A 114,208-nucleotide genomic window follows, 5' to 3' on the forward strand; every position below is an offset into this window, starting at 1 on the left:
GGCAAGCTGCTCCTCCGCGGTCCCCCGCGACCGCTTCACCACCTCACCCGGCGCGGCGAGCGGAGCTTCCATCAGCGCCGGGTCGGTCACCTCCTCCGCCGCGCCACGCGCGAACAGGTCGGCCGTCGCGCCCCATGCCGCCAGCGCCGCCTTGCGACTCGGTGCCGCGACATAGGCGTCGTGAAAGCCTGCGGGAGTGCGAAAGACCTTCAGCTTGCGCGGCATCACCCTGTCCTTTCGCGTCAGCAGGCGTTCGCCCGTTCCAACCGCCCGGCGCGCGCGAGGTTCACGACCTCCTTCGTCATTCCCGCGCCGGCGAGACCTCTGCGAAAGTCTCCTTCTTGTACCCCGGCGAAGGCCGGGGCCCAGGTGGGGGAGGCTTGTAACTAACTGAAACAGCCTCCCAACTGGACCCCGGCCTCCGCCGGGTACGACTTACAAAGGGCATGGCCCCGCAGTTGCGCCGAGGTCGCGCAGGCGGGGATCCGGACACGCAGGTCTGTCGATGGAGCCGGAAGGCCGCAAGCCCGCATCCCCGCCCGCGTGGATAACCGCTCGGGCCACGCAGCCACAATCGCTTACACCCGTTGCCGCTCGCCCCCTTTCGCACATGCGGCACCGCTGCTATCGCCCGCGGCGACCGAGATTTTCGCTCCCGTCGCTGCGCCTGCACGCGCCTGCTCGCGCGCTGCCGCTCGACGGCCCTTGAAGAAAGGACTTTGCCCATGACGGCCATCGGCCAGGATACGCTCAACGCCCGCCAGACGCTGCAGGCCGGGGGCAAGTCCTACGACTATTTCTCGCTGAAGACCGCCGAGGAAAAGTTCGGCGACATCAGCCGCCTGCCCTTCTCGATGAAGGTGCTGCTCGAGAACATGCTGCGCTTCGAGGACGGCGTCACCGTCACCGAGGCCGATGTGAAGGCGATCGTCGACTGGCAGCAGGAGCGTCGTTCGGACCGCGAGATCCAGTATCGCCCCGCGCGCGTGCTGATGCAGGACTTCACCGGCGTGCCGTGCGTGGTCGATCTCGCCGCGATGCGCGACGCGATCACCAAGCTGGGCGGTGACGCGGCCAAGATCAATCCGCAGGTCCCCGTCCATCTCGTCATCGATCACTCGGTGATGGTCGACGAATTCGGCACGCCCAAGGCGTTCGAGGATAACGTCGATCTCGAATATGCCCGCAATGCGGAGCGCTACGAGTTCCTGAAGTGGGGCAGCAAGGCGCTCGACAATTTCAAGGTCGTGCCGCCGGGCACCGGCATCTGCCACCAGGTGAACCTCGAATATATCGGCCATGCGGTCTGGTCGTCCGAGGAGACCGGCGATCACGCCAAGCGTGGCGCGACGATCGCCTATCCGGATACCTTGGTCGGCACCGACAGCCACACGACGATGATCAACGGTCTCGGCGTGCTCGGCTGGGGCGTCGGCGGGATCGAGGCCGAGGCGGCGATGCTCGGCCAGCCGGTCTCGATGCTGATCCCCGAGGTCGTCGGCTTCAAGCTGACCGGCGCGCTGCGTGAAGGCATCACCGCCACCGATCTCGTGCTCACCGTCACGCAGATGCTGCGCGCCAAGGGCGTGGTCGGCCGCTTCGTCGAATTCTACGGCCCGGGCCTCGATCAGATGACGCTCGCCGATCGCGCGACGATCGCCAACATGGCGCCCGAATATGGCGCGACCTGCGGCTTCTTCCCGGTCGACGACAAGACGCTCGATTACATGCGCCTCACCGGCCGCCCCGACGAGGTCGTCGCGCTGACCGAGGCCTATGCCAAGGCGCAGGGCATGTGGCGCTACGCCGACGCGCCCGATCCCGTGTTCACCGATACGCTGGAGCTGGACATGGGCACGGTCGTGCCGTCGCTCGCCGGCCCGAAGCGCCCACAGGACAAGGTCAGCCTCGACACCGTCGACGAGGTGTTCAACGGCGACCTGTTCAAGCTGTACCACAAGGAAAAGCCGGCGCGCGTCGCGGTCGACGAGCGCGGGCATGACATCGGCGACGGCGACGTCGTGATCGCCGCGATCACCAGCTGCACCAACACCTCGAACCCGTCGGTGCTGGTCGCCGCCGGTCTGGTCGCGCGCAAGGCGAATGCGCTCGGGCTCAAGCCGAAGCCGTGGGTGAAGACCTCGCTCGCGCCGGGGTCGCAGGTCGTCACCGACTATCTCGACAAGGCCGGGCTGTCGGCGGATCTCGACGCGATCGGCTTCAACCTCGTCGGCTATGGCTGCACCACCTGCATCGGCAATTCGGGGCCGCTCGCCGCGCCGATCAGCAAGGCGATCAACGAGAACGATCTCGTCGCCGCCTCGGTGCTGTCGGGCAACCGCAACTTCGAGGGTCGCGTGTCGCCCGACGTGCGCGCGAACTTCCTCGCCTCGCCGCCGCTGGTCGTCGCCTTCGCGCTGAAGGGCACCGTGACGACCGACATGAACGAGACGCCGATCGGTCAGGGCACGGACGGCGCGGATGTGTACTTGCGCGACATCTGGCCGACCAACCAGGAGGTCTCCGACCTCATGGCCGCCAACATCGACGACGGTATGTTCCGCGCCCGCTACGGCAACGTCTATGCCGGCGACAGCAAGTGGCAGGCGATCGACGTGACCGGCTCGGACACCTATGCGTGGCGCGCCGGCTCGACCTATGTCGCCAACCCGCCCTATTTCGAGGGCATGGGCATGACCCCGGCGCCAGTGACCGACATCATCGAGGCCATGCCCTTGGCGATCCTCGGCGATTCGATCACCACCGACCACATTTCGCCGGCCGGCAGCATCAAGGCCGACAGCCCGGCGGGGTCGTGGTTGCAGGAGCATCAGGTCAGCCGCGCCGACTTCAACAGCTATGGCGCGCGCCGTGGCCATCACGAGGTCATGATGCGCGGCACCTTCGCCAACATCCGTATTAAAAACGAGATGGTGCCGGGGGTTGAGGGCGGCATGAGCCGCTACGACGGTCAGGTGATGCCGATCTACGACGCCGCGATGCGTCACAAGGCTGACGGCACCCCGCTCGTCATCATCGCCGGCAAGGAATATGGCACCGGCTCGTCGCGCGACTGGGCGGCGAAGGGCACTAACCTGTTGGGCGTGCGCGCAGTTATCACCGAAAGCTTCGAGCGCATCCACCGTTCGAACCTCGTCGGCATGGGCGTGTTGCCGCTCCAGTTCGCCGACGGCGTGACCCGTGAAACGCTCAAGCTGACCGGCGACGAGACCTTCACCATCCACCACGTCGCCGACCTCCGTCCGCGTCAGGACGTGACCGTCACGCTGAAGCGCCAGGATGGGTCGACCGAGCAGTTCCAGACGCGTTGCCGGATCGATACCGTCAACGAGCTGGAATATTTCCTGAACGGCGGCATCCTGCAGTACGTGCTGCGGAACCTCGCTGCCTAAGCGACGACGATCAGGTGATTTCGGGGAGGGAGGGCCGCTGGTCCTCCCTTTCTTCTTTGGGGGTAACGAGATTGAGCGAGGAATACGTCTACGACGAGGCGACGGGTGAATGGGTGCCCGCGGGTGAGGTCAGCGCCGCGACGCCGGCGTCCGACGGGATGGAGGTCCGCGACTCGGTTGGCAACCTGCTGGCGGACGGTGATGCGGTGACACTCATCAAGGACTTGAAGGTCAAGGGCACCAGCCAGACGCTCAAGCGCGGCACCGCGATCAAGTCGATCCGGCTGACCGGCGACCCGCAGGAAATCGACTGCCGCTTCGACGGGATCAAGGGCTTGGTCTTGCGCGCGGAGTTCGTGAAGAAGCGGTGACCCCACCACCGTCATTGCGAGCGCAGCGAAGCAATCCAGAGCGTCCTGATCTGGCCCTGGATTGCTTCGCTACGCTCGCAATGACAGTCCCTCACGCCACCGCCGCGCGCTTTCGCCCATAGACGAAGTAAAGCCCCAGCCCGGCGACGTTCCACAGCAGGAAATATTCCTGCGTCTTCAGCGGCAGACTGAAGAACAGATACACGCACCCCAGCACGCCCAGCGTCCCGACCACCGGCGCCAGCGGCGCGCGGAAGGTCCGCTCGGCGTCCGGCGCGCGGCGACGCATCACCATCATGCACACGCACACCGCGACGAACGCCGCCAGCGTCCCGGCATTGGCGAGCGCCGCGATCGCGTCGATCGGCATCACCCCCGCGATCACCGCGACCAGCGCCGCGGTCATCAGCGTGATCCGCACCGGCGCGCCGCGCCGCGACACCTTGGCGAGCCCTGCCGGAAGCAGCCCGTCGCGCGCCATCACGAAGAAGATCCGGCTCTGCCCGAAGAGGAACCCCAGCAATACGGTCGGCAACGCGATCACCGCGCTGGCGGCGAGGAAGGTCGCGAACCCGGGCCGGCCGATATCGCGCAGGATCAGCGCCAGCGGCTCGGGCGAGCCCGCGAAGCGCGTGTAGCTGAGCGCGCCGACCGCCGCGACCGCGACGCCGACATAGATGATGATGCACCCGAACATTGACCCGATGATCCCGATCGACAGGTCTCGCCCCGGGTTCTTCGTCTCTTCTGCGGCGGTCGAGATCGCGTCGAAGCCGTAGAAAGCGAAGAAGATGATCGCGGCGGCTGCCATGACTCCACGCTCCTTGCCGTCCGGATCGACGGAGGCGGCGAAGCCGTGCGGCATGAACGGGTGGAGGTTGGCGGCGTCGAAATGCGGGAGCGCGACGATGACGAACACCGTCAGCGCGACGAGCTTCACCGCGACCAGCACGGCATTGAGCGTCGCGCTCTCCTTGGTGCCGAAGCACAGAAGTCCGGCGACGACCGCGATGATGAAGACCGCCGGCATGTTGACGATGCCGCCCAGTTCCGGCCCGCTGGTCAGCGCGACCGGAAAGCCGAGCGGGGTCAGCAGCGCCGAGGCATAGCCCGACCAGCCGACCGCCACTGTCGAAACAACAAGCGAGTATTCGAGGATAAGCGACCAGCCGATCACCCAGGCGATCACCTCACCCAGCACGACATAGCTATACGTATAGGCGCTGCCCGAGGCCGGGATCATCGTCGACATCTCGGCATAGGCGAGCGCCGCGCAGGCGCAGATCGCCCCCGCGATCGCGAAGCTAAGCATTACCGCCGGCCCGGCGCGATCCGCACCGACGCCGATCAGCGTCAGGATTCCGGTCCCGACGATCGCGCCCACACCCAAAGCGACGAGATGCGGCCACGAAAGGGTCCGGGCGAGGACGTGCCCGTCGCCATGATCGACCGCGATCGGCTTGCGCCGGAACAGACTGGACATGCACTCCCCTTTTCTGGTGTCCCCGCGGATGTAACAGCCGCGACGATCATTGGGGAGGCTCTGTCACATGCCGGGGCGTGCGGGTCGTTACCCGGATGAGGCCGTTGTGATCAGCCGCGGACCGGCCCCACCCCCAGACGCGGGATTTCGATCGCCGGACAGCGATCCATGACGACCTTCAACCCCGCCGCCTCCGCCCGCGCAGCGGCGGCCTCGTCGATGACGCCGAGTTGCAGCCACACCGCCTTGGCGCCAATCGCAATCGCTTGATCGACCACCGCGCCCGCTTCGGAGGAGCGCCGGAAGATGTCGACCATGTCGATCGGGTCGCCAAGCTGGTCGAGATCGCGGAAAACGAACTCGCCGTGCACATGGGCGCCGGTGATCTGCGGATTGACCGGGATCACGCGATAGCCATGCCCCTGCAACGTCGCCATCACCCCGTTGGAGGGCCGGATCGGTCGGTCGGACGCGCCGACCAGCGCGATTGTGCGCACCTCCTCGAGCAACGTCCTGATCTCGGCATCGGTGGTCAGCGGCATCGTCCCGGCTCCTTTGTCGAAGAACGAGCCATCATGCCGAAGGGTTCAGGGCGCGCGCAATGCCCAGCGGAGCACACGGCTCATCCCGTCCGCTCCGGCGCGGATCGCGGGCCGCGCGAGCGGCGATGGACGACGATTGTGGAGCGCCGCTGCCCAGTCGGGGAGCAGGTCGAGCGCCGCTGCCGCCGCCACCGCCAGCCCCGCGGCCTGCGCGCGGTCGGGGCCAGGCGCGAGTAGCGCATCGGCGACTTCGCGGACGCGATGATCGCCGCGCAATTGCGGTCGGACGGTGCGATAGTAAGCGGCGACGTCGGCCCGCGACCGCGGCACGTCACGCGCGCCCAGCCGCTCCGCTACGATGGCAACATCGGCGATGTATTGATCCTGATCGTCGAGCGACAAGGACGCATCGCGATAGCGCAAATAGCCACGCAGGAAGCTGTCGGTTTCGGCGACGTGTACCCAGGTCAGCAGCGCCGGATCGTTGGCGTCATAGCGCGTGCCGTCCGGCAATTGCCCGTGGATCCGGTCGTGAATCGTGCGAACGTGCGCGATCGTGCGCTCGGCCAGATCGGTCGGTCCGTAAGTGGTGACGGCGATGAACTGCGCGGTGCGCCGCAAGCGGCCGAGCCGATCGTTCCGGAAGTCGCTGTGATCCCACACCCCCGCCAGTGCACCGGGGTGCAGCATCTGCAACAGCAGGGCGGAGATGCCGCCGATCATCATCGCGGCAAAGTCGCCATGCACCTGCCACGCGGGCGAGGTATCGGCGATCAGTCCGCGATCACCGGGCGGGCGGGCGAGCTCCAGCTCGCCGCTGCCCACCATCTCGCGCAGCGCTTGCGCGAGCGATGCACGGGCGCGGTCGACCGCCGGTACGATCATCGGATCGACGATCGACATCGGCGTGCCGCCCCGTGCGGTGGAGGGGATCAGCCCTCCGCCTGTGCAGCCTTGCGGCGGCCACGGCCACCGGTCGTCGGCTCCGCAGCCGGCGCAGCCTCGCTGCGGCGCGCGCCGGGCTTGCGGCCGAGACCGATCTTCTTGGCCATGTCGCGACGCGCCTCCGAATAGCTTTCGGCGACCATCGGATAGTCGGGCTTGAGACCGTAACGCTGGCGATAGTCGTCCGGGGTAAGACCATGGCCCGCCAGATGGCGGCGCAGCGTCTTGTACGGCTTGCCGTCGATCAGCGAAATCAGATGATCCTTCGACGCGAGCGACTTCCGCACCGAAACAGCGGGCGTATATTCAGCGGCGGGCTCTTCCGGGGCCGATGGCGCAGTCGACGACGACAGGTTCGTCACCGCATCATGCATCGTGCGCAGAAATGCCGGGACATCCTCACCCGAGGCGCGGGTGTTGGGATTGGCAAGCCAGGCGATGGTCAGTTCGGTGGCAAGCTCAACAGCGTTGGCGGTGATGGTATCTTCGGACATGGGGGGCTCCCTTATTTACACGCCACGCCCTAGACAGCGTTTAGCGGCAGGTCAACGCGCCGCTTAAATGAAATCAACGTACATCTATTTGCCGTATCAAATATCGGGCGGGAACCTTCGGGCTTCGACGCTTTGACTGCGAATGGCGTCTGCGTCCGCTTGACCCCGATGCAAGACCGCGTCCATGATCGGGACAATCAAAAGTGAATAAAAAGGGGTCTCGCCATGAATATGCACCGCACGCGGCGCGCTTTGCTGTCCGCCGCGTTGCTGGCGCTGCCGTTATCGGCCTGCGCGGGCGCGAAGGACAAACCGGTGGCCACCGCGAAGAAGGCGCCGCCGGTCCGCTATGCGCGCGACCCGTATCCCTCGACCTACCACGCCTACCCGGGCACGGCGACGCTGGTGCGCAACGTCACGGTCTTCGATGGTGAGGGCAACCGCATCGATGGCGGCGCGGTGCTGTTCGCCGATGGCAAGGTGGTCGCGGTCGGGCAGACGCTCGACGTTCCGGCCGGCGCGACGGTGATCGACGGCCAGGGCAAGTTCGTCACCCCGGGCGTCGTCGACATTCACAGCCACCTCGGCGACTATCCGACGCCATCGGTGCAGGCGCATTCGGACGGCAACGAGGCGACATCGCCGATCACCGCCGACGTCTGGGCCGAACATAGCGTCTGGCCGCAGGACCCCGGCTTTGGCCGCGCGCTGGCAAACGGCGGCGTTACGACGCTGCAGATCCTGCCCGGTTCCGCGAACCTGATGGGCGGTCGCAGCGTGGTGCTCAAGAACGTCTACGCGCGCACGATGCAGGCGATGAAGTTTCCCGGCGCGCCATACGGTCTGAAGATGGCGTGCGGCGAGAACCCGAAGCGTGTCTATGGCAGCAAGAACCGCGAGCCGTCGACGCGGATGGGCAATGTCGCGGTCGATCGCCAGACCTGGGCGAAGGCGGTCGCGTACAAGCGCAAATGGGACAAATACGAAGCGGAGGGCGGCGACGCGCCGGATCGTGACATCGGCATGGACACGCTGCGCGGCGTGTTGTCGGGCGAGATCATGGTCCAGAACCATTGCTATCGCGCCGACGAAATGGCGATCGTCCTCGATATGGCCAGGGAGTTCGGCTACCACGTCACCGCCTTCCATCACGCGGTGGAGGCGTACAAGATCGCCGATCTGCTCAAGGCGAGCGGCACCTGCGCGGCGGTGTGGGCCGACTGGTATGGCTTCAAGATGGAAAGCTATGACGGGATCGGCGAGAACCTCGCGCTCCTCGAAAATGCCGGCGCGTGCGCGATGATCCATTCCGACGACGAGAACGGTATCCAGCGGCTCAATCAGGAAGTCGCCAAGGTGCTGTCCTCGGCGCGCCATTCGGGCATTCAGATCAGCGACGCCGCGGCGTGGAAGTGGCTGTCGCTCGGACCGGCCACGGCGCTCGGCATCGACGCGCAGACCGGCAGCCTCAAGCCGGGCAAGATGGCGGACGTGGTGTTGTGGAACGGCAACCCGTTCAGCGTCTACACCCGCCCCGAAAAGGTCTGGGTCGACGGCGCGTTGCTCTACGATGCCAATGATCCGAAACGTCGCCCGGTCAGCGACTTCGAACTTGGCCAACCCGGCTCGGGAGACGTCAAGTGAAGCGCGCGCTGCTACTCCTCGCCACGATGCTGGCGACCCCCGCGATGGCGCAGACTGTCGCGATCACCGGCGGCACGCTCGCAATCGGCGACGGCTCCGCGCCGATCGAGGGCGGCACGGTGGTGATCGCCAACGGTCGGATCGTCGCCGCCGGGCGCGGCGTCGCGGTACCCGCGGGCGCGCAGGTGATCGACGCGGCCGGCAAATGGGTGTCGGCGGGCGTCGTTTCCGCCCTGACCGACCTCTCGCTGGTCGATGCCGACGGCGTACAGGAAAGCAACGACGCCGGTGCGCGAAGTTCGCCCTTCAAGGCCGCGATCGACGTGTCGCTGGGGGTCAATCCTGCCGCGGTAAAGGTGGCCAACGAGCGGCTGGGCGGCGTGACCCGTGCGATCGTGACGCCGAGCGCCGAAGGATCGATCTTCGCCGGGCAAGGGGCGATCATTGATCTCGGCGCCGATCCGAATGCGGTGACGCGCCCGCGGGCCTTCCAGTTCGTCGAACTGGGCGAGGGCGGCGGCAAGCTGGCCGGTGGCAGTCGTCCCGCGGCCTATGCGCTGCTGCGCGACGCCTTTGCACAGGCGCAGGACTTCCGCCGCAACCCCGCCGTCTTCGACGGCCGCTCGCGCGACGCGTTGGTAACGCGCGCCGATGCCGAGGCGCTGCTGCGCGTGCTCGACGGGCAGGTGCCGTTGCTGGTGCATGTCGAGCGCGCCGCGGACATCCGCAACGTACTGGCGCTGCCACGCGACTATCCGAAGCTCAGGCTGGTGCTGGTCGGCGTGACCGAAGGCTGGCTGGTCGCGCGCGAGATCGCTGCGGCGAAGGTGCCGGTGATCGCGGCAGCGCTCGCCGATCTGCCCGCGCAGTTCGAGAATCTGGCGGCGACCGAGTCGAACGTCGGACGGCTGCGCGCCGCCGGGGTGTCCGTAGCGTTGGCGTCGACCGGTGCGTCGGGCGGCGACCATGTGCTGCGGCAGTTCGCGGGCAATCTCGTCGCGATCGCGCGCATCCCCGGCGCGACCGGGCTCGACTGGGGGCAGGCATTCGCCTCGATCACCAGCGGCCCGGCCGAGGCGATCGGCATGGGCGGCGAGATCGGCTCGCTCCGCGCCGGGCGGCGCGCGGACGTGGTGATCTGGGACGGCGATCCGCTGGAGCTGTCGTCGGTGCCGGTGGCGACGTGGATCGACGGCGTGTCGCAGCCGATGCGCTCGCGGCAGACGGAATTGCGCGACCGCTACCTGACGCCGACGGAGGGCGCGCTGCCCAAGGCGTACGAGCGGCGCTGACCTTCGTCTTTGCGAGTGTAGCGAAGCAATCCAGGGCGTCCTGACCCGACCCCGGATTGCCGCGCTACGCTCGCAATGACGATGTGGAAATCACCCCATCGTCAGCACGATCTTGCCGACGTGGCTGCCCTCTTCCATCCGCCGGTGCGCGTCCGCCGCCTGCGCGAAGGGAAAGCTGCGGTCCATTACCGGCTTCAGCCTGCCCGCCATGGCAAACGGCCAGACGGTTCGCGCGATCTCCTCGGTCACCAGCGCCTTGAACACGGTATCCCGGGCGCGCAGCGTCGAGCCGGTCAGCGTCAGGCGACGCTTCATGATCTCGAACAACGGGACGGTTGCCGACGCGCCGCGCTGCACTGCGATCGAGACGTGGCGACCGTCCTCGGCGAGGCATTGCAGGTTGCGCGGCACGTAGTCGCCACCGACCATGTCGAGCACCGCCGCGCAGCCGCGCCCGCCGGTGATCTCCTTAACCCGTGCGACGAAATCCTCCGCCTTGTAATCGATCGCATGATCCGCGCCGAGCCGCAGCGCCGCCGCCTTCTTCTCCGGCGAGCCGACGGTGACGATCACCTCCAGCCCGAACAGATTGCCCAGCGTGATCGCCATCGTCCCGATCCCGCTCGTCCCGCCATGCACCAGCACCGTGTCGCCCTCGACCGCGAAGGCGCGCTCGAACAGGTTCGTCCAGACGGTGAACAGCGTTTCCGGGATCGCGGCCGCCTCGGCCATCGTCAGCGCTGCGGGCACGGGCAGACATTGCCCGACCGGCGCGATCGCATATTCGGCATAGCCGCCCCCGGCGATCAACGCGCAGACCCGCTCCCCTAGTTCATCCGGATCGACGCCCTCGCCCAGCGCGACCACCTCGCCGGCGATCTCCAGCCCCAGCGTCGAAGGCGCGCCGGGCGGCGGCGGGTACAGCCCCTGCCGCTGCATCACGTCGGGCCGGTTCACCCCCGCGGCGGCGACGCGCACCAGCACCTCGCCGTCGCCGGGTACCGGAACGGCGCGGCGCACGGGCACCAGCACCTCGGGTCCGCCCGCCTCGGCAGGGTCGATCGCCAGCATCGTATCGGGGACGTCGGTCATCGTATCGTGGAACCCTGGCTTACAGTCGGGGACCATATTGACTCCGTGTTCCCCAGCGTCAACGATGCTGCCGGTGGACCTGGACGACATCCTGGGCGCGCGCCCCGACGACCCGATGACCGCGCTGCTGCGCGAGGACCTCGACCGGCTGTCCGTCGTGGAGCTCGAGGCGCGGGTGGCCGCGCTGGAAAGCGAGATCGCCCGGACGCGTAAAAAGATCGAAGGCGCTGTTAACCATCGTGCAAGTGCCGACGCGATATTCAGAAAATAAGACCGGCACCTTACGACGGGTGACAGGGTTATGCGTGCATGGTCGAGAGGGTGATGAACGGGGACGCTTGATGCGGGGCCTCATCATCACGACATTCGTGGCAAGGGGTCGCGTGGCTTCACGCGGCCTGCAAGGAGTAACCTGATGCCGTCATTTGCCAGCGCTCTCGAGACCACGCTGCACAAGGCACTCGAGGCCGCGTCATCGCGCCGCCACGAATATGCGACGCTCGAACATCTGTTGCTCGCGCTGATCGACGATGAACATGCCGGACAGGTGATGTCCGCATGCGGCGTCGAGCTGGGCGACCTGAAGACCACCGTCGCGCATTATCTCGACACCGAACTCGGCGCGCTCAAGGTTGATGCCGCGACCGATCCCTCCCCGACCAGCGGGTTCCAGCGCGTCGTGCAGCGCGCGATCCTGCACGTCCAGTCGTCGGGACGTGACGAGGTGACCGGCGCCAATGTGCTGGTCGCCCTGTTCTCCGAGCGCGAGAGCTATGCGGTCTATTTCCTCCAGCAGCAGGACATGAGCCGGCTGGATGCGGTGAGCTTCATCAGCCACGGTGTCGGCAAGGGTGCCGCCACTCCCGAGGCGACCAGCGCCAAGGGCGCACCCGAGGAAGAGAAGAAGGAAAAGGCCGAGGCGCCGGGCAAGAAGGGCGAAAGCGCGCTCAAGCAGTTCACGGTCGATCTCAACGAAAAGGCCAAGATCGGCAAGGTCGATCCGCTGATCGGGCGCTCGGCCGAGGTCGATCGCACCGTGCAGATCCTGTGCCGCCGTTCAAAGAACAACCCGCTGTATGTCGGTGATCCCGGTGTCGGCAAAACCGCGATTGCCGAAGGTTTGGCGCGCAAGATCGTCGAGGGCGATGTGCCTGACGTGCTCAAGCCCGCCGTGATATATTCGCTCGACATGGGCGCGCTGCTTGCCGGCACGCGGTATCGTGGCGATTTCGAGGAGCGGCTGAAGGCGGTCGTCAACGAGCTGGAAAAGCTGCCCGACGCGGTGCTGTTCATCGACGAGATCCACACCGTGATCGGTGCCGGCGCGACCAGCGGCGGCGCGATGGATGCGTCGAACCTGCTCAAGCCGGCATTGTCAGGCGGGACGATTCGCTGCATCGGCTCGACCACCTACAAGGAGTTCCGCAACCACTTCGAGAAGGACCGCGCGCTGCTGCGGCGCTTCCAGAAGATCGACGTCAACGAACCGACGATCGAGGACACGATCAAGATCCTCGCCGGGCTGCGTTCGGCGTTCGAGGAGCATCACTCGGTCAAGTACACGCCCGAGGCGATCAAGTCAGCGGTCGAGCTGTCGGCGCGCTACATCAACGACCGCAAGCTGCCCGACAAGGCGATAGACGTGATCGACGAAGTCGGTGCGATGCAGATGCTGGTGGCGCCGAACAAGCGCAAGAAGACGATCACCGCCAAGGAGATCGAGGCAGTGATCGCGACGATGGCGCGGATCCCGCCGAAGAGCGTGTCGAGCGATGACAAGAAGCAGCTCGAAACGCTCGAAACCGACCTGAAGCGCGTCGTGTTCGGGCAGAATGCGGCGATCGAGAAGCTGTCGTCGGCGATCAAGCTGGCGCGGGCGGGCCTGCGCGAGCCGGAGAAGCCGATCGGCAATTATCTGTTCACCGGCCCGACCGGCGTCGGCAAGACCGAGGTCGCGAAGCAGCTGTCGACGATCCTGGGCATCCCGCTCCAGCGCTTCGACATGAGCGAATATATGGAGCGCCACTCGGTCAGCCGGCTGATCGGTGCCCCTCCGGGCTATGTCGGGTTCGATCAGGGCGGGCTCCTGACCGACGCGGTCGACCAGAACCCGCATTGCGTGCTGTTGCTCGACGAAATCGAGAAGGCGCATCCGGACCTGTTCAACATCCTGTTGCAGGTGATGGACAACGGCCGCCTGACCGACCAGCACGGCAAGACGGTCGATTTCCGCAACGTCATCCTCATCATGACGACCAACGCGGGCGCGTCGGACATGGCGCGCGAGACGGTCGGCTTCGGCAATCTCACCCGCGAGGGCGAGGACGAGCAGGCGGTGCAGAAGATGTTCACGCCGGAGTTCCGCAACCGGCTCGATGCGATCGTGCCGTTCGGCTATCTGCCGACCGAGGTGGTGGCGCGAGTCGTCGACAAGTTCATCCTCCAGCTCGAATTGCAGCTCGCCGACCGCGACGTGCACATCAAGCTGAGCGATGAGTCGAAGAAGTGGCTGACCGAAAAGGGCTATGACAAGCTCTACGGTGCGCGCCCGATGGGCCGCCTGATCCAGGAGAAGATCAAGCAGCCGCTCGCCGAGGAACTGCTGTTCGGCAAGCTGGTCCATGGCGGTGAGGTCACGGTCAACCTCAAGGACAATGCACTCGTCTTCGCGATCGAGCCCGCCGCGCCCAAGAAGTCGGGCAAGAAGGGCAAGGCGGCGCCTGCCGCCGCTGACTGATGCGTTGACAGGCCGGGGGTGCCTGCCCCCGGCCCGTTCATTCCTCATCGGCGTCGGTTCTGCCGGGTCAGCGATTGTGCCGCGCGTGTTCGCCGCTTCCCGTGATCGCGACGGCAACGCGGCGGCGAAAGATGTTTACCTTTTTGCAGCCTGCGTTAACGCTCTGTTTGCTATTCCTTTTTAGCTTTTGGTGCATGTTCGGGGGGATCATCAATCGGGTCGTGACGGCTTGGGCCGTGATCCTCGCCGCGCTGGCGTTATCGCCGGCGGCGTCGGCGAGCACCGATCTGGTCCTGAGCACCTGTTTCCGGCCGGCCGTTGCCGGAGAGCGCGCCGACCGGTTGTTCGGCACCGCCGGCGGCTTCGACTGCGTGAAGGCGGAGCGCAGCGCTCCCCCGGGCGATTACTGGGTACGTTCCCAGCTCCTGCCAACGCTCGATCCCGGAGTGGCGGTACGCTCGGGCAGCCTGTGGCAGGACAGCGCGACGCTCCACATCCGCTACGCCGACGGGACGACGCGCTCGGTCGGCTTCACCAGCACAACTGCGTGGCGGTATCTGCAGCTCGGCGCGGCGTTCGAGATTCCGATCCCGCCCGCGTCCGCACGTCCGGTGCAGTTGCTATGGCATATCCGCGGGGCGGCGAACCTGCGCGGCCTGGTGTTGCAGCCGCGCCTGCTGTCGCCCGACGTGTCGCAACGCTACACCTTGCAGCTGACTGCCTTCTACGCCGGCTTCGCTGGCCTGGCCGGCGCGTTGCTGATCTTCAACATCGCGCTTGGCGCGGCGCTGCGTCAACGCTTCCATCTGCCCTATTGCGCGATGGTGCTGTGCCTGATCGGCTATGCCGCCAGCAGCTCGGGGTTGCTCGGGCAGGTCACCGGGCTGGAGAACAACCTGCGGCTGCGCCTCAACATGCTGTTGCTGGCCGCGACCTTGTGCAGCGCGATGATGTTCGCCCGCCGCTTCTTTGCACCGCAGGTGACCCGCGGCTGGCTGCGCCCGGCAATCGATCTTGCCACCGGGGCGCTCCTCTTCGCCGCGATCGCTTACGCCACGCTGATGCCGCTCTACGCACGGCTGCTCGACCGGATGGTGACCCTGACCTTCCTCGCGACATTGCTGCTCACGCTGCCTCTGCTGTGGCGCGGCTGGCATGCCGAGGATCGCTATGCGCGCGTCTTCGCGATCGCGTGGGGCATGCCGCTGTTCACCGCCACCGCACGCGTGCTGCAGGCGCTGGGGCTGCTCGACTGGAGCTTCTGGATCGACAATTCGACGCTGATCGCGATGGTGCTGGAAGCGAGCTTCAGTGCGCTGGCAATCGCGTGGCGGATCAAGCAGCTGAACGAGGATTGCGATGAGGCGCGCGAACAGGAGCTGCGCGCGCGTCTGCTGGCGGACAGTGATCCGTTGACCGGGCTGATGAACCGCCGCAGCTTCCTGCGCGAGGCGATCGGGCGCGCCGAGCCGCACGTGCTGGTGCTGGTCGACATCGATCATTTCAAGCGCGTCAACGAGACGCTTGGTCATGATGGCGGCGACCAGGTCCTGCGCGTGTTTGCCGATGCACTGCGTCACTCGGTGCCCGACGACGCGCTGCTCGCACGCTTCGGCGGCGAGGAGTTTGCGGTGCTCGCCCCCGCCTCGGCGACCGCCTTGCCCGAGACGATCCTGACCCGCATCCGCGCCGCGTCGATGCCGTTCGATCTGGCGGTCACCGCATCCCTGGGCAGCGAATGTGGCGCGATTGCCGATGAGGCGGACTGGAAGGTGCTCTATCGTCGCGCCGACGACGCGCTGTTCGCCGCCAAGCGTGCCGGCCGTGACCGGCTGCGCTGGGCCGCCGCGGCCTAGCGCTCCCTCATTGCCGTGACCGCGGCCGGGGCGGTACTGCTGACCTGCACAAGGCCATCGCACCCGGACGAGCAGCGCGCTCTCGATCTCGATCGCCGACCGGCTGACCACGCCGGTTTGATGCCACCTCGACGGCGGTAACGATCGCCGGCATCCGCCGGTCGTAATCGGGACGCTGTTGCAGCGCTGACCGCTTGCGCGCCACGGTTTGTTGCTTACAATCGTGTCAATGACTGGAGAGCATGCCTGGCGCACCGCCTATCGCCATCCCGTGCCATGGGATTCCGATTACCCGCCGCTGTCGATGCCGGCGCTGTTCGACGCCTCTGCGGCGCGCCATGCCGACCGCGCCGCGATCGACTTTCTCGGACGCCATTATAGCTATGCCGAGCTCGCCGACGGGGTGCGCCGCGTCGCGACCGGGCTGGCGGCGCTGGGCTATGGCAAGGGCGACCGCGTTGGATTGTTTCTCCCCAACGTCCCGCACTATCTCGCCGCCTATCACGGTGCGCTGCGGCTCGGCGCGACGGTGGTCAATTTCTCGCCGCTCTATTCGGTCGAGGAATTGTGTCATCAGGTTGAGGATTCGGGCACGCGCGTGCTCTTCACCGTCTCCGCCAGCGCCTTGCTCCCGAATGCGCTGAAGGTTCTGGAGAAGAGCGGGCTCGAACGCCTGGTGGTCGGGTCAGTCGCAGGCGTCCTGCCCCCCGCCAAGTCGATCGCCTATCGCTTGTTCAAGCGCGCCGAAACCGCGCAGCGCCCCGACGACCCGCGCGTCATCGCCTTCTCGAAACTGATCGCCAATGATGGCGGATTGCCGCCGCCTGCGATCGACCCGGAGCGCGACGTCGCACTGATCCAGTACACCGGCGGCACCACCGGCGTGCCGAAGGGTGCGATGCTCACCCATGCCAATGTCAGCGCCAATGCGCGGCAGGTCGCGCAGCTCGATCCGCACCCGGAGACGGGCGACCGCATCCTCGGCGTGCTGCCGCTGTTCCACGTCTTCGCCAACACCTGCGTCATGAACCGCACGATCGTCACCGGTGGCGAGATGGTTTTGTTGCCGCGCTTCGACGCCGCACAGGCGCTGGCGACGATCGCGCGCACCAAGCCGACGTCGCTGCCCGGTGTTCCGACCATGTATCAGGCGCTGCTCGACCATCCCAGGCTGGGGCAAACCGACTTCGCCTCGCTCCGCGTGTGCATCTCCGGCGGCGCACCGCTCAATGCCGAGTTGAAGACCCGCTGGGAGGCGGCGACGCACTCCACGCTGATCGAGGGTTATGGCCTGTCGGAGAGCACCGGGGTGCTGACCACCAACCCTTATGAGGGCGGGCAGAAAGCCGGGACGATCGGTCAGCCGCTCCCGGCGACGCAGCTCCGGCTGGTCGACAAGGAAGATGCGACGCGCCCCGCCCCGGACGGGCGGCCCGGCGAGATCGTCGCACTCGGGCCGCAGATCATGGCCGGCTACTGGAACCGTCCGGACGCCGACGAGACGACCTTCGCGGTCGATGCGGAGGGGCGCAAATGGCTGCGCACCGGCGATGTCGGGACGATCGACGACGACGGCTTCATCGCGATTGTCGACCGGCTGAAGGACATGATCTCGGTCGGCGGGTTCAAGGTCTTCCCCAGCCAGATCGAGGCGATCCTGTACCATCACCCGGCGGTGCGTGAGGCGCTGGTCATCGGGCTGCCCGACCCGTATCGCGGCGAGGTGCCGCGCGCCTATGTGACGCTGAATGAAGGCATAGAGGCGGAGGGTACCGCTTTGGCGGCGTGGCTCAACCCGCAACTGGGCAAGCACGAACGCGTCGACCACGTGGTGGTGCGCGCGACGATGCCCAAGACGATCATCGGCAAGTTGAGCCGCAAGGACCTGATCGCCGAAATCAAGGCCGAGATGGAAAACCCGCCGATCACGCCGGCATGATCCCCACCTCGTCATCCCGGGCTTGACCCGGGATCCCGCTTCTTGTCGGCAAGCGTTGTAGAAGCGGGACCCCGGATCAAGTCCGGGGCGACGATGAAGGGAGTACGTCGCTTCTCGAGCCGACGGGAGGAGCACCGCCCCTCCCCCGGCATCATCACCCGCCGACGACGACCGTCACCGCACGGCGGTTCTGCGCCCAGCTCTGCTCATCCGAGCCCAGCGCGACCGGGCGCTCCTTGCCATAGCTGATCGTGGTGATCCGCGACGGCGCGATCCCGCGTGCCGCTAGATAGTTCTTCGCGGCATTGGCGCGACGATCGCCGAGCGCAAGATTGTATTCGCGCGTCCCGCGCTCGTCGGCATGGCCTTCGATCGTGATCGTCACGTTGTTGTAGCGCTGTAGCCACTCGGCCTGTGAATCGAGGATGCCGCGCGCAGTCGCGTCGATGTCATACTGGTCGAGCCCGAACAGCACGGTGTCACCCTGCGTCGAGCGCTTGAAATCGGCCGCCGAGCCGGGCGTGACGCCGCCGTTCGGATCGACCGGGCCGGTCGGGGTCCCCTGCGTCGGCGCGGCGCCCGGCGCGGGTGGCAGCACCTCGGGCCGCTTCTTGGAACAGGCGGCGGTCGCGACCAACGCGGTCGCCATCAACAGGGTGGTGGTCAGACGGGCCATCGGGTGTCTCCTCTATGGTCGTTCGTAAAACTTACGGACGAAGCGGCCCCCAGGCGGGGTCCGATCCGTCGAGCGGGGTGGGCACGCGGCGTTCGTTCACCCCGGTGAGGTCGACCGACCACAGATCGGCCTTGCCGGCGTTGCCGCGCCCCTGGCGGAAGAACATCAGCACACGCCCGTTCGGGCTCCAAGAGGGACCTTCGTCCTGCCAGCTATTCGTGAGCAGCTTCTCGCCCTGCCCGCTCGGGCTCATGACGCCGATCCGGAACGCGCCCTGGATCTTGGTGAAGGCGATCAGGTCGCCGCGCGGGCTCCACACCGGCGTGGCATAGCGCCCGCCGCCGAAGCTGATCCGCTGCTGGTTCGATCCGTCGGCGTTCATGACATACAGTTGCTGCCCGCCCGAACGGTCGCTTTCGAACACGATCCTCGACCCGTCAGGCGAATAGCTGCCGCCGGTATCGATGCCGGGCGAGGTGGTCAGCCGCTGCGGCGTGCCGCCCGATGCCGCGACGCGGTACAGATCGGTATTCCCGGCCTGCGCCATCGAGAACAAGATGTAGCGACCGTCGGGCGAGAAGCGCGGCGCGAAGGTGGTCGCGACATTCTGCACCACCAGCCGCTGCCGCCCCGAACCGAGATCGTAGACGTAGATCGCCGGGGTTTTGCCGACATAGCTCATGTAGACGATCGACTGCTGGTTCGGCGCGAAGCGCGGGGTCAGCACGATCGACGAGCCGGTGGTCAGGAAGCGGCTGTTCGCGCCGTCCTGGTCCATGATCGCCAGCCGCTTGATCCGGTTCGCCTTCGGCCCCGTCTCGCTGACATAGACGACGCGGCTGTCGAAATAGGCGCCCTCGCCGGTCAGGCGGGTGTAGACCATGTCGGCGCACTTGTGCCCCGCACGCCGCCAGTCGGACGGCGGCACCACGAACCCCTGCCGCGTCAGCTGCGTCTGCGCCGACACGTCGTACAGGTAGCAGCCGACCGTCAGCGTCCCGTCGCCATTGGCGCGGATATAGCCCTGCACCAGCGCCTGCGCGCCCGAGCCCGCCCAATAATCGAACGCCGGCGCGGTCACTTCGGGGAAGGCGATCGCGCGCATCCGGCCGGGCGCAAGCGGATTGAAAAGCCCCGAGTTGCGCAGGTCGTTGCTGACGATCTCCGCCAGCTGCCGTCCCAGCTGGTCGGTCGAGCCGGCCGCGGTCTGCACCACCGCCTGCGTCGGCATCGGCGGGATCGCGATCGGCATCGGCGCGGAAATGCCGCCGGTGACGTCGACCTCCAGCGGCGGCGGGGTCTGCCCGCCCGGTGCCGCCGTATCGGGAACGGCAGGCGCGGGTACCTGCTGCGCCAGCGCAGGGCTGGAGACGAGCGTGGCGAGGAGGAGCAGCCGGAGTCGCATCACCGCAGTTTCCAATTATAGTTGATGTTGCTCCACCCCCCATTGACGGTGGAATAATATTCTGCCGGCAATTTCAACGGCGAACAGCCCTTGAATGCCGCAATGCCCAGATCGACGACACGTCGTGCGTAGCGGCGGTTGTCGTCGTCGACGCCGTTCTGGCGCACCACGGTCGGGGTCGCCGACAACGTACCGTCGCGGTTGAGGCGCAGGTTGAGCGTCGTGACGATCTGGTTCGCACCGGGACCGGGATCGACCTGCCGGTCGGCGCACGGCTGGATTTGCCGCGCAATCGCCTGCTGGATCGCCGCCAGCGCCTTGCCGTCGACGCGCGCAGCGGAGGGCGGCGCGTCGTTGGGCTTGGCGTCGCTCTTCTCGGCGGTCAGCCCCTTGAGGAAGTCGCTGCCGAGTCGGCTGCCGCGCGGCTTTTCGCCCTTGGCGGTTTCGGTCTTGCCCTTGCCCTTCGAGGCGGCGGGTGCGGCGGAGGACTTGCTCGACGCCGCGGCGCTCTGCTGCTTGGTCGGTGCGGGCTTTGCCGGAGCCTTCTCCGCCGCGGGGGGCGCGGGCCTGGGCGGCGCAGGTTTGGCGACCGGCTTCGGCGCAGGGGCCGGCTTGGGCGCCGGCTTCGGTGGCGCGGGCCTGGGCGGCGCAGGTTTGGCGACCGGCTTTGGCTCGGGCTGCGGCGCAGGTTCGGGGACGGGCGCGGGGACGGGCTGCGGCGGCGCCTCGGCGGGCGGCGGCGCTTCCTCGGGCTCGCCGACATCGGGCGCGACCGCCTGCGAGGGTGCCTCGGTCTGCTGCGGGGCGGCCGCCTCGAGCGCGACGTCCTTGACGAGGCTGACCTCGACCGGATTCTGTTTCAGCTTGACCGGATTGGGTGTGGCGAGAAACCCGACGGACAGCACGCCGAACAGCAGGACGTGTCCCGCAACGGCCAGCCCCAGCCCGATCTTCTCACCGCGCTCCACTTATTCCTCGCCGACCGTCACCAGCGCGACGCGGTTCAGGCCCGCGCGGTTCAGCTCGCCCATCACGCGCATCACGCGCCCGTAATCCAGCCCGCGATCGGCGCGCAGGAACACCTGTGGCGGCTGATTGCCCTTCGCGCTCTCGGCGATCGCGGCAAGCCGCGCGGGCAGCGCGTCGGCGGCGACCTCTTCCTTGGCGACGAAAATGCGCCCCTGTTCGTCGAGCGAGATTTCGGTCGGCTGCTGCTCCTGATCGAGCGGCTTGGCGCGACTGTCGGGCAGGTTCACCGGCACCCCCTGCGTCAACAGCGGCGCCGTCACCATGAAGATGATGAGCAGCACCAGCATCACGTCGACCAGCGGCGTGACGTTGATGTCAGCCATTGGCGCGCGGCGGCCTTTGCCCCGAGCGGAGGGCAGGTTCATCGCCATCAGCGTTCGCCGTCGAGCTGCCGCGACAGCGTGGCGTGGAAGCCGTCCGCGAAGCGGTTCAGCCGCGCCTCGATGCGGTTGATCGCATGGCTGAAGCGATTGTACGCGATCACCGCCGGGATCGCCGCGAACAGCCCGATCGCGGTCGCGAACAGCGCCTCGGCAATGCCGGGGGCGACGACCGACAGGCTGGTGTTCTGCTGACTGGCGATCGCGGTAAAGCTGCGCATGATCCCCCAGACGGTGCCGAACAGCCCGACGAACGGCGCAACCGAGCCGACCGTCGCCAGCACGTTGAGCCGGTCCGAAAGCTGGTCGATCTCGCGCGCGACCGCCGAGCCCATCACCGTCGCCAGCCGCTCGCGCGTGCCCTCGCGGTCGATCTTCTGCCCCTGCGTCGAGCGCCGCCACTCGGTGACGCCGGCGTTCAGCACGCGCGCGGAGGGCAGGTCGGTATGCGTCTGCGACTTGTAGAAGGCGTCGATATCCTCGGCCTTCCAGAAATCGCGCTCGAACGCCTCGGTGCGCTGGCGCGTGCGGCCCAGCTTCAGCCAGAAGCCGATGATGATCGCCCAGGTCCAGATGCTGGCGAGCAGCAGCCCCAGCATCACCGCCTTGACCACCCAATCGGCTTCCATGAACAGCGCGATTGGCGACAGCGTGGCCGCGTCGGTCTGCAAAATCGGATTCACGGTGTCTCTTCCCCCAATGACGCGAGGCGGCGGAACGTGTCGACCCAGGCGGCGGGTTGACGACGCGGGCGCCCGTCCGGGCCAACCAGCGCCGCCGTCACCGTGGCGTCCGCCAGCATTTCCGCCCCGCGCCTGACTGTCTGATGAATGACGACGCTGGCGGCGCGGATCCTGGTCACGCGGCTTTCGATCAGCAGCGCATCGTCGAGCCGCGCCGGCGCGCGATAGTTGATCGTCAGATCGGTGATCGCATAGGCGCCGCCGCCGCTCTCGAAGGTCGCGCGCTGATCGATCCCGCCGACGCGCAGCATGTCCGACCGCGCGCGCTCCAGATAGCGCAGGTAATTGGCGTGATAGACCACGCCCGACAGGTCGGTATCCTCGAAATAGACGCGCAGTGCGAAGAGGTGGCTGTTCCCCTCGAAACGTCCCTGCGCGGGTTGATCCACCGCCGTCATGGCAGGGCTGTTAACCGATGGGGCGGGCGCGGGGAAGCGGTAATGGCCTGCGGTTGACGTGGTTGGGGTTTGGGGGGGTGCTCCACGCCCACCCCCGTCATTGCGAGCGCAGCGAAGCAATCCAGTGTCCCGCGCGCTGCCCTGGATTGCTTCGCTACGCTCGCAATGACGACATCAGCCGAGGAGGGAGACCATCTCCGCCTCCGCCCGCACCCACGCCAGCCCGCTCTCCGCCAGCCACGCCGGATCGTGATACGTACAGCCATAGCGATCGCCGCCGTCGCACAGCAGCGTCACGATGCTCCCGCGCTCGCCACGCGCCGCCATCTCGCGGATCAGCTGGGCGCACGCCCACAGGTTCGTCCCCGTCGACCCGCCGACGCGCCGCCCCAGCACCTGCCCCAGCGCGCGCATCGCGCCGATGCTTTCGCCGTCCTCGACCGCGATCATCCGGTCGATCACCCCGGGCACGAAGCTCGGCTCGACCCGCGGTCGCCCGATCCCCTCGATTCGCGACGCGCATCGCTCGGGCAACGCCACCGCCGCACGATCCGCATAATGGCGGTGGAAGATCGAGTTGACCGGATCGGCCACGCACAAGCGTGTCGCATGCCGGCGATAGCGGATGAAGCGCCCGATCGTCGCCGAGGTGCCACCGGTCCCCGCGCCGCAGACGATCCACGCCGGGACCGCATGCTCCTCCTCGGCCATCTGCGCGAAGATGCTCTCGGCAATATTGTTGTTGCCGCGCCAGTCGGTTGCGCGCTCGGCATAGGTGAACTGATCGAGATAATGCCCGCCGGTCTCGCGCGCGAGCCGCTGCGCGACGTCATAGACGCTGCGCGGATCGTCGACCGCATGGATCTCGCCGCCGTGGAAGCGGATCGCGTCGAGCTTGGGCGCGGCGGTCGCCGCGGGCACGACCGCGATGAAGCGCAGCCCCAGCATCTTCGCAAAATAGGCCTCACTGACCGCCGTCGACCCCGACGACGCCTCGATCACGCACGTGTCCGGCCCGATCCATTCGTTGCACAAGGCGTAGAGGAACAGCGAGCGTGCCAGCCGGTGCTTCAGGCTGCCGGTCGGGTGGCTGCTCTCGTCCTTCAGGTACAGCTGGATGCCGTCGTGATGCGGCAGATCGACCTGGATCAGATGCGTGTCGGCGCTGCGGTTGTAGTCCGCCTCGATCCGCCGGATCGCCTCCGCCAGCCAGTCGCGCGTCATTCGGCGGCGACGAAGCTGTTGATCGAGCGATCCTTTCTCACCCGGGTCCCGTCGAAGATCGTCCCGTTCATCGCGATCCATACGCCCGGGCCGGCGACCTGCGCGGTGGCGAAGGCCATGCCGAGGTTGAACGTCGCGTCGCTGTCCGCGAACCGCGCGGGCGCCAGCGCGCCGACCAGCACGATCGTCTTGTCGGTCTTGCCGGCCAGCACCCGGGCGGTGTCGGTCATCGTATCGGTGCCATGTGTAATGACGATCCGTGACTCATCCGCGTCCAAAATAGCCCCCAAGATGAGCGCCCGGTCGTCATCGGTGAGCTCCAGACTGTCCTTCCGGAGCAATTCGTGCACCCGAAACGGCAAAGCGACGCGCGCGGTCTTGAGCAGACGGTCGACCACGCTGTCGCCGATCTGATATTCGCTGAGCGCGTCGAAATAGAGTTTGTCGATCGTCCCGCCGGTGGTGAGGATCAGCACGCTCACTGCGCGTCCTCCAGCAAGCCGTGACGGACCAGCATCGCAACCGGATCGGCGTCACGCCCGCGGAACGAGCGGAAGCTCTCCGCCGCCGGCCGCGTCGCGCCGCGGGACAACACTTCCTCACGCAGCGCGGTGCCGGTGGCGCGATTGACCAGCCCGTTCTCGGCGAATCGGCCGAACCCGTCGGCCGCCAGCACCTCCGCCCACAAATAGCTGTAATAGCCCGAGGCATAGCCGCCCGCGAAGATGTGGCTGAACGCGTGCGGGAAGCGATGCCATGCGGGCGGGCGCAGCACCGACACCTCGTCGCGCACCGCCTCGATCACCTCCATCGGGTCGCTGCCGATCGTGCCGAGGTGGAGCAGCAGATCGAACAGCGCGAATTCGAGCTGGCGGACGATGAACATCCCCGACTGGAAGCGCCGCGCCGCGACCATGCGGTCGAACAATTCGGGTGGCAGCGGCGCGCCGCTTTCGTAATGGCCCGACATCGCGGTCAGCACCGCGCGGTCCCAGGCGAAATCCTCCATCAACTGGCTCGGCAGCTCGACCGCGTCCCACTCGAACCCGCTCGTCCCCGCGATCGACGGCCGGTCGACGCGCGTGAACAGATGGTGAAGGCAATGGCCGGTCTCGTGGAGCAACGTCACCACGTCACTGTGGCTGAGCAGCGACGGCTGCCCGTCTCCCTTCGGCGCGAAATTGCAGACCAGATAGGCGACCGGCACCCGCACGTTGTTACCGTCGCGCAAGCGCGGCCGGGCCTGCGCCATCCACGCGCCGCCGCGCTTGCCGGGGCGCGCATGGAGGTCGAGATACAGACCGGCGAACACCTCGCCGCTGTCGTCCGCGACGTCGTAATAATGCGCGTCGGGGTGGTAGAGCGGCACGTCGTCACGCCGGGTCAGCCGCAGCCCGAACAATTGCCCGAGCAGCGCCTGCCAGCCCGCGGTGACGCGCTCGACCGGGAAGTAACCGCGCACCTGCTGCTCATCGACCGCATAGCGCGCGTGCCGCAGCCGGTTGGCGGCGAACCCCGCATCCCACGACTGAAGGTCGGCGATGCCGAGTTCCCCGGCCGCAAAGGCGCGCAACGCATCGAGGTCGCGCTGCGCCGCCGGCTTCGCGCGCTGGCCGAGGTCGCGCAGGAAGGCGAGCACCTCGCCCGCGTTCGGCGCCATCTTGGTTTCCAGCGACAGCGCGACCGGATCGGTGAAGCCGAGCAGCGCCGCCGCCTCGCGTCGCAGCTCCAGGATACGCGCAATCCGCGGGCCATTGTCGTGCGTGCCCGCGTTCGGCCCCTGATCCGAGGCACGCGTACCATAAGCGCGATACACGTCGGCGCGCAGGTCGCGATCCTCGGCGAAGGTCAGCACCGCATTGACGCTCGGCTGCTGGAGCGTGACCAGCCAGCCGCCCAGCTCCTTGGCTTGCGCGGCGGCGGCAAACATCGCCTTGTCGGGCGCGGAGATCCCCGCGAGCCGCGCCTCGTCGGTGATATGGCAGGTCCAGGCATCGGTGGCGTCGAGCACCGCACTGCCGAACTCGGTCGACAGCGCCGACAGCTCGACCGAGACCGCCGCAAACCGCTCGCGCTCGGCATCGTCGAGCGCGACGCCCGCCAGCCGGAAGTCGCGAATCGCATGTTCCACGGCGACGCGGTCGGCCTGCGGCAGCGTCGCGAACTCCTGCGATGCCTCCAGCGCGGTCAGCACCTCGTACAGGTCACGGTTCTGCGCCACCGCCATGAAATGCTGGACCAGTTTCTCCTGCCCGGCGCCGTGCGCGGCGCGCAGCTCGGGCGTGTCCGCGACCCCGCGCAGATGCGACACCGCCGACCACAAGGCATCCACCCCCGCCTCGGCGCGTTCGAGCGGCAGCCACGCCTGCTCGAAACTGGTCGGCCGGTCGCGCGTGACGATCTCGACCGCCTCGGCATGGCGCGCGATCGCGGCGTCGAGCGTCGGGGCAATCGCTTCCGGGGTCAGCGCGGCGAAATCGGGAAGGACGAGCGGGTCGAGCAGCGTATCGGTCATGCGCGCCGATGTAGCGATCCGCTGGCGGAAGGGGAACCACCCGCCCACCGATCACCGTCGTCCCTGCGCAGGCAGGGACCCATGTCTGTGTCGTGCCTCGGCGCGTCTGACACAGTGACAACGACCGTGTGTCAGATGATCCGCGACACGATACAGACATAGGCCCCTGCCTCCGCAGGGGCGACGCGTGAGGGCGATCGGTGTCCGCAACGGAGGCGCTACGTCAGCTTCTACCGCCTCCCCTCGTCGCCGGGATGACGAGGCGAGATCAAAGATCAATCCTCGCTGATGAGGCTGTTGCGCCCGGTATCGCGCATCCGCAGGTACACCAGCAGCGAAATGCCGATCATCACCGTGACATACCAGTAGAAGCCCTGCTCCCAGCCATGGCTCTTGAAGGTGAGCGCGACATATTCGGCCGTCCCGCCGAACAATGTGTTGGCCAGCGCATAGGGCAGCGCGACGCCCAAAGCGCGGATATGTGCGGGGAACAGCTCCGCCTTCACCACCGCGTTGATCGACGTATAGCCGGTGACGATGATCAGCGACGCCATCACCAGCAGCCCGGCGACGAGCGGGTTTCGCGTCGCCTCCAGCGCCGAGAAGATCGGATAGGTGAACAGCACCCCCGCGACCCCGAACGCGACCATCAGCGGCTTTCGCCCGATCCGGTCCGACAGCCCGCCTGCGACCGGCTGGAGCAGCATAAAGACGAACAGGGTGACGGCGTTGATCTGCGTCGCGACTTCCTTGGAGAAGCCCGAGGTGTTGACCAGGAACTTCTGCATGTAGATCGAGTAAGCGTAGAAGGCGAGCGTGCCCCCCGCGGTCAGCAGCATCACCAAAGCGGTCTCGCGCGGATGGTTCTTCAGCAGCGTGCCGAAACCCGATTTGGGCGCAGCTTTGGCATGGGCGTTCTTGAAGCTCTGCGTCTCGGCCAGCCCGCGCCGCAGATAGAAGACGACCACCGCGAGGAACGCGCCGACCACGAACGGGATACGCCAGCCCCACGCCTCCAGCTCGGCCCTGGGCATCACCGATTGCAGGATCAGCAGCACCATGATCGCCAGCAACTGGCCGGAGATCAGCGTGACATACTGGAATGCCGAGTAGAAGCCGCGCCGGTCCTTGCCCGCCATCTCCGACAGATAGGTCGCGCTCGCCCCATATTCGCCGCCGACCGACAGCCCCTGCATCAACCGCGCGAGCACCAGCAGCGCTGGCGCGGCGAGCCCGATCGTCTCATACCCCGGCGTACAGGCGATGATCAGCGACCCCGCGCACATCAGCGTCACCGACAGCGTCAGCCCGGCCTTGCGCCCCTTGCGATCGGCATAGATGCCCATGATCCACGCGCCGATCGGCCGCATGACGAAGCCGACCGCGAACACCGCCGCGGCGCTGAGCAATTGTGCGGTCTGGTCGCCGGAGGGAAAGAAGTGCGGCGCGAAATACAGCGTGAACGCCGAATAGACGTACCAATCGAACCATTCGACCAGATTGCCGGTCGATCCTCCGATAATGGATTTCAGTCGATTGTCGGTATCCGGCGTTCCCGCCATCGCATCTCTCCCGTTATTGATCAGAACCGGAAACTGACCCAGCCGGCCAGGAAATCCGAGTTCTTGAAGCCGGCGTTCGCCAGTGCGTCCTTGACCATCATATGCTCATAGCGCCCCGTCAGCGAGACGCGCGGGGTCAGCGCCCACACCGCCTGCATGCGGATCAGGTTGGCGATATGCTTGCCGGCGACGTTCTGCGTATTGGCGAACGCCGCGCCCGACGCGCGATACACCGCCTCGTTCTCGTTGGGACGATAGGCCATCGTATATTCGCCGGTGACGCGCAGGTTCTTGACCGGCTGCACCGTGACGTTGGGCGAGATCGCGAGCAGGTTGGTCGGGGTCAGGAACAATTGGTAGCTGTAATAGATGTTGTTGCCGTACAGCCCGCTGCTCGTGCGCAGGTCACCCTGCCCGCTCGCCCCGCCGCCGCCGCTGCCGTAATCGACATGGACGCCGATGCGCGGTGCGCTCGCCGACTTGCCGACCCGCCACGTCTGGGCGAGGAACGCCTGCCACGCATCGATCTTGCGGTCGTTGAAGTCGCCACCCTGATGATTGATCGTCCAGTCGATCGTCGCGCGATCGACGTCACCATACAGGTGCAGGCCGTAAAACATTCGCTCCTCGCGCGCGGTCTGGCGTCCCCATGCCGCGGCGCGGGTACGCAGCCGCCAGACGAACGGGTCGAAGAACAGCTTCGACGTGCCGAGGAAATCGGCGGGAAGCGCATAGCCGAACGTCACGCCACTGAACCGACGCGACCCGTCGGTACGGTCGTCGCTCAGCCCCTCGCGCCCGTAATTGACGTAGCGCAGGTCGAACACGTCGGCGCGGACGCGCTTGCCGCGCACATAGCCACGCACGCCATCGAGCACGAAGTGCAGCGTCGGATCGTCACGGACCGAGGTCAGCAGGTTCGGACCATCCGAGAATTCCTGTCGGCCGCCGCGCACGCCGACCTCTGCGCCGGCGATCCGGCCCCGTACCTCACCGAACCCCTGCTGCAGCGTCAGCTGGTTGGTGATGTTCGCCGCCGGGGTGCCGATGTTGACTCCGCTGACACCGGCATGCGCCAGCTCGCCGTAGAAGCGGACATGCTCGCCCAGATGCAGATCGGCACCGACGAACACGCGGTTACGATCCTGCCGCTGCGCCTCACGGTCGCGCAGGTCCGGGTTGGTGGTTTCCTGCACGCGGAAGCGGAACTCGCCCGACAGCGTCAGATAGACGTCGCCATTGGTGGTCAGGGGCAGGAACTTGAGCCGGTCGAGCGGATCGTCGCGCTTCGCCGGGTCACGCATCGAGCGCCAGTCCTCGGCCCAGCGCGAGACATTGTACTTGCCCGAAACGGTGCCCTCGCCATTGCCGATCGCCGGATAGCCGACCACCGACGGCGTCGCGGGGGACTCCTTGGTGCCGGTGACCTGGGGGGCGGCGGCGGGATCGGCGAGCGCAGGAGTCGCGAGCAGCGCAGTGGCGCCGAGCAGCAGCGTGCGAACGGTCACGCCATGCGTCACCTTCGCCTCTGCGCGGTTGAAAAAGCTGTACATTCGGTCCTCTCTCGCCGTGTTCCTCGGCTTGTGCACAGCATGCCGTGCACAGGCGCGATTGCAAAAATCAGCGAGGCCGTATGCTAAAAACATGAAAACACTCGTAAGTTTCTGGAAAGGTTAAGATGGATCAAGACGCCGCGGGCGAAATCCCGCGTGACTTCATGCACGACGTTGCAATATCCTGCACGCATGTCGCGCATGCGTCTTCCCCTTCGGCTGCTGGTGCCGCTGGCGGTGATCGCGGCAGCGACGCTCTTCTATCTCGCCGTGGCGCCGTGGACCGCCGGGCGCGCGCGCGACGAAGCCCGGGCCACCGCGCTCGGCACCGCGCGGCAACAGGCGCGCCTGCTCGACAGTGAGCTGAACAAATACCGGCTCCTGCCGATCGTTCTCAGCGAATACAGCGACTTGCGCGATGCGCTCTCCGGCGGCACCAGCGCCGATGCCGCGCGCCGGCTCGACCGCAAGCTCGCTCCGCTGGCGGAGCGCACCGGCGCTGCGGTGATCTACGCGATCGATGCACGCGGCATGACCGTCGCCGCCTCGAACGCCGCGCGCGCCGACAGCTTCGTCGGCCACGACTATCGCTTCCGCCCCTATTACAGGCTGGCGATGCGCGACGGCAGCGCCGAATATTTCGCGCTCGGCAACGTCAGCGGGCGGCCCGGACTGTTCCTCAGCCGCCGCATCGACGGACCCGGCGGTCCGACCGGCGTGGTGGTGGTGAAGGTGGAGTTCGACGCGGTGACGCGCGCGTGGAGCAACGATCCCGGCACGACGCTGCTGGTCGACGGGCACGGCATCGTGCTCGCCACCACCGATCCGCGCGAGGCGCTGCGCACGCTACGCCCGCTCTCCCCGGCGACGCGCGCGGCGGTGCAGGCCAGCGGCCAGTTCGGATCGGCCCCGCTGCCGCTCACTTATGTCCGCCCCGGCACTGATCCGACGCGACTCACGATCGCGACCCCGCTCGATGTTCCCGGCTGGCAGTTGGTGCGCGTCGTGCCGATCGCCCGCGCACTGCGTGAGGCAGCGGGGCTGGCGCGGCTCGCCACCGCCACCTTCGCGCTGGTGCTGCTGCTGCTCGCGGCGCTGCTCGCGTGGCGCACCACCCGGCAGGCACGCGCCGCGACGGTACGCGCGCAGTTGCAGGCGGCGGTGACCGAGCGCACCGCCGAACTGAGCGCCGAGATGGAGCGCCGCGCCGACGCCGACCAGCGCTTCCGCGCCGCACGCGAGGAACTGGCGCAGGCCAATCGCCTCGCCTCGCTGGGGTCGATCACCGCCGGACTGGCGCATGAGATCAACCAGCCGGTCGCGACGATCCGCACGCTCGCCGAAAACGCGCAGCACCATCTCGCCGCCGGACGGAACGATCGCGTCGGCGCGACGCTGGAGAGCGCGGTCGCCCTGACCGCGCGGATCGGGTCGATCACGCAGGAGATGCGGCGCTTCGCACGGCGCGGCAGCGGGCGCGTCGAGCCGGTCGCGCTCGACGAGGTGCTCGACGGCACCCTGTTGCTGGTCGGCGATCGCCTGCGTGGCGCGAACGTGGCGGTCGACTGGCCCGCGCGCGGCCAGCCGGCGGTGATCGCCGGGCGGGTGCGGCTGGAGCAGGTGCTCGTCAACCTGCTCAACAATGCGGTCGACGCGGTGGCGGGGCGCGATGATCCGCGCATCGCCTTGCTGGTGGAGGAACAGGAGACATGCGTGACGCTGATCGTGGCCGATAACGGCGGCGGGATCGACCCGGCACTGGGGGAGGAGGTGTTCAGCCCGTTCGTCACCGGCAAGCCCGACGGGCTCGGCCTGGGGCTCGGCATCGCGCGCGATATCATGGCGCAATTCGACGGTGCGCTGCGGATCGTGCCCTCGCCGCTCGGCGGCGCGGCGTTCATGGCATCGGTGAAGCGCGCATGAGCGATACGCCCACCGGCGCGATGCGCGTGCTGTTGATCGACGATGACGATGGCCTGCGCACCGCGCTCGCCGACAGTTTCGAGATCGCCGGGATCGAGGTCGAGCCATTCGCCGACGCGCGCGCCGCGCTGGCGCAGCTCGGTGCCGACTTCCCCGGCGTGGTGGTCAGCGACATCCGGATGCCGCGCATGGACGGCCATGCGCTCGCCGAGGCGGTCGCGGCGCGCGACCCCGAACTGCCGGTGATCCTGATGACCGGCCACGGCGACATCGCCACCGCCGTCGCCGCGCTCAGGAAGGGCGCATGGGACTTCATCGCCAAGCCGTTCGCCGCCGACCATCTGATCGCCAGCGTCCGCCGCGCGCTCGACGTGCGGCGGCTGGTGCTCGAAAACCGCCGGCTGCGCATCGCCGCCGCCGAGGCCGAGACGCATTATCCGCTGATCGGCGAGACGCCGGTGATGGTGCGGCTGCGCGAGACGATCCGGCAATTGGCCGATGTCGATGTCGACGTGCTGATCGAGGGCGAGACCGGCACCGGCAAGGAGTTGGTCGCGCTGCTGCTCCATCGCTGGAGCCACCGCCGCACGCGCCAGTTCGTCGCGGTCGATTGCGCGGCGCTGCCCGATGCGATCGCCGACGAGGCGTTGTTCGGCAACCGCACCCACGCCGGGCGGATCGCCGACGCCGATCGCGGGACATTGTTTCTCGACGAGATCGACAGCATGTCCCCGGCGCTGCAGGGCAAGTTGCTGCGCGTCGTCGAGGAGCGCGAATTGCCGCAGCCCGGCGCAGCGCCGCGCGTCGTTAACCTCCGCGTCGTCGCCGCCGCCAAGACCGACCTTGCCGCCGCCGCGAGCGAAGGCCGCTTTCGTGCCGATCTGCTCTACCGGCTGGAAACCGTCCGGCTGCGTATCCCGCCCTTGCGCGAGCGGCGCGCTGACGTGCCGTTGCTGTTCGCTTATTTTCTCGGGGAGGCGGCGGAGCGGTTCGGACGCGAGCGGCCGATGATCGACGCGGCGGTCGAGGCGCGGCTGGTCAGCGACGATTGGGCGGGCAACGTCCGCGAGTTGCGCAACTTCGCCGCGCGCGTCGTGCTCGGCATCGATGGCGGGGCGGCGCACGCGTCGGACCAATTGCCGCTGTCAGAGCGCGTCGACCGTTTCGAGGCGGCGGCGATCCGCGCCACGCTGGAGCGGGTGCGCGGCGATGTCGGGGCGGCGGCCGCGGAGTTGCAGTTACCGCGCCGCAGCCTGTACGACCGGATGCAGCGCCACGGCATCGAGCCCGCGACGTTCCGCCCGACCGCTCGCCAGCCCGAGTAAAGCGTATGTTATTCCGTTTCCTGGCCATTCTGCTGGCGCTCGTCGCGCTGCCGGCCGCCGCCGCGCCGAGTCTGCTCGAGGTGGACCAACGGCTGGCGGCGATCGCGTGGCGGCTGACCACCGCCAACGCGCCCTTGTGCCGCGAGCAGCAACCGGTGATCGGCGCGACGCTCCACGCCGCCGACCAATATCCGACCGAGTTGCGCAGCGCCTTCGCCGCACCGGTCGCGGTCGAGCTGGTCGTGCCGGGCGCACCCGCCGCGCAGGCCGGAATACTCGCCAACGACGGCGTCACTGCAATCGACGCGCAACCGCTCCCGCCCGCGACCACCGGCGCGGCGATGACCAGCGCGACTCGCGACGCGGCGCAGGCGCGGATCGCGGCGTTGCCGGTCGCCGCGCCGATCGCGCTAACGCTGCGCCGCGACGGGGCGGTGCGACAGGTGACGGTGCAGCCTCGCGCCGGCTGTCGCGTCGAATTCGAGGTGCTGACCGGCGGCAAGCTCGGCGCTTCGTCGGACGGCCACGTCGTGCAGGTCGGCGGCGCGTTGTTCGAGCGCTTCGGCGACGATCAGATCGCGGTCGTCGTCGCGCACGAACTGGCGCACGCGATCCTCCGCCACCGCGTGCGGCTGGAGGCGGCCGGGGTCAAATGGGGGCTGCTCTCTGAATTCGGCCGCAACGCGCGGCTGTTCCGCCAGACCGAGACCGAGGCCGATCTGCTCGGCGCCTATTTGCTCCGCAACGCCGGCTGGGACCCGCAGCTCGCGGTACGCTTCTGGCGCGAATATGGCAGCAAGATCGACGGCGGCATGTTCCACAGCCGCACCCACCCCTCGGCGAAGGATCGTGCGGCCGCGATCGAGCGCGAGCTGGCGACGATGCCGGCCGATGCGGCGGTGCCGTACCAGCCGCCGCTGTTGGCCAGGCGGGATGAGAACCTGCAGTAACGAACCCGTCATCCCGGGCTTGACCCGGGATCCCGCTTCTTCGTCCTCAACCCGCGACCAAAAGCAGGACCCCGGATCAAGTCCGGGGTGACGAACCTAGACCCGTCATTGCGAGCGTAGCGAAGCAATCCAGTGCCGGACCACGACGCCCTGAATTGCTTCGCTACGCTCGCAACGACGGCATTGGGTCCGGCAACACTCACGCCGCCGCATGCAACCTGAGCCGGTCGCAGATCTCGACCGACGCGTCGGTCCACTCGCGCATCAACGCCTTGCTGTGCGCCGGCCCGGGCGTGAAGCGCAGCCGCTCGGCACCACGCGGTACGGTGGGACAGTTGATCGTCCAAACACCGCGAGCCCACCTGATCAAGTCCGGGGAAGCGGAGAATCTGGAACGTCGCGACGCGCGCTGGAGCGGCCGGGCATCGAAAGAACAGTATTTCACGCGGAGGCGCGGAGGACGCAGAGCTGCATCGCTCGATACCGCCTGAACATCATCTCGATCGGTGAGTGGATCGGACGCCGGATGCCGCAATCGCAACACCTCCGCGCCCTCTGCGCCCTCTGCGCCTCCGCGCGCGAAACCCTTCTTCTCTAAACTCTCACGAACGAACGAACCGACCGACCGTCAGCCAGACCGCAACCCTCACGCCGCCGCGCGCAGCTCCAGCCGGTCCCAGATCTCGACCAAAGCATCGACCAGCTCGCGCATCATTGCCTCGCTATGCGCCGGCCCCGGCGTGAAGCGCAGCCGCTCCGCGCCGCGCGGCACGGTCGGATAATTGATCGGCTGCACGTACACGCCATATTCGGCGAGCAGGATGTCGCTGATCTTCTTGGCCTTCACCGGGTCGCCGACCATCACCGGCACGATATGCGTCTCGCCTGCCATCACCGGCAGCCCGGCGTCGCGCAGCATCGCCTTCAGCGTCGCCGCCGCCGCCTGCTGCCCGTCGCGCTCGGCGCTCGACTGCTTCAGGTGCCGCACGCTCGCCAGCACGCCCGCGACCAGCACCGGCGACAGCGAGGTCGTGAAGATGAACCCGGGCGCATAGGAGCGGATCACGTCGACGATCGTGCGATCGGCCGCGATATACCCGCCCATCACCCCGAACGCCTTGCCCAGCGTCCCCTCGATGATCGTCAGCCGGTGCGCGACGCCATCACGCTCCGAAATCCCGCCGCCGCGCGCGCCGTACATGCCGACCGCATGGACCTCGTCGAGATAGGTCAGAGCGTTATACTTGTCGGCCAGGTCGCAGATCGCCGCGATCGGCGCGACGTCGCCTTCCATCGAATAGACGCTCTCGAAGGCGATCAGCTTCGGCGCCGCGGCGTCGTCGGCTGCGAGCAATTCCTCGAGATGCGCGATGTCATTGTGCCGGAACACGCGCTTCTCGCACCCCGAATTGCGGATCCCCGCGATCATCGAGGCGTGATTCATCTCGTCCGAATAGATGATGCAGCCCGGCAGCACCTTGGCGAGCGTCGACAGCGTCGCCTCGTTCGAGACATAGCCCGAGGTGAACAGCAACGCCGCCTGCTTGCCGTGCAGATCGGCCAGCTCACCTTCGAGGTCGACGTGATAATGCGTGTTGCCGCCGATGTTGCGCGTGCCGCCCGAGCCTGCGCCGACGTCGTGGAGCGCCTCCTCCATCGCCGCGATCACCTTCGGGTGCTGGCCCATCGCGAGATAGTCGTTCGAGCACCAGACCGTAATCGGCTTCGGCCCGTTATGCCCCGCAAAGCACCGCGCGTTCGGGAACATGCCCTTGTTACGCAGGATGTCGATGAACACGCGATACCGGCCTTCGGCATGAAGCCGGTCGATCGCCTGGGTGAACACACGCGAATAATCGACGCCGCGCGCTTCGATGCTCTCCGTCTTCATGGCGCCCGCGATTACTCCCTCCAACCGGCATTGGCCAGCGCAGAACCGCACTCTCACTAATCGAAAAGGGTGGACAAATTGCCCTACCCCCACACTTTCGCGCCTATAGCGCCTCGACCCGCGCGAAGCCGAGCGCCGCCGCCAGCCGCCGCTCGGCCTCACCCAGCCGCGTGAACACCAGCACATCCTCCGCCTGCTCCGGCCATGCCTGCCCGCCGGTCAGATGCACGATCCGCCGCGCGATCCCCGGTCCGCCGTCGACGAACCGCACCCCCGCCGGTGCGACTGCCGCCATCTCCGCCTCCAGCAGCGGGAAGTGGGTGCAGGCATTGACGATCACGTCGATCGCCGCCCCGCCCGGCTGCGCCAACAGCCCGTCCAGCTCGCGCGCCAGCGCCGCCGGATCGGGTGGCGTCCCCGCCAGCTTCGCCTCCGCGATCTCCACCAGCGCCGCCGAGCCATAGCGCAGCACCGTGCAATCGCTCGCGAACCGCGCCGCCAGATCGTCGACATAGGGCTGACGCACCGTCGCCGCGGTCCCCAGCACGCCGATCACCCGCGACCGGCTCATCGCCGCCGCCGGCTTGATCGCGGGCACGGTACCGACCACCCCGACGTCGAGCGCGGCGCGCACCGCCGCCAGCGCGATCGTCGACGCGGTGTTGCACGCGATCACCACCAGCCGCGGCCGATAGCGCTCGACCAGCCGCCCCAGCAGCGCCGGCACCCGCGCCGCGATCTCCGCCTCGCTCCGCGTGCCGTAGGGGAAGCCGGCCGAATCGGCGGCGTAGACGATCGGCGCGCGCGGCAGCAGCGCGCGCGTCGGCGCGACCACCGACAATCCGCCGACGCCGGAATCGAAGAACAGGATCGGTGCCGATTCAATCACAGCGCTACCTAGTCCGGATCGATTCGCCAGGGCAACGCTGCCGGTGGCGTACCCGAAATGTTTCGGCTAAAGCTCGCGGTCGAGGGGGACTGGACACTGCCGACCGAGATCATCTGGATACCGCCGGCCGCAGCCTTGCTGATCGGCTATCTGCTTGGCGCGATCCCGTTCGGAATCGTGCTGACGCGGATGACGGGCGCGGGCGACCTGCGGCAGATCGGGTCAGGCAATATCGGTGCCACCAACGTGCTGCGCACCGGTCGCAAGGGGCTGGCGGCGGCGACGTTGCTGCTCGACCTTGCCAAGGGCCTGTGCGCAGTGCTGCTGATCGGGTGGCTGTGGCCGGGCGAACAGCCGCTCGCGGCGGCGGGCGCACTGATCGGCCATTGCTATCCGGTCTGGCTCCGCTTCCGCGGTGGCAAGGGCGTCGCGACGCTGATGGGCGTCGCGCTCGGGCTCGGCTGGCCGCTCGGGCTGGTGTTCGCGACCCTGTGGCTCGGGCTGCTGGCCGCGACGCGCGTCTCGTCGCTCGCCGGGATGGCGGCGGCGATCAGCACCCCGGTCACCGCCGCGATCCTCGGCGACTTCGATCTGGTGCCCTTGCTGCTCGCGCTGGCGGCGATCGTGCTGTGGAAGCATCGCGCCAATATCGCGCGGCTGGTCGACGGCACCGAGCCGCGCATCGGCGGCGACAAGGGTGCAACGGCGGAGGTGGCGGGCGAGGACGCCGGTGGATGACACGACCGCACGGCTGCGGTTGATCCGCACGCCGTCGATCGGGCCGGTCAGCTACCGACAATTGCTGGCGCGATTCGGCAGCGCGGCGGCGGCGCTCGACGCGCTCCCCGATCTGGCACGACGCGGCGGGGGCCGTGTCCCCGCGCCCCCGCCGGTCGCGGCGGTCGAGCGCGAGCGACAGCTTGTCGCGCAACTCGGCGCGCGACTGCTGTTCCTCGGCGACCCCGAATACCCTGCGCTGCTCGCCGAGATCGACAACGCCCCGGCGGTGCTCACCGTGCGCGGCGACCTGTCGCTGGTGCGGCGCACCCCGGTGGCGCTGGTCGGTGCACGCAACGCCTCGGCCGCGGCGTGCCGCTTCGCGCGCGGACTGGCGCAGGACCTCGCCGCCGACGGCGCAAGCGTCGTCTCCGGGCTGGCGCGCGGGATCGACACCGCCGCGCACGAGGGGGCAGGCACAGCGACGATTGCAGTGATCGCGGGCGGGATCGACATCGCCTACCCGCCCGAGAACGAAGCGCTTCAGGAGCGGATCGCGACGCAGGCGCTGCTGATCGCCGAAATGCCGCCGGGCACCGAGCCGCGCGCGCGCCACTTCCCGCACCGCAACCGCATCATCGCCGGGCTGACGCTCGGCACCGTCGTGGTCGAGGCCGCGCCGCAATCGGGATCGCTCATCACCGCGCGACTGGCGGGCGAGCAGGGGCGCGAGGTGATGGCGGTGCCCGGCCATCCCTCCGATCCGCGCGCGCAGGGCTGCAACGCCTTGATTCGCGACGGCGCGACGCTGATCCAGAACGCTGCGGACGTGCTAGAACAGCTCCGCCCGATCGACGCTCGTGCCGCCGTACGCACCCCGGCGAGTGGCTGGGGCGCCCCGCCCCCCGAGGACGCCAGCGATGCGGAGCGCGCACGCATCGACATGCTGCTCGGCCCGGTGCCGGTCGCGGTCGACGAACTGGTGCGCCAGTCCGGCTGCGCCCCGGCGGTGGTGCAGATGGTGCTGCTGGAACTCGAACTCGCCGGCCGCCTTGAACGCCACGCCGGTGGCCGGGTGAGCCTTTGCTGAGCGACAATCCTGCGCGGCGCAGCAGGTCGCATGGGAGATTGGTTCACGCAGAGGCGCGTAGACGCGGAGGAGCCCCGTGCGCAGCAGCGCACCCTCTTATCAACCTGGCTGTGATGGAAGGCCGCTTTTGCGGCCGACGCAACACCTCCGCGTCTCCGCGCCTCCGCGTGAACCCCTTCTTCGCTCGACACTGCCCGGCGGCTTCGCCTCCACCCACCCGCTGCCCCNCCAGGATCAAACTCTCAAGTTTGATGCTCGGTTAAAGGGCAGCGGAATAACCACCCCAAAACCGCTCACTTCAAGGAGCCGTTCCTGCACAATTTCACGTATGGAAAACGTAAAAAAGACACATGAAACGACTTAACTTCTGACGAACCCTCACACACCTTGAATGTGCAAGACCCGCAGAGCCGCCGCCCACATGTCCCTTCATCTTACCTACAATGTCAAAGAGCGGCAAAAGCCGGCACCACCCTCTCACTACCTTCAGGTAGCAGAGGCCAGTGCCACATCTCGCTGTCACCGCTGCGATCCCAAACCGGAAGGTCCAGTCCGCCGCTGCGGTGACACCCATCTAGGGGGCTCGATCGGATGCGTAAAGCCCTTTTTACGGATTCTTTCAAAAAAGTGGAACGAGGCGGCGTGCCGGGCTTTGTAGGCGCCTCCATCGCCACTTTTAGGCTGAGGCTTCGCTTTTGACGGCGGGCGGCCGATTTCTGCGACTGCGCTTCGGTGTTTGACCCGGCGGGGCTCGCCACGCCGCTGAAGTCTCGACCTCCGCTACTCGCGCGTCTGGCGCTCGGAGCCGTACCCGTGGGTTTCCGCTAGACAGTCAACTTTGCTGGCATGATCCGTTGCCGATGATCGTCGCCGCAGAAACGCCAACGCCGCCAGTGCGACGAACCTCCTTCAGCCGCGTGGCAACGTGATCGTCACCCTTAGTCCTGGCACCGTGTCGCCGAGCGCCAGTTCGCCGCCGTGCAATCGTGCGACAGCTGCCGCTAGCGAAAGGCCTAACCCCGCTCCGCCCCCCTGCCGCGCCTCGTCGAGCCGACCAAATCGGCGGAGTGCCTCCTCGCGCCGCGCGACTGGTATGCCGACGCCCCGATCGGCGACCGCGATCGCCACCGCCAATTCCTGCACCTGCAAGGCGAGCGTGATCGACCCTTCTCCGTATTTCAGCGAATTGTCGATGATGTTGCCCAGCGCCTGCGCCAGCAGCTCGCGGTGCACCGGCACGACGCACGGGCCCGGCGCCTCTACCGACAAGCTACGTCCCTGATCCTCCGCAAGCGGTGCGTACATCTCGGCGATGCCGTCCAGCTCGGCAGCAAGATCGGTCGCGGTGAAATGCTCGCGCCCGATCCCCGCCTCGGCGCGCGTGATACTCAGCGCGGTCTGCACCAGCGCGAACAACCGGTCTGCCTCGGCAAGCGCGCGGTCGAGCGCCTCGACCGCGGCGGGCTCGCGCACCTGCCCGCCCGCCCTTTCAAGCACTGCGCGCATGCGCGTCAACGGTGACTTGAGATCGTGCGCAAGCCCGTCGGTCGCCATGCGCAACTCGCCCATCAACGTCTCAACCCGCTCCAAGGCGCCATTGATCGCTACGCCGAGCGTCGCCAGCGCGTCGCGCGAGCCGTCGGCGGGCACCCGCGCGCCGAGATCGCCGGCCGCGACCGCGTTCAGTGCCGCAAGCGGCTCCTCGAGACGGGCGACGATAGTGCGCGCTGCGATCCACGCCGCCAGCGCCGCGAAGATCAACGCCAACGGCAGCGCCACTCCGCTCACCTGCTCCAACATCCGCATCGCCCGCACCTCGCCAGCCACGATTGTCCCGACCAGCAAGCGCTCACCGGTCGGCAGGCGCAACGCCTCGACATGCATCGGTTCGGCGGTGTTCAATCCACTACGATAGAGCGTCACCTCGGTCGCGCGACCATCGCGCACCACGCTCGGCGGCCAGGCATCGAGATTGCCGCCGATCCAGGCGCCGTTTCGGTCGACGAGCAGCAATACCGTGCCCGGCGTCACCAGCCGCCCGGTTCGCAGCGCCACCTCGCGCCGGACCCCCGCCGCGCCGCCTGCGGCGTAACTCGCGCGCAAATCGTCGCGCAGCACCGCCACGGTGCGCTGCGCATCGGTCTGCAACTGCCGGCGCACCGCAATGCCGATCGTCACGATCAGCGCTGCGGCGCTGACCAGCTGCAGCAGGAAGACCAGCGCGGCAAAGCGAAAGGTGGCGGAGCGCAGCATCGCGACCGGGCGGCGTCAGGGGTCGAGCCCGAGGCGATATCCGGCCCCGCGCACCGTATGCAGCAAGGGCCGATCGAATCCCTCGTCCACCTTTTTGCGCAGCCGGCTGAGGTGCACGTCGATGACATTGGTGCCGGGATCAAAATGATAGTCCCAGACGCCTTCCAGCAACATCGTGCGCGTCACCACCTGATCGACATGGCGCAGCATGAATTCCAGCAGCCGGAATTCGCGCGGCTGAAGGTCAATCGCCTTGCCTGCGCGCTTCGTCCGCCGCGCGAGCAGGTCCATTTCCAGTTCGCCGCAACGCAGCACCGTCTCCACCGCTTTGGCCGCGCCGCCGCGTCGGATCAGCAGCCGGATGCGCGCCAGCAGCTCGACGAATGCAAATGGTTTGGTCAGATAATCGTCAGCGCCATGGGTCAGCCCGTGGATGCGGTCGTCCGCTGCACCGAGCGCCGACAGCACGATCACCGGCGTTTCGATCCCGGCGGCGCGTACCGCCGCGAGCACCCCCATGCCGTCGATCCCCGGCAACATCCGGTCGAGCACGACGCAATCATAACCGCCGTCGGTGGCATGGAACAAACCGTCACGGCCATTCGCGGCGCGATCGACGACGAAGCCTTCTTCGGTCAGGCCGCGCGCGATGAAATCGGCGGTGGCATCGTCATCCTCGATCAGCAGGACCTTGTTGGCCACGCCCGTCTCCCCCGCCTGCGTCCAGATGCAGGTCGACCTCTCTCTTGCCGCGGCGGACGCGAATGTCGAGGCTTTGCCCGAGGAAAGCGTGATCGGCGGTCTCGACGTCGGGAACGGGCGCGCCACCGACCGCCTCGATCACGTCACCCACCAGCAGGCCGCCACGCCGCGCGGCGCCGGTGGCACGAACGCTGTTGACCACCACCGATTCGCCGCCGAGCGGCGCAAACGTCGCACCGATCCGCTCGCTGCCGCGCAGTCCCGCGCTGTGCATGCCAAGCGCGCGCGACCAGAACAACCCGCCGATCAGCGCGGCCAGGATCACGAACAGCGCCAGCAGTCCGATCGTACGGACATCGGGGTCGGCGCCGATCGTGAACCCGTCGCGTGCACGCTGCTGCCGGGGCGGCATGGTTGACATGGCAAGAACCTCCATTTTCACCCCGTAACCGATTGGGACTTGACGCAAGATGAGCCGATCATGACCGATCGGTCATGATCGTGGATGACCGAAACGTAATCTGCTCATCACGCTATCTCCATTGATCGCGATCTATATCGGCCATGTTCGGGTGTATCGCCCGTCGGGAGTTGATTCGTGATCCTGATGATCGTCGCTGCCGCGACCATGGGCAGGCGTTAAGCCATGGCCCAGCCCATTTTTTTCGACCCGACCGGCCGGCGCAGCCGCCTGTCGAAACGCGTGGTCGCCGCCTTGTTGGTGGCGATCGTCATCAGCGCGGCAGTCTTCGCTCTCACGCTGATCCGTGTGCCGCGCGGGCGCGATCTCGCGCTCCCGCTGCCACAGCCGCGCGCGGCGGCCTTGCGGATGGAGAAGTCGCTGGGTGGCGGTATCGCCGGGTGGCTGCCGCATCGTCCGGCAGCCGCCGATCCGCATTCCCCATTGTCGATCGGCTTCTACGTCCCCGGCGACGACGCCAGCATCGCCTCGCTGCGCCGCCACAGTGCGAGCCTCGACTGGGTCGTACCGGCCACGATCAGTGTATTCGGCCCAGCCCACCAGGTGCAGGTCGAACCCGACCCGGCGTTCGACCAGATGATCGGAGCGATGAAACACGCGCCCAAGGTGCTGCCGATGGTCCAGAATTTCGGCAACAGCGATTGGGATGGTGCCGGCGCCGCGGCGCTGCTCCACGACCCGCGCGCGGCCGACAGCTTTGCGCGCCGGCTCGGCCGCTATGTCGCGATCCGGCATCGCGCCGGGCTGGTCATGGACTTCGAAACGCTGCCCGCGGCGTCAATGGGCGATTACCAGCGCTTTCTCCGGCAGCTGCGCGCGGCGATGCCCAAGGGCGCGCAACTGGCAGTCACCGTTCCGGCGGAGGATGATGCCTGGCCGCTGGCCGCGCTGGCGCGCGTCTCCGACCGGCTGATCTTCATGGCCTATGACCAGCATTGGGAGGGCGGCACACCCGGCCCGATCGCGGGTCAGACATGGTTCGTCGATCAGGTCGCCAAGGCGATCCGCACGGTCGGCCGCGAGAAACTGGTCGTCGCGCTCGGGAGCTATGCCTATGACTGGCATGGCGACGACACCGACGCGCTGTCGATCGAGGATGCCTGGCTTGCCGCGCACGACAGCCAGGCGCCGGTCAGCTTCGACCGAAATGCCGGAAACGCCGGTTTCGCCTATGACGAAGGCGACCATCGCCACACGATCTGGATGCTCGACGCTGCGACCAGCTGGAACCAGCTCGTTGCGCTCAAGCACCTCGGCATCGACGATGTCGCGCTGTGGCGGCTGGGCAGCGAAGACCCCGGCATCTGGAGCGATCTCACCGCCTGGCGCACCGGCGGGAAGCCGGACCTTTCCTCGCCGCGGGCGTTGCTGAACGCCGATGTCGAGGGCAGCGGCGAGATCCTGCGGATTACCGCCACCCCGACGCCCGGCGTGCGGCAGGTGACGCACAATCGCAACGGTATGATCACCGACGAACATTACGCTGCCTTGCCGACGCCGTTCGTCGTGCGGCGGACGGGCGCGCAGAACCCGAAGCTGCTGGCGCTCACCTTCGACGACGGCCCGGATCCGACGTGGACACCGAAGATCCTGAAGGAGCTTGAGCAGGCGGGCGTCCCCGGCACCTTCTTCGTCATCGGGCAGAACGCGCTGGAGGAGCCCGGCCTGCTCAACCGGATCATCGCGGACGGCGGCGAGATCGGTAATCACACCTACAGCCATCCCAATCTGGCCGCCGTGTCGGACGGGCAGGCGCAGCTGGAGATCAACACGACGCAGCGGCTTGTCGAAGCTTATACGGGCCGGCGCATGACGCTGTTCCGCGCGCCTTATTTCGGCGACGCGGAGCCGACGACCACCGACGAACTCGGGCCGGCGTTGATCGCGCAGAATCTCGGCTACACCGTCACCGGGCTGCACGTCGACCCGGACGATTGGGCGCGACCCGGCACCGAGACCGTCGTCGAGCAGGTGCTCGATCAGGTGCACAACGCCACGCCTGTAAGCTCGGGTAACATCATCCTCCTCCACGACGGTGGCGGAGATCGATCGGAAACGGTCGCGGCGCTGCCCCGGATCATCGATACGCTGAAAGGCGAAGGCTATCGCTTCGTCACCGTCTCGCAGCTGGCGGGGCTCAATCAGGCGCAGGCGATGCCGAAGGTCGAAGGCCGCGATCTGGTCGCGGTTCGCGCCGACGTCGCGATGTTCGTCGTGCTCGCCGGCGTCGTCGCGCTGATCGGCTGGCTGTCGTATCTGGCGATCGGGCTTGGGATGGCCCGCGCGGTGCTGATGGCCGCACTCGCCTGGGTGCAGAGCCGCCGCCGCCGCGGCGAGCCGCCGGTCTATCGTCCGACCGTCTCGGTCATCATCCCGGCGTATAATGAGGAACGGGTGATCGCCAGCTCGGTCGCTCGCGTGCTGTCCAGCGATTATCCCGACCTGCAAGTCATCGTCGCCGATGACGGGTCGCGCGATGGCACGAGCGCCGCTGTCTCGACGGCGTTCGCCGATGAGCCGCGCGTCACGCTGCTGACCCTCCAGAACGGCGGCAAGGCCGCGGCGTTGAACCGCGCCCTGCTTCAGGCGACGGGCGAGGTCGTGATCGCGCTCGATGCCGATACGCAGTTCGAGGCCGAGACGATCACCCGTCTCGTCCGCTGGTTCGCCGATCCGCGGATCGGGGCAGTCGCGGGCGACGCGCGGGTCGGCAACCGCGTGAACCTCGTTACACGCTGGCAGGCGATCGAATATATCACCGCGCAGAACCTTGAGCGACGCGCGCTCGCCGGGTTCGATGCGATGACGGTCGTCCCCGGCGCGGTCGGCGCATGGCGGCGCGCCGCGCTCGATGCCGTGGGCGGCTATCCCGAAGACACGCTGGCCGAGGATCAGGACCTGACGATCGCCATCCAGCGCGCCGGCTGGCGCGTCACCTACGATCCGCGCGCGGTCGCATGGACCGAGGCGCCCGAGACGTTCCGCGCGCTCGCCAAGCAGCGCTATCGCTGGGCGTTCGGGACGCTGCAATGCCTGTGGAAGCACCGGGCAATCCTGCGCAAGCGCAAGCCGTCGGGCCTCGCGCTGGTCGGTCTGCCGCAGGCGTGGCTGTTCCAGATCCTGTTCGCTGCCATATCGCCGCTGATCGACCTGACGTTGGTGCTGTCGATCGTCGGCACTGCGCTGCGTGTCCACCAGCACGGCTGGGCGCAGACCAGTGGCGATATCAGCAAGATGGGGCTGTACTGGATCGCCTTTACCGCGGTCGAGGTGGTGTGCGGCTGGGTGGCCTACCGCCTCGACGGGCGGAAGGAGCGCTACCCAGCGGTGCTGCTAATCGCGCAGCGGCTCGTTTACCGCCAGATCATGTACGGCGTGGTAATCCGCGCGATCTCCTCGGCGGTGCGGGGGATGGTGGTCGGCTGGGGCAAGCTGGAACGCACCGGGCGCGTTGCGGCGCCCGCGGAATGACCCGCCGATCGTCACTCCGGCGCGGGCACCGGGGTGACGATCCGCTGCGCCATCCCGCCATGTCGTGGATTGCGGTGCGCCGACGGGGGTGGGAAGAACGTCGTCATGCGTCCTACTCTTCTGCTCCCCGCCGTGATTCTCGTGAGTGTCCCGGCATTTGCACAGTCACCACAATCAGTGCGCGCGGACGATCGCACCAACTGGGTCCGCGCGGTCGCCGCCGGTTACAAGGCCGCTTTCCTCTGTGCCGGAATTTTCAACGCCGGGCGTAGCGAGAGGCAGATCGAGGCCGTCGAACTGCGCGGCATCTATCCCGAATATGAGACCATCGTTCCGACGCTTGCCGCGAAGATCGATCGACGCCGTGGCATGGTCAGCGTCGCTTTCGACCGGCAGCTTCCGTCCCGCCATGCGACATGGCGCGCCGGTCGCGGTTGTACGCTCGCACCGATCGGCGCTCCCCCGATTGCCGGCGTCCGTATCGCCCCCGCCCCGCCGGCCGGGGCCGATCCTCGATCATGGCCGCTCGGCGACGCCGGCATCGCGCCACAGCCATCGACTGCGCTCGAACGCGTGGTGGAGCGCGCCTTTACCGGGACCTATGGCAGCGGAACCGACACGCTTGGCGTCGTCGTGCTGCGCGAGGGCCGCGTGGTCGCCGAACGCTATCGTGAGGGTTTCGGCCCGTTCGTTGCCAATCGCACCTGGTCGGTCGCCAAGAGCGTAACGGGCACATTGGTGGGGATGAGCGGGGTCGACCCGAACCGCCCCGTCGCTATCCGCGAATGGAAAAGTTCGTATGGCCTCGATCCGCGCGCGCGGATCACGCTCGACCAGCTGTTACGGATGGCATCCGGATTACACAGCGACACCGCCGGCAACCGTACCGATGCGATCTACTTCGGCGGCACCACCGTCGCCGAACAGGCGACATCATGGCCGCTCTCCTCGCGCCCCGGCGAGCGCTTCCGCTATGCCAACAACGATATCCTGCTGGCGGCGCGTTCGCTGCGCAGCACATTGGGCGACGCTCGCTATCGCGCCTTACCGCAACGGCTTTTCGCCACGCTGGGAATGCGACACACCGTCGTGCAGAGCGACTGGAACGACGATTACATCGCGTCGAGCGACATATGGACCACCGCGCGCGACCTCGCCCGGCTGGGGCAGTTCTGGCTGCAGGACGGCGTCTGGCAAGGCCGACGTCTGCTGCCCGCGGGCTGGATGCGCTATATGACCACTGCCAAAGCGCCGCAGCCCGAACGCAGCGAGGGGTACGGCGCCTCGATCTGGCTCTTCGGTCCGGCGCAGGGGCTGCCGACCGGAAGCTACTCGGCGCAAGGCAATCGCGGACAATATGTGATGGTCGTGCCGTCGCACCGACTGGTCGTGGTTCGTCGCGGCGAGGATCCAGGCGCCGCACGCTTTGATGTGGCGCGGTTTACCGCCGACGTGATCGCCGCCCCATGACGTTCGACACCTGGGACGATGTCGCCGCCTTCGCACTGACACTGCCGGGTGCCGAGGTATCCACATCTTGGGGACAGCCCGCCATCAGGATTCGCGGAAAGCTGATCTGTTCGACCGGGCGCGAGCCGGACAGTTTCCATGTCTCGTCCCGCCCCGACGAGAAGGCGATGCTGCTCGAAAGCGATCCCGGGAGTTTCTGGCAGACTCCGCATTACGCGAACTGGCCGGGACTGCTCGTCCGCTACGGCAGCAGCGATCCCGATCGCATTCGGGCGGTGCTCGCGCGGGCTTGGTGGGATCGGGCGACACACGCAGCGCGCGCGGTATATGGCCCCCGCCCCTGACCGCTTCACCCGCTTCGTCGCGATTGACTGGTCGGGTGCCAAAGGCGTTCGCCACAAGGGGATCGCGCTGGCCGAGTGCGAAGTCGGGGGAGAAGCACCGCGCTTGATCGCGCCACCGGATGGCGCCGCCGCATGGGCCCGGACCGCGGTCCTGGAGTGGCTACTCGCCCGCCGCGAGGAACCGATGCTGGTCGGCTTCGACTTCAGTTTCTCGGCACCGTTCGTGACACGCGGCGCGCATCTGCCGGGAGAAACGACCACCGCAGACGCGCGGGCGTTATGGGCCTATGTCGACGCGCATGCGACGGACGTCGATCTCGGAGCGGCGGGGTTTCTTGAGGCGCGTCGTGGCCGGCACTTCTACCTTGGCGCGGCCGACGGCGTGAAACGCGATTTCCTGCACTGGCGCATCTGTGAGCAGCACGACGATGGCCAGACCAAGCCATCCACCGTCTTCGACGCGATCGGCGCCGCGCAGGTCGCCAAAGCGAGCTTCGCCGGGATGCGCTTGCTCCATCGATTGCACGGAAGCGTTGCGATCTGGCCGTTCGATCCTATCCCGCAACGCGGCGCACTGGTGATCGAGATCTACACCGCTATCGCGGCGCGAGCGACCGGATTGCGGCGCGGGCTGAGCAAGATCCGTGATGCCGCCGGGCTCGACTCGGCGCTTGCCGTCCTCGGCAGCGCCGCTCACCTGCCACTTGCCAGCTACAACGATCATGCCACAGACGCACTGCTGACCGCGGCCTGGCTCCGCCATGTCGCGGGCAGCGCCGGATTGTGGCATGCCGATCGGATGTCCGACCACGTCGCAGCCACGGAGGGCTGGACCTTCGGCGTCAGCTGACGCATGGAGGCCCGCACGATGGCCGGCCGGTTTAGCTCAGCTGGTAGAGCAGCGGTTTTGTAAACCGAAGGTCGCGGGTTCGATTCCTGCAACCGGCACCACGTTTTCCATCGTGTCAGCGTCACTGCCAACATCAAGCTGCCCCTTGGGCACAGCGGGCACTCCCGCTACTTTCGTGTTCGGCGGCACGTCCTTGCGGACGATCGATCCGGCCGCGACGATGCTGCCGTGACCGATCGTGACGCCGGGCAGGATGACGCAACGACAGCCGATCCACGCCCCGTCCTCCACGACGATCGACTGACGCTTGACCGGACCAGCCCGCCGTTCCGGGCCGCCATCGTCATGATCGGCAGTCACGAACTGCGTGTGATGACCGACGACCACATTGTCGCCGAGGGAGATCGGGGCGCTTAGGTCAAAATAACAGCTGCGATTGATAAAGACGCGATTGCCGATCCGAAGACCGAAGCCGTTGATTCGACAGCCGCCCTTGATCGACGGCGCCGTGCCGAAGTAGAGCGATAGACCGCGGTATATATAGGCGCGCATCCGTGAGCTGTATGGATCGTCCGGCAGGTTCGCAGCAATTCCATTCACGATCGCAGTCCACCATGCCCGCATAATTGCCCGGAACATTGCTTCCCCACCAACAACAATTACTTAACGACAGTCCGGTTTTTCGACTCACGTTGATCGCTATACTCTTAGCTGAATACGGCGCGAAAGGCGACTTGCCGTCAGCCGTTCTCGACCGCGCTTGCGGGCTTGCTGCAACCCGCGCGACGCTCGCTCGTTGCGGCGGGGCAATGAAACTGAAAGTCGCGAGCTACAACATCCGCAAGGCGATCGGCACCGATCGCCGCCGCAGCCCGGAGCGGGTACTTCAGGTGCTGCGCGAGATCGATGCCGATCTGGTCGCGCTCCAGGAAGCCGACCGCCGCTTCGGGCAGCGCGCCGCGGTGCTCACGCCCCACCTGCTCGACGAGCACAGCGACTGGCAGCCGGTCAGCCTCGGCATGCGGGCAAGCAGCATGGGATGGCACGGCAACGCGATCCTCGTCCGGAAGTCAGCAAAAATCCTCGATTGCGAGCAATTACACCTGCCCGCGCTCGAACCGCGCGGCGCGGTGATGGCGGAGGTCGCGATTGGCGATGAATCCGTGCGGATTATCGGCATGCACCTCGATCTGTCGGGACTGTGGCGAAGGCGGCAGGCCGCAGCAATTCTCGCGCATGTCGAGGCGAGCGCGCGGGCGATGCCGACCGTGATGATGGGCGACCTCAATGAATGGAGTCGTGCCGCCGGTTGCCTGCGCGACTTTGGCGCGTCGTTCCGGTTTGCTGATACCGGTCCCAGCTTCCATGCCCGCCGGCCGATCGCCCGGCTTGACCGGATCATGGTCTCGCCGGAACTGCGGATCGAGGCGTGCGGCGTTCATCAATCGGCGGCCGCCCGCGTAGCCTCCGATCACCTGCCAATCTGGGCGGAACTGGCGGCGCAATAAGGTCCCCGCCCAGCTCACGCTTCTGCCTGGGCCGACGCCCGCACGCTGGCCAGAGCCGCGCCTGCGACCTTCCGTCGCACGCTTCCTTGTGTACGCGGACAAAACTACTGATAAGGCGTCGTCAGGATGAACTTGCGCCGCACCCGGGTGTTGCGCCATCCAAGAGCAGTTCAGGAAGGGAGCTTATCATGGCGAAGTCGGCGGAAAAGCGCGGCAAGGACGAAACGAAGGCCGCGGAGAAGAAGGTCAAGACGACTGGCAAGCCCGCCGGCGGGGCGCGCGGTGGCATCACCGCCCCTGTGACCCCCTCGGCCGATCTGGCCGAGATCGTCGGCAAGAATGACCTGCCGCGTAGCGAGGTCGTCAGCAAGGTGTGGGAGTACATCAAGAAGCATGATCTGCAGGACGCCAAGGACCGTCGTCAGATCAATGCCGACGACAAGCTGGAGAAGATCTTCGGCAAGAAGTCGGCCAGCATGTTCGAGATGAACAAGTTCCTTAGCGCGCATCTGACTGCGAAGAAGGACTGAACTGCGCGGGCCACGCGTTCGCCGCCGTCGATCACGACGCGGCGGGCGCGTGGCCGATCAGTCGCGACAGATCGCGCAGGGTGCGGATCATCCCGATTCCCTTGGGTCCGGCAATGTAGCGCGGTTCCCAGCGGGGGCCGAACTTCTCCTTGTAACTGCGCAGGCCACGAAAACCGTAGAAGCGCTCGCCATTGTTGAACACCAGTGACGCCGCGCGCGCCCAGGCCGGCGCAAGCCGTCGACCCGAAATCCCCGACAAGGGCGCGATACCCAGCGAAAAGCGTTGATAGCCGCGGTCCTTCGCCCATTGCAGGATGTTGACGAACAGAAAGTCCATCGTGCCGTGCGGCGCATCATCGCGATGCCGCATCAGATCGACCGATGCCTCGGCATGGTTCTCGGTCAGCCATAAATTGGCAAAGGCTGCGATCCGCTCCCCCTCCATCACCAGCGCGACATCGAAGCGTTGCATGTAGTCGCGGCTGAAATGGCCGAGGCTGAAGCTTTTCTCGGCGTGCCCCTTGGCTGCCATCCACTCGTTCGAAATAGCCGCCAACTCGTCGAGCACCACCGGCACCGCCGCAGCGGGGACGATCCGGAACGTCAGTCCGCGCCGTGCCGCTGCGCGCTCTGCCTTGCGAACCGACCGCAGTCGGGGCGTTTCCAGCGTAAAGTCGGGCAGGTCGATGACTGCCTCCTCGCCATATTTGATGACGTGAAGTCCCATGCCGATCGCCAGCTCCAGCACGGGTCCGGTGACCTGATACAGCATCAACCGCCCCTGTGCCTGATCGGCCTTGTCGCGAATCCGCCACAGCAGCTCGGGCCAGTCATCCCTCAAGCCGACCGGATCGCCCATCACGATCCAACTCGCGCCCCGCACCTGGTACATCAGCATCGCTGCGCCGGACTCGGAGAACAGCAAGCGCTTGTCATCGATCATCGCAAGCATCGCGTCCGTACGGTCGGCCTGCGCGAGCACACGGGTCCGTGCCGCCGGCTCGAAGGCGCGCGGTTCGGGCGCATCCGGTGGCGACATCCACCGCCACACCAACGCTGCGAAAAGTGCGACCGTCGCCGCCAGCGTCGCGCGCAGAAAGCGCGGCGCATCCCCCTTCAGCGCGAAATGCCACCAGAGATCATCCTCGTACGGAACGCGGCGATAGGCGAACAGCCCGATCCAGACCGCCGCCGCGAGCACGACCAGCACCGCCGACAGCCATCCCGCGGACAGACGAATCTGGGTCAGCGCGGTTCGCCGGTAGAAGGCGCCACGGGTCCATTGCAGCATCGCCGCGAGCGTGAGACACGCGAGCGCCTCTTCATAATCGATGCCCTTGGCGAGCGAGAACGCCGCGCCCGCGAGCAGCAAGGCGCGCGTCGCGACGAACGCGCCGTCCAGCCGGCGGTAGAGACCCGGCGCCAGCAGCAGCAGCCCGGTACCGACCAGACTGCCCGCGATGTGGCTCGCCTCGATGAACGGCAACGGCACGATCGACGCCAGCGCGCCCATCCGTGCGTGCAATGATGGCAACGATCCCGACAGCAGCAGCATCGCCCCGCCCATGAAGGTCGCGGCCGCGAGGGCGACCGGCGCGATGCCGTTGGCGACCGCGCGACCGTCGCGCAGCAGCCGCGACGACAAGGGATGGTTGAGCAGGTGGCGACGCCGCAGCCCCTCGCGCCACGCCAGAATCGCAACCGCGACCGCCAGCGGCAGCAGGTAATAGATGACTCGATAGGCAATCAGCGCTGCGAACGCGACCGAGCGATCGCCGGGCAGCACCGCGAGCACGACCGCCTCGAACACGCCGATCCCGCCGGGGACATGGGCGAGCACCGCGGCCACGATGCCCAGCGCGTACGCAAGGATGAACGCCGGCAGCAGGGCTGGCGCTGCTCCGTGAACGAGCACGAAGAGCGCCGCCGCCGCCGTGCTGGTGTCGAGCACCGCCAGCCCGATCTGCCCCAGCGCCTGCGGCACGGTGGGAAGGGGCACGCTGAGTCGCCACACCCGCAGCGGGCCGCGCGCATTGCCACATAGCATGATGACGGCGGCGATCAGGACCAGGATGGTCGCGGCGATGCCGTGCGACACCGCCGGCGGAATTGCGATCCCCGCCAGTTCGATCGGCCCGCTGCGCGCCAGCAGCGCGACCGACGCGACGGTGACGACCCCGCTCCAGAAGGTCGCACTCGCGATACCGATCACGCGCGCGACATCGGGGCCATCGAGCCCGGCGGCGGTGTAGATGCGATACCGCGCCGACCCGCCGGTCAACAGTGAGAGCCCGAGATTGTGGCTGAGCGTGTAGCTGGTAAACGAGGCGAGCGCCGCCACCCGCCACGGCAGCGGCCGGCCAATGGTCCGCAGTGCAAGCACATCATAGCCGGTCAGCGTCAGATAGCTGAGTGCAGTGAAGAACAGCGATGCAGCGATCTGCCACGCGGTCAGTGCATGGAGCGCCGCGCGAATATGCGCGTAGTGCAATTCGGCGGTCAGCTGCTGCATCGCCGCAAAACCGAGCCCGATCAGTACCAGCACCATGACGAGCGACAGTGCGGTGCGATGCCGCGTCAGCCACGCCCGGGCATCATGCATGGGGAACGTCCGCGATCCGGTGCCACAATTGCGACTTGCAGAGCAGCCCGCCCAGGATGCAGCCCTTGACCTTCATCTGGTCGGGGCCGACCTGCTGGATGATCGAATAGAAGCGTCGGTTCATATCCGGGACGAAGACTGTGCCCGACCAGCTGCCCGGCTTCTCGGCGCGGTAATTCTCCAGCAATGCCGTGCCGATCAGCTTGGGCGTGCCCCCCTCACGTGCGTCATCCTGCGCCTCCTGATTGGCCCAGACGATCCAGCCGCACAGCCGCTCGCCGCACGGCCCGGTGCGCACTGCCACGCTCTTGTACGGGTTCATCCAGGTGCCGTAGATCGTCGCCGGCGGGACGGCGCTCTGCGGTTGCGCCACGGCGGGGTCGACCGCGACCGTCGTCAGGACGGCAAGCGCCGCGGCAAGGCGAAAAGCGAACATATGTGATCCCCTGTGATCCGACGATTCTAGGCCGCGGTTGATTGCCGGCACGTCGACGACGGCTGAATTATCTGTAATGAAGATGACGGATCAGCGACCGCGGGCAATGGTGGCGCGCAGCGTCCGCGCGATCAGCGGCACGTCGTAGTTCATGAAATGACCGCCAGGCAGGACGATGCGCCGAATGTTGATGCCGCGTATCGACGGGCACAGGCTGGCGTGTTCTTCCGCGCCCTGGATGCAGGTCAGCGGCGTCCAGTCGATGCGGCGCGCGCTGGGCACCGCCGGCGCATCGGGTGCACCGTCCCAGATACCGCCGGGGCTTGCCTTGAACAGCAGGCTGTTACCGGGAACGAGCAGGATCACCTGAGCCACCTCCGGTCGCAAGCTGCGCGGCAACCGGGCGCTCGCATATTGTAGCATGTCCGCACCGAAGGACTGGCCGATCAAGACCACCCGTGACACTCCCGGCATCCGTTCGGCACGCGCAACCGCTGTGGCGACGGTCGCTGCTGCTTCTGCCGGAGTGCGGCGCGTGCCGAAGGCCGTCAGCGAGTTGAACCCCAGCACGGGCAGTCCGCCAGCGGTCAGCGCCGCGATCAGCCGCGGTCCCATCCCGGCATTCAGCCCCATGTCGCCCGACAGGAAGAGCACCTGCGTACCGCGCTCGGGACGGCGCGTCGGCACCGCGGCGGGATAGGCCCGCAGGACCGGCCCGCCGAAATAGCCAAGTGCGCCGATGGTCCCGATCAGGAGCAGCGCCATACCGGCGACGGCTCCTGCCACGATCGCGAACCAGTTGCGGCGCGGGTTCGGCATGGTCAGGCACTCACGGCATAGGTGATGACGAAACAGGCGGCGGTCAGTAGCAACATTGCGAGGATGAAGCTGGCATCAGCGACCTGCTCCAGCCGGTGCAGCCACGCGCGACGCCGCGCATCGGGCGTGCGCACCGCCAGATACGAAGCCAGCATCGCGATCAGGAAGATCAGCGAATCGACTGCAAGCAGATCGTCGGCGAAGCTGGCGCGCTTGCCCCAGACAATGCCGACATGCAGCAGGCCGATGCCGGTCAGGCACACGCCGACCATCGCGGCTGCCATCGGGCAGATCAGCCGGCAGACGCGCTCGTCGAGCGCCGATTGCGAGCGTCGCCGCTCACCGGCGTCGGCCTGCGCCCGGTCGAGAGGAGATTGATCGCCCATGCCGCGCTTCTGCCCGGCGCGTCATCGCGATGCCCTGTCCGGATGATGACCGTTCCGTCATCTTCCACTCCATACCAGCAAGTTATGCCAGCAATGCGACCTGCGGCTGCAACCCCATCATTGTGGCGAGCGCGCGATGGCGCTTCTGCACGGTCTCGCCGTACAGCGCCGGATCGCCCGGGTCGAGCCGCAGGATCCCACCTTGTGCGCTCACCGTCGCGCGGGTGAGTGGCGCGGCGAGCCCGCCGCTCAGCCGCTGGCCCAGCCGGATTGCCAGGCCCCATTGCGTCGCGCGTCGCAAGCTGGTTTCGGTGGCCAAGGTGGGAAGCGGCGCAGGACTGCTGGTCGCACCGCCCAATGCTGTCCACAGCGCCTGTGCCACCATCGCGCGGCCGCGCGCGTCGATGGCTACCCAGTTGCCGTGCAACGCGATCTCCACCCCGCGCTCGGCACGAAAGTCGGGATTCGCCCGCCAGCCGACGTCGGCAAGGTGGCAGGCGGCGATCCGCAATCGCGCATCGGCCGGCGGATCGTCACCGAAGAGTGGCGCGATCCATCGGTCGAGCAGGTCGCCATGCTCGGGGAAGCGCCCGTTTCGTCGTCCCTCGTCGCGCGCCGCAACGATCAACGGATCGTCGGCGCGCTGCTTGGCGGACAGCCGCTCGTAGAGCAGCCCCTCGCGCAGCCCGTAAGCCGAGACGACCGTTCCGCTGCTCCGCAGGTGCTTGAGCATCGCTGCGAGCAAGGCCGCGGCGTCGGACAGGGTCGGGATACGACCAGACGACAGTCCCGGCACGTCCTTCAGCCGCGCCTTGCCGACGTGCGCAAGCGTGCGGCGGAGCCTTGTGACCGTCTCCGCGCTCATCACATATTGGTGGATCACCGGCAGCGGGTAGCGCGTCGCCTCCATGTCGAGCCGGGCCAGAGCGCGCCACGATCCGCCAACGAGGTAGAACGGCAATCCCCTGCCCGCCCCCAGCCAATCGCTTTCGATCAGCAATTGGCGGACATGACGGTCGAGCCGTCCACTTTCCCGCAGCGCTGCGATCCGCAGCACGCCGAGCGGAAAGGAGGCGCGCTGGAGCAGTTCGCCGCGCCGCACCCGCACCAACTCCAGACTGCCACCACCTAGGTCCCCGACGATCCCGTCGGCGTCGGGAATCCCCGACAATACGCCGTACCCCGCCGCCTCGGCTTCCTTCTCGCCGGGCAGGATCTCGACCGAGAGCCCGGCGGCCTCGGCAACCGCGATCAGATCGGTGCCGTTCGCGGCGTCGCGCACCGCCGCGGTCGCCACGGTACGCAGGGTGACGACGTTCATTTCGCGCGCCAGAGCGGCGAAGCGGCGCAGCGCGGTATGCGCCAGCGCCATCGCCTGCTCGTCGATCGAGCCGCTTTGGTTGAGGCTCCGCCCCAGCCCCGCCAGCACCTTCTCGTTGAACAGGATGGCCGGAAGGCGCGGCGGCCCCTGGTACACGACCAGCCGGATTGAGTTCGAACCAATGTCGATGATCGCGGTACGCGGCTCCGGACTTCGCTCCGCCTCGGGCGGCTCGACGGCGAGCCTCGGCCACCTCAACGCTTGCGCCTCAGCGACAGCACCGGCACCTCATCGCCATCCAGCGCCGCCCCACGTCCTGACAACGACGGGTTGACCATGAAATAGCGGTGGAGGTTGAACGGCCGCTCGCCCGGCGTGTCGCGGACATAGCTGCCGTCCGGCTCCAGTTCCCAGCTCTGTTCGTTGTCGATCAGATTGGCGACCATCACCTGGTCGAGCACCTGATCGTGCACCGTTTCGTTTTCGAGCGGCAGCAGATACTCCACCCGCCGGTCGAAGTTGCGCGGCATCCAGTCGGCCGAGGAAATATAGACCACCGCTCCGTCATTGGGGAGCGGCGCGCCATTCCCGAAGGCGGTAATCCGGCTGTGCTCGAGGAAACGCCCGACCACCGACATGACGCGAATGTTCTCCGACATCCCCGGCACCTTCGGGCGGAGGCAGCAAATCCCGCGCACGATCAGGTCGATCACGACCCCTGCACAGCTCGCCTCGTAGAGTTTCTCGATGATGATCGGGTCGACAAGCGAATTCATCTTCGCCCAGATCGCGCCGGCACGACCCGCGCGCACATGTTCGATCTCGGCATCGATCCGCGACAGCAGCCGCTCGCGCAGCGACCGCGGGCTGAGCACGACCAACTCCATGCCGGCCGGCTCGACATAGCCGGTGATGTAGTTGAACATCCGCGCAGCATCGCGCCCGATGCGAGGATCGGCGGTGAAGAAGCTGAGATCCGTGTAGATTTTCGCGGTAATCGGATGATAATTTCCCGTGCCGAAATGGCAGTAGGTGCGGAATTTCCCATTCTCGCGCCGCACGACCATCGCTACCTTGGCATGGGTCTTCCATTCGATGAAGCCGTAGACGACCTGCACGCCAGCGCGTTCCAGCGCGCTCGCCCATTGCAGATTCTGCTCCTCGTCGAAGCGCGCCTTCAGCTCGACGACCGCCGTCACCGACTTGCCCGCTTCCGCAGCGGCGATCAGCGCACTGATGACGGCCGACTGCTTGCCCGCGCGATAAAGCGTCTGCTTGATCGCAACCACGTCCGGATCGTTCGCGGCCTGCTTCAGGAACGCGAGTACGACATCGAACGACTCATAAGGATGGTGGACGACGATGTCCTTACTTCGGATCGCCGCGAAGCAATCGCCGCCAAACTCCCGGATTCGCTCAGGAAAACGTGGCGTGAATGGCACGAACTTCAAGTCGGGCCGATCTTCGTCGGCAAGCAGCGAGAGGTCGCCGACGCCGAGGAACGACCCCGTTTCCGTGACGATGGTGTCAGCTCCGCCCAGTTCCTCGCGCAATACCTGCGCGAGTCCGTCGGGCATGCCCGTCTCCAGCTCTAGCCGGATGACACGCCCGCGCCGCCGTCGCTTGATGGCATTGGCGAAATAGCGGACGAGATCCTCCGCCTCTTCCTCGATCTCGATATCGCTGTCGCGCAGCACGCGAAATTCCGCCGCGCCTAACACGTCGTATCCCGGAAAAAGCAGATGCGAGAACCGCTTGAGGATCGACTCTGTCGCGACGTACGAAGCGCGCTCGTTGCCCGGCAGACGGACGAAGCGCGGCATGGCCGCGGGCAGCATGACAAGTTCACGGATCGGCTCGGCGTCTGAGCGGCGAACCAGATCGAACATCACCGCCATGCCCTTGTTCGGCATGAAGGGGAACGGATGCGCGGGATCGAGCGCCTGCGGGGTGATGACCGGGAACAGCTGCTCCTGGAAATAAGTATTCAGCCAAGCGCGCTGGTCATCATCCAGCGCGTCGAGCGACCGGCTGCCAAGAACTGAAATCCCGGCTTCGCTCATCTCCCGCCGGATGTCGCGCCATACCGCCTGCTGACTGGCCATCAACGCATCGGCTTGTTCGACGATGGCCGCCAGCTGCTGCCCCGGGGTCAGGCCGTCGGCGGAGCGTGCCTCCACGTCCTGCAGCTGCTGCCCCTTCAGCCCGGCGACCCGCACCATGAAGAATTCGTCGAGGTTGCCCCCGGAAATGGCGAGGAAGCGAAGCCGCTCCAGCAGCGGATGCGCCGGATTGCATGCCTCTTCCAGCACACGGCGGTTGAAGGCCAGCCACGATTGTTCGCGGTTGAAGTAGCGGTTGCCGTCGCGTTCGACGAAGGGGTCGTCCAGTTCGAGCGCCGCTCCGGCATCCTTACGCGCGATACTCACGGGCCGTGTCATGATGGAAAGTCGCTCCGGTTTTTTGCCGCATTGTCCAGGTCGAGGGTCTCGCGCGCCAACGGGATCGTCAGCCGTCGGCGCCCCGCCAGCGCGGCACGATCGAGCCTATCGATTGTGTCCATGACGGCGGTGTGACTCCGTTCGGTTCGCGCGACCAGCCACGCGATCAGGTCGGCGCGTGCCTCCAGATGGCGGCGCGCAAAACCGCGCTCGAACAGTGCCGCCATCAGCGATTCCTCCGGCGCGGCGATCACGGCGGTCGGGCTGACGGCGAGCCGCGAGCGGAGATCGGGCAGCGCAATTTGCCATTCCGGCACCGACGCCGCCGCGATCAACAACAACGGCCGCCGCTCCTCCTGCGCGCGATTCCAGGCGTGGAACAGCGCCGCTTCGGGGACGGCATCGGCGTCATCGATCACCGCCCCTCCGGAACGCGCGGCAAAAATGCGGCCGAGGAGCGAGCGTCCCGACTTCGGCGGGCCGGCGAGCACCGCCGTACGCACCGGCCACGTCGCCCAATGTTCGAGCATCCGCACCGCGCGTGCATTGGAGTCGACCACCAGAAACTCGCCCTGTTCCTCCGCCGGCCAACCCAGCGGCAGCGCGATCTGGTTCATGTCGCCGCTCCCGTCCGCGGGCTGGGACTTGGCATCGGCGCCGCGCGGCGGATGCGAAAGGTTGCGCCGTTTCCGATGACTTGCCAGCCGCGCGCCTCCAACGCTGCCCGTATCGCCTCTGCGGTGCCCGCATAACTGACGTTCATCGATGACACGCCGCCCAGCGCGAGGCTGGTCGTGGCAGCGCTGGTCACGCCCGGCACGCCACGCAACGCGGTCTCCGCACCCGTTACCGCGCCGACGTCCGGGCTATCATATTGAACCGTCAGAGTGAGTGCGACGGGCGTGAGCGCCGGGTCGGTGGCGAGCAGGTCGGCCACTTCCTCAAGCGGCTTCTCCGATACCGGCATAATCGGGTTAAGCCCCGGATCGAGGCCGAGATAGCCTTCGCGCAGCGCGCGCTGATAGACGTCGTCGAGCCGCCGGACGCCCGCATCCAGCAGCGCCGGAACACCGGCGCTGGTGCCGACCCGGAGCGTGAAACGCTGCAACATGCGATGATCGGGGCCGTAGCGCGCCTCGAAGACGCCCACGACCGGTCCGCCGGGCCACTGTCGATACAGTCGAACACTCGGCATCAGCACGTCGCTGGCACCATATTGATCGATCAGCGCCCGCCACCAGCCGCGATCGGGCCGCTCGGTTTGGCCAACGTTGAGCAACAGCGAGTCGGGGCCGGTGCCGGTCGGACGGACATAATCGATCGCGCTGCTGCCGGTGCGGAATCGCGCCCATGCCTCCTGCCAGACGGTGCGCTGCTCGAAGACGGTGCCGACGCCGGTCGACCATTGCACCGGAACGACGAGGAAGGGCGACGAGCGCGCCACCGCGCCGGAAACGCCCAGCAGCCCGGCGGTGCGCGCGCGATCGAACAGCACGCCCAGCCGCGCGACGTAGCGACTGGGCCCGATCTGCTCATTCTCGACGACGATGCTCGACACAATCGAATCGAGCGTCCCGTCGGGAAGCGACCCGCCCCCTGCCCCCATCCGCTGCGAGAGCAGCACATAGGCCTTGCGCTGCGCCTCGCGCCAGCCGGCCAGCCGCGCGGCCTCGGCATCGGGTCCGGACACATCCACCCGGACGCCTGCCACCTCGAAGTCGTTGGAACTGTCGACTGCAGCGACACCGCGGTCGCCTCCCTCGATCTGTGCGAGCACGCCACGCGTGCCGAGCGCGGCGGCGAGGGCCGTCAGAACAAGGGCGATCGGAAGGCGATGGCGCATCGGAACGTCTTTTGGCGAAGCAGGCGTGGAAATCCAAGCGCGATGTGGCTAGTCGGCGGACATGAGCAACGAAGCCTATACCTACGAGAGCGCCGGCGTCTCGATCGCGGCCGGCAATGCGCTGGTCCGCGCGATCGCGCCGTTGGCCCGCGCCACCCGCCGCCCTGGCGCCGACGCCGACCTCGGCGGGTTCGGCGGCTTCTTCGATCTGAAGGCAGCAGGGTTCACCGATCCGCTGCTGGTTGCCGCCAACGACGGGGTCGGCACCAAGCTGAAGCTGGCGATCGAGTGGGATCGCCATGCTGGCGTCGGGATCGATCTGGTCGCGATGTGCGCGAACGATCTGGTCGTGCAGGGCGCCGAGCCGTTGTTCTTCCTCGATTATTACGCCACCGGGCAACTCGACAATGCGATTGCGGAAAGCGTGGTCGCCTCGATCGCGGAGGGCTGCCGGATCGCGGGCTGCGCGCTGATCGGTGGAGAGACCGCCGAGATGCCGGGCATGTATGCGGCGGGTGATTACGACCTTGCCGGGTTCTGCGTCGGTGCGGTCGAACGCGGCGACGTCCTGACCGGCGCGACGATCGCGGCGGGCGACGTGATCCTCGGGCTCGCTTCGTCAGGCGTTCATTCCAATGGCTTCTCGCTCGTCCGGCGTCTGGCGACCGACAAGCGGTGGAAGCTCGACCGTCCGGCGCTGTTCGACTCCGACCGGTTGCTGATCGACATCCTGATGGCGCCGACGCGCATCTATGTCGCCAGCCTGTTGCCGCTGCTGCGTGCGCACAAGATCAAGGGGCTGGCGCATATCACCGGTGGCGGGCTGCTGGAGAATATTCCGCGTGTTCTGCCGCGCGATGCGCATGCGCAGATCGACGCGGACGCCTGGGAACAGCCGCGATTGATGGCGTTCCTGCAGGCGCAGGGTGCAATCGAGCCCGAGGAGTTGGCACGCACCTTCAATTGCGGGATCGGCATGGCGGTGGTCGTCGCGGCCGATCAGGCCGGGGAGGTCGCGGCGGCGCTGCGCGCAGCGGGCGAGACGGTCCATACGATCGGGCGGGTCGAGGCCGGCGCACGCGGATGCACCGTTTCGGGTCGCACCGAGACATGGAGCGCACGCGCCGGCTGGACGGCGACCCATCACCAATGAGCGCGCCCACCCCTGCACCGGTCGCGGCGCTGATCTCCGGTCGCGGATCGAACATGCAGGCGCTCGCCGGCGCGCAGGGCGAGGCCTACCGTCTCGTGCTGGTGGCGTCCGACCGGCCCGACGCGGCCGGGCTGGCGTGGGCGCGGGCGCAGGGTCTCGCAACCTTTGCGCTGTCCCCCAAGGGGATCGGCAAGGCGGCGTACGAGGATGCGCTTGACGAGGCGCTGCGCGCGGCGGGAGCGGAATGGATCGCGCTGGCGGGTTACATGCGGCTGCTGTCGGATGCGTTCGTCTCGCGGTGGCGCGGGCGGATCATCAACATTCATCCGTCCCTGTTACCCAGGTACAAGGGGCTCGATACCCATGCGCGCGCGATCGCCGCGGGCGATGCGGCGGGCGGCTGTTCGGTCCATGTCGTGACCGAGGAACTGGATGGCGGCGAGGTGCTGGGCCGCGCCGAGGTGCCGATCCGCGCGGACGATACGCCCGAAAGCCTTGCGACGCGGGTGCTGGTCGAGGAACATCGGCTATATCCGGCCGTGCTGAAGGAGTTCGTTCGCCGATGAATGCTGTGGATCAGGTCCGCGCCGTCGCGTTACTGCTGCCGGAAACGGAGGAGCGCGAAGTCGACGGAGACGTCGGGTTCTTCGTCGATGGAAAGCCATTCGCAACCGTGTCGGCCGCAGTCCCGACGGTAGTGCGGGTGCGCGAGGCGGCGGGCGAAGCATCGATCATGCTGAACGACGATGTGGATTGGGCGTTGGTCGAGGATCGCGTCGCGCGGAGCTGGGAAATGACCGCACCGCGACGTTTGCTAGAGGCTGGCGGCCGCTGATCGTGGCTGGGTTATTACGAGCATAGCAACGCAATCAAGTGCCGGATCAGGGCGGTCCCGCTCGCTTCGCTACGCTCGCGGGCGGCCGCGTTCTGGACTGCTCCCGCATCGCCCTTAAGTGTCGCCGATCCAAAACTGATTCCCGATCAGGTCCGAAGCGATGGCAGCTTCTACGGCAGCGTGAACCTATTGCGCGGTACCGCTGGCGTCCTGAACGACCGCAACGTCGATCGGATGATCGAAGGCGACACCGGTCCGGCCCTCGGTCTGCCAGACCACGCGTCCGGCGACCCAGCCGAGCCCGCTAAGCTTGATCTCGACCGCGCTGTCCGGCGGAAGCGGATGCGGCAGTTCGGCCATCAATCCGCCGGCAGAAACGTTCCGGATGCGCACGAGGAAGCCCGCATCGTCGGCATGGACGCGCATCCGTGCCGAAAGATGGATGTCGCCACGCCCACGATCGTCAGGCTGGCCCGCAGGCTTCTGGTCGTCAACCAAGCTGTATCTCGACTGCCCCATGTACCCGCCCGCTCGTTGTACCGGACGGTTGCGTCAAAATGATTGATAAAGTGTTAAGATCCGCGTCAATCGTCCCGCGAAACCTTCTCGGCACGCTCGTGTCGCTCCTGTGCCTCGACTGTCATCGTCGCAATCGGTCGCGCCTCCAGCCGGCCAAGGCTGATCGGCTCGCCCGTCACCTCGCAATAGCCGTATTCGCCTTCCTCAATGCGGCGCAGCGCCGCATCGATCTTGGAGATGAGCTTGCGCTGGCGGTCGCGGGTGCGCAGTTCCAGCGACCAGTCCGCCTCGCTCGACGCGCGATCGTTGAGGTCGGCTTCGCGCAACGAGTCGACCTGCAAATGCGAGAGCGTTCCCTGCGCCTCCCGGCGGATCGCCTCTTTCCAGGCCAGCAGCTTGTGACGGAAGTACGCCTGTTGGCGTGGGTTCATGAACGGCTCGTCCGCGCTTGGGCGATAACCATCCGGCATCGGGCTGGAGAGCGCCTCCGGCTCGTCAAACGCGTCTTCGACCTGACTCATCACCGTCGCCATGACCTTCTCCCGCCCACGTGAAGGATGTCGTCAGCATCTCTGCACGCCCCTTTGGGCGCGCCTATAATCGCCTGACTGGTCATCCACAAGCGAACAGGATAGTCGTAATCGATACGATATGTCGCAACGCTGAACACTTAGCGTCGGCGAACGGCAGGCGCCCGCCGACGCATGACGATCAGGCGGAGAGCAACGCCTTCTCGATGTCCGGGATCGGATGGCCGGTCAGGTCCTTGTCCAGCTCGCCGGTCAGTCGCGCGCTGACCTCCTTGTGGTAGTGCTTGCGCAGTTCGCCCAGGGTGCGCGGCGGAGCGATCACGATCAGCGACTCGAAGTCGTTCGACAGCGCGCGGCGCTTCAGCAGATCGGCGGCGTCGGCGGCGAAACGATCCTCCTCGAGCTGGTGGAAGTCGGTCTGCTCGAAGCTGCCGCGCGAAGGGGCGAATTGCGCACCGCCGCCCTGCGCATGGCCCGAGCCGCCCTGCGCCGCATTGGGCGCGCCTGCCCCGCTCTGCGTCGACGAGGCACCGCCGGCCGCGTCGGTCGCCTGATCGCGCGTGGCCGGATTGGCGCGTTCCTCGGCATGCTCAACCTGAAGGTTGGGATATTCGGCATCACCCTCGTTGCGCAGGAACAGCAGCTTGCGGCCATCGGCGACCAGAACGACCGAATTGTGGGGGACCTGCATGGACGTTTCTCCTTCTGCTCGTTGCGTGTCGGGGGGAGAACGCCGCGCGCCCGGCGCGGGTTGCCTAGCGGCGGGCGCGGGGTCATAGCGCGGCCATGCACGACATCCGCCTGATCCGCGACGATCCCGCCGCTTTCGATGCCGCCATGGCCAAGCGTGGCCTGCCCGCCAGCGCCGGGACGCTCGCGTCGCTCGACCGCCGCCGCCGCGAGGCCGCGACCGAGGCGCAGACCGCGCAGGCGCGCCGCAACGAGGCGTCGAAGGCGATCGGCGCGGCCAAGGCGAAGAAGGACGAGGAGACCGCCGCCGCGCTGATGGCGGAGGTGGCGACGCTCAAGGAGCGGCTGCCGCAGCTGGAGGCTGAAGAGGCGGAGACGGGCAGCGCGCTCGACGCCGCGCTTGCCGCGCTCCCCAACGTTCCCGCCGCCGACGTGCCGGAGGGTGCGGACGAGGACGACAATCAGTTGGTCCACGAACGCGGGCAGCGGCCCGCCTTCGCGTTCACCCCTCGCGAGCATGACGCGATCGGCCCGGCGCTGGGGCTCGATTTCGAAACCGGCGCGGCGATCGCGGGCGCCCGTTTCACGCTGGTGCGCGGCGATGCGGCGCGGCTGCAACGCGCGCTGGGGCAGTTCATGCTGGACCGCCTGACGCGCGAGCACGGCTATGAGGAAGTCGCCCCGCCGCTGCTGGTGCGCGACGAGGCGGTGTTCGGGACCGGGCAATTGCCGAAATTCGCCGAGGACCTGTTCCGCACCACCGACGGACGCTGGCTGATCCCGACCGCCGAGGTGTCGCTGACCAATATCGTCCGCGAGAAGATCCTGAGCCACGACGTCCTGCCGCTGCGCTTCGCGGCACTGACGCCGTGCTTCCGGTCCGAGGCGGGCGCGGCGGGGCGCGACACGCGCGGCTATATCCGCCAGCATCAGTTCGACAAGGTCGAGATGGTGTCGATCGTCGCGCACGAGGCGAGCGAGGACGAGCATGAGCGGATGACCGCCTGTGCCGAGGGCGTGCTCGACGCGCTGGGGCTCGCCTATCGCCGGATGAAATTGTGCACCGGCGACATGGGGTTCACCGCGGCGCGCACCTATGATCTGGAGGTTTGGTTGCCCGGCCAGCAGCGCTATCGCGAGATTTCGAGCTGCTCGACGTGCACCGATTTCCAGGCGCGGCGCATGAACGCGCGCTATCGCCCGGAAGGTGAGAAGACGACGCGCTTCGTCCACACGCTCAACGGCTCGGGGCTGGCGGTCGGGCGGACGCTGGTGGCGGTGCTGGAGAATTACCAGCGCGAGGACGGGACCGTGACCGTGCCAGAGGTGCTGCGGCCGTATCTGGGCGGGCTCGAAGTGCTGGCCCCACGCTGATGCGGATCCTGCTCTCGAACGACGATGGCTATCACGCGCCGGGGCTGGCGGTGCTGGAGAAGATCGCCGCGCAGCTTTCCGACGACGTCTGGGTCTGCGCGCCAGCTTCCGAGCAATCGGGTACCGGCCGCTCGCTGACGCTGACCCGACCGCTGCGCGTCAAGCAGTTCGGGGAAAAGCGTTTCGCGGTCGGCGGCACGCCCACCGATGCGGTGATGTATGCGCTTGCCGAGGTGCTGCGCGACACGCCGCCCGACCTCGTCCTGTCGGGGGTCAACCGCGGCGGCAATATCGCCGAGGACGTGATGTATTCGGGCACCGTCTCGGCGGCGATGGAGGGTGCGCTGGCCGGCGTGCGCTCGGTCGCGCTCAGCCAGCGCTACGGCCGCCGCGAGCCGGGCGAGGACGTGTCGTTCGCAGCTGCCGAGGAATGGGGCGCACGCGTGCTGCGCCCGTTGCTCGACCATGACTGGGCACCGCGCTCCGTGATCAACATCAACTTCCCCGAGCCTGAAGCGGGCGCGGTGAAGGGCGTGCGCGTCGTGCCGCAGGGCTTGCGCGATTACGGGCGCGTGCGCTTCGACCGCCGCACCGATCCGCGCGGGTTCGATTACCACTGGCTGTCGATGGGTCGCGTCACGCCGGCCGCCGACGACGGCAGCGATCTGACGACGATCACGCAGGGGTGGATCACGGTGACGCCGCTTCAGCTCGACCTGACGCTGCACGATTCGCTCGCGGCGCTCGGCGACGCCTTCACCGGGGTGTAACGCGGTTTGACGCGGCGAGCGGCGAGGTCGGCGGCGCTGCTGCTGGTGCTGGCGGGGTGCATCCCCGCCGCCGATCCGCGCTTCGCCCCGCCCCCCGCCGCGCCCGAACCTGCTGCCGACCTGCCGTCCGAACCCGAACCTGCGGCAGAGCCCCCCGAACCCTCGGCCGCGGCGCGCCCGAGGCGGCAAGCACCGGTGGAGCAACTCGCCGCCCCGCGTCCCGCGTGGGAAGCTGCGCCGGTCACCGCCGACGCGCGGCTGGTCCGCACGCAGGACGTTGTCGTCCGACCGGGCGACACGCTGAGCGCGATCGCCGAGCGGACCGGGGCGTCGATCGCCGCGATCGCGCGCCGCAACAGGCTCTCACCGCCCTATGCGCTCCGCGCCGGACAGCGGCTGATCATTCCCGGCGGTCGCTACCACCGCGTCGATCCGGGCCAGACCGGAATCGGGATCGCGCGAGCGTACGGTGTGCCGTGGAGCCAGGTGATCGCCGCCAATGATCTGCGTGAGCCGTTCGTGCTGGTCACCGGACAGCGCATCCTCATCCCGTCGCAATCCGCCTCCGCGGCCGAACGGGCCGCCGCCTTTACGCTCGACGTCGACACGATCCTCACCGGCGGCGAGCCCGCGGTGGCGAGCGGACGCGCGCCGGTCCGCCCCGTGAAGGGCGCAACCAAGGTACCCGCCCCCACCGTCCCCATCGCACCGCCCAGCGCTGCGCCGGGCCGCTTCATCTGGCCGCTGACCGGGCAGATCGTCCGCCGCTTCGGCACCGGGCGCAGCGGCGAGCGGTTCGACGGGATCGAAATCGCTGTGCCGTCGGGCACCGAGGTGAAGGCCGCCGCCGCCGGGACGGTCGCCTATGCCGGTGACGGGATCGCCGCATTGGGCGGGCTCGTCATCGTCAAGCATGGCGACAATTGGACCTCGATCTACGGCCATGCCGGCAAGTTGCTGGTGCGGCGCGGCCAGGCGGTCACGCGCGGACAGGTGATCGCGCTCAGCGGCGCGACCGGCTTCGCCGACCAGCCGGAGCTGCATTTCGAGCTGCGCCGCGGCCGTTCGCCGGTCGATCCGGTGACGCAATTGCCGCGCCGCTGACGCGCGTGTAACGACACCCGCGCTATGACCGAATATCAGTCCGACCTGCTCCGCACGCTGACCGCGCGTGGCTACATCCACCAGATGACCGACGCCGCCGCGCTGGACGCGCTGGCCATGAAGCAGGTCGTGCCGGGCTATATCGGTTTCGACCCGACTGCGCCGTCGCTGCATGTCGGCAGCCTTGTCCAGATCATGCTGCTGCGCCGGCTGCAACAGGCCGGGCACAAGCCGGTCGTGCTGATGGGCGGCGGCACCGGCAAGATCGGCGACCCGAGCTTCAAGGACGAGGCGCGCAAGCTGAACAGCGACGAGGTGATCGCCGCCAACGTCGCGGGCATCAAGCGCATCTTTGACCGCTTCCTGACCTTCGGCGATGGCCCCAACGACGCGGTGATGCTCGACAATGCCGAATGGCTCGACAAGCTGGAGTACATCCCGTTCCTGCGCGAGGTCGGCCAGCATTTCAGCGTCAACCGGATGCTCAGCTTTGACTCCGTCAAGCTGCGGCTCGACCGCGAGCAATCGCTGTCGTTCCTCGAATTCAACTACATGATCCTGCAAGGCTACGACTTTCGCGAGCTGGCGCGGCGCGAAGGCGTACGGCTTCAGATGGGCGGCAGCGACCAGTGGGGGAACATCGTAAACGGTGTCGAACTGGCGCGGCGGATGGACGGCACCGAGGTATTCGGCGTCACCACCCCGCTGCTCACCACCGCCTCGGGCGAGAAGATGGGCAAGACCGTCGCGGGCGCGGTGTGGCTCCACGAAGACCAGTTGCCGCATTTCGATTACTGGCAATTCTGGCGCAACACCGACGACCGCGATGTCGGGCGTTTCCTGCGGTTGTTCACCGATCTGCCGCTGGACGAGATCGCGCGGCTGGAGGCGCTGGACGGCGCCGAGATCAACGAGGCCAAGAAGGTGCTCGCCAACGAGGCGACCGCCATGTGCCGCGGCCGCGCCGCCGCCGAGGAAGCGGCCGAAACCGCGCGCAAGACCTTCGAGGAAGGCGCGAGCGGCGCTGGGCTGCCGTCGATGATCGCACCGGGCGCGACTCCGCTCGTCGACGTGCTGGTGACGCTCGGCTTCGCCGTATCGAAGGGTGAGGCACGCCGGCTCATCAAGGGCGGCGGCGCGCGGATCGACGGCGAGAAGGTGGCCGACGAAGCCGCATTCGTGACCGTCGCGGGTGCCCCCGTGCGCATCTCCGCCGGCAAGAAGCATCATGGGATGGTGAACCCCGCTTAACGTCTTTGCTCACCCCACGTTAACTCCGGTCGCGCGATAAGGCCGGGTTAGCGTAGGAGAACGACATGGCCGTACGATCGGCGACGATAGCGTATGAGGATCGGGTCGAGCCGCGCGACGAGACGCTGCATCGCACGCGACTGACCGTCGCCGGTGGCGAGCCGCGGCTGGTGACGATCGTGAACGTCTCGCCCAACGGCTTCATGGCGCGCAGCGAAGAGGCGTTTGCGGCCGGCGATGTCGTCAACGTCACCCTCCCGGTCGCGGGCAACTTCGCCGCCGAGGTGCGCTGGGCGCTGGGCGGGCGGATCGGCTTCAAGCTGACGCAGGAAGTGCCGCCGGCCCTGTACCAGTTCGTCCTGGCGGCGATGCGATAAGAATTGGGGCGCCCCGGACTTGATCCGGGCTCCGCATTTTCCTTACCTCGATTACCCCCGCCGAAACACCACCACCCCGATCAGCACCAGCGCGATCCCCGCGAGCTTGGTCACTGTCACCGGCTGCTGCGGCAATTGCAACAGCCCGAAATGGTCGAGCGTCAGCGCGGCGGCGAGCTGACTGGCGACCGCGATGCTCAGCGCCGCCGCAATCCCCAGTCGCGGCGCGGCGAAGGCGAGCGCCGCGACGAACGCCGCGCCGTAGAAGCCGCCGAGCCACGCCCACCACGGCGCGCCCTTCAGCGCCGACAGCGGCGTCCGGTCGAACGCCCAGACGATCAGCAAGGCCGCGGTACCGACGGTGAACGACACCAGCGCCGCCAGCCACACCGAGCCGGATACCCGCGCCAGCGCAGCATTGGTCGGCGGCTGGATCGCAAGCCCGAGCCCCGCGAGCACGACGATGATAATCGGTATCAGACCGGCCAAAGCCTCTTCTCCTCTCTCCCGTCATTGCGAGCGCGGCGAAGCAACCCAGCGCCGGGCCAGGACGCCCTGGATTGCTTCGCTAAGCTCGCAATGACGATCGCCTATCCGGATCGCAGCAACGCCACGCCGGCGTCACGCTCGAACAGGTAAAGCGCGGTTCGTGCCGCCTTTCCGCGCGCGCCGTTCAGCCCACCGTCGCGATCGATCAGCAAGCGTGCGTCGTCGGTGGCGGCAGGGAGCAGTTCGGAAAGCAGGTCGGGCGTCGCGAGGCGGAACATCGCCTCACCCGATTGCCGCGTGCCGAGCAACTCGCCCGCACCCCGCAGCCGCAAATCCTCTTCGGCGATCCGGAACCCGTCATTGGTTTCGCGCATCAGCGCCAGCCGCGCGCGCGCCGTCTCGCTCAACGACCCGCCGCGCAGCAGCAGGCACACCGATCGCCCGCCGCCGCGCCCGACCCGCCCACGCAGCTGGTGAAGCTGCGCGAGCCCGAAGCGATCGGCATGTTCGATCACGATCAGCGTGGCATTGGGTACGTCGACCCCGACCTCGATCACCGTCGTCGCGACCAGCACGCCGATCTCGCCCGCCGAAAAGCGCGCCATCACGGCGTCCTTCTCCGTGCCCTTCATCCGCCCGTGCACCAGTCCGACGCGATCGCCGAAGCGGCTCGCCAGCGCGGCGGCACGCGCCTCGGCGGCTTGCAGGTCGCTGGTTTCGCTTTCCTCGACCAACGGGCAGACCCAATAGGCCTGCTTGCCCTCCGACAAATGGCGGCCGAGCGCGTTGATGACCTCGTCGACGCGTTCCTCGGACAGCACGCGTGTCTCGATCGGCTCGCGGCCCGGCGGCATTTCGTCGAGCCGGCTCTGGTCCATTTCGCCGTGCAGCGCGAGCGTCAGCGTGCGCGGGATTGGCGTCGCGGTCATCGCCAGCAGGTGCGGCGGGGTGCGGCCCTTGGCCTGCAAGAGCATCCGCTCGGCGACGCCGAAGCGATGCTGTTCGTCTACCACCACCAGCCCGAGGTCGCGATACGTCACCGCCTCCTGAAAGATCGCGTGCGTGCCGACGAGGATGTGGATCGAGCCATCGGCCAGCCCCATCAGCGTCGCCTCGCGCGCGCGGCCCTTGTCGCGGCCGGTCAGCACCGCGATTTCGATCGGCAGCCCGGCGAGCGTGCGGCGCAGCGTCTCGTAATGCTGGCGCGCAAGAATCTCGGTTGGCGCGAGCATCGCCGCCTGCGCGCCGGCCTCGACCGCGATCAGCAAAGCCATCGCGGCGACCAGGGTCTTGCCCGAGCCGACATCGCCTTGCAGCAGCCGTAGCATCGGCGCGCTCTGCGCCAGGTCGCCCTCGATCTCACGCACGCTGCGTGCCTGCGCGCCGGTGAGCTGATACGGCAGCCGCAGCAGATCGCGCAGCCGCCCGTCGCCCTGCAACGCGCGCCCACGCCGCTTGCGCGTATCGGCGCGCACGATCGACAGCGCGAGCTGGTTGGCGAACACCTCGTCATACGCCAGCCGCGCGCGCGCGACCGCATCGGCGGGGTCGGTGTGGAGCCGCGTCATCGCCTCGCGCCACGCCGGCCACTCGCGTTGCGCCTTCAGGCTCGGCTCGATCCATTCGGGCAGATCGGGCGCACGCGCCAGCGCCTGTTCCACCAGCGCGCCGAGCCGCCGCGAGGTCATGCCCTCGGTCAGCGGATAAACCGCCTCGCGCTCGCGGAAGTCACCGTCCTCGCCGCCGACCTCCGGGTGGATGATCTGGAGGTCCTGCCCGTATTGATCGAGCCGTCCCGACACCCGGCGCGGTTCGCCCAGCGGCAACAGCTTGCGCACCCGCCCCGACCCGCCCCCGAAGAACACCAGCGCGACTGTGTTGCCATGCTGATCGGTCGCGACGACGCGGGTCGGTGCGCGCGGGCTGCTGCTGGTACGATAATCGGTGGGCGTCAGCGTGATCGCGATCGTCCGCCCGACATCGCTCTGCATCAGCTCGTCGCGTGGCCAGCGATCGACCCAGCCCGAGGGAAGGTGGAACAGCAAATCCAGCACGCGCGCGATCCCCAGCCGGTCGAGCGGCTTCGCGAGCGCGGGGCCGACGCCCTTCAACGCCTCTACCTCGGCGAACAACGGATTGAGGATATCGGGTCGCATGACTATCTGGTGCCGATACCCTGCCCCGACGGCCGCCGCCAGCGCCCGCCGGTCGTTTTGCATTGGAACGTCATGGACCACGACATCCGCCTGAAACGCCTGCGCTTCCGCGCCTGGCATCGCGGCACGCGCGAGGCCGATCTGATGATCGGCGGCTTCTTCGACGCGCATGGCGCGACGTGGGACCCGGAGCAGCTCGACTGGTTCGAGCGGCTGCTGGAGGAGCAGGACGTCGACATCATGGGCTGGGCGATCGGCTCGCTCCCCTGCCCGGCGGAATGGGAGGGCGAGATGATGGACACGATGCGGCGCGTCGATTTCGTGACGGTGCTCGACACGGGGATGTGACGCGCTGCCTAGCCCCTCCCTTTCAAGGGAGGGGTTGGGGTGGGTCGAGGCCTGATGATACGGCTACCCTATCCGCCCCTTCCCCGTACCACCCGGACGCCACCCACCATCATCGGGTGATCCATGCCCCGGCATGGATCAGAAATGTCCGGGACATTTCGACCCGATAATCCCCTCCCTTGAAAGGGAGGGGGGAGATAGAATGCCCGACCTCTCCACGATCCTCAAAGCCACCGTCCCGCTCACCCTTTCGGGCGTCCCCGGCGGCTTCCTCCCCTCGTTGCTCGCCGATCTCGCGCGCGCTGCGCCGCGCCGCGCGGTGTTCGTCGCCGCCGACGAGGCGCAGATGCGCAGCATCGCCGCCACCGCGCCGTTCTTCGCGCCCGAGCTGGAGGTGGTGCAACTCCCGGCCTGGGACTGCCTCCCCTACGACCGCGCCTCGCCGACGTTGCGCGTCATGGCGGAGCGGATCGGCGCGTTGCATCGCCTGCAACAGAAGCAGACCGGGCCGCAGCTCGTGCTGACCACGGTCAACGCGCTGACGCAGCGCACGCTGACGCCGTTCCGCATTCGCCAACTCGTCGCCGAGCTGAAGCCGGGCGCGCGGATCGACCGTGACGCACTCGGCGCGCTGTTGCAGGCGAACGGCTACGTCCGCACCGACACCGTCCATGATGCCGGCGAATATGCGGTACGCGGCGGGATCGTCGACCTGTTCCCGAGCGGTGAGGAACAGGCGCTCAGGCTCGACTTCTTCGGCGACGAGATCGAAAGCGTCCGCACCTTCGACCCCGCAGACCAGCGGACCACCGGGCGCCTCGACGGCTTCGTGCTGCTGCCCGCCTCCGAGGCGTTGCTCGACGGGGACAGCGTCAAGCGCTTCCGTACGCAATATCGTGAAAAGTTCGGGGCGACCGCGACGGGCGATCCCCTCTATCAGGCGGTCAGCGAAGGCCGGCGGCTGGCGGGCATGGAGCATTGGCTCCCGCTGTTCGAGGAAAAGCTGGCGACGGTGTGGGATCACCTCGGCGACGATGCCGTGGTGGTGCGCGACGCCGGCACCCCGGCCGCGGTCGAGGGGCGGCTCGACGCGATCGCCGATTATTACGAGAACCGGAAGCGTGCCGAAGCGGCCGAGCCGGGCAGCTATCGCGCCCTCCCCGCCAAAACGCTCTACCTCGACGATGCGGAATGGCGCGCCGAGGTGGCGGGGATGCCCGCGCATCTGGTCACCCCGTTTCATGAGCCCGAATCGTCCACGGTGCTCGACTTCCAGGTCGACGGCCCGCGCGATTTCGCACCGGAGCGCGCCAATCAGGCCAACGTCTACGAAGCGGTCGTCGCGCATGTCGCACGGCTGAAGAAGGACGGGCGCAAGCCGATCCTCGCCAGCTATTCGATCGGCGCGCGCGACCGGTTGAAGAACCTGCTCGATGATCACGGTCTGGTCGGCGCGCGGCTTGCCAACACGTGGCAGGACGCGCTCGGTGCTGCCGATCGCGGCGTCGCGCTGACGGTCGTCGGGCTCGACCACGGCTTCACCGCCCCCGACGTGGCGGTGCTGACCGAGCAGGACATGCTCGGCGACCGGCTGATCCGCCGCGCCAGGCGCCGCAAGTCCGCCGATGCGTTCCTCGCCGAACTCGCGACGCTGTCGCCGGGCGATCTGGTCGTCCATACCGATCACGGCATCGGGCGCTATGTCGGGCTGACACAGGTGCCGGTCGCCAAGGCGCCGCACGACTGCGTCGCGCTGGAATATGCCGGGGGCGACAAGCTCTATATCCCGGTCGAGAATCTCGAAGTCCTCTCGCGCTATGGCTCGTCGGAAGAAGGCGCGAGCCTCGATCGACTCGGCGGTGAGGCGTGGCAGCGCCGCAAGAGCAAGATGAAGGAGCGCATCCGCGAGATCGCGGGCACCTTGATCGCGGTTGCCGCCGAACGCGCCCTCCGCCCCGGCGAGGTCGCCGAGCCCGACGCGAGTGGCTATCCGGCGTTCGTCGATCGCTTCCCGTACGAGGAAACCGACGATCAGGACCGCGCGATCAGCGACGTGCTCGACGATCTCGCGGGCGGCAAGCCGATGGACCGGCTGATCGTCGGCGACGTCGGCTTCGGCAAGACTGAGGTCGCGCTGCGCGCCGCCTTCGTCGCGGCGATGGCCGGGATGCAGGTCGCGGTGGTCTGTCCGACCACCCTCCTCGCCCGCCAGCATTACCAGAATTTCTGTGCCCGCTTCGATGGCTTCCCGGTCGAGATCGGCCGCCTGTCACGGCTGGTGACCGCCAGCGAGGCGAAGAAGGTCAAGGAGGGCGTCGCCAACGGCACGATCGACATCGTGATCGGCACCCACGCGCTGCTCGCCAGGAACATCGACTTCAAGCGGCTCGGGCTGGTGATCGTCGACGAGGAACAGCGCTTCGGGGTGACGCACAAGGAGCGGCTGAAGACGCTGCGCGCCGACGTGCACATGCTGACGCTGACCGCCACGCCGATCCCGCGCACGCTCCAGATGGCGATGGGCGGATTGCGCGAACTGTCGGTAATCCAGACCCCGCCGGTCGATCGCCTCGCCGTCCGCACCTATGTCATGCCGTGGGACCCGGTGGTGTTGCGTGAGGCGTTGCTGCGCGAACATTATCGCGGCGGGCAAAGCTTCCTCGTTACGCCACGCATCGCCGACCTGCCCGATATCGAGGATTATCTCCGCCGCGAGGTGCCCGAGATCCGCTACGTCATCGCGCACGGCCAGATGGCGCCGACCGATGTCGAGGAGCGGATGTCCGCTTTCTATGACAAGAAGTTCGAGGTGCTGGTGTCGACCTCGATCATCGAGAGCGGGATTGATATCCCCTCGGCCAATACGATGATCGTCAATCGCGCCGACCGCTTCGGCCTGGCGCAGCTCTATCAGCTCCGCGGTCGCGTCGGCCGGTCGAAGACGCGCGCCTATGCCTATATGGTCGCCCCGCCCGAGCGGCAGATGACCGAGGCGGCGGAAAAGCGGCTGAAGGTGCTGAGCGATCTCGATACGCTGGGTGCGGGGTTCCAGCTCGCCAGCCACGATCTCGACATCCGCGGCGCGGGCAATCTGCTCGGCGACGAACAATCGGGACATATCAAGGAGGTCGGCTACGAACTCTACCAGTCGATGCTGGAGGAGGCGATCCTGGAAGCCAAGGCCGGCGGCCTGCGCGAGCGCCAGCGTGATTTCAGCCCACAGATCAGCGTCGATGCGCCGATCCTGATACCGGAAGAATATGTTCCGGACCTCGATCTGCGAATGGGCCTCTACCGCCGCCTGAACGACGTCGACGAGGTACAGGGGCTCAACGCCTTCGCCGCCGAGATGATCGACCGCTTCGGCCCGCTTCCCGAGGCGACCGACAATCTGGTCAAGATCATGGAGATCAAGCTGAACGCCAAGAAGGCGTGCGTGTCGAAGCTGGACGTCGGGCCAAAGGGCGCGCTGGTCGCGTTCCACGACGACAAACCACCGAACATCGCCGGGCTGCTCGCCTATGTCGACAAGCTGGGCGGGATCGCGAAGCTGCGGCCGGACAGCAAGCTGGCGCTGACCCGCGTCTGGGCCGATCCCAAAGCGCGGCTGCACGGCGCGCTGCAATTGTCGAAGGGGCTGGCGAAGGCGGCGGGGTAAGTAGCATCGGCCCGTCATCGCGAGCGTAGCGAAGCAATCCGGAGGCGGATCAGGACGCCCTGGATTGCTTCGCTACGCTCGCAATGACGAACACGGCCCTAGCTGCTGTGGTCGGAGATGATCTTCCAGCCATCCTTGCGGCGCTCGAACAGCAATGTGGTCAGCCCGGTCTGCGGTACGCCGCTCGCCGGCGTCAGCGTCCAGCGCGCAACGTGCAGGACGTGCACCGCGCTCAGCGTCCGCCACGCCAGCGGCTGAAAGCTCAGCCGTCCGCGCGTGTTGCCGCCGTTGGCGAAGCTCTTTGCATAGCGCTCGGCAATCGCCGGCTTGCCGCGCACCACCTTGTCGCCCGCGACATAAACCGCATCGGGCGCATAGATGGCGGTGAAGCGCGTCAGATCGCCGGCGTTCCAGCCCGCGGCGCTGTCCGCCATCGCAGCGTCGATCGCTGCTTGTGGGGTGGCGGTGGCCGCCGCCACCGCGATCAACGCGGGAACGATCGTCATTTCTTGCCCCCCTTCATTTGCCCCGACCGTACCAGCTCGATCAATGCCGCATCGTCCAGCGGCCCGGCGCACAGGAACCCTTGATAGAAGGTGCAGCCGCGGGCCGCGAGCAACTGCCGCTGGGGCTCGGTCTCCACGCCCTCGGCGATCGTCTCCAGCCCCAGCCCCTCGGCAATACCCAGCACGCCTTGCAGCACCACACGGTTGCGCGCGTCGCTGACCGCCGCGGTCGTCAGGCTGCGGTCGATCTTGATATAGTCGAGCGGCAGCGTCGCGACATAGGACAGGCTGGAATAGCCGGTGCCGAAATCGTCGAGCGCGACGCGGCACCCGGCGGCCCGCAACGCCGCCAGCGCGACACCCGCGGCGCGAAGGTTGTCGATCATCGCGCCCTCGGTCACCTCGGCGGTGACGCGCCCCGGCGCGATCCCTGCCTCATGCACGCGCGCCAGGAAGCGGCTGACGAACGGCGTGCGCGACAGATCGGTAGCGGTGACGTTCACCGCGATCCGTAGGCCCGACAGCGCATCGGGCCAGTCGGCGGCGCGGCGCAGCGCCAGCGCCTGCACATGGTCGGATAAGGCCACTCCCAGCCCGGCGCGATCCGCGGCGGCCAGCAGCGTCTCGGCCCCCAGCTCACCGAGCCGCGGATGGTGCCAGCGCGCCAGCGCCTCGACCCCGATGATCCGGCCTTCCATCAAGTGGACCTGCGGCTGGAAGCGCACGTCGATCTCCTGCCGCTCCATCGCGCGGTGCAGGTCGGCGGCGAGCGCCGCGATCGGAACGCCGCTTCCCTCGGTCGCGACGCGCGTCGTGACTCCCTCGCTGGCGCGGGCATGGGACAGCGCCTCGGCAGCGCGGCGCAGCAGATGGTCCGGCGCCTCGTGGTCGACGCGTCGCGCCACCCCGATCCGGGCGCCGAGATGGATCGTCTCGTTACCGATCGTGAACGGCTGCTCCAGCGCACGCTCGACCGAATCAACAGCCGCGTCGCCGACCTGCGCATCGCCCGCCACCACGATCGTGAAGGTGGCGCCGCTGCGGACCGCCGCGCTGCGATAATCGGCCAGTGCCTCGCTCAGCCGCTCGTCGATCGCCTCCACCAGTTGATCGCCGGTCATCCGTCCGTAGGCGGCATTGACGATCTCGAAACTGGTCGGCGCGGCGGTGATCGCGGTCACGCCGTCGGGGGTGGCGGAAATCAGCTGCAGCTGTTCCTCGCTGGCGGTGCGCTCGCCCCGCCGGCGCCCGGCGGCGCGTTGCATGGTTCGTGTCTGACGCTCCATGACATTCGTCGTAGTCGGTGCCGCGCGGGGCGGCAATCCGATCTTGCCGGGCGGTGAACGACTCAATAGCTTCGCGCGTTGTGACGGCAATGATCGAAACCAGCAGCACGGCCGCGCCGCTCATCGACGGCTTCGGCCGCACCATCCGGTACCTGCGCGTGTCGGTGACGGATCGCTGTGACCTGCGCTGTCGCTATTGCATGGCGGAGCAGATGACGTTCCTGCCGCGCGAGAAGATTGCGACGCTGGAGGAGCTGGCGATCATCGCCGAACGCTTCGTGGCGCGCGGTGTACGCAAGGTAAGGCTGTCGGGCGGCGAGCCGCTGGTGCGACGCGACGTACTGCAACTGGTGCAGCGGCTCGGGCGGCACATCGGCACCGCGCTTGACGAGCTGACGATGACCACCAACGGCACGCGGCTGCGCGACCATGCCGCGGCGCTGCGCGAGGCGGGGCTGCGTCGGCTGAACGTCAGCCTCGACAGCCGCAATCCCGACCGCTTCCGTCACATCACCCGCCACGGGGACGTCGCGCAGGTGCTCGACGGGATCGCCGCCGCCCGCGACGTCGGTCTGGCGATCAAGATCAACATGGTCGCGCTGAAGGGCGTCAATGAGGACGAGATCGCGGCGATGCTGGACTGGTGCGTCGCCGATGGGTACGATCTGACGCTGATCGAGACGATGCCGCTGGGCGCGATCGACGAGGATCGCACCGATCGCTTCCTGCCGTTGACGGTGGTGAAAGAGCGGCTCGATGCGCAGTTCGCGCTGGAACGCGACGCCGTACAGACAGGTGGGCCGGCTCGATACTGGCGGGTCAACGGCAGCGCGACGAAGCTGGGGCTGATCTCGCCGCTGACGCAGAACTTCTGCAACGGGTGTAACCGCGTGCGGCTGACCACCGAGGGGCGGCTCTATACCTGCCTCGGCCACGACGATCATCGTGACCTGCGCGCCGCGCTGCGCGAGGGTGGCATCGCAGCGCTCGACGCCGCGATTGAAGATGCGCTGACCACCAAGCCGCGTCGCCATGATTTTCGGATCGGCCAAGGTGCCGCGCCCGCGGTCGCGCGGCATATGAGCGTCACCGGCGGATGACTCTCTATCCCCGGCGGGCGCTGGTCGCCTCGCCCACCGCCCCCGCGCAGGCTGCGCGCGCCGAACTTGCCGATACGTGGGACTGGTGCCCGCTCGAGGAAGCCGATCTGGTGGTCGCACTCGGCGGCGACGGGTTCATGCTCCAGTCGTTGCATCTGCTGCTGGAGCGCCGGCGCGCCATCGTGCCGGTGTTCGGGATGAACCTCGGTACTGTCGGCTTTCTGATGAACGAATGGCGGCGGCACGATCTGGATGGGCGGATCGAGCGCGCTCGCGCGTTCAAGGTAACCCCGCTGACCGCGACCGCGACCGGCTTCGACGGCAGCGTTCATACGCTGCCCGCGATCAACGAGGTCTCGCTGCTGCGCGAGACGCGGCAAACCGCCAAGCTGGAGGTACGGATCAACGATCGTATCGTGCTCGAAGAGCTGTCGTGCGACGGGATCTTGGTCGCCACGCCGGCCGGGTCGACAGCCTACAATCTCTCGGCGCACGGCCCGATCCTGCCGCTCGGCTCGCAGATGCTGGCACTGACCCCGATCAGTGCGTTTCGTCCGCGGCGCTGGCGCGGCGCGATCCTGCCCGACAAGACGCGGGTGTCGCTGCGCGTGCTGGAGGCGGGCAAGCGCCCCGTCTCGGCGGTCGCGGACCAGCGGGAAGTGCGCAATGTCGCGCAGGTGGATATCGCGATGGACCGCGCGCGCGAGTTGACGCTGCTGTTCGATCCTGAGCACGCACTCGACGACCGCATCACCATGGAGCAGTTCGTCGCATAAGCCCGAAAGATGAAATAAGGGTCTTGCGCGCCGGAAATCCGGCTTTATAGACCCCCTCCACGACGTTGAACGACGTTCCCTGATAGCTCAGCGGTAGAGCTCTCGACTGTTAATCGAGCGGCCGTAGGTTCGAATCCTACTCAGGGAGCCACCTCTTTTCCGACCAGACGTGAAACTTCCGCTCGTCAGGAAAAGCAGGCATAACGTCCGTCCCGTTGCTTTTTTCCAACAGCTGGTCGCCGAAACGGCTCGGGCTTCGACGCGCGTGCCACGCGGAGCGATTTCGTTCATCGCACGTTCCACTCACCTCGGCTATGCGACGGCTCGTCGCACCGCCCGGGTGCGTTGGAGAGTACGCCATGATGATGAAGTTAGGCCGCTCGGCGTTGGTGGTGGCGCTGGCGGCCAGTACGACGCTGGTCGCCGCCTGCGCCACCGAGACCGCCTACCGGCCTGCGACCGGCAGCGGCTTCTACCGCACCGGCTACAGCGACGTGCGGATCGAGCCGAACCGCTATCGCGTGACCTTTGCCGGCAACACCGTTACTGATCGCGACGTCGTTGAACGCTATCTGCTGTTCCGTTCCGCCGAACTGACGTTGCAGAACGGCTATGACTATTTCGTGATGGCCGATCGCGACACCGATCGTCAGGCCCGCACCTACTCGACGCCTGGCTTCGGCGGCGGCTGGGGCCCCGGCTTCGGCGCGTTTGGGGGCGGCCTGTGGGGGCCACGCTGGGGCTTCTATGGTCGCGGCTTCGGCTATCGTGCGTGGGACCCGTTCTGGGGCGGACCTTGGGGCGGCTTCGGCGGTGGTCAGGACATCCGCACCGTCGATCGCTACGAGGCATCGGCCGAGATCGTGATGTTCAAGGGAACGCCGGATCGTGGCAACGTTCGCGCCTTCAATGCACGCGCAGTGACCGAGTCGATCGGACCGACGATCCGCCTCCCCAAGGCGTCGTAAGCGCCAGGATCTGCCGGACGGCGGCGGGGGCATCGGTCCGGGTGACCGATGCCCCTTTTCACCAAATCAACGCGGCGCGACGCCGAGCTCGACTCCGGTCTTATCGTGCAGCGCGAATCGGTCGATCAGATCGGCGCTGGCCTCGTTGTACCCGGCCACTTCGACAATTGCTCCATCGCGCCGGAGCCGCGCGACGATCTTGTCTAGCGCCGCAACCGCCGAGATGTCCCAGAAGTGCGCAGCAGTGACGTCGATCACCACGGCACGCGCTTCCTCCGCCGCGAACGCGCGAGTGAAACGGTCGACCGAGGCGAAAAAGATTTCACCCCGCACCCGGTAGCGTACCGGATCACCCGGCTCGCGAATGACCGCGAACATCCGGCGCACCTTGCCTACGAAGACGATGCCCGACAGTAGCACACCGGCGGCGACGCCCTGCGCCAGGTCGCGTGTTGCGACCACGACCGCCACGGTGACGAGCATCACGATCGACGATGTTGGCGGATGGCGCCGCAGGTTGGGGATCGAGTTCCAGCTGAACGTGCCGATCGACACCATCACCATTACCGCGACCAGCGCCGGCATCGGCACGCGTCCGACCACCGGCCCGAGCACCGCGAGCAGGAAAAGCAGGAACGCGCCCGCGGTCAAGGTCGACAGCCGCTTGCGACCGCCCGAGGTGACGTTGATGACGGATTGGCCGATCATCGCGCACCCGCCCATCCCCCCGACCAGCGCAGCGGCAAGGTTAGCCCCGCCCTGCCCCATACACTCACGACGCTTGTCGCTGTCGGTGTCGGTCATGTCGTCGACGATCTGCGCGGTCAGCATCGACTCGAGCAGCCCGACCGCCGCCATCGTCAGCGAATACGGCAGGATGATCTGCAAGGTGTTGATCGTCAGCGGCACCTGCGGCAGCGCGAGCGACGGCAGCCCCTCGGGCAAACGCCCCATGTCGCCGACGGTACGCACCGGCAGGCCGAGCATTATGGCGAGCACCGTCAGGATGACGATCGCGACCAGCGGCGACGGCACCGCCCGGGTGACGCGCGGCAGGAGGTAGATGATCGCCAGCCCGCCCGCGACCAGCGCGTAGCTGTGCCAGCTGACGCCGGTGAGCTGCGGCAGCTGCGCCATGAAGATCAGGATCGCCAGCGCGTTGACGAAGCCGGTGATGACGGAGCGTGAGACGAACTGCATCAGCAGATTGAGCCGCAGCAGCCCGGCGACGATCTGGATGACGCCCATCAGGATCGTCGCGGCGAACAGATAATCGACACCGTGCTCGCGCACCAACGGGGTGACGACGACCGCAACAGCGGCGGTCGCGGCAGAGATCATCGCTGGCCGCCCGCCGAGCAGCGAGATGACGATCGCGATCGCGATCGATGCGTAGAGCCCGACGCGCGGATCGACTCCGGCGATGACCGAGAAACCGATCGCCTCGGGGATGAGCGCGAGGGCGACCACGATGCCGGCGAGAACCTCGCGCCGTGCCTCGCCCGCGTCCGCGCACCATGCAGACCGGAAACAGGAAGTGAAGGAGGTCATAGGCCTGTCATGAACACACCACGTATCGGTGCCGACGCTAGAACGCGACGCTCAGGGTGGCGATACGTAGAGGTTGCCCGGCGGATCGGCGGCCGGGATAGCCACCCGGATTTGCACCGGGTCCATGTGGATGGCGCTGCCTTTAGGCTAAGCCGAATGGCCGGGGCAAGAGGCTTAACAAGATTGCCCGTCGCCCCGGACCAAAGACGGGGCGCGGGCAAACCTATGCCGCGGGGGGGTAAGCAGCGGAGCCCTGATCAAGCCCGGGATGTGGGCGGGAGAACTCGGTTCGGCTTGGCTTACGCCGCGCCGTGGCAGTGCTTGTACTTGCGCCCCGAACCGCACGGGCATGGCGCGTTGCGACTGACGACGCCCTCCCAACTCGCCGGATCGTCGCCGAGATCGGCGGCGGTCGGCTGCGGGATCTGGAGCGGCGGGATCGTGGTCGTCACCAGCCCGCGCGTGCCGGCGTCGATGTCATTGGAATTGTCCTCGCCGGTGAACGGATCGAAATGGGTGGTGATGAAATCCGGCAGGTCGGGCAGCGGCGGCGGTGCCTGCATCTGGAATTGCGCAAAGGCGATCGTGCGGGTCACATCCTCGCGGATCGCCTCGAGCATGCGCTGGAAGAGGTTGAACGCCTCCTGCTTATACTCGTTGATCGGCGTCTTCTGCGCATAGGCGCGCAAGTGGACGACCTGACGCAACGCGTCGAGCATTGCGAGATGCTCCTTCCAGTGATGGTCGAGGTTCTGGAGCAGGATCGACTTCTCGACCTGCGTCCAGGTCGGGGTGTCCAGCTCGGCGGCCTTGGCCTCGACCATCGCATCGGCTTCGGCCAGCACGCGTTCGGTGACGATCTCGGGATCGAGCGCATCCTCATTCAGCCAGTCGTCGATCGGCGGCGTGATGTTGAGCACTTCGGCGAGCCGCGTCTTCATTCCCTCCACATCCCATTGCTCGGGATAGGAATTAGGCGGGCACGCCTCGCCGACGATCGCATTTACGGTCTCGGCGCGCATGTCGGTCACCACGTCACCGACCGTATCGGCATCCATGATGTCGGCGCGCTGTTCGTAGATCACCTTGCGCTGATCGTTCATCACGTCGTCATATTCGACGACCTGCTTGCGTATGTCGTAATTGCGCGCCTCGACCTTCTTCTGCGCGGTCTCGATCGCCTTGGTCAGCCACTTGCTGCCGATCGCCTCGCCATCGTTGATGTTGTTACGCATCATCTTGGCGAACAGCGTATCGGGGCCGAAGATACGCAGCAGATCGTCGTCGAGCGACAGATAGAAGCGGCTGAGTCCCGGATCGCCCTGACGGCCCGAGCGGCCGCGAAGCTGATTGTCGATACGACGGCTTTCGTGGCGCTCGGTCGCCAGCACGAACAGACCGCCGGCTTCGAGCACCTTTTGCTTCTCGGCGGCGATCTCGGCGCGGATCTGCTCGATTGCCGCGTCGCGCTCCGGTCCCTCGGGCATTCCGGCGAGTTCGTCCTCGACACGCATCTCGAGATTGCCGCCGAGCTGGATGTCGGTGCCGCGGCCCGCCATGTTGGTGGCGATCGTCACCGCGCCCAGCCGTCCCGCCTGCGCCACGATATGCGCTTCACGCTCGTGATAGCGCGCGTTGAGCACCGAATGGTCGACGCCTTCCTGTCGCAGGAACTCGCTGAGCAACTCGGATTTCTCGATCGACACCGTGCCGACCAGCACCGGCTGGCCTGTCTCGGCATGTTCGCGAATCTTCTTGGCGATCGCGCGGAACTTGTCCTGTGTATCCTTGTAGAACTCGTCTTCCTCATCGACGCGGTTGACGGGCCGGTTCGTCGGGATGGTGACGACGTTCATCTTGTAGATGTCGTAGAATTCCGCCGCCTCGGTCGCGGCGGTGCCGGTCATTCCGGCCAGCTTCGGGTACATGCGGAAGTAGTTCTGGAAGGTGATCGAGGCCATCGTCTGGTTCTCGGGCTCGATCTGTACGCCCTCCTTCGCCTCGACCGCCTGGTGGAGCCCGTCCGACCAGCGGCGCCCGTCCATCATGCGCCCGGTGAACTCGTCGATGATGACGACCTTGTCGTCCTTGACGATGTAATCGGTGTCGCGCTTGAACATCGCGTTCGCGCGCAGCGCCTGGTTCAGGTGATGGACGACCTGCGTGTTCTCGAAGTCGTAGAGGTTCGCGCCCTGCAACAGCCCGGCGGCCTCGAGCATCCGCTCGGCGCGCTCGGTGCCGTCCTCGGTCAGGACGATCGATTTCTGCTTTTCGTCCTTCTCGTAATCCTCTTCGTTGAGTTGCTTCACGATCGCGTCGACGCCGATGTACAGCTCGGATTTGTCGTCGGTAGGGCCGGAGATGATCAGCGGCGTGCGCGCCTCGTCGATCAGCACCGAGTCGACCTCGTCGACGATCGCCATTGCGAACTGGCGCTGCACCATCTGGCTGCGCTCATACTTCATGTTGTCGCGGAGGTAATCAAAGCCGAATTCGTTGTTCGTGCCGTACGTGATGTCGGCTGCGTAGGCGTTGCGGCGCTCCTCGTCCGAAAGGTTCGGGACGATCACCCCGGTGGTCAGCCCCAGGAACCGATAGACGCGGCCCATCCAGTCGGCGTCGCGACTGGCGAGATAATCGTTGACCGTGATGACGTGCACGCCCTCGCCCGGCAGCGCGTTGAGATAGGTCGCGAGCGTCGCGACCAGCGTCTTGCCCTCGCCGGTCCGCATCTCGGCGATCTCGCCGCGGTGGAGGACGATGCCGCCGATCATCTGCACGTCATAGTGACGCTGGCCCAGCACGCGCTTCGCCGCCTCGCGGACCGTCGCGAACGCCTCGGGCAACAACTGGTCGAGCGTCTCACCGTTCGCCAGCCGCTCACGGAACAACACGGTCTGGTGCGACAGCGTGGCGTCGTCCATCGCCTGCAGCGCCGGCTCGTAGGAGGCGATCTTCGCGAGGATCGGATTGAGCGACTTGACGTAACGGTCGTTGGACGAACCGAAGAGCGACTTGGCAATACCGCCGAACATGGGCGTGATCCTGTATCTGGAAGCGACGCGGCGGCGCCGGTGTCGGGCGGCCGCGCGGGAAGAAGTGGCGTGATGAAGCGAGCGCCGCGCTATTCGCGCCGGCGGTCCGCGAAAAGCGGCTCGGCGACCAGCACGAACACGCGTGCTACCGGCGCGACACGGCTTGCGACCGGCAGGGCGAGCGGAGCGGCCGGGCGCGTGGCGAGATGCCGCGCGGCGGAAGCGATCGCAGCCGCCTTGACCTGCTGCGCCACTGCCTGCGCAACCTGCGGCTCACGCGCCGTGGCCCCGACGCCGGTCAGCGCGGAGAGCAACGCGGAAAGGAGCAGCAGCAGGTTCACGACGCCGGACATAGGATGCACGCGCGGGCACGTCCACCGCCCGCACGCGCGTAAACCATCAATTTGGCGAGGGAAGCAGGGTTGTCCACTCGGCCACAAGCACCTGCGCTGCCTTGTATGCGCCGTCCTTGTCCCGCGGCGGAATAAATCGCTGACCAGAGTCGCACGCCGTTGACCTCGGATACTTCTTTGCTTCTTCCGCCCACTCCCCGCTTACCGCCACCGTGCAGTTCGTTGGCACCCCGTTCGTGTCGACTGACTGTCGCGCCTCGCGCATCGACAGCAGCCGCCCTCCGACCGTCAGGGCAGGCATCGACGGCGGGGTCTCGCCGTTACGGATTACAAAATCCGATCGCATCTGGAAGCTCCCGACTACCTTCAGGCTCGCGCGCAACCCGGCCGGCTTGAAGTCGGGCCCGCCACATCTGGTCAGATCGGTCGTTTGCGGTTTGCCATCAACAATGATTTCGCAGCCCGCGATGGTATCGTCCGCGGCGATCGTCATGATCGTGGCGAAATCCAGCGGTCCAGACGGCTGTCGATTGTCGCCGTCCCCCGGCAACACCCAACGGATCGGAAAGGTAACTTCGCTCGCGATCGCCCGGTCTTTCGCATCGCGGGCCGGTGTGAACCGACCCCTCGCCAGGATCAAAGCGCAAGTGCCCTTTTCCAGCGTCGGCGATCCTATCGACACGTCGATCCGGCACGCCGTCGGGTGTCCGGTCGCGTCCACCGCGACGATCGCGACGACCCGCCCCTGCTCCCCGGCGCGGATTGCCGCCGGGGGGTAATTGTCGGCACCCATCCAGTTGGCAACGTCCAGCGGCGCCGCTTCCTTCGCCACCCGCGGCGTACTGTTGCCCCACGTCGGCATCGCCGCCGCCGCCACGACCAGCGCTGCCATCCACCCCTTCATCCGCATCGCGTCACTCTCCCCCTTTGCCTGCCCCGGTCGCAAAGCTAAGGCGACGCCATGTCGACGTCCATCTCCCCGCTCGCCACGCCGTTCCCCGAAATGGCGACCATCGCCGGTGTCACGCTGCGCGTCGCTCGCGCACGCTACAAGGAGTGGGACCGCACCGATCTCACCTTCGCCGAGCTGGCGCCGGGCACAACCGTCGCGGGTGTGCTGACGCAATCCAAATGTCCCTCGCCCGAGGTCGAATGGTGCCGCAAGGCGCTGGTGCTCGGCGAGGCGCGCGCGCTGGTGGTGAACGCCGGCAACTCCAACGCCTTCACAGGCCATCGCGGGCGCGAAGCGGTTGAGGCGATCGCCGCGCAGACCGCGCAGACGATCGGCTGCCGTCCCTCCGACGTCTTCGTCGCCTCGACCGGCGTGATCGGCGTGCCGCTGCCGATCGACAAGGCACAGACCGGGCTCGCGGCCGCCTTCGTCGCACCTGAAGCCGACTGGCGCGCGGCGGCGGAGACGATCGGCACCACCGACACCTATCCCAAGGGGGCGAGCGCGACGGCGGTGGTCGACGGCCGCACGATCACGATCGCGGCGATCATCAAGGGTTCGGGCATGATCGCGCCGGACATGGCGACGATGCTCGGCTTCATCTTCACCGATGCAGCGGTCGAGGCACCGTTCCTGCAAGCCGCGCTTTCGGCGGCGAACACGCGGACCTTCTCGTGCATCACCGTCGACGGCGACACCTCGACCAGCGACACTGTGCTGGCGTTCGCAACCGGCGCGGCGGGCAATACGCCGCTTTCCGGCGACGAGAGCGACGGCGCGGACGCGTTCCGCGCGGCGCTGGCCGATGTCTGCCGGCAACTCGCGCTGCTGGTGGTGCGTGACGGCGAGGGCGCGACCAAGCTGATCGAGGTGGCGGTCGAGGGTGCCGAGAGCGACCGCTCGGCGCACCGGATCGCCATGTCGATCGCAAATTCGCCGCTCGTGAAGACCGCGATCGCCGGCGAGGACGCCAATTGGGGGCGCGTCGTGATGGCGGTCGGCAAGGCCGGCGAGCCCGCCGAACGCGACCGGCTGGCGATCCGCTTTGGCGCGACGCAGGTCGCCGAGGGTGGCTTGGCGGTGTCCGGCTATGACGAAGCGCCGGTCGCGGCGCATCTGAAGGGGCAGGACGTCGAGATCGGAATCGACCTCGGTCTCGGCGAGGGCCGTGCGACGGTGTGGACCTGCGACCTGACGCACGGCTATATCTCGATCAACGCCGACTATCGGAGCTGACGCGCGCCATGCTGACGATCTGGGGGCGCCTGAACTCGCATAACGTCAAGAAGGTTGTGTGGCTCGCCGAGGAGCTGGCGCTGACCTACCAGCGCCACGACGTCGGCGGCACGTTCAGGATGGACGAAGCCTATCGCGTAAAAAACCCCAATGCCTTGGTCCCGACGATCGAGGACGGCAACATCGTCCTGTGGGAGTCGAACGCGATCCTGCGCTATCTGGCCGCGCGGCATGGCGACGACGCACTATGGCCCGCCGATCCGGTGCGGCGGGCGCTCGCGGATCGCTGGATGGACTGGCAATTCGGCTATGCCGAGGCGCAGCGGCCGGCGTTCACTGGGCTCGTGCGTCAGTCGCCGGAGCAGCGCGACCCCGCGGCGATCGAGCGCGCGACGGTGGCGTGCGCGCGGATGATGACGGTTCTCGACGCCGCACTGGCGATCCAACCGTGGCTGTCGGGCGATACGTTCGGCCTCGGCGACGTGCCGATGGGAGTATACGCACATACCTTCTTCGCGCTCGGGCTGGCGCGTGAGCCCGTGCCGCATGTAGCGCACTGGTATGAGCGGCTGAAGACGCGACCGGGCTTTGCCGCGAACGTGATGATTCCGCTGACATAGGAGCGATCCGCCTTGTCCGTCGCCGCGGACTTGATCCGGGGCGACGGCTTAGGTCACTCAGGCGCGGCGCGGATCACCTCGGCGGACTGGACCGCGTCGACCAACAGGCTCCGATGCCACATCCCCATATGCCCGAACCCGGGCAGACTGAACGGTGACCGCTGCGGCTCTGGCAGCATCTCCCGCGCGATCAGCCGGATGTGGTAAGCGGTGCCGGACCGCCGCGGAACGGCCCTCGCGATATCGCTCTTCGCGTCGATGTCGAGCCAATAGACAGTGGGATCCGACGCCATTCGTCGCCGCGCCTCGTCGTAGCTTCGCGCGCCCTCGACAAACTGAGACCCCTCGAATTCATCGATCCACGCGCCCTCATAGGATCGTGGCGCGCGAAAGCGGCGGCATTCTCGATCCGGCCCGCGGATGACGAACGCCACCCCGCCCGACCGCTCGTCGCGTCGACACACCGGCGCGGAAGGCGGTGGTGGAACCGTGGCGGCGCCCTGCATCAACAGCAGCGCCGCCAGCAGCATCAGGCCAGCTCACCTTCAAGCCACGCCTTGATCCGCCCCTTGGGCTCGGCACCGACCTTGGTCGCCGCCGGCACGCCGCCCTTGAACAGGATCATCGTCGGGATGCCACGCACGCCATATTGGCCCGGCGCATCGGGATTCTCATCGATGTTCAGCTTGGCGATCGTCACCTGCTCGCCCAATTCCTCGCTGATCTCCTCCAGCGACGGACCGATCATCTTGCACGGGCCACACCATTCCGCCCAGAAATCGACCAGCACCGGCTTGTCGGCGGACAGCACGTCGGTCTGGAAGCTGGCGTCGGTGATCTTCTTGGTGGCCATGTCATTACTCCTTGGATGCACTGAACCTAGGGTGTCGGGCGTGTGCGCTCAACCACCCGCGGCCAAGCTTTGCTCCGGTCCCGAGAAGCGGCGCTTGACGGGGTCGAGCAACGCGGCGGGCAGATCGATCAGCCGCGGCCCGGCGGTGTAGAGCAACGCCACCTCGACGCGCGTGTCCGGAAAGATGACCTCCAGCGCGGCGTGATAGGCGGCCATCTGTCGCAGGTGATAATCGGGTACGTCCTCGACGCTGTCGGGCACGCCGCGCCCGGTCTTGTAGTCGATCGCGCGAACCACGCCGTCGCCGATCAGCAACCGGTCGATCGTGCCAGAGATCACGCGCCCGGTTGGAAGCGTCGCGGCGACCGGTGCTTCCGCAAGCGCGGCCGGGCCGAACAATGCGGCATAGGCCGGGTCGTTGAGCACCGCCAGGACGGGCGCGATCACGGCAGATGGATCGACGACCCCGCGCGCGCTGAGCCAGCGGAGCGCCGCCGTCTCACGCGCCGCCGGAGCGAGCGGTGGAAGTCGCTCGAACAAGGCATGCATCAGCGTACCGCGTTCGGCCGCCCCACGGGCAGCGGGCGCGGGCGGCGCATCGCTGACCGCGTCGTCACCGATCGACGACGGAGTCAGCGGACGCGGTGGCTTGGCGTCCTCGAGCGCGGGGCGCCGCGCCCAGTCCGGAAGCGTGATCACAACATCGTCGCTAGCCCCCGCCCCGCCCTTCGTCGCCACCGCACGCGCCGGCCGACGCCCGGTGAAGACGCGCTCGCCCTCGCCGCCGCCGATCCCCAGCGCATCGAGCGTTCGTGCGGCAGCGGCATACCAGCTCGCGTCCGGCGGCACGCCCTGCCATTTGGCACTGAGCGACCCGGCGATCACCAGTCGTTCCTCGGCGCGGGTCGCCGCCACATAGAACAGCCGCCAATGCTCCTGCCGCTCGCGTTCCTCGACCTGCGCGAGCGCAGTGTCGATCGCCCCGGCGCGCTCGGCGCTACGCGGGCGGAAAACCGGGATCGGCTTCTCCAGTCCCTCGGGCGTCCACATCAGCGTCGAACGCGGGCTGGCATCGGGGTCCGCGGTGGCGTCGGCGAGAATGACCAGCGGGGACTGCAGGCCCTTCGCGCCGTGCGCGGTCATGACCCGCACCGCGTCGAGCGGCGCAGCGGCGTCGCGGACGATCTCCACCTCGTCACGCTCGAACCAGTCGAGGAAGCGTTGCAGCGACGGCGTCGACCCGGTTTCGAAATCGAGCGCGGCGTTGAGCAGTTCCTCGATCGGGTCACGCGCCTCCTCGCCGAGCCGGGCCAGCAATTTGCGCCGGCCATCGAGCGATCCGGACAACAGCAGTTCGAGGAATCGATAGGGCGTGTCGTAATCGGCGCTGGCGAGGAGCGCGGCCAGTTCCGCGACATGCCCCGCATGATGCCGCGACAGGTGGCGCCACAGCGAGCCCTGACGCTCAACCGCGCGCATCATCAGCTCGTCCTGCGTCCAGCCGATCAGCGGCGAGACGAGCAGGCTGGCGAGGCTGAGATCGTCGTCGGGCTGGAGCACGAACCGCACCGCGGCGAGCAGGTCCTGCACCGCCAGCGGCGCGGAAAGCCGCAGCCGGTCGACGCCCGCCACCGGCACGCCCTCGGCATAGAGCCGCGCGACGAGCAATTGCGCCAGCTCGCCGCGGCGCTTGACGAGGATCATCACGTCCTCCGGGCGCAGGCGGCGGCCCTTGCTCTCCAGCAGCAATCCGCCATCCTCCAGCGGACCGAGCCAGCGCTTCACCGCCTGTGCAATTCGCGTGGCGTTGGCGCGGACCGCATCGTCGATCCAGCCTTCCTCGCCGCTGTCCTCAGCGTCCGTGGCCCCCGCAGCAACGGGCGGCCAGAGCACGACCGCGCCCGGACCCGTCACGCGGCTGGCGTGCGGCGGAATATCCTCGGCAGCACCCAACCCGGCTGCACCGACCGTCGCAATCGCCTGATCGACGAACTCCAGCACCGGCGCCGTGGAGCGGAACGAGTCCGTCAGCGACAACCGGTCGAAGGGCAGTCCGCGCTCGTGATCGGGCATCAGGTCGTCGCCGGCCACGTCGCGCGCACGATCGGCGAAATAGCGCTCGGCCGCGAGGAAGTTGATCGGGTCGGTGCCCTGAAAGCCGAAGATCGCCTGCTTCAGATCGCCGACTGTAAACAAGGTCCGTACCGACGGCGCATAGACGCCGCGTCCGACGAAATATTCATCGACCAGCGCGCGAATGATCGTCCATTGCGCGACATTGGTGTCCTGCGCCTCGTCGACCAGCACATGTTCGGTAATCTGGTCGAGCTTGTAGCGAATCCACTCGCCGATCCCTTCCTGCCGCAGCAGCGCGACCGCAGCGTCGATCAGGTCGTTGAAATCGACCGCGCCGCTGTGACGCTTGGCGATGGCATAGCCACGCGCATACTCGCGCCCGACCTCCAGTGCTGCGCCGAGCCGGTCGGCATAGGCCGCCCGCACCCGCAGCGACAGCAGCTCGCCGCACCAGCCGTGCATGCGCATCGCGTGATCGGCGTAGTCGGGGTCGGCCGGCGCGCGGCCCTTGCCGAACGACAGCGGATCGCCGTCCTTCTTCGCCCAGACGCCGTGCAGGTGGTCGAGTGTCGCGGCGCGCTCCTCGACGCCGACGGCAAGCCATGCCCCGATTGCCTCGGCCCGATCGATCCCGCTCTTGGTTCCCCAGCCGCGGTTGAGCGCAGCGAGCGTATCGAGTGTCGCTCGATCGATCGCATCGTCGCCGCATGCGTCACGAACGTGCGCGGCGACGTCGCCGAGCGGCAGGCCGAGCTGCGTGCGGACGAACGGTGCGATTCCGGCGGGAAGCGCCTCCAGCGCGTCGTTTGCGCGCGCGCAATCGGCAAGGAACTGCTCCGCCCCCTGCTCGCCGAGCCGGACGCTCAGCGCGCCGATCGTCTCGACCGGGCGGGTGCGGCCTTCGCGTTCAGCCTGCACCAGCAAATCGGAGAGCGCCTGCCGGCGGAGCAGCGCTTCCTCGCGTGGCTCGATCGGCCGGAAACCGGGAACGAGTCCGGCCTCGATCGGGAAGGCGGCAAGCAGACCCTGGCAGAAACCGTGGATCGTCTGGATGCGCAGACCCCCGCCGGGCGCGTCAAGGACGCGCGCGAACAGCGTGCGGGCGCGGGCGACCAGCGCCGGCGTCGGCCGCTCGCCAAGCGCGGCGAGGTCGGCAGCGAGTTCGGTGTCCGGCATGCGGACCCAGGCGGCGAGCTGCCGATTGACACGCGCCGCCATCTCCGCCGCGCCGGCCTTGGTGAAGGTCAGGCACAGGATCGCGCCAGGCTCGACGTCGCGCAGCAACAGGCGGAACACGCGCGCGGCGAGCACCTGCGTCTTGCCGGTCCCCGCCGATGCGGACAGCCAGACATGCGCCTCGGGACGGCTGGCGCGAAGCTGCGCATCCTTGAGCTGGGGTAGCGGGGTAACCGCGCGGGGGGTCATGCCTGGGCCTCCTCCGTCATCCCCGCGCAGGCGGGAAGCGCGACACGCCAACGTTGCGATTTCAGCGCGCAGGTCAGCGCTGCGCGCTGTCCGCCGTTGCCGAAATGACGATTACGCATCGCGGCCATACCATTCATCACGGCGCATCAACTGGTCGTATTCCGCAAAGGGCGCGAATTCGGGGTGGAGCTTGGCGGTGAACGGCTCCTCGCCCGTCAACCAGCGGGCCGCCGCCTCCGCAAAGCTGTCGCACGCGGCGCAAACAAAGTCGCCGGTCATGATCCGCCCGCCCTTGCCCGCCGGGTCCGCCGGGCTCGATACCGAACCGAACGCGTCGCCCTTCTTCGCGAGCGACCAATATTCGAACGCGCTCGCCTGCCCCGACACGTTGCCGAACCCGCCTGCCTCGGCGATCGCGCCGAGCAATCCGAGCTGCAAATTGAACCCGCCACGCACCGCCGCGATCGACGGCGCCTTGCCCGTCTTGTAGTCGACGATCCCCAGCCCGCCATCAGGCATCCGGTCGATCCGGTCGAAACGCCCGGTCAGCTCGATGCCCGACAACTCGGTGGTGCCGCGCCCTTCCACCGCCAGCACGTTGCGTCCGGCCGCGCGATCGGCGAGCGTCTTGCCCGCCACCCACTCGAACGCCGCGATCAGCCGCGGCTGCCACAGCGCGCGGAGCAGCGGATGCGTCGCGGGATCGGCCAGCAAGGTCAGCGCGCGCGGCAGCAGCTTGTCGGCATCGCAACCGTCCTCGCGCGCCCACGCCTCCAGTACCGCATGGACCGCGGTGCCCCGCCACGCCGCGCTGGGATCGGCATCGACCGGGTCGAGCGCCGAAAGCTTCAGGATGCGGCGCGCATAGAAGGCGAACGGGTCGGCCTTGAGCCGGTCGACCTCGGTGACCGAGATCTGGCGTGGGCGCAGCCGTGCCGGTGGCAGCGGCGCGGGCCGGTCGGCTGGCGTCGGCACGCGCGTGCCGTCGAGCGCGCGCGCCCACATCGCCAGGGTCTGGTCGCCCGGGAAGCGCTCGCCGGTCATCGCCTCCAGCCGCAGCCAGAAACGCGAGGCGAGTGCCGGCGAGCGCGCATCGCGCCGCGCACGGGTCAGCACCACCTGCCTGGCACCGAGCGCCTGCCCGAAATCATGCGCCGCCACCCCGATCCCGCGATCGAGGCCCGGCAGCCCCAGTTCGGCGCGCACGCGCGGCGCGAGCCATGGGTCCGGCGCGGGCAGCCCCGGCCATGTTCCTTCGTTGAGCCCCGACAGGATCATCAGATCGGCGCGTTGCAGCCGCGCCTCCATCAAGCCGTAGATGGCGAGCCGCGGGTGGCGCTCGCGCGGCAGCAGCCGGATCGCGATCTCGTCCATCAGCATCCGCAGCAACGGCGCAAAACCCGCCGGTGCGATCTGTTGCGGCCCGCACGGCGCCTGCGTCTCCAGCCCCGTCAGCAGATCGGCAGCGGCCCGTCCCGCCGGGCCACGCCACGCCTCTTCGCCGGCGAGCAGATCGGCCGCCTCGCGCAGGCACGCGACCAGACTCGACAAGGTCGCCATTCCCGTACCGAACCCACGCGCGGCCGGGTCGAGCAGTGGGCGCGCCGCGCGCCACCACTCGGCGGCAGGCGCGAAGGCCGGCACCGCGGCGAGGTGACGATCAATCCCCTCCAGCCCAGGCGCCGGGCGCGGGCCCCGCAACGCGCGGTCGAGGCGGCGCACCCCGTCGAGCCACGCGCCGCGCCCGTCCCCGAGCCGCACCAGCGGATGCTTGAGCAGCGTCAGCAACGCCATCGGCGCAAAGTCCTGCGCCGCCGCCTCGATGATCGCGGTCAACAGCGTACCCGGCGGCAGGGTCGCCAGCGCGCGGCCGGCGCTGTCGTCCACCTCGATGTTCCAGCGCCGGCAATGCGCCGCCACGCGCCGGGCAAGCATCCGGTCGGGGGTGACCAGCGCCGCGGTGATGCCCGGCGTCTCGACCGCCTCGCGCAGCTTGAGCGCGATCGCCTGCGCTTCCTCGGCCGGGGTCGCGAGTTCGACGGCGGTCACCCCGGTCAGGCGGCGATCGGCGGCGTCGAGCTGCGTCCATTTGGCAGTGAAGCGCGCCGGCGCCAGCGCGTTGGCGATCGCACGCCCGCGCGCGGCCGTTGTGTCATGTTCGCTCCCACCGGCCCAGCGCGACACTTCATCGCGCGCCGCCCCGATCCGCTCGAGCAGCAGCTTGAGGTGGAATTGCGGATGCACCTCTATCGATCGCGCGCGTACTCCGGTGACGGGGTCGGGTTCGTGCGGACCGAGCGCGGCCCATTCCGCGTCTGGCAGGGTCAGGTCGAGATCCGCAAACACCACCATCCCCTGCGAAAGTTCCGCCACCGTGCGCAGCAGCCGCGCCACGGCTGGCGCGGGATCGGTGATCCCGGCGGCGCAAACGAACTGCCCGGGTGGCGCCGCGCGCCAGCGCGCCGCCTGCTGGTCAAGCAGCCGGATGCGGCGCTCGGCACCGTCGATGGCGCCCAGCCGGTCGCGCTCGCCCGGCCAGCGATCGAGCAGGAGGCGGAACAACCGGAGTGCGGTTTCCCAATGATCCGACAACCCCTCGCCGGGATCGAGCGCGGCGAGCCGCGCCGGCGATACCTCCTCGACGATCAGCTGGTCGAGCGTCGCGGCAAGGTCGCCCGCCAGCCGCACCGCCTCCGCCGCATCGACAGGGCGTCCCGCCGCGGCGCGCTCCTCCTCGACCAGCCGCGCCAGAATCATGCGGCGTTGCAGCGGGTCGATCGCCGGCGGCAGCGGCGGCGTGGCGTCGGCCGGGTCGAGCGTGGCGCCGACCCCGGCATCCAGCTCCTCGCCGCTCAAGGCGACGATCCGCGGCAACAGCAGCGCGCCGCCGCTGGCGCGCACGAACGCCTCGCGCACCGCCAGCCCGCCGCGATTGTTCGGGACCAGCACCGTCCCGCGCGCCAGCGCCAGCCGGTCGCTGCCGAACCGCCGCAACAGGCCTGCAACCAGCGCGTCGGCGAAAGCGCGATGCGCGGGGATGGTGTAGAGTCGCAGACCCCGCTCGGCCGGCGGGGCGGTGTCAGCCATCCGCGAGCAGCGCCTCGGTCCGCGCAATCGCGCCCGGCACGTTCACCTCCGACCACAGGCCCTGATGCACGAGGCCATAGGCACGCCCCGCCTCGATCGCGCGGTTCCAGAACAGGTTCGTCGAGAAGGGGCCCTCCGGCCAGTCGCGGATCAGCCGCGGCGAGACGATCTGCACGCCGGTAAACACGAACGGCGCGACCCGGCCCGGCTTGCGCCGCCCGCTGATCCGCCCGCTGGGGGCGAGGTGGAAATCTCCTTGTCCGCTGTGATTATGCGCGCGGGCATAAGGAACCATCAGCAGCAGCGCGTCCATGGCGGCATCGTCCCAGCGATCGGCAAGCTGGCGTATCGCGTCGGTCGGGCCGTCGAGCCAGAGATTGTCGCCATTGACGACGATGAACGGCTCGTCGCCCAACAGCGGCAGCGCGCGCACGATCCCGCCCCCGGTTTCGAGCAATTGTGCGCGCTCGTCGGACACGATCACCTCGATGTCGTGGACCCGGTGCCGTAGATGCGCCTCCAGTGCGTCGGCGAGATAGTGAACGTTGACGACCGCGCGCTCGACTCCGGCAGCACGGAGCCGGTCGAACACATGATCGATAAGCGCGCGACCACGCACCTCGACCAGCGGCTTGGGACGGGTAGCGGTCAGTGGCCGCATCCGTTTGCCTACGCCGGCCGCCATGACCATCGCGGTACGTGGCACGCGCGACCCCGGGTCGGGGCGGATGTAGTGCGGGCGCGTCATGCGAGGCCTCGCGCCTCGGCGAGCACCAGCGGATCGCCCCGCCATTCCGGCGGCAGATGATCGTCGAACCAGCGCGCGACCGGCGCCAGTGCCGGGTCGGTCAGATCGCGTTCCAGATACGCCCAGACCCGCGGACACAGCGCCGCATAGCGCGGCTTGCCGTCGCGCTTCCACAGCCGCGCGAAGATGCCGAGGATCTTGGCGTTACGCTGCGCGCCGAGCACGTGATAGGCGCGCAGGAACGCGTCGCCCTCGCCGGTCGCGGTGCGATACCGTGCAAGCATCGCCTCCTCGATCGTCGGATCGACATCGCGGCGCGCGTCCTGAAGCAGCGACACGAGATCATAGGCGGGATGTCCGGCCAGCGCGTCCTGAAAGTCGAGCAGGCCGAGCGCCCGCTCCGCGCCGACCAGCATCAGGTTCTCGGCGTGATAGTCGCGCAGCACCGTGACCGGCGCCACACCCTCGACATGGTGGAGCACCGCGTCCCATGCCGCGCGATAACCCTCACCATCGACCTCGGCGCCGAATGCCGGGCAATACCATTCGACGAGCAATCCGGCCTCGCGCTGCAACTCGGCGCGATCATAGGCGCGCCACGGTCCCGCCGGTTTGGCACGCAGCGCCACCAATAGATCGACCGCCGCCTCGTACAGCGCGATTGCCGAACCGACGTCGGCGTCGGCGGTTTCGCGTAGCCGCACGTCGCCGAAATCCTCCAGCAGCACGAAGCCGCGCTGAAGATCGACCGCATGGATCGCGGGTGCGGCGAAAGCGTGCTCGGCCAGCCAGGCCGCGACGGCGAGAAACGGGCGCGGATCCTCGTGCGGCGGTGGCGCGTCCATGAGAATCGCGCTTCGAGCGCCGGCATGGACGCGGAAATAGCGCCGGAACGAGGCGTCACCGGCCAGCGGCTCAATGTGTGCGCCGCTCCATCCGTGTGCGTCGAGAAAAGCCGGCGCATCCGCCGGCGGAGTCATCGTGGCCATCGCCCGTCCCAAGCGGCGGGCGCCGTCCAAGTCAAGCGACGCGCGCCATCCGGCGCCCACGCGATGTCGAGCGCCAGCGCGTCCGGCCATCGCGCGGCGCCCGCCCGCTCAGGCCATTCGACCAGCAAGGCCGCATCAAGCCGCGCCTCTTCCAGCCCCAGTTCGTCGACTTCGGCCGGATCCTCGAGCCGATAAAGATCGACGTGAAGCACCGGCAACCGCACGTTGGGCGGTTCATATGGCTGGACGATCGCGAAGGTCGGGCTCGGCGCCTCCTCGGCCAGCCCGAGCGCGGCGAGCACCCCGCGCGCCAGACTCGTCTTGCCTGCACCCAGACCGCCGGTCAGCGTCACGACGTCGCCCGCGCGCAGCACCTCGGCCAGCCGTGCGCCGGCCGCAGCCGTCGCGGTCACGTCTGCCAGCCATTCGGCGCCGCGCTTCATCGCCGCGGCAGCTCCACGGTGACCGTCGTTCCCGCGTCAGGCGTGCTTTGCAGCGCGATTGTGCCACCATGCGCCTCGACGAACTGCTTCGCGAGCGGCAGGCCGAGACCCAGCGCGCGCTCCCCGGTCGCGGGCGTTCCCTCGCCCGCGAAGCGATCGAAGGCGCGCGTCAGCTGCTCGGCGGTCATGCCCGGTCCGTTATCGGTCACCACGATCCGCGCGCCGCGCGCGTTGCCGTCGACAGCCAGCGCCACCTTGCCATGTTCCGGTGCGGTGCCGATCGCGCGACGCAGCAGATGCTCGACCACCTCGCGGATGCGCCGCGCGTCGCCGGTCAGCCGGCCGGCCGAGCGCTGCACCTCGACCGCAAGGTCGATGTGGTGTCGTCGCGCGGTGGCACGCAGCGCGTCGACCGCCGCCCGCGACACCGCCGCGACGTCGATGTCGGCGCGCTCCAGCGGCCGCGCCCCGCTGTCGGTCGAGGTCAGATCGAGCACATCGTCGATCAGCAGCCCGAGCCGGTCGACCGAATCAAGGATCGCGTCGAGATAGGCGATCGCATCCGGGGACAGGTCACCGGCATAGCCGCCGTGCAGCATTTCCGCGAAGCCGCTGATCGAGGTCAGCGGGGTGCGCAGTTCGTAGCTCATGTTGGCGACGAATGCGGTCTTCACCTGGTCGGCGGCTTCCAGCGCATCGTTGCGCTCGCGCAGCGCCTGTTCCATCGCGCGGCTGTCGCTGATGTCGAGCATCGTGAACAGCGCATTGCCGTCGGGCAGCGGCACCGCCGCAAATTCAAACTGCCGCCCGTCCGCCAGCGCGATATGGCCGGCGCGCTGCTGGCGCTCGATCGTCGCAGTGCGCACCAGCTCCGCGATCGAGCGCGCGCGGCGCGGGTTGGACAGCTTCGCGGCCACCTTCTCGGCGATCACATCGACGCGGGGGTGGCCGGTCAGGAAATCCTCGTCGAGATCCCACAGCGCCCGGAAACGGTTGTTCCAGAGTTGCAGCCGCCCGTCCGCGGAGAAGACGCCCAGCGCCTCGAAGAGATTGTCGAAGGTCGCGGTACGGACGCGCAGCAACGTGTCGCGGGCGCTGGCCAGCTGGACCTGTTCGGTGCGATCCTCGAAGAACACCATCAACCCGCCATCGGGGATCGGCTGTGCGACGACGCGCAGATGCGTGCCGCCCGGCAGGTGCCAATTTTCCTCGGCCGCAGTGTCGGCATTGACGAACCAGCTGCGCCGCTCCGCCTTCCAGCCGGGAAAGTCGCGAACTTCGGGCACGCGGTTGGCTTCGCGCATCCGCTCGAGCACGCGATCAAATTCGGGGCGATCGGCGAGCCACTCCAGCCGCATCGCGAACATGCGCCGGAACGGCTGGTTGCAGAACACCAGGCTCCGGTCGCCGCCGAATTGCGCCACGCCCGCCGACAGCCGATCAAGCATCGCGCGCTGCGCCTCGGCAAACCGCCGTTCGCGCGCGTGGCTCTGCTCCAGCTCCTCGATGTCGATCGCGTAGCCCGCTACCCCGCCGACCGGCAGCGGGACGTCGTGGATGCGGAGCGAGCGCCTTGCGCCGCCGATTGTCGCCGGCAGTACGCGTTGCTGCGGCCGCGCCTCGTCGCGCGCCAGCGCCGCGCCGGCGGTCGGGCTACCTTGCCCCGACCCGTCGACCAGCTCGAGCCCGCGGCCGACGACCTCGGCGGCATCGCTGCCTTCCACCGCCGTGACATAGGCCGAATTGACCATCGCCAGCTGCAAATCGCCGTCGCGGTACCACATCGGCAATGGCGCAGCCTCCACCAGCCCGGTCAGCGCGTCGAACGCGTCCGAAAGGTCGTCGAAGTCGGCACGCAGACGACGCATCTCTCCCTCGCTGGCGGTTGAATCGTAGAACCACAGCATCACCGCATCGCCGCGCCGGTCGCCCTGAACGGTCAACGTTCGCCCGCCGTCACGCGCATGGATCGTGTGCGTGAAGTTTCGCGCCGACCGCTGGCAGGCCGACAGGCCGTGCGACAAGGCCTGTGCCTCGCTGGGGTGCAGTCCCCAGCTCGCCGCCTCGACCTCCTGCAGATAGCCGGGAATGTCGCTGAACCCCAGCCAGTCCGCGACGCGCCGTGACATCTGGACGCGTCCGTCGGGCAGCACCACCATCGGCTGCATCGGCGCGGCCGCCAGCAGCGTCTCGATCGTCTCACGCTCGCTTACCGCCTCGACTGCGCCAGCGCGCGCGCGCAGCCCCGTCGCGATCAGCACGACGCCCGCCAGCACGAGCAGCAACACCACGGCCCCGATCGCCACCGCGATGCCCGGCGAGAACGGCGTCATAGAACGTGCGAGATCCGCGACATGCGGCTTGTCTAGGGTGGGCGCCCCTTACCGGCAAGCGGCGTGGCCACCGCGCACGAAAAAGGGCGAGGCCAACGGCCCCGCCCTTCGTTCGCCATCGCTGATCGTGCGATCAGTAGCGATAGTGATCCGGCTTGAACGGCCCCTCGACCGGCACGCCGATGTAACCGGCCTGCTTCGGGGTCAGCTTCGAGAGCTGGACGCCGAGCTTTTCGAGGTGCAGCGCCGCGACCTTCTCGTCGAGGTGCTTCGGCAGCACGTACACTTCGTTCTTGTAGTTCTCGGACTTGGTCCACAGCTCGATCTGCGCCAGCGTCTGGTTGGTGAACGACGCCGACATCACGAACGACGGGTGACCGGTCGCGCAGCCCAGATTCACCAGACGCCCCTTGGCGAGGATGATGATCTGCTTGCCGTCCGGGAACTTCACCAGGTCGGTGCCCGGCTTCACTTCGTTCCACTCATAATTGCTGAGTGCCGCGATCTGGATCTCGCTGTCGAAGTGGCCGATGTTGCACACGATCGCCATCGGCTTCATCGCCTTCATGTGATCGGCGGTGATGACGTCGGCGTTGCCCGTGGCGGTGCAGAAGATGTCCGCGCGCTTCACCGCCTCGTCCATCGTCACGACCTCGAAGCCCTCCATCGCCGCCTGCAACGCGCAGATCGGATCGATTTCGGTGACGAGCACGCGCGCGCCGCCGTTACGCAGCGACTGCGCCGAGCCCTTGCCGACGTCGCCGAAGCCCGCAACGCAGGCGACCTTGCCGGCGAGCATCACGTCGGTGGCGCGGCGGATCGCGTCGACCAGCGATTCCTTGCAGCCGTACAGGTTGTCGAACTTCGACTTGGTGACCGAGTCGTTGACGTTGATCGCCGGGAACGGCAGCTCGCCCTTCTTCGCGATCTCGTACAAGCGGTGGACGCCGGTGGTGGTCTCTTCCGACACGCCCTTCAGGTTCTTGACCGTCTCGGTCAGATAGCCCGGCTTCTTGGCAATGAACGCCTTCACCGATCGCTGGAACTCGACTTCCTCGTCATTCTCGGGCTCGCCAAACGTCGCGCCCGCCTCGAGCTTCGCGCCCCACAGCGCGAACATCGTCGCGTCGCCGCCGTCGTCGAGAATGATGTTGGCGGTCTGGCCGTTGCCGTGGTCCCAGTCGAAGATCGAGCCGACATAGTCCCAGTAATCGGCGAGCGTTTCGCCCTTCACCGCGAACACCGGGATGCCGGCGGCCGCGATCGCAGCGGCGGCATGGTCCTGCGTCGAGAAGATGTTGCAGGTCGCCCAGCGCACGTCGGCGCCCAGCGCCGTCAGCGTCTCGATCAGGACCGCGGTCTGGATCGTCATGTGCAGCGAGCCGGTGATGCGCGCGCCCTTCAGCGGCTGCGACGCGCCATATTCGTCGCGCAATGCCATCAGGCCAGGCATCTCGGTCTCGGCGATGTTGATCTCGGCGCGGCCGAAGGCGGCGAGGCCGATGTCCTTGATGACGTAGTCGTTGTTCTCGAGCACGGGGGCGGTTGCCACGGCGTTGTCTCCACTCAGATGAGGCCGACCAAGGCATGCGCCCACACCGATCGGCATCCCCGTGCCTTAGCCGCGATGACCGCGCGGATCAAATATAAAGGTATCTTTATATGTGATCTGACAGGCGGCCTTCGTCCTGTGCAATCTGGCCCGCTCTGATCGGCTTGTTCGGCAGGTCAGCTATGTCCGCTCTGGTTCGACAGCAGGCGCGGGTCGACGCCCGCCGTGACAAAGCCGCGCGTCCAGCGTTCGTCGACCGCGGTCGCGAACAGCAGGTCGGTGTCGTCCTCGACGTTGAGCCAGCCGTGACGCGTCAGCTCCGCCTCCAGCTGCCCCGGTCCCCATCCGGCATAGCCAAGCGCGACCAGCCATTGCGCCGGCCCGGTGCCGGCCGCGATTGCGCGAAGCACGTCGAGCGTTCCCGACAGCCGCCAGCGCCCGGCGACATCCAGCGTGTCCTGACCGCCCCAATCGTCCGAGTGCAGTACGAAGCCGCGCCGCGGCTCCACGGGACCACCGAAATGCACCGGCGCATCGGGCGCGACGCCGGGCGCGATCTCCAGTTGCTCCAGCACCTCGTGCAGTCCCAAACCGTTGACCACCGCGCCGACGCCGATGCCCAGTGCGCCCTGCTCGTCATGGCTGCACATCGCGATCACCGAATGGTCGAACCGCGCATCCCCGATGCCCGGCATCGCGAGCAGGAACTGGCCGGTGAGAAAGGTCGCTTGCTCCATGCCCGTGATCTAGGCGCTCGGAGCGCGCTTGCCAAAGCTTGAAATCGCCTCGCGCACTCGCCATCGCTGGCATACACCCTAACCGGAGTTACCTTTATGGCCATTGCCGTCGGCGATCCCCTTCCTTCCGTGCAACTGACGAGGCTCACCGCGGACGGGCGCGAGCCGGTCGACACCGGCGCTTACTTCAAGGGCCGCCGCGTCGCGCTGTTCGCGGTGCCGGGCGCCTACACGCCGACCTGCTCCGCCAAGCATCTGCCCGGCTTCGTCGAAAAGGCCGAGGCGTTGAAGGCGAAGGGCATCGACGAGATCGCCTGCACCGCGGTCAACGATCCATTTGTGCTCGAGGCATGGGCCAAGGCCAACGATGCGCAGGACGTGACGATGCTGGCGGACGGCAACGCCGATTTCGCGACCGCTTTGGGGCTCGACATGGATGGCACCAGGTTCGGCATGGGCCGCCGCAGCCAGCGTTATGCGATGGTCGTCAACGACGGCACGGTCGAGTCGCTGCATGTGGAGGCGCCCGGCGAGTTCCGGGTCAGCTCCGCCGACCACCTGCTCGAAACGCTGTAAGTCACGGTCGCCCCGCCGTTTGTCGGCGGGGCGACTTGCCGCGGTCATACGGACTATGTAACCGTCCGACATGACAGCCAACGACCTCGTCCGGGAACTCGACCGGCTCTACACCGCCTCCGTCGATCGACTGAAGGCAGCGATCACCACCTATATCGCCGATGGCTCCGTGCCGGATCGCGCAGCCCGCAACGATGGCGCGTTCGCCTATCCCGAAATCCGTTTGCGCTTCGCCGGTGGCGACGGGCGGCCAACTCCGATGCGCTCGTTCGGGCGGCTGGTCAGCCCCGGCGAGTACCGCATCAGCGTCACCAAGCCGGCGGTGTTCGCCGACTATCTGGTCGAGCAGTTGACGCTGTTGATCGAGGATTATGACGTCACGGTCGACGCGGTGCCGGGAACGCAGGAAATCCCCTATCCGTACGTCATCGATGCCAACCACGCGCTGAGCCTCGACGCGACCTCGGCCGCCGAACTGGCCCGGTATTTTCCGACCACCGAACTGGCATTCATCGGCGACGAGATCGCGGACGGCCTGTGGGCGTCGATCGACGGCACGCGTCCGCTGGCGTTGTTCGACGGGCTGCGCACCGACTTCAGTCTCGCGCGGCTGCGGCATTATACGGGTACGCCGCCCGAACATGTCCAGCGCTACGTGCTGTTCACCAACTATCATCGCTATGTCGACGAGTTCGTTCGCTGGGGCGCGCAGCAGGTGACCGACGGCGGCCGCTTCAGCGCGCTGTCGGGACCGGGCGGCGTGCTGTTCACGGCGGGCGACGATCCGGCGGCCCTCGACGACAGCGCGTGGCGGCGGTTGCAGATGCCCGCCTATCACCTGATGGCCGACGATCGCACCGGGATCACGCTCGTCAACATCGGCGTCGGCCCATCGAACGCCAAGACGATCTGCGACCATTTGGCGGTGATGCGTCCCGAGGCGTGGCTGATGATCGGGCATTGTGGCGGGCTGCGACCCTCGCAGCGGATCGGCGATTATGTGCTCGCCCACGCTTACTTGCGCGACGACCATGTCCTCGACGACATGCTGCCGCCCGAAATCCCGGTGCCCGCGATTGCCGAGGTGCAGCAGGCGCTGGCGCGCGCTGCCGAGACGGTGTCGGGGCAATCGGGTGACGAACTGAAGCGGCGATTGCGCACCGGTACGATCGTCACCACCGACGATCGCAACTGGGAACTGCGCTACGCGCGATCCGCGCTGCGTTTCTCGCTGAGCCGGGCGGTGGCGATCGACATGGAATCAGCGACGATCGCGGCGCAGGGCTATCGGTTCCGCGTGCCGTACGGGACGTTGCTGTGCGTCTCGGACAAGCCGCTGCACGGCGAGCTGAAGCTGCCCGGACAGGCCAACCGCTTCTACGAACGCGCGATCAGCGAGCATATGCGGATCGGGATCGAGACCTGCGAGGAGCTGCGTCGCGAGGGTGCGAAGCTGCACAGCCGCAAGCTGCGCGCCTTCAACGAGCCGCCGTTCCGCTGATCGACTCGGAAACACCACGCCGTCCGTGCGTTGCGCTCCCGAAACCACTGATACGGGAGCAGATCATGGCCGATGACAGCAGCGATACGCCGACCCCGGCGGCGTCGAAGCCCGCCACCCCGCGACGCCGCGCGCCGCGCAAGGCCGCCGCGCCAAAGGCTGCCGCGCCGCGCGCGACCAAGGCGAAGACGGCCAAGGCGGATGACGGCGCAGCGCCCGCCAAGAAGCCTGCCGCCAAGCGCACGCGCGCGACTCCCGCGAAGTCACGGGCGGCGGCGGCCCGCAAGCCGGCGTCGCGCGGTGAGGCGGCGATCGAGAAGGTCGGGGGCAAATGGGGCGCGGCGGCGATCGCGGGCGGCGTCGCGGCGATCGGCGCAGCGGCGACGGCGGCCTTGCTGACGCTGCGCAGTTCGACGCCCAAGTCGCCGCGGCTTCCGGCACCCGACGCGCCCAAGAAAGCCAAGGCGCATCAGCCGGATGGCAAGGATTCATCCAAGTCGTTCGAGGCCGGGATCGCCGACGAGAATACGATCCCCGAGAAGGCGTGAGCCGCTCCGTGTCCCCGGGGTGTGTCCCCGGGGACACGCTTCCTTCCGGAAGGAGACGAAGCGGGAGCCCGGATCAGGTCCGGGATGACGTTGTTATCCGGCGAGAAAGCTGGCGATCGCCTGACCCAGCTCCGGCTTGGTCACCGCGCTCATGTGGTTGCCCGGCACTTCGACGTAACGCGCCTGCGGCAGCGCGTCGGCGAGCACCGGGGCGGATCCGTTGTCGTCGTCGTCCTTGCCGCTAACCACCAGTACCGGCTGGACGATTGTGTCGAGTTCCGTGGCCGCGGTGCCGACGAACGTGTCGATGATCCCCAGCAGCGCAACCGGATCGCCGCCGGTGGTCTTGAGGAACGCCTCGGCCAGCCATTCGGGGCTGCCGCGCTCGTGTTTGCCGAGGTTGGTCAGGATGTTGCGGAAATGGCCCGCGCGGCGATCAGCGCGGGTGATACCGTCGAGGCCCATGCCGGCGATCACCACGCGCCGCGGCGTCGCGCCGGTCGCGAGCATCCGCACCGTCGTGCGCGCGCCCAGCGAATAACCTCCAAGATCATAGTCACTTAGCCCGAGATGCGCGATCAGGGCATGGCCATCGCGCGCCAAAGCGTCGGGCGGATAGGCGGCGGCATCGTGCGGGCGGGCGCTGGCGCCATGGGCGCGAAGATCGGGCATGATTACGCGAAAACCCGACGCTGCCACCGCCGCGGCATGGCCGTATTTCAACCAGTTGGTCTGCGCATCCGAGAAGAAGCCGTGGATCAGCACCACGGGACGCCCCTCGCCGATCTCGCGCCACGCGATCCGCTGGCCATCGAAACTGTCGAAATACCGGGTTTCAGTCGGGGACATGGCCACGCGTTTCCATCCATTGGCTGACGATGTTCGGGAGGTCCCGGGTCCGCTTTTCGGGCAAAAATAGCGGCTCTTTCCAGGCCTGGTGACGGCTCTCGACGCCGAAATGGCCGACCGGTTGCAACCGGTGCGCGTCATCGAAGCTTCCGACGGTCAGGTCCATATTGTCGGACGCGTTGCCCTCGTAGGTCAGCGGCGTGCCGCATTCGGCGCAGAAGCCGCGCTGCGCGATCTCGGACGAAGCATGACGATCGGGGTCGCGGGTCGTCCATGTCACGGCGGCGCGGGGCACCTGTTTGAGCGCGGCGAAGACGCCGCCGGTCGCCCGCTGGCACATCCGGCAATGACACAGATAGGCGTCGTCGTCGGTTACCACGACGCTGTAGCGCACGCTGCCACATTGGCAGCCACCGGTCATGATACGGCTCATGCGCGCGGCTCTACGCAGCCGAGCGGGTCGCGTCCACCGATGCTGCATTGCAGCACATCGCCGCCGCGGATAGGAAGCGGGGGTGAATCGCGACGAGCCCCTACCCCATTCGGCGATCGAGGACGCCTATGCGCTGACGCTCGGCTGCATCCTCGTCGTGCTCGGGCTCGCGCTGCTCCATGCCGCCGGGCTGGTAACCGGCGGGACCGCCGGGATCGCGCTGCTGATCTCCTATGCGGTGCCGCTGCCGACGGGCGTGCTGTTCACGCTCATCAACCTGCCCTTCATGTGGCTGGCGTGGAAGGCGATGGGGCGACAGTTCACGCTGCGTACCGTGCTGGTCGGCGTCGGGGTGGCGGCGCTGGGGACGTGGACGCGGATCGGGTTGACGATCGCGCATATCGATCCGGCGTTCGCGGCGCTGGCGGGCGGCTCGGTGATCGGGTTCGGCGCACTGGCGCTGGCGCGGCACCATGCCGGGATCGGCGGGACCGGAGTGGTGACCCTGTGGTTGCAGAAAACGCGCGGCTGGAACGCGGGGCGGACGCAGATGGCGATCGACGCGCTGATCCTGCTGACTGCGCTGGCGTTTCTGCCGCCGGAGCGGGTCGGGTGGTCAGCGATTTCTTCGGCAGCGATCAGCGGGATATTGATCGCGTGGCATCGGCCGGGGCGGTATCGGGGATATTGACCCCTCAACAGCCGTCATCCCCGCGGAGGCGGGGATCCAGAACCTCTGACGTTTCGCCTCTTTCGAAGACCTGCGCGTCTGGATTCCGACCTTCGCGGGAATGACGGGTTGGGGCGATAATGAACGGGCAGCGATTACTCTGCCGTCAGCACCGCCTGAAAATCGTCGGCGTCGGTTTCGTCCGCCTTCTTCAGATGCCGGCGGCCGAGCAGTTCGGCGATCTGCACCGCGTTGAGCGCCGCACCCTTGCGAAGATTGTCGCTGACGCACCACAGCGCCAGACCGTTCTCGACCGTGGGGTCCTCGCGGACGCGGCTGACGTAGGTCGCGTCGTCGCCCGCGCTCTCGATCGGGGTGACGTAGCCACCGTCCTCACGCTTGTCGACGAGCATCACGCCGGGCGCCTCGCGCAGGATGTTCTGCGCATCCTCGGCCGACAGTTCGTTCTCGAACTCGATGTTGAGCGCCTCGGAGTGGCCGACGAACACCGGCACGCGCACGCAGGTGGCGGTCACCTTGATCTTCGGGTCGAGGATCTTCTTGGTCTCCACGACCATCTTCCACTCTTCCTTGGTCGAGCCGTCGTCGAGGAAGCTGTCGATGTGCGGAATGACGTTGAACGCGATCTGCTTGGTGAACTTCTTCGCCTCGGCGGGATCGCCGACGAAGATGTTACGGCTCTGCTCGAACAGCTCGTCCATGCCGACCTTGCCCGCGCCGGACACCGACTGATAGGTCGCGACCACGACGCGCTTGATCTTCGCCGCGTCATGCAGTGGCTTGAGCGCGACGACCATCTGCGCGGTCGAGCAATTCGGGTTGGCGATGATGTTCTTGCGCTTGTAGCCGTCGATCGCGGCGGCATTCACCTCCGGCACGATCAGCGGCACGTCCGGGTCCATGCGGTACAGCGACGAATTGTCGATCACCGTGCAGCCCGCCGCGGCGAACTTCGGCGCATAGACGGCGGTCGCCTCGCTGCCGATCGCGAACAGCGCCATGTCCCAGCCAGCGGGATCGAAATGCTCGATGTTCTGGACCTTCAGCATCCGGCCGGTGTCGCCATATTCGATCTGGTCGCCGACCGAACGCGACGAGGCGAGCACCGCGATCTCGTCCGCCGGAAACTGCCGCTCGGCCAGGATGTTGACCATCTCGCGCCCGACATTGCCCGTGGCTCCCGCCACCACCACCCGATAACCCATCAAAACCTCCGCTGATGGCAGCGCCCTATCGACGTTGCGCGGGGCAGTCCATCCGCTTTCCTAATCGTGCGTACTCACCTGCCACGTAGCATGGTCGATGCCATGAACACGCGCGAGGTGCTCAACAAGCGTATCCAGTTCGATATCGGCCACATTCGTGCCGACCAGCGTGGCGATCAGCGCGACCCGCTCGTCACCACGATCCTGCGTCGCGAGGTCGGCAACCGGCAGCTGCGCATTCTCGAGATGTTCCACCAGCAGATCGCCGAGCGGCCCCGCCTCCTCGACCGCCACCGTGATCGTGACGCTATAGGTCGCCTCCACCGCGCCGCCCGCAAACGGAATACGGTTGATCGCGTCGACCAGGGGGCGAAGCGCGGTGTTGGCGAACAGCACCACGCCGGTCAGCAACATCGCCTCTGCCACCATGTCCGATCCGGCGATCGCACCGACGGCGGCCGAACACCACAGGGTCGCGGCGGTATTGAGGCCGCGAACGTTCATCCCCTCTTTCATGATGACGCCGGCGCCGAGGAAGCCGATCCCCGAAACGACATAGGAGATGACCCGGATCGACTCGACGTCGCCACCCAATCGTTGACCGAGGTCGACGAACGCCGCCGCGCCGATCGCCACCAGTGCATTCGTACGCAGGCCCGCGGTCCGCTGCCGGTATTGCCGCTCCGCCCCGATTGCGGTGCCGAGGACGAAGGCCGTCAGGTAACTGATGGCCGTGTCGAGGAACGGCCACAAATGAAACAAGGTCAGGAAGCGCATGGCCGGGCGTTAGCGGAGGTCGACGACGCCGGAATGACACCGTTGCAGCGACCTTGTCATTCCGGCTTGTTGCGCACGGTGCGATCGAGGAAGCGTTCTATCGTCGTCCAGACGTGGATGTCGCGCACCGCCGAATGCGTCTTGCCGGGGTACAGCATCATGTCGAACGGCATATCCGCCGCCTGCAATTCGGCCGCAACCTTGGTCGTATTGTCGAGGAAGACGTTGTCGTCCGCCATGCCGTGCATCAGCAGCAGCGGCGTGGTGATCTTCTTCGCATCAATCACCGCGCGCGACGCGTCATAGGCCACGCCGTCGACACGCGGGTCGCCCATGTAACGCTCGGTATAATGCGTGTCGTAGAGGTGCCAGTCGCTGACCGGCGCGCCCGAAATCGCAGCGGCATAGACACCCTGATCGGCCTCGATCATCTTGAGCGACATATACCCGCCATAGGACCAGCCATAGGTGGCGATCCGCCCCGGATCGACGAAGGCGAGCGTCTTGAGGTAATTTGCGCCCTTGCGCTGGTCCGCGACCTCGACGGTGCCCATCGCGTGCCAGATCGCGCTCTCGAACGCGACGCCGCGATTGGGGGAGCCGCGATTGTCGACCTCGAAATAGATCCAGCCCTTGCCGACAAGATACTGAATCAGCGGGTTCTTCCAGTTACGTACCACACCTTGCGAGCCCGGCCCGCCATAATGCTGGAAGAACACCGGATAGCGTTTGCCCGGCTCCAGCCGCGGCGTGACCATCTGCCAGTGGAGATCGGTGCGGCCGTCCGCGGCCTTGATCGTGCCGAACTGCACGGGGCGATGGCTGGCCAGATAGGGAGCGTAGGGATGCGCGCCCTCGACGCGGTTCTCGTTGATCCACGACAGGCGCTTGCCGGCGGCATCGGCGAGATAGGTCTGCGGTGGCTGATCGGGATTGGAGCGCGTGACGAGGAAACGCTGCGCCGCGCCGTCGGCAGTGACGCTGTTGTTCCAGCCGCGCTCGGTCAATCGCGTGATGGCGCCGCGCTTCAGGTCGAGTGCGTAGAGATGCTGTTCGAGGACATCGTCCCTGGTCCCGAGAAAATAGACGCGCGCCTTTGGCTCGTCGACCGCGACCAGCCCGGTCACGACCCAGTCGCCCTTGGTCATTTGCGTCCAGCGCCCGTCCTTCAGGCGCCAGAGGTGCGCGAACCCGTTGCGCTCGGAGCGCCATAACAGGCTGCCGTCCTCCATAACCCGGTAACTGTCGGACAGGTTGATCCAGCTTTTCGCGCGCGCGGCTTCGGTAAAGAGCACCGTCGCCTTGCCGGTCGCGGGATCGACGCGGAGCATGTCGAGCCTGGTCTGCGCGCGGTTCTCGCGCTGGACGAGCAACGCCGAGCCGTCCGGCAGCCAGTCGACCCGTGCCAGATAGATGTCGGGATCGCTGCCGAGGTCGACTTTTACTTTCCCCGCGCCATCGGCGCGCATGACGTACAGGTCGACCAGCACGTTGGGTGTGCCGGCGGCGGGATAGCGCTGTTCGTAGATGCTGGTGCCCGTCGCGCCGATCGCGGCGCGGGTGAAGACCTTGACCGGCGTCTCGTCGAACCGCTCGATCGCGAGGTAGCGATCGTCGGGGCTCCACCAATAGCCGTCGGTGCGGTGCATTTCCTCCTGCGCGACGAACTCCGCCTCGCCGAAGTGAACGAGGCCCCGGCCCTCGCTGGTCAGCGCGCGCGCCGCGCCGCCGGCGAGCGGCTGGACCCAGACGTTCTGGTCGCGGACATAGCTGACGAAGCCGCCGCGCGGGGAGACGTTGGCGTTGAGCACGCCGCCGGGCACGTCGGTGATCCGGCGGACCTGCCCGTCGGTGCCGGCGAGATAGAGGTTGCCGTCCACGGGCACGAGCAGGTTGCGCCCGTCGGCTGCCCAGTCATAGGCGACGATGCCCTTGAGCGCGCCGATGCGCGCGCGTTCGCGCTGCATCTTCTCGGCCTCGGACAGGGCGGCGCCGGTGCCGATCCTGAGGCTGTCGACGAGCATCCGTTCCGCGCCGGTGCTGGTGTCGCGTGCCCACAGGTCGAGCCGGTCCTTGTCGTCGGCGCGCGGGCGCAGGAAGGTCAGCAACGTGCCGTCTGGCGAGAGTTTCAGCGCACGCGGCTGCGGGCCGGCGAGATCGGGCGCGGCGAACACCCGCTCCAGCGTCAGCGGCGCAGCGGCCGGTGCCTGTGCCTGTGGCTGCGCCGTTGCCACTTGCGCCTCAGCCACGGCCGCAACCCCCGTCGTCGCCAGCGCGGCGACGATAAACCACTTGTGCATTCAGACCCTCCGTCACCCGGTCGCTGGTGGCAAAGATCACCGCGCGATGACAGCGGAATTTTGGTCGCTGAATGTCCGACAAGCGGCTGGTCAGGCGAGCTTCCAATAGGTCGCGTATCGTTCGTGTGCGATCCTGTGGTATGGGATCAGCCGCACCGGCGTGCCGTCCTGCGCGGCGATCGTGAATTCGAGCGGTGCACCGGCGGGGCGGATGCTCTTCGCCAGCGCGTCGGGCTCGCCGGCGAGCACCGGGACGGTGATCGGCGTATCGTTGTACGTGCCGTATTTGCGCTCGTTGACGATGATGTCCGACCCGGGGGCGAGACCCTCCTTGCCAAGCGCGCCGGCCAGCACCAGCGGGCCATAGGTGAAGGCGACGATCTGCGGCGCGGCGGGGGCCTGTTCGGCGACCGGCTCCATGACCAGCCGCAGCTCGACGGTGTCGCCGTCGTTCCATGTCCGGTCGAGCGTCACATAGCTGCCCGGCTCGGCCGAGGTCGCCGCCTCACGGCCGTTGACCAGCACCGTGGCGACGCGGCTCCAACGCGGGTGGCGCAGCTTGAGCGCGGCCGATGTGGCGCGCTTCGTCGTGATGCGCAGCTGCGTGCCAGCCTGCGTTGGGAACGTCGTTTCCTGAGTTAAAACAACGCCCTGCTGGCGCCACTTCAGCGTCGATGGGATGAACAGATTGACGTAAAGCGTTCGCCCGTCATGGAAGTAGATCGAGTCCCGATATTTGACGTGGTTCTCCATCCCGGTTCCCGTGCAGCACCAGAAGCTGTCCTCCGGGGTATGGTACAGCTTCATGTAGCCGGGGCGCGCGCCCTGGAAGTAGGTCGCCATCCCGCTGTCGGGGTCCTGCGAGGCGAGAATGCCATTGTAGAGCGTGCGCTCGTAATAATCGGCGTAATCGGCCCGCGGCTCCTGCAGGAACAACTGGCGCGTCAGCTTGAGCATGTTGTGCTGGCAGCACGTCTCCGACCCCTTGGCCGAGAAGACGTGCTCGTCGAAGTCGGCCATCGCGAAGAAATGCTCGTTGTCGCCGTGGCCACCGGTCGCGAAGGCGCGGGTGCGCGCGACCGTCTTCCAGAAGAATTGCGCGGCGTCATGGTAGCTTGCGTGGCCGCCGGTCTCGTGGACGCGCTGGAAGCCGATGATCTTCGGGATTTGCGTATTGGCGTGCATCCCGTCGAGCTGGTCCTGCGCCTTCACTAGCGGGGCGAGTAACGCTTTCTGTGAGAATCGCTCGGCAAGTCGTTGGTAGTCCGCGTTTCCGGTCATGGCGAACAGGTCGGCATAGACCTCGTTCATGCCGCCATATTCGGTCTTGAGCATCTCCTCGAACTGCGCGTCGCCGAGCGGGCGGGTGGCGACCACGCCCCAGTCGGCGAGCCGCAGCAGCACCGCCTTCGCCGCCGCGCTGTCCGCGAGCAACGTCGCGTCACGCAGGCCGGCATAGACCTTGTGGAGCGTGTACCACGGCACGCCGGTGATCGGCTCGCCGCGCAGATGCGCCGAGACGAGCGCCGCACCTTTGGGGAAGGCGCAGACCAGCCCGCTGTTCGCGGCCTTCTGGCACGCCGCCAGTTCGGCGGCGATATAATCGATCCGCTTGCGATACTCCTGCTTGCCGGTGGCGCGATAGGCCAGCGCACAGGCGGAGAGATAATGGCCGAGCGTATGGCCGTGGCAGTTGATGTCCGCCCACATCGGCTCGGATTCCCAGCCACCATAGACCGGCGCCTTGGGCTTCAGCCCGGCGTTGACGCGAAAATTGTGCAGCATCCGGTCGGGCTGGAGGCGCAGCAGATAGGCTTCGGTCTGGCGCTGTGCATGGAGGAACGGGCTGTCGAGCAGGTCCACGTCGCGCATGTCGAACGGCTGGAGCGCGGTGGGCGCGGCAGCCTGTGCCAGCGCCGGCGCGGTGACCCCGGCCATCAGCGCACTGCCGGCGACACCAGAGAGAAAATGTCGACGCGACAGCGGGGTGCAACAGGCGATGGCCACGAAACTCTCCTATCGTGCGCAGCTCATGGCGCGCGCCGCGATCATAGCCATTACTCCGTCAATTGCCACCCTCCGCCAGCCACTTGGCGCGCAAACGCTTGCCGCCGGCCCGGCTTGAGGGTCCGGCCGACGCCAACGGTCAGATCTCCGGCGAGGGCGCGGAACGCCGCCCGCTCACCCGAACAATCCCAGCGCCGCCACCTCGTTCGCGCTCAGGTCGATCCCGAACATCATGCTCAGCCGCATCCGGTAGACACGCGGATCGGTGATCTCGGATTCGGCGGTCGTCTCCGACGCGCGGCGGCGGTATTGACGGTCGGTAAGCGAGGCGAAGCCGCGCGGCAGGATGATGCTCGTCACCGTCACGTTGGTGAAGCGACTGGTGGGCGCGCTCATCGACCAATGATTGCCCATCGCCAGATCGCTGTCGTGCACCGGCGCGGTGGTGAAACTATATTGCGGCTGCCACCCGGTGCCGACGCCGCGGCCGTCGGTGGTGGCGGGGTCGCCGTCGCGCAGCAGCAGCCAGCCGCCCTCTCCCGCACGGTCGTCGTCGCGGACCAGCAGGAAGCGCGCGCCGTCGGGCGCTTCGCCCTGCGCGCCATCGGCGAGCGGCAGGACCGGTGCGTAGCTGCCGCCGAAGCCGGCATCGGCGATCCACGACTGACCGTCGATCGTCACCAGCGACAGCGTGTGCGTCAGCGGCGGCACCGCAGTCGCGCCGAGCCACACGCGCGCGAGCAACGGCCGCGCGGTGAAGTCGAGTGCGGCGAGCGCATCGAGCAACAGCCGGTTCTGCTCGAAACAATAACCGCCCCGCCGCGCGGTGACCAGCTTGGCGGCGACGCTGGCGCCGTCGATCGCGATCGCGCGGCCGAGCCGCACGTCGAGATTCTCGAACGGGATCGCCAGCCGGTGCGCGTGCTGGACGCGTGACAGGCCGGCGGCGTCGCGCGTCGGACGCGCGGGAAGGTCGATGCGGGCGAGATAGGCGTCGAGGTCGAACATGGCGGCAGCGGTAGCGCGGTTGCGCGGCGATGAGAACGGGTTTGACCGCCCCCGCGCACAGGCCCATGCCGGACCACCCGAATGAGGAGGTCATGTTGAGCGACATCAAGGGTTTGGAGCTGCGTTCGATCGTCGACGCCGAGGGGTCGCTGACGCTGCGCCTTGAAGAGGTCAGCTATCCGACGCCCGCCGACGACGAGGTGCTGGTGCGCGTCGAGGCCGCGCCGATCAACCCCTCCGACCTCGGGCTGCTGCTGGGGCCGGCCGATGTCGCGACGCTGGAGGAGGTCGGCACGGCCGACGCGCCCGCGCTGCGCTTTGCGGTGCCGCGTGGACGCATCAGCGGGCTGCGTGCGCGGATCGATCAGTCGCTGCCGGTCGGCAACGAAGGTGCCGGCACCGTCGTCGCTGCCGGCGCGCAAGGGCAGGAGCTGGTCGGGCGCAAGGTCGGGATGATCGGCGGCGCGATGTTCGCCGAGTATCGCCTCGCCAAGCGTCGCGAAGTGGTGCCGCTGCCCGAGGGTGCGAGCGCGGCGGACGGCGCGGCGATGTTCGTCAATCCGCTGACCTCGCTCGCCTTCGTCGAGACGATGCGCGCCGAAGGGCACAAGGCGATCGTCCACACCGCCGCGGCGTCGAACCTCGGGCAGATGCTCCAGAAGATTTGCCTCGCCGATGGTGTGCCGCTGGTGAACATCGTCCGCAAGCCCGAGCAGGCGGCAATCCTTCGCGAGATCGGCGCGACACACGTGCTCAACAGCCAGGACGAGGATTTCCGCGCAAAGCTGGCGGATGCCTGTGCCGAAACCGGCGCGACGATCGCGTTCGACGCGATCGGCGGCGGGTCGCTGGGCAGCGATATCGTGCAGGCGATGGAGCAGGCCGCCAACCGCACCGC

Annotated in this window: 97 protein-coding genes, 2 tRNA genes, 2 pseudogenes and 1 other annotated feature (2 of these 102 running past the window's edge); of the genes and pseudogenes, 41 read left to right on the forward strand and 60 right to left on the reverse strand. The window is 67.6% G+C overall.

From position 1 onward, the window contains the following. Nucleotides 1-225: the 5' end (the start) of a hypothetical protein gene (locus BACI71_RS12525; protein WP_159759098.1), read on the reverse strand. 291 nt of this gene lie to the left of the window's left edge; the window shows 225 of its 516 coding nt (coding positions 1-225); it begins with the start codon at nt 223-225; the stop codon falls past the left edge of the window. A gap of 500 nt (nt 226-725) precedes the next feature. Between BACI71_RS12525 and acnA the strand changes: the two genes are divergently transcribed. Then, a complete protein-coding gene (gene acnA / locus BACI71_RS12530; RefSeq protein WP_159759100.1) occupies nt 726-3,413 on the forward strand; it encodes an aconitate hydratase AcnA in 2,688 nt (895 codons plus the stop codon). A 71-nt stretch (nt 3,414-3,484) separates the two neighbouring features. Beyond that, nucleotides 3,485-3,784, forward strand: a complete 300-nt coding sequence (locus BACI71_RS12535; RefSeq protein WP_159759102.1) for a zinc ribbon domain-containing protein YjdM — start codon at nt 3,485-3,487, stop codon at nt 3,782-3,784. A 91-nt stretch (nt 3,785-3,875) separates the two neighbouring features. Here BACI71_RS12535 and BACI71_RS12540 read toward each other — a convergent pair whose 3' ends face one another. The 4 genes from BACI71_RS12540 to BACI71_RS12555 form a co-directional block, all read right to left on the reverse strand. Further along, nucleotides 3,876-5,267 carry an amino acid permease gene (locus tag BACI71_RS12540; protein WP_159759104.1) on the reverse strand — a complete coding sequence of 464 codons (1,392 nt, stop codon included), beginning with the start codon at nt 5,265-5,267 and terminating at the stop codon, nt 3,876-3,878. Between the two features lie 110 nt (nt 5,268-5,377). Next, a complete protein-coding gene (locus tag BACI71_RS12545; RefSeq protein ID WP_159759106.1) occupies nt 5,378-5,809 on the reverse strand; it encodes a CoA-binding protein in 432 nt (143 codons plus the stop codon). A 45-nt stretch (nt 5,810-5,854) separates the two neighbouring features. Then, nucleotides 5,855-6,712: an oxygenase MpaB family protein gene (locus tag BACI71_RS12550; RefSeq protein ID WP_236552975.1), complete on the reverse strand. Its 858-nt coding sequence runs from the start codon at nt 6,710-6,712 to the stop codon at nt 5,855-5,857. Between the two features lie 29 nt (nt 6,713-6,741). Then, a complete protein-coding gene (locus BACI71_RS12555) occupies nt 6,742-7,248 on the reverse strand; it encodes a MucR family transcriptional regulator (RefSeq protein WP_159759108.1) in 507 nt (168 codons plus the stop codon). Between the two features lie 231 nt (nt 7,249-7,479). Here BACI71_RS12555 and BACI71_RS12560 point away from each other — a divergent pair, with 231 nt between their 5' ends. Together BACI71_RS12560 and BACI71_RS12565 are read left to right on the forward strand one after the other, a co-directional pair. Further along, entirely contained in the window at nt 7,480-8,892 is a 1,413-nt protein-coding gene (locus BACI71_RS12560; RefSeq protein ID WP_201297471.1) for an amidohydrolase, read from the forward strand. Continuing rightward, on the forward strand, nt 8,889-10,184 hold the full coding sequence (locus BACI71_RS12565) for an amidohydrolase family protein (protein ID WP_201297366.1): 1,296 nt from the start codon (nt 8,889-8,891) through the stop codon (nt 10,182-10,184). Before BACI71_RS12560 ends, BACI71_RS12565 begins: the two co-directional genes overlap by 4 nt. 90 nt (nt 10,185-10,274) lie before the next feature. Here BACI71_RS12565 and BACI71_RS12570 read toward each other — a convergent pair whose 3' ends face one another. Beyond that, nucleotides 10,275-11,276 carry an NAD(P)H-quinone oxidoreductase gene (locus tag BACI71_RS12570; protein WP_201297473.1) on the reverse strand — a complete coding sequence of 334 codons (1,002 nt, stop codon included), beginning with the start codon at nt 11,274-11,276 and terminating at the stop codon, nt 10,275-10,277. A gap of 73 nt (nt 11,277-11,349) precedes the next feature. Here BACI71_RS12570 and BACI71_RS12575 point away from each other — a divergent pair, with 73 nt between their 5' ends. The 4 genes from BACI71_RS12575 to BACI71_RS12590 all read left to right on the forward strand — a co-directional run bounded on the left by BACI71_RS12575 (nt 11,350) and on the right by BACI71_RS12590 (nt 17,808). Further along, on the forward strand, nt 11,350-11,547 hold the full coding sequence (locus BACI71_RS12575; protein WP_159761184.1) for a DUF1192 domain-containing protein: 198 nt from the start codon (nt 11,350-11,352) through the stop codon (nt 11,545-11,547). A 144-nt stretch (nt 11,548-11,691) separates the two neighbouring features. Then, entirely contained in the window at nt 11,692-14,013 is a 2,322-nt protein-coding gene (gene clpA / locus BACI71_RS12580; protein ID WP_159759112.1) for an ATP-dependent Clp protease ATP-binding subunit ClpA, read from the forward strand. A gap of 221 nt (nt 14,014-14,234) precedes the next feature. Beyond that, complete coding sequence (locus BACI71_RS12585; RefSeq protein ID WP_159759114.1) at nt 14,235-15,869, forward strand: GGDEF domain-containing protein; 1,635 nt, start codon at nt 14,235-14,237, stop codon at nt 15,867-15,869. A gap of 229 nt (nt 15,870-16,098) precedes the next feature. Beyond that, a complete protein-coding gene (locus tag BACI71_RS12590; RefSeq protein WP_159759116.1) occupies nt 16,099-17,808 on the forward strand; it encodes a long-chain-fatty-acid--CoA ligase in 1,710 nt (569 codons plus the stop codon). A gap of 154 nt (nt 17,809-17,962) precedes the next feature. Here BACI71_RS12590 and pal read toward each other — a convergent pair whose 3' ends face one another. The 11 genes from pal to BACI71_RS12645 form a co-directional block, all read right to left on the reverse strand. Further along, nucleotides 17,963-18,484, reverse strand: a complete 522-nt coding sequence (pal, locus tag BACI71_RS12595) for a peptidoglycan-associated lipoprotein Pal (protein WP_159759118.1) — start codon at nt 18,482-18,484, stop codon at nt 17,963-17,965. 31 nt (nt 18,485-18,515) lie between these two features. Continuing rightward, nucleotides 18,516-19,889 (reverse strand): Tol-Pal system beta propeller repeat protein TolB, encoded by a 1,374-nt coding sequence (tolB, locus tag BACI71_RS12600; protein ID WP_159759121.1) that lies wholly within the window; start codon nt 19,887-19,889, stop codon nt 18,516-18,518. Further along, entirely contained in the window at nt 19,889-20,857 is a 969-nt protein-coding gene (locus tag BACI71_RS12605) for a cell envelope biogenesis protein TolA (protein ID WP_159759123.1), read from the reverse strand. The genes tolB and BACI71_RS12605 overlap by 1 nt, the downstream gene beginning before the upstream one ends. Beyond that, complete coding sequence (gene tolR / locus BACI71_RS12610) at nt 20,858-21,289, reverse strand: protein TolR (protein WP_159759125.1); 432 nt, start codon at nt 21,287-21,289, stop codon at nt 20,858-20,860. It abuts the gene before it with no gap. Then, entirely contained in the window at nt 21,289-21,981 is a 693-nt protein-coding gene (gene tolQ, locus BACI71_RS12615) for a protein TolQ (RefSeq protein ID WP_028967704.1), read from the reverse strand. Before tolQ ends, tolR begins: the two co-directional genes overlap by 1 nt. Beyond that, nucleotides 21,978-22,439, reverse strand: coding sequence for a tol-pal system-associated acyl-CoA thioesterase (gene ybgC / locus BACI71_RS12620; RefSeq protein ID WP_159759127.1), 462 nt, complete (start codon nt 22,437-22,439; stop codon nt 21,978-21,980). Before ybgC ends, tolQ begins: the two co-directional genes overlap by 4 nt. Nucleotides 22,440-22,613: 174 nt before the next feature. Continuing rightward, entirely contained in the window at nt 22,614-23,663 is a 1,050-nt protein-coding gene (locus tag BACI71_RS12625) for a PLP-dependent cysteine synthase family protein (RefSeq protein WP_159759129.1), read from the reverse strand. Beyond that, nucleotides 23,660-24,145 carry an asparaginase domain-containing protein gene (locus tag BACI71_RS12630; protein WP_159759131.1) on the reverse strand — a complete coding sequence of 162 codons (486 nt, stop codon included), beginning with the start codon at nt 24,143-24,145 and terminating at the stop codon, nt 23,660-23,662. The genes BACI71_RS12625 and BACI71_RS12630 overlap by 4 nt, the downstream gene beginning before the upstream one ends. Continuing rightward, nucleotides 24,142-26,178, reverse strand: a complete 2,037-nt coding sequence (locus tag BACI71_RS12635) for a M3 family metallopeptidase (RefSeq protein WP_201297367.1) — start codon at nt 26,176-26,178, stop codon at nt 24,142-24,144. Before BACI71_RS12635 ends, BACI71_RS12630 begins: the two co-directional genes overlap by 4 nt. A gap of 275 nt (nt 26,179-26,453) precedes the next feature. Next, complete coding sequence (locus BACI71_RS12640) at nt 26,454-27,740, reverse strand: MFS transporter (RefSeq protein ID WP_159759133.1); 1,287 nt, start codon at nt 27,738-27,740, stop codon at nt 26,454-26,456. A gap of 20 nt (nt 27,741-27,760) precedes the next feature. Further along, the gene (locus tag BACI71_RS12645; RefSeq protein ID WP_159759135.1) at nt 27,761-29,293 is read right to left on the reverse strand and encodes an alginate export family protein; all 1,533 of its coding nucleotides are present in this window, start codon (nt 29,291-29,293) and stop codon (nt 27,761-27,763) included. Between the two features lie 201 nt (nt 29,294-29,494). Between BACI71_RS12645 and BACI71_RS12650 the strand changes: the two genes are divergently transcribed. Genes BACI71_RS12650 through BACI71_RS12660 form a run of 3 tightly spaced genes read left to right on the forward strand, consistent with a single transcriptional unit; the run spans nt 29,495 to nt 33,491 of the window. Then, nucleotides 29,495-31,216, forward strand: coding sequence for a sensor histidine kinase (locus BACI71_RS12650; protein WP_159759137.1), 1,722 nt, complete (start codon nt 29,495-29,497; stop codon nt 31,214-31,216). Next, the gene (locus BACI71_RS12655; protein ID WP_159759139.1) at nt 31,213-32,541 is read left to right on the forward strand and encodes a sigma-54-dependent transcriptional regulator; all 1,329 of its coding nucleotides are present in this window, start codon (nt 31,213-31,215) and stop codon (nt 32,539-32,541) included. Before BACI71_RS12650 ends, BACI71_RS12655 begins: the two co-directional genes overlap by 4 nt. Before the next feature lie 5 nt (nt 32,542-32,546). Further along, nucleotides 32,547-33,491, forward strand: a complete 945-nt coding sequence (locus BACI71_RS12660) for a M48 family metallopeptidase (protein WP_159759141.1) — start codon at nt 32,547-32,549, stop codon at nt 33,489-33,491. 199 nt (nt 33,492-33,690) lie between these two features. On the opposite strand, the pseudogene BACI71_RS17975 reads toward BACI71_RS12660, so the two are convergent. The 3 genes and pseudogenes from BACI71_RS17975 to murI form a co-directional block, all read right to left on the reverse strand. Beyond that, nucleotides 33,691-33,840 (reverse strand): annotated as a pseudogene (locus BACI71_RS17975) (5-aminolevulinate synthase); the annotation flags it as partial. 297 nt (nt 33,841-34,137) lie between these two features. Further along, nucleotides 34,138-35,382: a 5-aminolevulinate synthase gene (hemA, locus tag BACI71_RS12665; protein ID WP_159759143.1), complete on the reverse strand. Its 1,245-nt coding sequence runs from the start codon at nt 35,380-35,382 to the stop codon at nt 34,138-34,140. A 103-nt stretch (nt 35,383-35,485) separates the two neighbouring features. Continuing rightward, a complete protein-coding gene (gene murI, locus BACI71_RS12670) occupies nt 35,486-36,271 on the reverse strand; it encodes a glutamate racemase (RefSeq protein WP_159759145.1) in 786 nt (261 codons plus the stop codon). 57 nt (nt 36,272-36,328) lie between these two features. Here murI and plsY point away from each other — a divergent pair, with 57 nt between their 5' ends. Both plsY and dprA read left to right on the forward strand, forming a co-directional pair. Then, nucleotides 36,329-37,009: a glycerol-3-phosphate 1-O-acyltransferase PlsY gene (gene plsY / locus BACI71_RS12675; RefSeq protein ID WP_159759147.1), complete on the forward strand. Its 681-nt coding sequence runs from the start codon at nt 36,329-36,331 to the stop codon at nt 37,007-37,009. After that, entirely contained in the window at nt 37,002-38,078 is a 1,077-nt protein-coding gene (gene dprA / locus BACI71_RS12680; protein WP_159759149.1) for a DNA-processing protein DprA, read from the forward strand. The genes plsY and dprA overlap by 8 nt, the downstream gene beginning before the upstream one ends. 909 nt (nt 38,079-38,987) lie before the next feature. Here the strand turns inward: dprA and BACI71_RS12685 are convergent. From BACI71_RS12685 to BACI71_RS12695, 3 genes are read right to left on the reverse strand one after another with little or no spacing between them, the layout of a single operon-like run. Then, on the reverse strand, nt 38,988-40,331 hold the full coding sequence (locus tag BACI71_RS12685) for a sensor histidine kinase (protein WP_159759152.1): 1,344 nt from the start codon (nt 40,329-40,331) through the stop codon (nt 38,988-38,990). A gap of 15 nt (nt 40,332-40,346) precedes the next feature. After that, on the reverse strand, nt 40,347-41,033 hold the full coding sequence (locus BACI71_RS12690; RefSeq protein ID WP_159759154.1) for a winged helix-turn-helix domain-containing protein: 687 nt from the start codon (nt 41,031-41,033) through the stop codon (nt 40,347-40,349). Further along, the gene (locus BACI71_RS12695) at nt 41,002-41,454 is read right to left on the reverse strand and encodes a PDZ domain-containing protein (protein ID WP_159759156.1); all 453 of its coding nucleotides are present in this window, start codon (nt 41,452-41,454) and stop codon (nt 41,002-41,004) included. The genes BACI71_RS12690 and BACI71_RS12695 overlap by 32 nt, the downstream gene beginning before the upstream one ends. Before the next feature lie 225 nt (nt 41,455-41,679). Between BACI71_RS12695 and BACI71_RS12700 the strand changes: the two genes are divergently transcribed. The 5 genes from BACI71_RS12700 to BACI71_RS12720 all read left to right on the forward strand — a co-directional run bounded on the left by BACI71_RS12700 (nt 41,680) and on the right by BACI71_RS12720 (nt 47,750). Beyond that, nucleotides 41,680-44,985 (forward strand): glycosyltransferase, encoded by a 3,306-nt coding sequence (locus BACI71_RS12700; protein WP_159759158.1) that lies wholly within the window; start codon nt 41,680-41,682, stop codon nt 44,983-44,985. Nucleotides 44,986-45,090: 105 nt separating this feature from the next. Beyond that, complete coding sequence (locus BACI71_RS12705; protein ID WP_159759160.1) at nt 45,091-46,455, forward strand: serine hydrolase domain-containing protein; 1,365 nt, start codon at nt 45,091-45,093, stop codon at nt 46,453-46,455. Continuing rightward, nucleotides 46,452-46,799 (forward strand): MmcQ/YjbR family DNA-binding protein, encoded by a 348-nt coding sequence (locus BACI71_RS12710; protein ID WP_159759162.1) that lies wholly within the window; start codon nt 46,452-46,454, stop codon nt 46,797-46,799. Before BACI71_RS12705 ends, BACI71_RS12710 begins: the two co-directional genes overlap by 4 nt. Continuing rightward, nucleotides 46,783-47,649, forward strand: coding sequence for a hypothetical protein (locus BACI71_RS12715; protein WP_159759164.1), 867 nt, complete (start codon nt 46,783-46,785; stop codon nt 47,647-47,649). Before BACI71_RS12710 ends, BACI71_RS12715 begins: the two co-directional genes overlap by 17 nt. Before the next feature lie 25 nt (nt 47,650-47,674). Next, nucleotides 47,675-47,750: transfer RNA gene (locus BACI71_RS12720), tRNA-Thr, on the forward strand. Between the two features lie 139 nt (nt 47,751-47,889). On the opposite strand, the pseudogene BACI71_RS12725 reads toward BACI71_RS12720, so the two are convergent. Then, nucleotides 47,890-48,288: pseudogene (locus tag BACI71_RS12725) on the reverse strand (acyltransferase); the annotation flags it as partial. A gap of 170 nt (nt 48,289-48,458) precedes the next feature. On the opposite strand from BACI71_RS12725, the gene BACI71_RS12730 reads away from it, so the two are divergent. Further along, nucleotides 48,459-49,157, forward strand: a complete 699-nt coding sequence (locus BACI71_RS12730; RefSeq protein WP_159761188.1) for an endonuclease/exonuclease/phosphatase family protein — start codon at nt 48,459-48,461, stop codon at nt 49,155-49,157. A gap of 188 nt (nt 49,158-49,345) precedes the next feature. Next, the gene (locus tag BACI71_RS12735) at nt 49,346-49,687 is read left to right on the forward strand and encodes an SWIB/MDM2 domain-containing protein (protein WP_159759166.1); all 342 of its coding nucleotides are present in this window, start codon (nt 49,346-49,348) and stop codon (nt 49,685-49,687) included. A gap of 31 nt (nt 49,688-49,718) precedes the next feature. Here BACI71_RS12735 and mprF read toward each other — a convergent pair whose 3' ends face one another. From mprF to BACI71_RS12775, 8 genes are all read right to left on the reverse strand, one after another. Beyond that, nucleotides 49,719-52,289: a bifunctional lysylphosphatidylglycerol flippase/synthetase MprF gene (mprF, locus tag BACI71_RS12740; RefSeq protein ID WP_159759168.1), complete on the reverse strand. Its 2,571-nt coding sequence runs from the start codon at nt 52,287-52,289 to the stop codon at nt 49,719-49,721. Then, entirely contained in the window at nt 52,282-52,725 is a 444-nt protein-coding gene (locus tag BACI71_RS12745) for a DUF2147 domain-containing protein (protein WP_159759170.1), read from the reverse strand. Before BACI71_RS12745 ends, mprF begins: the two co-directional genes overlap by 8 nt. 90 nt (nt 52,726-52,815) lie before the next feature. Then, the gene (locus BACI71_RS12750; RefSeq protein ID WP_159759172.1) at nt 52,816-53,544 is read right to left on the reverse strand and encodes an AcvB/VirJ family lysyl-phosphatidylglycerol hydrolase; all 729 of its coding nucleotides are present in this window, start codon (nt 53,542-53,544) and stop codon (nt 52,816-52,818) included. Between the two features lie 2 nt (nt 53,545-53,546). Further along, nucleotides 53,547-53,930 (reverse strand): hypothetical protein, encoded by a 384-nt coding sequence (locus BACI71_RS12755; protein WP_159759174.1) that lies wholly within the window; start codon nt 53,928-53,930, stop codon nt 53,547-53,549. Nucleotides 53,931-54,012: 82 nt separating this feature from the next. Beyond that, nucleotides 54,013-55,509 carry a Ppx/GppA family phosphatase gene (locus BACI71_RS12760; RefSeq protein ID WP_159759176.1) on the reverse strand — a complete coding sequence of 499 codons (1,497 nt, stop codon included), beginning with the start codon at nt 55,507-55,509 and terminating at the stop codon, nt 54,013-54,015. Beyond that, nucleotides 55,506-57,692 carry an RNA degradosome polyphosphate kinase gene (locus BACI71_RS12765; protein ID WP_159759178.1) on the reverse strand — a complete coding sequence of 729 codons (2,187 nt, stop codon included), beginning with the start codon at nt 57,690-57,692 and terminating at the stop codon, nt 55,506-55,508. The genes BACI71_RS12760 and BACI71_RS12765 overlap by 4 nt, the downstream gene beginning before the upstream one ends. After that, entirely contained in the window at nt 57,689-58,309 is a 621-nt protein-coding gene (locus tag BACI71_RS12770; protein ID WP_159759180.1) for an HdaA/DnaA family protein, read from the reverse strand. The genes BACI71_RS12765 and BACI71_RS12770 overlap by 4 nt, the downstream gene beginning before the upstream one ends. Then, nucleotides 58,306-59,535 carry a heavy-metal-associated domain-containing protein gene (locus BACI71_RS12775; RefSeq protein WP_159759182.1) on the reverse strand — a complete coding sequence of 410 codons (1,230 nt, stop codon included), beginning with the start codon at nt 59,533-59,535 and terminating at the stop codon, nt 58,306-58,308. Before BACI71_RS12775 ends, BACI71_RS12770 begins: the two co-directional genes overlap by 4 nt. A 61-nt stretch (nt 59,536-59,596) precedes the next feature. Here BACI71_RS12775 and purM point away from each other — a divergent pair, with 61 nt between their 5' ends. From purM to BACI71_RS12790, 3 genes are read left to right on the forward strand one after another with little or no spacing between them, the layout of a single operon-like run. Beyond that, nucleotides 59,597-60,688 (forward strand): phosphoribosylformylglycinamidine cyclo-ligase, encoded by a 1,092-nt coding sequence (purM, locus tag BACI71_RS12780; RefSeq protein ID WP_159759184.1) that lies wholly within the window; start codon nt 59,597-59,599, stop codon nt 60,686-60,688. Then, nucleotides 60,685-61,254, forward strand: coding sequence for a phosphoribosylglycinamide formyltransferase (gene purN, locus BACI71_RS12785; protein ID WP_159759186.1), 570 nt, complete (start codon nt 60,685-60,687; stop codon nt 61,252-61,254). The genes purM and purN overlap by 4 nt, the downstream gene beginning before the upstream one ends. Further along, nucleotides 61,251-61,523 carry an MmcQ/YjbR family DNA-binding protein gene (locus BACI71_RS12790; RefSeq protein WP_159759188.1) on the forward strand — a complete coding sequence of 91 codons (273 nt, stop codon included), beginning with the start codon at nt 61,251-61,253 and terminating at the stop codon, nt 61,521-61,523. Before purN ends, BACI71_RS12790 begins: the two co-directional genes overlap by 4 nt. 186 nt (nt 61,524-61,709) lie before the next feature. On the opposite strand, the gene BACI71_RS12795 is transcribed toward BACI71_RS12790, so the two are convergent. The 3 genes from BACI71_RS12795 to BACI71_RS12805 form a co-directional block, all read right to left on the reverse strand. Then, nucleotides 61,710-62,021 carry a PilZ domain-containing protein gene (locus tag BACI71_RS12795; protein ID WP_159759190.1) on the reverse strand — a complete coding sequence of 104 codons (312 nt, stop codon included), beginning with the start codon at nt 62,019-62,021 and terminating at the stop codon, nt 61,710-61,712. 86 nt (nt 62,022-62,107) lie between these two features. After that, a complete protein-coding gene (gene dksA / locus BACI71_RS12800) occupies nt 62,108-62,575 on the reverse strand; it encodes an RNA polymerase-binding protein DksA (RefSeq protein WP_159759192.1) in 468 nt (155 codons plus the stop codon). 178 nt (nt 62,576-62,753) lie between these two features. Beyond that, nucleotides 62,754-63,263, reverse strand: coding sequence for a host attachment family protein (locus BACI71_RS12805; RefSeq protein WP_159759194.1), 510 nt, complete (start codon nt 63,261-63,263; stop codon nt 62,754-62,756). 95 nt (nt 63,264-63,358) lie between these two features. Between BACI71_RS12805 and serS the strand changes: the two genes are divergently transcribed. From serS to BACI71_RS12830, 5 genes are all read left to right on the forward strand, one after another. Further along, the gene (gene serS / locus BACI71_RS12810) at nt 63,359-64,636 is read left to right on the forward strand and encodes a serine--tRNA ligase (protein ID WP_159759196.1); all 1,278 of its coding nucleotides are present in this window, start codon (nt 63,359-63,361) and stop codon (nt 64,634-64,636) included. Then, the gene (surE, locus tag BACI71_RS12815; RefSeq protein ID WP_159759198.1) at nt 64,636-65,406 is read left to right on the forward strand and encodes a 5'/3'-nucleotidase SurE; all 771 of its coding nucleotides are present in this window, start codon (nt 64,636-64,638) and stop codon (nt 65,404-65,406) included. Before serS ends, surE begins: the two co-directional genes overlap by 1 nt. 6 nt (nt 65,407-65,412) lie before the next feature. Then, nucleotides 65,413-66,510: a M23 family metallopeptidase gene (locus BACI71_RS12820; protein WP_159759200.1), complete on the forward strand. Its 1,098-nt coding sequence runs from the start codon at nt 65,413-65,415 to the stop codon at nt 66,508-66,510. 24 nt (nt 66,511-66,534) lie between these two features. After that, the gene (gene tyrS / locus BACI71_RS12825; RefSeq protein WP_159759202.1) at nt 66,535-67,761 is read left to right on the forward strand and encodes a tyrosine--tRNA ligase; all 1,227 of its coding nucleotides are present in this window, start codon (nt 66,535-66,537) and stop codon (nt 67,759-67,761) included. A 65-nt stretch (nt 67,762-67,826) separates the two neighbouring features. Further along, nucleotides 67,827-68,138 (forward strand): PilZ domain-containing protein, encoded by a 312-nt coding sequence (locus tag BACI71_RS12830; protein WP_159759204.1) that lies wholly within the window; start codon nt 67,827-67,829, stop codon nt 68,136-68,138. A gap of 51 nt (nt 68,139-68,189) precedes the next feature. On the opposite strand, the gene BACI71_RS12835 is transcribed toward BACI71_RS12830, so the two are convergent. Then, nucleotides 68,190-68,627: a DMT family transporter gene (locus BACI71_RS12835; RefSeq protein ID WP_159759206.1), complete on the reverse strand. Its 438-nt coding sequence runs from the start codon at nt 68,625-68,627 to the stop codon at nt 68,190-68,192. A gap of 101 nt (nt 68,628-68,728) precedes the next feature. Then, nucleotides 68,729-70,783, reverse strand: coding sequence for an ATP-dependent DNA helicase RecG (recG, locus tag BACI71_RS12840; RefSeq protein WP_159759208.1), 2,055 nt, complete (start codon nt 70,781-70,783; stop codon nt 68,729-68,731). A 72-nt stretch (nt 70,784-70,855) separates the two neighbouring features. Between recG and BACI71_RS12845 the strand changes: the two genes are divergently transcribed. Together BACI71_RS12845 and mfd are read left to right on the forward strand one after the other, a co-directional pair. Beyond that, nucleotides 70,856-71,131 (forward strand): FAD assembly factor SdhE, encoded by a 276-nt coding sequence (locus BACI71_RS12845; RefSeq protein ID WP_159759210.1) that lies wholly within the window; start codon nt 70,856-70,858, stop codon nt 71,129-71,131. A gap of 202 nt (nt 71,132-71,333) precedes the next feature. Further along, nucleotides 71,334-74,789 (forward strand): transcription-repair coupling factor, encoded by a 3,456-nt coding sequence (gene mfd, locus BACI71_RS12850; RefSeq protein WP_159759212.1) that lies wholly within the window; start codon nt 71,334-71,336, stop codon nt 74,787-74,789. A gap of 98 nt (nt 74,790-74,887) precedes the next feature. On the opposite strand, the gene BACI71_RS12855 is transcribed toward mfd, so the two are convergent. Next, nucleotides 74,888-75,295, reverse strand: a complete 408-nt coding sequence (locus BACI71_RS12855; RefSeq protein ID WP_159759214.1) for a YybH family protein — start codon at nt 75,293-75,295, stop codon at nt 74,888-74,890. Next, nucleotides 75,292-76,560 (reverse strand): GGDEF domain-containing phosphodiesterase, encoded by a 1,269-nt coding sequence (locus tag BACI71_RS12860; protein WP_159759216.1) that lies wholly within the window; start codon nt 76,558-76,560, stop codon nt 75,292-75,294. The genes BACI71_RS12855 and BACI71_RS12860 overlap by 4 nt, the downstream gene beginning before the upstream one ends. A gap of 110 nt (nt 76,561-76,670) precedes the next feature. Between BACI71_RS12860 and moaA the strand changes: the two genes are divergently transcribed. The 4 genes from moaA (at nt 76,671) to BACI71_RS12880 (ending at nt 79,425) form a co-directional block, all read left to right on the forward strand. Further along, on the forward strand, nt 76,671-77,681 hold the full coding sequence (gene moaA, locus BACI71_RS12865) for a GTP 3',8-cyclase MoaA (RefSeq protein WP_159759218.1): 1,011 nt from the start codon (nt 76,671-76,673) through the stop codon (nt 77,679-77,681). Continuing rightward, nucleotides 77,678-78,457 (forward strand): NAD kinase, encoded by a 780-nt coding sequence (locus BACI71_RS12870; protein ID WP_159759220.1) that lies wholly within the window; start codon nt 77,678-77,680, stop codon nt 78,455-78,457. Before moaA ends, BACI71_RS12870 begins: the two co-directional genes overlap by 4 nt. 76 nt (nt 78,458-78,533) lie before the next feature. Beyond that, nucleotides 78,534-78,608: transfer RNA gene (locus BACI71_RS12875), tRNA-Asn, on the forward strand. A 208-nt stretch (nt 78,609-78,816) separates the two neighbouring features. Further along, complete coding sequence (locus BACI71_RS12880) at nt 78,817-79,425, forward strand: CC0125/CC1285 family lipoprotein (RefSeq protein WP_328804036.1); 609 nt, start codon at nt 78,817-78,819, stop codon at nt 79,423-79,425. A 66-nt stretch (nt 79,426-79,491) separates the two neighbouring features. Here BACI71_RS12880 and BACI71_RS12885 read toward each other — a convergent pair whose 3' ends face one another. The 4 genes from BACI71_RS12885 to BACI71_RS12900 form a co-directional block, all read right to left on the reverse strand. Then, complete coding sequence (locus BACI71_RS12885; protein ID WP_159759222.1) at nt 79,492-80,976, reverse strand: SulP family inorganic anion transporter; 1,485 nt, start codon at nt 80,974-80,976, stop codon at nt 79,492-79,494. A gap of 71 nt (nt 80,977-81,047) precedes the next feature. Then, nucleotides 81,048-81,103 (reverse strand) — a sequence feature (sul1 is cis-regulatory element that is thought to sense ions involved in sulfur or methionine metabolism; They are found in Alphaproteobacteria). A 172-nt stretch (nt 81,104-81,275) separates the two neighbouring features. After that, on the reverse strand, nt 81,276-84,011 hold the full coding sequence (secA, locus tag BACI71_RS12890) for a preprotein translocase subunit SecA (RefSeq protein WP_159759224.1): 2,736 nt from the start codon (nt 84,009-84,011) through the stop codon (nt 81,276-81,278). A gap of 89 nt (nt 84,012-84,100) precedes the next feature. Continuing rightward, nucleotides 84,101-84,364, reverse strand: coding sequence for a hypothetical protein (locus BACI71_RS12895; RefSeq protein WP_159759226.1), 264 nt, complete (start codon nt 84,362-84,364; stop codon nt 84,101-84,103). Between the two features lie 46 nt (nt 84,365-84,410). Continuing rightward, a complete protein-coding gene (locus BACI71_RS12900; RefSeq protein ID WP_159759228.1) occupies nt 84,411-85,256 on the reverse strand; it encodes an energy transducer TonB in 846 nt (281 codons plus the stop codon). Nucleotides 85,257-85,325: 69 nt separating this feature from the next. Here BACI71_RS12900 and argJ point away from each other — a divergent pair, with 69 nt between their 5' ends. Together argJ and BACI71_RS12910 are read left to right on the forward strand one after the other, a co-directional pair. Continuing rightward, nucleotides 85,326-86,552, forward strand: coding sequence for a bifunctional glutamate N-acetyltransferase/amino-acid acetyltransferase ArgJ (gene argJ, locus BACI71_RS12905; RefSeq protein WP_159759230.1), 1,227 nt, complete (start codon nt 85,326-85,328; stop codon nt 86,550-86,552). Nucleotides 86,553-86,560: 8 nt separating this feature from the next. Then, nucleotides 86,561-87,172: a glutathione S-transferase family protein gene (locus BACI71_RS12910; RefSeq protein WP_201297368.1), complete on the forward strand. Its 612-nt coding sequence runs from the start codon at nt 86,561-86,563 to the stop codon at nt 87,170-87,172. 53 nt (nt 87,173-87,225) lie between these two features. On the opposite strand, the gene BACI71_RS12915 is transcribed toward BACI71_RS12910, so the two are convergent. The 10 genes from BACI71_RS12915 to BACI71_RS12960 all read right to left on the reverse strand — a co-directional run bounded on the left by BACI71_RS12915 (nt 87,226) and on the right by BACI71_RS12960 (nt 101,415). Beyond that, nucleotides 87,226-87,702 carry a hypothetical protein gene (locus BACI71_RS12915; RefSeq protein ID WP_159759232.1) on the reverse strand — a complete coding sequence of 159 codons (477 nt, stop codon included), beginning with the start codon at nt 87,700-87,702 and terminating at the stop codon, nt 87,226-87,228. Further along, entirely contained in the window at nt 87,702-88,025 is a 324-nt protein-coding gene (gene trxA / locus BACI71_RS12920) for a thioredoxin TrxA (protein ID WP_159759233.1), read from the reverse strand. The genes BACI71_RS12915 and trxA overlap by 1 nt, the downstream gene beginning before the upstream one ends. Before the next feature lie 48 nt (nt 88,026-88,073). Continuing rightward, nucleotides 88,074-91,526, reverse strand: coding sequence for a double-strand break repair helicase AddA (addA, locus tag BACI71_RS12925; RefSeq protein WP_159759235.1), 3,453 nt, complete (start codon nt 91,524-91,526; stop codon nt 88,074-88,076). A gap of 111 nt (nt 91,527-91,637) precedes the next feature. After that, nucleotides 91,638-94,613 carry a double-strand break repair protein AddB gene (gene addB / locus BACI71_RS12930; RefSeq protein ID WP_159759237.1) on the reverse strand — a complete coding sequence of 992 codons (2,976 nt, stop codon included), beginning with the start codon at nt 94,611-94,613 and terminating at the stop codon, nt 91,638-91,640. After that, entirely contained in the window at nt 94,606-95,361 is a 756-nt protein-coding gene (locus BACI71_RS12935; RefSeq protein WP_159759239.1) for a nucleotidyltransferase family protein, read from the reverse strand. The genes addB and BACI71_RS12935 overlap by 8 nt, the downstream gene beginning before the upstream one ends. Continuing rightward, nucleotides 95,358-96,341 carry an aminoglycoside phosphotransferase family protein gene (locus BACI71_RS12940; RefSeq protein ID WP_201297476.1) on the reverse strand — a complete coding sequence of 328 codons (984 nt, stop codon included), beginning with the start codon at nt 96,339-96,341 and terminating at the stop codon, nt 95,358-95,360. Before BACI71_RS12940 ends, BACI71_RS12935 begins: the two co-directional genes overlap by 4 nt. After that, nucleotides 96,338-96,793 carry a tRNA (adenosine(37)-N6)-threonylcarbamoyltransferase complex ATPase subunit type 1 TsaE gene (gene tsaE / locus BACI71_RS12945; RefSeq protein WP_159759243.1) on the reverse strand — a complete coding sequence of 152 codons (456 nt, stop codon included), beginning with the start codon at nt 96,791-96,793 and terminating at the stop codon, nt 96,338-96,340. The genes BACI71_RS12940 and tsaE overlap by 4 nt, the downstream gene beginning before the upstream one ends. Next, a complete protein-coding gene (locus BACI71_RS12950; RefSeq protein ID WP_159759245.1) occupies nt 96,790-99,126 on the reverse strand; it encodes a sensor histidine kinase in 2,337 nt (778 codons plus the stop codon). The genes tsaE and BACI71_RS12950 overlap by 4 nt, the downstream gene beginning before the upstream one ends. Before the next feature lie 133 nt (nt 99,127-99,259). Continuing rightward, complete coding sequence (ahcY, locus tag BACI71_RS12955; protein WP_159759247.1) at nt 99,260-100,678, reverse strand: adenosylhomocysteinase; 1,419 nt, start codon at nt 100,676-100,678, stop codon at nt 99,260-99,262. Between the two features lie 176 nt (nt 100,679-100,854). After that, nucleotides 100,855-101,415 carry a YqgE/AlgH family protein gene (locus BACI71_RS12960; protein WP_159759249.1) on the reverse strand — a complete coding sequence of 187 codons (561 nt, stop codon included), beginning with the start codon at nt 101,413-101,415 and terminating at the stop codon, nt 100,855-100,857. 96 nt (nt 101,416-101,511) lie between these two features. Here BACI71_RS12960 and BACI71_RS12965 point away from each other — a divergent pair, with 96 nt between their 5' ends. From BACI71_RS12965 to BACI71_RS12975, 3 genes are all read left to right on the forward strand, one after another. Continuing rightward, nucleotides 101,512-101,991 (forward strand): peroxiredoxin, encoded by a 480-nt coding sequence (locus tag BACI71_RS12965; protein WP_159759251.1) that lies wholly within the window; start codon nt 101,512-101,514, stop codon nt 101,989-101,991. A gap of 70 nt (nt 101,992-102,061) precedes the next feature. Continuing rightward, entirely contained in the window at nt 102,062-103,492 is a 1,431-nt protein-coding gene (locus BACI71_RS12970; RefSeq protein WP_159759253.1) for an AMP nucleosidase, read from the forward strand. Nucleotides 103,493-103,557: 65 nt separating this feature from the next. Next, nucleotides 103,558-104,040 carry a hypothetical protein gene (locus tag BACI71_RS12975; RefSeq protein WP_159759255.1) on the forward strand — a complete coding sequence of 161 codons (483 nt, stop codon included), beginning with the start codon at nt 103,558-103,560 and terminating at the stop codon, nt 104,038-104,040. 93 nt (nt 104,041-104,133) lie between these two features. On the opposite strand, the gene BACI71_RS12980 is transcribed toward BACI71_RS12975, so the two are convergent. After that, nucleotides 104,134-104,895 carry an alpha/beta fold hydrolase gene (locus BACI71_RS12980; RefSeq protein ID WP_159759257.1) on the reverse strand — a complete coding sequence of 254 codons (762 nt, stop codon included), beginning with the start codon at nt 104,893-104,895 and terminating at the stop codon, nt 104,134-104,136. After that, nucleotides 104,876-105,322, reverse strand: coding sequence for a GFA family protein (locus BACI71_RS12985; protein ID WP_159759259.1), 447 nt, complete (start codon nt 105,320-105,322; stop codon nt 104,876-104,878). The genes BACI71_RS12980 and BACI71_RS12985 overlap by 20 nt, the downstream gene beginning before the upstream one ends. Before the next feature lie 82 nt (nt 105,323-105,404). Here BACI71_RS12985 and BACI71_RS12990 point away from each other — a divergent pair, with 82 nt between their 5' ends. Next, nucleotides 105,405-106,013 (forward strand): YitT family protein, encoded by a 609-nt coding sequence (locus tag BACI71_RS12990; RefSeq protein ID WP_159759261.1) that lies wholly within the window; start codon nt 105,405-105,407, stop codon nt 106,011-106,013. 134 nt (nt 106,014-106,147) lie between these two features. Here the strand turns inward: BACI71_RS12990 and BACI71_RS12995 are convergent, their stop codons facing one another. From BACI71_RS12995 to BACI71_RS13015, 5 genes are all read right to left on the reverse strand, one after another. Beyond that, nucleotides 106,148-107,218, reverse strand: coding sequence for an aspartate-semialdehyde dehydrogenase (locus BACI71_RS12995; RefSeq protein ID WP_159759263.1), 1,071 nt, complete (start codon nt 107,216-107,218; stop codon nt 106,148-106,150). A gap of 60 nt (nt 107,219-107,278) precedes the next feature. Continuing rightward, nucleotides 107,279-107,995, reverse strand: a complete 717-nt coding sequence (locus tag BACI71_RS13000) for an MgtC/SapB family protein (protein WP_159759265.1) — start codon at nt 107,993-107,995, stop codon at nt 107,279-107,281. 56 nt (nt 107,996-108,051) lie between these two features. Beyond that, a complete protein-coding gene (locus BACI71_RS13005) occupies nt 108,052-110,295 on the reverse strand; it encodes a S9 family peptidase (protein WP_159759267.1) in 2,244 nt (747 codons plus the stop codon). 90 nt (nt 110,296-110,385) lie between these two features. Beyond that, nucleotides 110,386-112,233 carry a glycoside hydrolase family 127 protein gene (locus tag BACI71_RS13010; RefSeq protein WP_159761195.1) on the reverse strand — a complete coding sequence of 616 codons (1,848 nt, stop codon included), beginning with the start codon at nt 112,231-112,233 and terminating at the stop codon, nt 110,386-110,388. Between the two features lie 243 nt (nt 112,234-112,476). Beyond that, nucleotides 112,477-113,310 carry an arylamine N-acetyltransferase family protein gene (locus BACI71_RS13015; protein ID WP_159759269.1) on the reverse strand — a complete coding sequence of 278 codons (834 nt, stop codon included), beginning with the start codon at nt 113,308-113,310 and terminating at the stop codon, nt 112,477-112,479. A 92-nt stretch (nt 113,311-113,402) separates the two neighbouring features. On the opposite strand from BACI71_RS13015, the gene BACI71_RS13020 reads away from it, so the two are divergent. Beyond that, nucleotides 113,403-114,208, forward strand: partial view of a zinc-binding dehydrogenase gene (locus BACI71_RS13020; protein ID WP_201297369.1) — the 5' portion only. The gene runs 325 nt beyond the window's last position; only the first 806 of its 1,131 coding nucleotides appear in the window; the start codon lies at nt 113,403-113,405; its stop codon lies beyond the right edge, outside the window.

The sequence above is a fragment of the Sphingomonas sp. 8AM genome (assembly GCF_902506455.1).
In the GTDB taxonomy this organism is placed as follows: Bacteria; Pseudomonadota; Alphaproteobacteria; order Sphingomonadales; family Sphingomonadaceae; genus Sphingomonas.

What these genes read in the sequence shown, in the direction of transcription:
- BACI71_RS12755 (WP_159759174.1), bottom strand. Translation starts at nt 53,930, where the DNA reads ATGGGCGATCAATCTCCTCTCGACCGGGCGCAGGCCGACGCCGGTGAG.
- BACI71_RS12650 (WP_159759137.1), top strand. Translation starts at nt 29,495, where the DNA reads ATGCGTCTTCCCCTTCGGCTGCTGGTGCCGCTGGCGGTGATCGCGGCA.
- tsaE (WP_159759243.1), bottom strand. Translation starts at nt 96,793, where the DNA reads ATGAAGCGCGGCGCCGAATGGCTGGCAGACGTGACCGCGACGGCTGCG.
- BACI71_RS12950 (WP_159759245.1), bottom strand. Translation starts at nt 99,126, where the DNA reads ATGACGCCGTTCTCGCCGGGCATCGCGGTGGCGATCGGGGCCGTGGTG.
- BACI71_RS12935 (WP_159759239.1), bottom strand. Translation starts at nt 95,361, where the DNA reads ATGACGCGCCCGCACTACATCCGCCCCGACCCGGGGTCGCGCGTGCCA.
- BACI71_RS12730 (WP_159761188.1), top strand. Translation starts at nt 48,459, where the DNA reads ATGAAACTGAAAGTCGCGAGCTACAACATCCGCAAGGCGATCGGCACC.
- acnA (WP_159759100.1), top strand. Translation starts at nt 726, where the DNA reads ATGACGGCCATCGGCCAGGATACGCTCAACGCCCGCCAGACGCTGCAG.
- BACI71_RS12560 (WP_201297471.1), top strand. Translation starts at nt 7,480, where the DNA reads ATGCACCGCACGCGGCGCGCTTTGCTGTCCGCCGCGTTGCTGGCGCTG.
- BACI71_RS12870 (WP_159759220.1), top strand. Translation starts at nt 77,678, where the DNA reads ATGACTCTCTATCCCCGGCGGGCGCTGGTCGCCTCGCCCACCGCCCCC.
- tyrS (WP_159759202.1), top strand. Translation starts at nt 66,535, where the DNA reads ATGACCGAATATCAGTCCGACCTGCTCCGCACGCTGACCGCGCGTGGC.
- purN (WP_159759186.1), top strand. Translation starts at nt 60,685, where the DNA reads ATGAGCGCGCCCACCCCTGCACCGGTCGCGGCGCTGATCTCCGGTCGC.
- BACI71_RS12995 (WP_159759263.1), bottom strand. Translation starts at nt 107,218, where the DNA reads ATGGGTTATCGGGTGGTGGTGGCGGGAGCCACGGGCAATGTCGGGCGC.
- pal (WP_159759118.1), bottom strand. Translation starts at nt 18,484, where the DNA reads ATGGCCCGTCTGACCACCACCCTGTTGATGGCGACCGCGTTGGTCGCG.
- purM (WP_159759184.1), top strand. Translation starts at nt 59,597, where the DNA reads ATGAGCAACGAAGCCTATACCTACGAGAGCGCCGGCGTCTCGATCGCG.
- BACI71_RS12970 (WP_159759253.1), top strand. Translation starts at nt 102,062, where the DNA reads ATGACAGCCAACGACCTCGTCCGGGAACTCGACCGGCTCTACACCGCC.
- recG (WP_159759208.1), bottom strand. Translation starts at nt 70,783, where the DNA reads ATGCGACCCGATATCCTCAATCCGTTGTTCGCCGAGGTAGAGGCGTTG.
- secA (WP_159759224.1), bottom strand. Translation starts at nt 84,011, where the DNA reads ATGTTCGGCGGTATTGCCAAGTCGCTCTTCGGTTCGTCCAACGACCGT.
- BACI71_RS12960 (WP_159759249.1), bottom strand. Translation starts at nt 101,415, where the DNA reads ATGGAGCAAGCGACCTTTCTCACCGGCCAGTTCCTGCTCGCGATGCCG.
- BACI71_RS12660 (WP_159759141.1), top strand. Translation starts at nt 32,547, where the DNA reads ATGTTATTCCGTTTCCTGGCCATTCTGCTGGCGCTCGTCGCGCTGCCG.
- moaA (WP_159759218.1), top strand. Translation starts at nt 76,671, where the DNA reads ATGATCGAAACCAGCAGCACGGCCGCGCCGCTCATCGACGGCTTCGGC.
- tolR (WP_159759125.1), bottom strand. Translation starts at nt 21,289, where the DNA reads ATGGCGATGAACCTGCCCTCCGCTCGGGGCAAAGGCCGCCGCGCGCCA.
- BACI71_RS12710 (WP_159759162.1), top strand. Translation starts at nt 46,452, where the DNA reads ATGACGTTCGACACCTGGGACGATGTCGCCGCCTTCGCACTGACACTG.
- mprF (WP_159759168.1), bottom strand. Translation starts at nt 52,289, where the DNA reads ATGCATGATGCCCGGGCGTGGCTGACGCGGCATCGCACCGCACTGTCG.
- BACI71_RS12570 (WP_201297473.1), bottom strand. Translation starts at nt 11,276, where the DNA reads ATGACCGACGTCCCCGATACGATGCTGGCGATCGACCCTGCCGAGGCG.
- clpA (WP_159759112.1), top strand. Translation starts at nt 11,692, where the DNA reads ATGCCGTCATTTGCCAGCGCTCTCGAGACCACGCTGCACAAGGCACTC.
- BACI71_RS12715 (WP_159759164.1), top strand. Translation starts at nt 46,783, where the DNA reads ATGGCCCCCGCCCCTGACCGCTTCACCCGCTTCGTCGCGATTGACTGG.
- BACI71_RS12885 (WP_159759222.1), bottom strand. Translation starts at nt 80,976, where the DNA reads ATGACCTCCTTCACTTCCTGTTTCCGGTCTGCATGGTGCGCGGACGCG.
- hemA (WP_159759143.1), bottom strand. Translation starts at nt 35,382, where the DNA reads ATGAAGACGGAGAGCATCGAAGCGCGCGGCGTCGATTATTCGCGTGTG.
- BACI71_RS12940 (WP_201297476.1), bottom strand. Translation starts at nt 96,341, where the DNA reads ATGACTCCGCCGGCGGATGCGCCGGCTTTTCTCGACGCACACGGATGG.
- BACI71_RS13005 (WP_159759267.1), bottom strand. Translation starts at nt 110,295, where the DNA reads ATGCACAAGTGGTTTATCGTCGCCGCGCTGGCGACGACGGGGGTTGCG.
- BACI71_RS13015 (WP_159759269.1), bottom strand. Translation starts at nt 113,310, where the DNA reads ATGTTCGACCTCGACGCCTATCTCGCCCGCATCGACCTTCCCGCGCGT.
- BACI71_RS12985 (WP_159759259.1), bottom strand. Translation starts at nt 105,322, where the DNA reads ATGAGCCGTATCATGACCGGTGGCTGCCAATGTGGCAGCGTGCGCTAC.
- BACI71_RS12895 (WP_159759226.1), bottom strand. Translation starts at nt 84,364, where the DNA reads ATGTCCGGCGTCGTGAACCTGCTGCTGCTCCTTTCCGCGTTGCTCTCC.
- BACI71_RS12805 (WP_159759194.1), bottom strand. Translation starts at nt 63,263, where the DNA reads ATGCAGGTCCCCCACAATTCGGTCGTTCTGGTCGCCGATGGCCGCAAG.
- BACI71_RS12625 (WP_159759129.1), bottom strand. Translation starts at nt 23,663, where the DNA reads ATGACGCGCGACTGGCTGGCGGAGGCGATCCGGCGGATCGAGGCGGAC.
- BACI71_RS13000 (WP_159759265.1), bottom strand. Translation starts at nt 107,995, where the DNA reads ATGCGCTTCCTGACCTTGTTTCATTTGTGGCCGTTCCTCGACACGGCC.
- BACI71_RS12685 (WP_159759152.1), bottom strand. Translation starts at nt 40,331, where the DNA reads ATGCTGCGCTCCGCCACCTTTCGCTTTGCCGCGCTGGTCTTCCTGCTG.
- BACI71_RS12910 (WP_201297368.1), top strand. Translation starts at nt 86,561, where the DNA reads ATGCTGACGATCTGGGGGCGCCTGAACTCGCATAACGTCAAGAAGGTT.
- BACI71_RS12860 (WP_159759216.1), bottom strand. Translation starts at nt 76,560, where the DNA reads ATGCAACGCGCCGCCGGGCGCCGGCGGGGCGAGCGCACCGCCAGCGAG.
- BACI71_RS12735 (WP_159759166.1), top strand. Translation starts at nt 49,346, where the DNA reads ATGGCGAAGTCGGCGGAAAAGCGCGGCAAGGACGAAACGAAGGCCGCG.
- trxA (WP_159759233.1), bottom strand. Translation starts at nt 88,025, where the DNA reads ATGGCCACCAAGAAGATCACCGACGCCAGCTTCCAGACCGACGTGCTG.
- BACI71_RS13010 (WP_159761195.1), bottom strand. Translation starts at nt 112,233, where the DNA reads ATGGCCGGGGTCACCGCGCCGGCGCTGGCACAGGCTGCCGCGCCCACC.
- BACI71_RS12640 (WP_159759133.1), bottom strand. Translation starts at nt 27,740, where the DNA reads ATGGCGGGAACGCCGGATACCGACAATCGACTGAAATCCATTATCGGA.
- BACI71_RS12705 (WP_159759160.1), top strand. Translation starts at nt 45,091, where the DNA reads ATGCGTCCTACTCTTCTGCTCCCCGCCGTGATTCTCGTGAGTGTCCCG.
- BACI71_RS12700 (WP_159759158.1), top strand. Translation starts at nt 41,680, where the DNA reads ATGGCCCAGCCCATTTTTTTCGACCCGACCGGCCGGCGCAGCCGCCTG.
- plsY (WP_159759147.1), top strand. Translation starts at nt 36,329, where the DNA reads ATGTTTCGGCTAAAGCTCGCGGTCGAGGGGGACTGGACACTGCCGACC.
- addB (WP_159759237.1), bottom strand. Translation starts at nt 94,613, where the DNA reads ATGGCTGACACCGCCCCGCCGGCCGAGCGGGGTCTGCGACTCTACACC.
- tolB (WP_159759121.1), bottom strand. Translation starts at nt 19,889, where the DNA reads ATGCGACTCCGGCTGCTCCTCCTCGCCACGCTCGTCTCCAGCCCTGCG.
- BACI71_RS12775 (WP_159759182.1), bottom strand. Translation starts at nt 59,535, where the DNA reads ATGCGCCATCGCCTTCCGATCGCCCTTGTTCTGACGGCCCTCGCCGCC.
- BACI71_RS12790 (WP_159759188.1), top strand. Translation starts at nt 61,251, where the DNA reads ATGAATGCTGTGGATCAGGTCCGCGCCGTCGCGTTACTGCTGCCGGAA.
- BACI71_RS12845 (WP_159759210.1), top strand. Translation starts at nt 70,856, where the DNA reads ATGGACCACGACATCCGCCTGAAACGCCTGCGCTTCCGCGCCTGGCAT.
- ybgC (WP_159759127.1), bottom strand. Translation starts at nt 22,439, where the DNA reads ATGACGGCGGTGGATCAACCCGCGCAGGGACGTTTCGAGGGGAACAGC.
- BACI71_RS12975 (WP_159759255.1), top strand. Translation starts at nt 103,558, where the DNA reads ATGGCCGATGACAGCAGCGATACGCCGACCCCGGCGGCGTCGAAGCCC.
- BACI71_RS12545 (WP_159759106.1), bottom strand. Translation starts at nt 5,809, where the DNA reads ATGCCGCTGACCACCGATGCCGAGATCAGGACGTTGCTCGAGGAGGTG.
- BACI71_RS12770 (WP_159759180.1), bottom strand. Translation starts at nt 58,309, where the DNA reads ATGAACCAGATCGCGCTGCCGCTGGGTTGGCCGGCGGAGGAACAGGGC.
- addA (WP_159759235.1), bottom strand. Translation starts at nt 91,526, where the DNA reads ATGACCCCCCGCGCGGTTACCCCGCTACCCCAGCTCAAGGATGCGCAG.
- BACI71_RS12965 (WP_159759251.1), top strand. Translation starts at nt 101,512, where the DNA reads ATGGCCATTGCCGTCGGCGATCCCCTTCCTTCCGTGCAACTGACGAGG.
- BACI71_RS12880 (WP_328804036.1), top strand. Translation starts at nt 78,817, where the DNA reads ATGATGATGAAGTTAGGCCGCTCGGCGTTGGTGGTGGCGCTGGCGGCC.
- BACI71_RS12550 (WP_236552975.1), bottom strand. Translation starts at nt 6,712, where the DNA reads ATGTCGATCGTCGATCCGATGATCGTACCGGCGGTCGACCGCGCCCGT.
- BACI71_RS12915 (WP_159759232.1), bottom strand. Translation starts at nt 87,702, where the DNA reads ATGCTGCTGGCGGCGCTGCTGTTGATGCAGGGCGCCGCCACGGTTCCA.
- BACI71_RS12655 (WP_159759139.1), top strand. Translation starts at nt 31,213, where the DNA reads ATGAGCGATACGCCCACCGGCGCGATGCGCGTGCTGTTGATCGACGAT.
- BACI71_RS12765 (WP_159759178.1), bottom strand. Translation starts at nt 57,692, where the DNA reads ATGACACGGCCCGTGAGTATCGCGCGTAAGGATGCCGGAGCGGCGCTC.
- BACI71_RS12855 (WP_159759214.1), bottom strand. Translation starts at nt 75,295, where the DNA reads ATGACGATCGTTCCCGCGTTGATCGCGGTGGCGGCGGCCACCGCCACC.
- argJ (WP_159759230.1), top strand. Translation starts at nt 85,326, where the DNA reads ATGTCGACGTCCATCTCCCCGCTCGCCACGCCGTTCCCCGAAATGGCG.
- mfd (WP_159759212.1), top strand. Translation starts at nt 71,334, where the DNA reads ATGCCCGACCTCTCCACGATCCTCAAAGCCACCGTCCCGCTCACCCTT.
- BACI71_RS12900 (WP_159759228.1), bottom strand. Translation starts at nt 85,256, where the DNA reads ATGGCAGCGCTGGTCGTGGCGGCGGCGGCGATGCCGACGTGGGGCAAC.
- BACI71_RS12540 (WP_159759104.1), bottom strand. Translation starts at nt 5,267, where the DNA reads ATGTCCAGTCTGTTCCGGCGCAAGCCGATCGCGGTCGATCATGGCGAC.
- BACI71_RS12635 (WP_201297367.1), bottom strand. Translation starts at nt 26,178, where the DNA reads ATGACCGATACGCTGCTCGACCCGCTCGTCCTTCCCGATTTCGCCGCG.
- BACI71_RS12645 (WP_159759135.1), bottom strand. Translation starts at nt 29,293, where the DNA reads ATGTACAGCTTTTTCAACCGCGCAGAGGCGAAGGTGACGCATGGCGTG.
- BACI71_RS12695 (WP_159759156.1), bottom strand. Translation starts at nt 41,454, where the DNA reads ATGTCAACCATGCCGCCCCGGCAGCAGCGTGCACGCGACGGGTTCACG.
- dksA (WP_159759192.1), bottom strand. Translation starts at nt 62,575, where the DNA reads ATGGCGACGGTGATGAGTCAGGTCGAAGACGCGTTTGACGAGCCGGAG.
- surE (WP_159759198.1), top strand. Translation starts at nt 64,636, where the DNA reads ATGCGGATCCTGCTCTCGAACGACGATGGCTATCACGCGCCGGGGCTG.
- BACI71_RS12750 (WP_159759172.1), bottom strand. Translation starts at nt 53,544, where the DNA reads ATGCCGAACCCGCGCCGCAACTGGTTCGCGATCGTGGCAGGAGCCGTC.
- serS (WP_159759196.1), top strand. Translation starts at nt 63,359, where the DNA reads ATGCACGACATCCGCCTGATCCGCGACGATCCCGCCGCTTTCGATGCC.
- BACI71_RS12555 (WP_159759108.1), bottom strand. Translation starts at nt 7,248, where the DNA reads ATGTCCGAAGATACCATCACCGCCAACGCTGTTGAGCTTGCCACCGAA.
- BACI71_RS12830 (WP_159759204.1), top strand. Translation starts at nt 67,827, where the DNA reads ATGGCCGTACGATCGGCGACGATAGCGTATGAGGATCGGGTCGAGCCG.
- BACI71_RS12745 (WP_159759170.1), bottom strand. Translation starts at nt 52,725, where the DNA reads ATGTTCGCTTTTCGCCTTGCCGCGGCGCTTGCCGTCCTGACGACGGTC.
- BACI71_RS12590 (WP_159759116.1), top strand. Translation starts at nt 16,099, where the DNA reads ATGACTGGAGAGCATGCCTGGCGCACCGCCTATCGCCATCCCGTGCCA.